The following is an 85,643-nucleotide window of genomic DNA, read 5'->3' on the forward strand; positions in this document are numbered from 1 at the left end:
CGACCCGCCCTTTCACGGTGAACTCCCGTAACGAAAAGCCGTGTTGGGCGTCGCAGGGGTCCGGCGTACGTCATGATCGTCCCGAGATGGTGGACACCTCCCGGGGCGATGCCCCCGCACCCCCCGCCGAAGAGCCGCGTGGCTGCCTCTTCGCGCTTTCCCAGCCCCCTCTGATGATCTTCCTCACGGTGGTCGGCAGCCTGCTGCTGATGGCCGCGTTGCATGATCTCTTCGTGCTGTGAGCCGTCAGCCGGCCGCCTCCCGGCGGCGCGCCCGGTACGCGGCGACGTGCAAGCGGTTACCGCACGTGCGGCTGGAGCAGTAGCGGCGCGAGCGGTTGCGGGACAGATCGACGAACGCGTGCCGGCAGTCCGGTGCCTCGCAGCGGCGCAGCCGCTCCGTCTCGCCCGCGACGATGATGAACGCCAGCGCCATGCCGCAGTCGGCCGCCAGGTGGTCGGCCAGCGACGCGTCCGGCGCGAAGTAGTGCACATGCCAGTCGTAGCCGTCGTGGTTGCTGAGCTGGGGTGTGGTGCCCGCCGCCGCGACCAGGCCGTTCACCAGGCCCGCCGCGGTCTCGGCGTCGGCCGCCGCGAACACCTCGGCGAAGCGCGCCCGCACCGCGTGGACCGCCGCCAGGTCCTTCTCGTCGAGCCGGCCCACCCCGCTCACCCGGTGGCGCTCGGCGAACGCGTACAGCGCCGCGGTGTCGGCGAGCCCGTCGGGCGGTCCGCCCGTGCCCGGCCGTTCGCTCTCCGGCGCCGTGTTCACCAGATCGACCACCGTGTCGAGGGCGATCCGGGTGTCGTGGGGGATCAGCACGCTTCCGCTCCCTGGCCTCCGGCGGGCCAGATCCCCGCCGATGCGGGCTGACTCTACTGGCTCGCCCGTGCGCCACAGGGGCGTGAGGGGCCCGCGAGGCCCCGGGGGCGGCCGGGAAGCCCCGTGGCGGCGTCGAGGGGATGCGGGGGCCGTCGGAGGGCCCTGACGGCCTCCGGCGGTGGACGGGAACGCGGACCGGCGCCGTCACCACGGTGGATTCCGTGATGGCGGCGCCGGTGTCTGCCGTATGAGGTTGTCCGCGCGGCGCCGTCTCCCCGAGTCGGACGGCGCCGTGCGGCTCTCGGCCTGGCTCAGCTGTCGGCCAGGATGTGTGAGAGCTCCGTATCGAGATCGAAGTGACGATGCTCGGTCCCGGGTGGAACCGCGGCGTCGGTCCTCTTCAGGAACGACTCCAGGGCTCGTGCCGGGGCTTCCAGCAGGGCTTCGCCCTCCGGGGAGCTCAGCGCGATGCAGACGACGCCCTGACCGTGACTACGGGATGGCCAGACACGGACGTCTCCGGTGCCGGTGGGCCGGTGCAGCCCCTCGGCGAGGAGGTCGCGGGCGAAAACCCACTCGACCGTCTCCTCCGCTCCGGTGTGGAAGGTGGCGTGCACGGCATACGGATCGGCCGTGTCATACCGCAGGCCCGCGGGTACAGGCAGTGAGGACTCGCTCGACACAACGAGGCGCAGGTGCAGCTCGCAGCTGACCGTGGTGTTCATAAGCGCCAGGGCCTTTCGCTCAGTGTGCGCTCGGGGATTCGCACGTCGGCGAAATCGACATGCCACCTACGGTGGCGTTGTAAACCCCTCTGCCCGTTTTGTGATTCTTCGGGTAGCTCGTACAGCGGTGTGTAACTTTGGGTCATGCGGCCATTCCGGTGACGGGAGGCGTTCGGGTAGGTTGACCTTCATGAACGCGGAGAGTGACGAGCGGGGCGGGGGTGCCCTCGTGGCGCACCGGTGCCCGCGGTGGGGGAGAGGCCTGTGAACGAGACGGGGGATGTCACGGAGGGTGTGACCAAGGAGGACGCGCCCGCCGGCGAGCGGGCGCTCGGCTCCCGGGCGCCCGGCTTCATCCGGGCCTCCAGGGCGCTGCACCTCAGTTGGCAGGTCGGCGTTTTCGTGGTCGGCCTGGCCGTGGTGGTGGCGGGCATCATCATGCTTCCGCTGCCGGGCCCCGGCTGGCTGGTGATCTTCGGCGGCATGGCGATCTGGGCGACCGAGTTCGTCTGGGCGCAGCTGGTGCTGCGCTGGACCCGGCGCAAGGTCACCGAGGCCGCCCAGCGGGCCCTCGATCCCAAGGTCCGGCGGCGCAACATCGCGCTCACGGTGATCGGGCTGGTGATCATCGCGGTGCTGGTGGGGATCTACGTCTGGAAGTTCGGCATCGTCATGCCGTGGAAGATCCGTGAGTGACCCCGCAGTGGTCGGGGGGCGCCCCTGACATGGGGTAATGTTTGCGGTGCGCCCGGGGCGATTAGCTCAGTGGGAGAGCGCTTCGTTCACACCGAAGAGGTCACTGGTTCGAACCCAGTATCGCCCACCCCGGACCGACGGCCCGGAAGCTTCCAGAAGCTTCCGGGCCGTCGGCGTTTCCCGCTGTCCCGTTCAAGCGCTTCGATCGATTTTCGTCCCAGCCATTGACGTCGCCGGTGCCGCTCCTTACTTTGACCCGGCAAGCGCTTTCTAAAACGATTCAATCAAGCGTAGGGGCGAACTATGTCTCGGAACCAGGGCATGGACCGACGGCAGATGCTGAAGCTCGCGGGCTTCTCGGCCGCGGGGCTCGGGCTCACCGCCGCCGGCTGCGGCTCGGGCGGCGGGTCCGGCGGGCCGGTCACCATCCGGCACGCCTGGTGGGGCGCCGACGACCGGGCCAAGAAGGTCCAGGAGTGCGTCAGGCTCTTCGAGAAGAAGCACCCCAAGATCAAGGTGAAGACCGACTTCCAGCAGTACCCGGACTTCTGGAAGAAGTTCAACACCCAGGCGGCCGGCGGCAACCCGCCGGACGTCATCCAGAACGCGGTGACCTTCCTGCGCAAGTACGAGGCGAAGAACGTCCTGCTCGACCTCGGCCCCCAGGCGAAGAAGGGCAACCTCCAGCTGGAGGGGTTCCGCGCCGGACTGGAGAAGTTCGCCGAGATCGACGGCAAGCTCCTCGGCGTCCCCGTCGGCAGCAACTCGATGGCCCTCGTCATCGACGAGAAGGTCTTCGAGAAGGCCGGCGTCGACCACCGCCTCGGCTGGACCTGGGACGACTGGTACGCGGGCCTGCAGAAGATCAAGTCCGGCCAGGGCGTCGCCGGCGACTCCGGCCCGCACGGCGTCATGTACCTCTACGACCTGGTCCTCCGCCAGAACGGGAAGGCCTTCTTCACCGCGGACGGCATGGGCTTCGGCGAGGAGGAACTGCTGCCGTACTGGACCGAGGCGCTGGCCCGGGTGAAGTCCGGCATCTACGCCGACCCCAAGAAGGTCGAACAGATCAAGCCCGCCTCCGCCCTCGCCAAGGGCCTCTCCGCCGGCGAGTTCACCTGGGACAACTTCTCCGTCCGCTACAGCGCCGAGGGCAAGAGCAGCTACAGCCTCGCCCCCATACCCAGCACCGACGGCAAGAAGACCGGGCAGTACCTCGGCTCGCTGATGCTCAGCGGCACCGCCCGCACCAAGCACCCCGCCGAGGTCGCCACCTTCATCAGCTTCATGACCCACGACCCCGCCGTCGCCCGCATCATGGGCTACGACCGCGGCGTCCCCGCCACCACCGCCCAGTTCGAGGCCTTCCAGCCCACCGACGCCCCCAGCAAGGCCATCGGCGCGTACGAGACCGAGATCGCCAAGGCCGGGGTGCTGGAGCCCATCACCCCGCACCCGGCCGGTGCCGACGTCGTCGAGGCGGCCTTCCTGCGCATCGCCGGTGACATGTCCCTGGGCAAGGCCTCGCCGGAGGACTCCGTCAAGCAGTTCTTCTCCGAGGCGAAGACCGCCCTCGCCTCGAACTGAGAGGACACGCGGTGACTCACATCCAGACGACCGCGAGCGGTCCGGTCCACGCCACGGACCCCGCCGCCGCGGCGCGGAGCGGCCCGGGACGCAAGACCCGCCCCGCTCCGCAACCGCGGGGCCACCGCGAGAATCTGACCGGCTATCTCTTCATGTCGCCCTGGATCGCGGGCTTCCTGTTCCTGATCGCCGGACCCATGGTGTTCTCGCTGTACCTCGCGTTCACCGACTACAACCTGTTCGACGCCCCCAAATGGGTCGGCCTGCAGAACTTCACCGACATGTTCGCCGACCCGCGCTGGCGCCAGTCGGTCAAGGTGACCTCCTGGTACGTCGTGATCGGCACCCCGATCAAGCTGGCCGCCGCCCTCGCCGTGGCCATGCTGCTGGCCCAGAAGCGCTGGGGCCAGTCCTTCTACCGGGCGGCCTTCTACGCGCCCTCGCTGATCGGCGCGAGCGTCTCCGCCGCCATCGTCTGGCGCGCCCTGTTCTCCGACGACGCCGTCGTCGACCGCGGACAGCAGCTGTTCGGCATCGACACCGGCGGCTGGATCGGCGACCCGCACATGATCATCTACGCGCTGGTGGCCCTCACCGTCTGGCAGTTCGGCGCCCCCATGGTCATCTTCCTGGCCGGCCTCAAACAGGTCCCCCGGGAGCTCTACGAGGCGGCCGAGGTCGACGGAGCCGGCCCCTGGCGGAGGTTCTGGTCCATCACCCTGCCGATGATCTCGCCGGTGCTGTTCTTCAACGTCCTGCTGGAGACCATCCACTCCTTCCAGATCTTCGGCTCCGCCTACATCGTCAGCAACGGCTCCTGCGGCCCCGCCGACGCGACGCTCGTCTACACCTGTTACCTCTACGACCAGGGCTTCGCGAACAGCCGCATGGGCTTCGCCTCCGCCATGGCATGGCTGCTGCTCGTCGCCGTCGGCCTGGTCACCGCCGTGCTGTTCTGGTCCCAGAAGCGCTGGGTGCACTACGAGGAGGGGGGCCGATGACCCCGATGGACACCACCGCCACCACCGCGTCCGTACGCCGCCGCCTTCCCGGCTCACTGGCCTGGCACATCGGCGCCCTCGCCCTCCTCGTGGTCGTGCTGTACCCGGTGGTGTGGACGATCGGCGCCTCGTTCAAACCGAGCGGCGACATCGTCGGCGCGCTGAACCTCTTCCCGACCGACCCCATCACCGACAACTACCGGCGGCTCGCCGACGGCATCGCGGACATCCCGATCTGGAGGTTCTTCCTCAACTCGGCCTATGTCTCGGTCGGCTCGGTGATCGGCGTCGTCCTGTCCTGCTCGCTGACCGCCTACGCCTTCACGAAGGTCCGCTTCGCCGGGCGCAACATCATGTTCGCCATCATGATCGGGACGCTGCTGCTCCCGTACCACGTACTGATCATTCCGCAGTACGTCATGTTCCAGAAGCTGGAACTGATCAACACCTTCACCCCGCTGCTCATCGGCAAGTACCTCGCTACCGACGCCTTCTTCGTCTTCCTCATGGTCCAGTTCATGCGCGGACTGCCCAAGGAACTCGACGAGGCCGCCCGGCTCGACGGCTGCGGACACCTGAGGATCTACTGGTCGATCGTGATGCCGCTCTGCCGGCCCGCGCTCATCACCAGCGCCATCTTCACCTTCATCCAGGCCTGGAACGACTTCATGGGCCCACTGCTCTACCTCAACGAGCCGGACAAGTACACCGTCTCGATGGGCCTGCGGATGTTCATCGACCAGGACGCCGTCGCCGACTACGGCGGCATGATCGCGATGTCACTGGTGGCCCTGCTGCCCGTGCTCGCCTTCTTCCTGGCCTTCCAGCGCTACCTCATCGACGGCATGGCCACCTCCGGCCTGAAGGGCTGAACACCCCGTGGCGACCACCACCCGCACCGCGCCCAGGACCTCCTTCGTACGGGAACGATTCGGCGTCTTCGCCGAATGCCTGCTCACCGGCGTCTGGATCACCGTCGCCGCCCTGCCGCTGGTCACGCTCCCCGCGGCCTTCGCCGCGGGGAGCCGCCACCTGAGCCGCCATCTGGCCGGCGAGGCGAGCGGGGTGCGGGCGTTCGCCACCGATGTCCGCGAGGCCTTCCGCACCGGCTGGCGGATCTCGCTGCTCTGGTGGGCGGCGCTCGCGCTGCTCGCCTTCGACGCCCAGGTCGCCCGCTCCGGCCTGCTGCCGGGCGGCCGGCTCCTGCTCCTCGTCAGCCTGATCGGCCTGCCCGCCGTCGCCGTCTGGGGGCTGCGCACGGCCGCCGCTTGGCGCCCCGGCACCCCCTGGGCCCACACCGCCCGGACCGCGGGCCGCCGCACCCTCACCGACCCGGCGGGCTCCCTGCTCCTCGTCGGCGGCTTCGTCGCCCTGGCCCTCGCCGCCTGGCAGATCCCGCCGCTGGCCGCCCCCGCGCTCGGCTGCCTCGCCGCGGCCGCCGTCGCCGCCGACCGCCGCTGAGCCGCGGGCCGCCCGGCCCCACAGACCCCACACCCGCACCACCACGCGTCAGCGTGCGCTCCGTCATGCCCATTTCGCCCACGCATTGGAGTCGTGATGTCCCCGATCCCCCGCCGCACCGTGCTCAAGGCCGCCGCCGTCGCCTCGGCGGCCACCACCCTCTCCTGGGCCCTGGACGACACCGCCCAGCAGGCCGCGGCCGCCACCGGCGCCGCCGGACAGGGACCCGTGGAGATCGGCTGGCTGGAGGAGGGCGGGCTGGGCGCCGCGCCCGGCTCGACCTTCGGCGTCCCCTGGGCCAGGGGACGCGTCCCGGCCGGCCAGAAGTTCGCCCTCACCACCACCGACGGCAAGGACGTGCCCGTCCAGACCTGGGCCACCGCCACCTGGCCCGACGGCTCGCTGAAGTGGACCGCCCACGCCGTCGGCCCCGAGGCCGCCGGGGGCAAGAAGTTCACCCTCACCACCGGCGAACCCGCCACCGCCGCCCACCGCATCACCGTCAAGAACACCGGCGGCACCATCACCGTCTCCACCGGGGTCATCACCGCGAGGATCGGCAAGTCCGGCACCTCCCTCATCACCTCCGTCCGGCGCGGCTCCACCGAGATCGCCAAGGACGGCCGCCTCGTCCTGATCCGCCAGGGCGAACTCACCGACGGCGACCAGGGACAGGAGAAGTACGAACGCTTCGAGAGCGCCGTCGCCAAGGCCGAGGTCGAACAGAGCGGCCCCGTCCGCGCCGTCGTCCGCATCGACGGCAAGCACCGCCACGGCAACCGCTCCTGGCTCCCCTTCTCCGTCCGGCTCTACTTCTACGCGGGCGCCGACTCGTTCCGCATGATGCACACCATCACCTTCGACGGCACCCAGGAACCCGGAAAGACCAAGGGCGACTTCATCCGGGGCCTCGGCGTCCGCTTCACCGTCCCGATGCGCGACGAGACCTACGACCGCCACATCCGCATCGGCGGCGAGGACACCGGCATGCTCCGCGAGGCCGTCAAGGGCATCACCGGACTGCGCCGCGACCCCGGCGCCGCCGTCCAGGCCGCCCAGTTCGAGGGGACGAAGCTCCCCGACCCCGCCACCTGGGACCAGCGCGTCACCACCCGCCTCCCGCTTATCCCCACCTGGGGCGACTACACCCTCAGCCAGCTCTCCGCCGACGGCTTCTCGCTGCGCAAGCGCACCAAGAAGGGCCACGGCTGGATCGCCGCGGGCGGCGGCCGGCGCGCCTCCGGATTCGGCTACGTCGGCGGCGCGAGCGGCGGACTCTCCTTCGGACTGCGCGACTTCTGGGAGAAGTTCCCCGCCCAGCTCGACATCCGCGGCGCCGACACGACGGCCGCCGAGATCACCCTCTGGCTCTGGTCGCCCGAGGCCGAACCGATGGACCTGCGCTTCTACCACGACGGCCTCGGCCAGGACACGTATGCCGAACAGCTCGAAGGCCTCAACATCACCTACGAGGACTACGAACCCGGCTTCGGCACCCCGTACGGCATCGCCCGCACCAGCGAACTCGTCTTCTGGGCCAATGAATCCACCCCCAGCGCCGAGGCGCTCGCCCAGCAGTCCCGTACCGTGCGCACCCTCCCGCAGCTCGTCGCACCGCCCGCCCACCTCGTCGGCGCGGGCGTCTTCGGCGGACTCTTCTCCCCGGTCGACCGCTCCACCCCCGCCAAGGCGAGGATCGAGGACCACCTGGACTTCCTCTTCACGTACTACCGGGACCAGGTCGAGATGCGCCGCTGGTACGGCTTCTGGGACTACGGCGACATCATGCACTCCTACGACCCGGCACGGCACCAGTGGCGCTACGACGTCGGCGGCTACGCCTGGGACAACTCCGAACTCTCGCCCGACCTCTGGCTCTGGTACGCCTATCTGCGCTCCGGCCGCGCCGACATCTTCCGCTTCGCCGAGGCCATGACCCGCCACACCGGCGAGGTCGACGTCTACCACCTGGGCGAATGGGCCGGCCTGGGCACCCGCCACGGCGTCCAGCACTACGCCGACAGCGCCAAGCAGCAGCGCATCGCCAACACCACCTACCGGCGCTTCTACTACTTCCTCACCGCCGACGAACGCGTCGGCGACCTGATGCGCGCCAACGTCGACTCCGACGAGACCTTCCTCGGCCTCGACCCCCTCCGCAAGATCCGCACCGAGCCCTACACCCCGGACCGGCACGCCCTCTCCATCGGCTTCGGCACCGACTGGAGCGGCCTCGTCTCCGCCTGGCTCACCGAATGGGAACGCGGCGGCCCCCAGGCCGAGAAGGCCCGCGCCCGGGTGCTCGGCACCATGGAGACCATCGCCGCCCAGCCCAACGGCTTCGTCCAGGGCAGCGGCCTCTACGACCTGGACACCGGGAAGTTCGCCGTCGCCACCGAACCCGTCGTCAGCGTCTCGCACCTCTCCGGCGTCTTCGGACTCAACGAACTGTGCGCCGAACTCATCGACCTCGTCGACATGCCGAAGTTCAAGGAGGCCTACCTGGACTACTGCCGCTACTTCAACGCCTCCAAGACCGAGCAGGCCGCCCGCTACGGCTCCAACTTCGGCACCCTGCTCCTCTTCCAGGGCCACTCCCGCATGGACGCCTACGCCGCCGTCCAGACCGGCGACGAGAAGCTCGCCGCCCGCGCCTGGGAGAAGTTCTACAAGAGCGACGGCTACCAGGAATCCGCCCCCTGGAAGACCGAGAAGGTCAGCGGCCCGGTCACCACCGTCGCCGGCAGCGAGGCCAACTGGGTCTACACCAACGACACCGCGCTCTACGGACTCGCCGCCATCGAGAACCTCGCCCTCCTCGGCGACCGCATGCCCTCCTGAACGGACACGGGGGTGCCCGCGGCCGGACCGGCCGCGGGCACCCCCGCACGGGGACCGTGCCTCAGCGCATCCGCCCCAGCGCCTCCCGGAGCCGCCGCGCGTCCCGCAGCCGCTTCTCGTACGTCGCCCCGACCGCCAGCAGCACCACCCCGGCCAGCGCCGGCACCACCCAGCGCGGCATCGCACCCACCACCTGCACCACATACGGCGCCAGCTCGTGCACCGCGTCCAGCGCCAGCACCGCGCCGCCCAGCACCAGCAGCGCCTGGAGCCGCAGCCGCGCCCCGAGCAGCGTGATCACCAGCGCCGCCACCCCGAGCAGCAGCGGACGTGTCCAGCCCGAGTCACCCAGGGCCACCAGGAGCGAGGGCACCAGCGACACCGCGAGCCCCGCCCCGTACGCCGTCCACGACGACGCCGCCGGGTCACGCCGCCTGCGCAGCCACCCGATCACCAGCACCGGAACCGACACCGGCAGCGTGTACGCCTCCGGCGAACCCACCCCCGAGGCCGACAACCGCACCCACGACGCCAGCACGAACAGCGCCGTCGCCACGTACCCGGCCACCGGACGCCGCTCCGGACGCAGCGCCGTACCCGCCGCCACCGTCCCGCACAGCGCCAGCACCAGCGCGAGGAACGGCAGATCGCCCACGGCCGTCATCACCGCGGCCACCCCCACCGGCACTCCCGCCGCCTCCACCGGCAGCCCCACCGCACGGCCCCTCAGCACCGCACCCAGCACCGCCGTCACCGCGGTCACCACCAGCAGCAGCGGCGCCGTCTCGTGCGGCTCCAGCTCCAGCGACGCCCCGCACGCCACGGCCAGCACCGTCGCCCCGGCCACCGCCGCGCACGCCGCCGCCGACCGCACCCCGGACCACACCGGCGGACGCGGCTCCCGCGCCGGACCGTCCAGCGCCGTCGCCACACCGGCGCCCACCGCCGTCAGCAGCACGAACACGGCGTACGTGGCCGGCTCCGAGCACAGCGACAGCAGCGCCACCCCCGCCGCACCGAACGCCCCGCACACCGAGGCCGCCACGGCCGCCCCCGCCGTCCCGCGGCGCAGCGCCCCCACCACGAGCGCCGCCGACGCCACCACGAGCACCGACTGCGTCGCGACCGCCACCGCGTACGACACGTCCAGCGCGGGCGCCAGCACCGTCAGCCCCGCCCAGCCCAGCACCAGGGCCCACGCCCCGGCCGCACCCCGGCCCGAGGCACCGACGCCACGCACCGGCTCCGCCCACCGCGCCACGGACTCCCACCGGAACCACGCCGCCCCCAGCGCCACCGCCACCATCAGCAGCACCACCGGAGAGGAGGCCATCTCGTCCCACGGCAGCTCCGACGCCCCCAGCGCCTCGCGGATCCCGCCGTCCGGAACCCCCGACCACAGACGCCCCAACTGCGCCACCGGACCCACCAGGACCACCGCGACCGGCGTCGCGGAGAACAGCACCGCGCCCAGCGCCACCACACCCGCGGCCCCGGCCAGCCCCTGCCGCACCGGACGCCCCAGCGGAGCCCGTACGCCCAGCAGCACCAGCCCGCCGCACACCAGATACACGGGCACCGACCAGCCGCCCGACAGCGTCGTGGTCAGCACCCCGCCGACCGCGGCCACCGCCGCCAGACCGGCCACCGCACCCGCCGCCCCCGCGAACCCCGACGACGCCCGCCGGGCCCCCGCCAGCGCGATCGCGGCCCCCGCCAGCAGCAGCGCCCCCGGCACCACCGCCTGGGACGGACGCACCGCCTCCAGCGACTCGCCCAGGGCCACCAGCAGCCCCGCCCCACCGGTCACCCAGAGCCCGATACCGGCCGTGACCCGCACCGCGAGCCCCGTGACCCGCACCGCGACCGCACAGTCCAGCGCGGCCGTCACCAGCAGCGCCCCGGCGAACACCACCGGAGCCGCCCCCTCGGCCGCCGCCCCCAGCACCAACGGCAGCTGCGCGGTCAGCACCGCCAGCGGCAACGGCAGCCGCAGCCCGTCGAGCAGCAGCCCGTACGCCGCCCACACCACCGCCAGCACCGCCGACGCCACCGCCGCGTACCCGAGCGGATCCGTGTCCGCCAGCGCCACCCGGTGCAGCGCATAGGCGTCCAGCACCATCAGCACCGCGGCCAGCGCCCCCAGCGACTCCGCCGTCGAGGTCAGCCCACGGCGCAGCAGGAAAGCCGGAGCCGCCAGCGCGGCGGCCGTGACGGTGGCCAGCACCGCCGACCGACCGCCGATCCCCATATGACCCCAGCTCACCAGGGTGAACGCGATCGCGGCGACCGTCAGCAGCAGCCCCCCGAGCGTGAGGAGCAGATTCTGCGCACCGTTCCCCCCGCCCGCCGGACGGACCGGCGCGGCGGGCGGTGCGAACGGCGGCCCGAACGAGCCCGCGACGGGCGCCGCCACCGGCGGGGCCGGCACCGGACGCGGCGCCTGGAGGACACTCACCAGCCAGGCACGACGGGTCAGCAACTGGGCGCGGCGCAGATCCAGCCGCGCGAGCTCACGGTCGAGGAGCGCCAGTTCCTCGGCGGGCGGCGGCACATGTTCCATGAACGGGAGTGTGGCGCGCGCCACGCCGTACGAACATGCGCACGGATACTCAGATCCCCGCCTGAGTACGCGCACTCCCCGGCACGCGACAAGCGGTTTGAACCACACCCGCCGAGCCCTGTATGGTTCAACCCGTTCCCGGGCGATTAGCTCAGTGGGAGAGCGCTTCGTTCACACCGAAGAGGTCACTGGTTCGAACCCAGTATCGCCCACCCGGGAAGAGGCCGGTCCGTCAGCACCACCGACGGACCGGCCTCTCGCGTATCCGGCCACGCGATCCGCCCCGCTCACGCCGCGGCACGCAGCTCCGGCCGCAGCGGCCACGCCGGATCCACCGTCTCCGGCGTCCCGCTCTTCGCGAACCACGCCTGCAGCCCCCGCGCCTGAGCCGCGTGCCACACCGCCTGGAGCGTGTGCAGCTCCGCCGGGGTCAGCCGCTCCAGCCGGGGCGCGAACCGCCGCCCCACCGCCCGGACCAGCTCCAGCGCAGCCGCCGCGTCCGCCGCCGCGTCATGCGCCCCGTCCAGCGTCACCCCGTACAGCTCGCACAGATCCGTCAGCGTGCGCCGCCCCTTGCGATAGCGGTCCAGATGCTTGTCCAGCACCCGCGGATCCAGCACGCACAGCGGGGCGTTCTCCAGATAGGCGGCGAGCGACGACGCCCGGTGCCGCCGCAGCTCCCGGTCCAGCAGCGTCAGATCGAACGGCGCGTTCATCACCACCAGCGGCCGCCCCGCCGCACACTGCTCCGCCAGCGCCCGGCCCATCTCCTCCATCACCGGCGCCGGCCACCGCCCGTTGCGCTGGAGATGGTCGTCGGTCAGCCCATGGATCTCCGTCGCCCCCGCGGGCACCGGAATCCCCGGATTCACCAGCCAGCGGGTCACGCGCATCCGCCCGCCCGCACCGTCCTGGACGACCAGGGCACCCGAAACGATCCGGTCCCCCTCGACGTCCACACCCGTCGTCTCCGTGTCGAAAGCGGCCAACGGCCCCTCGAACCAATGAGTCATCCCCGAACTCCTCGCACCCGCACGGCAGATGGGGCGATCCCTCCGCCCGGTTCGGTGATACCCGCGCCCTTTGCCTGATACGCCGTTTGCGGACCGCTCCCTGCGGTGACAACACAGGTGACGGGGGCGGACGTTGACGGACCACCGCGCCCCACACCCCTCGGCACGGCCCGGAAGGCATACGGAGCCATGGCACTCGCGCAGCCCGAACCGGGTGGGCTGCTGTCCCGGCGGACCACCCCGCCGCCGCGCGGCACACTCGCCACCACCGCCTGCATGGAGACCCTCCAGGTGGGCTATCTGCACGCGGTGGCGGCCGCGGCGGGGTGCTCCCTGTCGCAGCCCTTCCCCGACAACGGCATCGACTGGCACCTCAGCCACGGCGCCCCCGGCCACACCGTCGACGACGAGGTGACCATCAAGGTCCAGCTGAAGTGCACCTACCAGATACCGCCCCGACCCCCCGGACCCACCTTCGCCTTCACCCTCGACAACGCCCACCTGGTGAAACTCGCCCGGACCCCCGTGTCCGTGCACAAGATCCTCGTCGTGATGATCGTGCCCCGGAGCCAGGACGACTGGCTGAGCGCCGGACCCGACCACCTCGCCCTGCGCCACTGCTGCTACTGGACCAATCTGGCCGGACACCCCGTGACCGGCCGTCACCGCACCACCGTACGGATCCCGACCTCACGCGTCTTCGACGACCGCGCCCTCTGCGAGATCATGACCCGGGTCGGGGCGGGAGGGAGACCCTGATGCACCGGCCGATGGACGAACCCGCCGCCGACGCCTTCTCGTCGGACCCGCGGTCCCACCCGGACGACCCGGCCCCCGGCCCCGGCGGCCTCCCCGACCCCGCCCGCGTCGACCCCGCCGTGCTCGGCGTCCTGCTCGCCCGGCACGGCTGGCGCCGCCGGGGCGGAGCCGCCGGCCGCTACAGCCGCTGGACCCCGCCCGGACCGCCCGCCCCGCCCGGCGGCCCCACCAGCCTCCTCGTCCCCGACACCACCGCCTTCCCCGACAGCGAGGACCTGCTCACCGAAGCCCTCACCGCCCTCGCCCGCAGCGCCGCCCCCTCCGCCCGCCACGTCCTCGTCTCCCTCGCCGTGCCCAGCGACGCGATCCGCTGGTGGCGCGAGGTCCCCGAACCCGCGGCGGGCACCGCCGGAGCGACCGGCTGGACCCACGCCGAACGGCTCCACACCGCCGCCCGGCAGATCCTGCTCGCCGGCGCCCTCGCCGTCCGCGACCGGGCCGGCTACCACGGCGCCCGCCACCGCCGCCGCGCCCTGACCGCCCTGGACCCCTTCCTGATCGGCCCGGCCCCCGGCGGCCGCGACCTCACCGCCTACCTCCCCGTCGAGACGGGCCGGCCACTGGCCGTACGCCTGCACCACGCCCTGCACGCCGCGCGGGAGGCCGTCGACTACCAGCGCGCCACCGGCGCCATGGACGCCTTCGACACCGCCGTCGGCGCCGGCGTCTGCCGCGAACTGACCGAGGCCCTCGTCGCCCTCGTCCGGGGATCCGAGGGCGCCGGCATCGCCCTGGACTGGGCACCGGCCGCCGGCACCCCCGAGGGCTGCCCGGCACGGCCCGAACCCGTCGAGTTCTCCCCGGGCGACCTGCCCGCCCTGCGCCGGGCCGGCGCCCGCTACCTCCGGGACGAGCCCTCCGTCCCGGTCCGGATCACCGGCGCCGTCGTCCGGCTGCGCCGAGCCGGTCCGCGCGGTCCGGGCACCGTCCGGCTGCGGGTGCTCGCCGGTGCCGAGGTGCCGCACGTCCGGCTGGAACTCGACGAGGAGGCGTACCGCATCGCGGGCCAGGCCCATCTCGTCGGGCTGCCGGTGCGGGTGGAGGGACGTCTGGAGAGCCGGGGCGGATTCCGGCGGCTGATGAGGGCCTCGCAGGTCGTTCCGGTCCAGGTCGACGAGGAGGAACGCGACCGGCTGATGAAATCGCTCCAGGAGAACGTCGACTTCTTCGAGGAGGCCTGCGCGGGGGAGTAGGACGGCCGAGCACGCTCGTACCCGGCCCTTTCGCACAGGGGGCCCTCGGCTCGGTACGATTCCTTCTGCACGCGCTGGAGGAATGCGGGTGCGCCCCCCTGAGTCAGGAGAGAACGGTGTCAGACGTCCGTGTGACCATCCAACGCGATTCCGAGCGGGAAGAGCGCGTGGTGACGACGGGCACGACGGCAGCCGAGCTCTTCGCCGGCGAGCGCACCGTCGTCGCCGCGCGGGTCGCCGGCGAGCTGAAGGACCTCGCGTACGCCGTCGCCGACGGAGAGGTCGTCGAGCCCGTCGAGATCTCCTCCGAGGACGGCCTCAACATCCTGCGCCACTCCACCGCGCATGTGATGGCCCAGGCCGTGCAGCAGCTCTTCCCCGAGGCCAAGCTGGGCATCGGCCCGCCGGTCAAGGACGGCTTCTACTACGACTTCGACGTCGAGAAGCCGTTCACGCCCGAGGATCTCAAGGCCATCGAGAAGAAGATGCAGGAGATCCAGAAGCGCGGCCAGCGCTTCGCCCGCCGCGTCGTGACCGACGAGGCCGCCCGCGAGGAGCTGGCCGACGAGCCGTACAAGCTGGAGCTCATCGGCATCAAGGGCTCCGCCTCCTCGGACGACGGCGCGGACGTCGAGGTGGGCGGCGGCGAGCTGACCATCTACGACAACCTCGACCCGAAGAGCGGCGAGCTGTGCTGGAAGGACCTCTGCCGGGGTCCGCACCTGCCCACCACCCGGTTCATCCCGGCCTTCAAGCTGATGCGGAACGCCGCCGCGTACTGGCGGGGCAGCGAGAAGAACCCGATGCTCCAGCGCATCTACGGCACCGCCTGGCCGACCAAGGAAGAGCTGAAGGCGCACCTGGAGTTCCTGGAGGAGGCCGCCAAACGCGACCACCGCAAGCTCGGCAACGAGCTGGACCTCTTCTCCTTCCCGGACGAGATCGGCCCCGGCCTCGCCGTCTTCCACCCCAAGGGCGGCATCATCCGCCGGGCCATGGAGGACTACTCGCGCCGCCGCCACGAGGAGGAGGGCTACGAGTTCGTCTACTCGCCGCACGCCACCAAGGGCAAGCTCTTCGAGAAGTCCGGCCACCTGGACTGGTACGCCGACGGCATGTACCCGCCCATGCAGCTCGACGACGGGGTGGACTACTACCTCAAGCCGATGAACTGCCCGATGCACAACCTGATCTTCGACGCGCGCGGCCGTTCGTACCGCGAACTTCCGCTGCGCCTCTTCGAGTTCGGCACGGTGTACCGGTACGAGAAGTCGGGCGTCGTGCACGGCCTGACCCGCTCGCGCGGCTTCACGCAGGACGACGCGCACATCTACTGCACCAAGGAGCAGATGGCGGACGAGCTGGACCGGACGCTCACCTTCGTCCTGAACCTGCTCCGCGACTACGGCCTCACCGACTTCTACCTGGAGCTGTCCACCAAGGACCCGGAAAAGTTCGTCGGGTCGGACGAGATCTGGGAAGAGGCCACCGAGACGCTGCGCCAGGTCGCCGAGAAGCAGGGGCTGCCGCTGGTCCCGGACCCGGGCGGCGCCGCGTTCTACGGCCCGAAGATCTCCGTGCAGTGCAAGGACGCCATCGGCCGGACCTGGCAGATGTCGACCGTGCAGCTCGACTTCAACCTGCCGGAGCGCTTCGACCTGGAGTACACCGGCCCGGACGGTTCCAAGCAGCGCCCGGTCATGATCCACCGTGCCCTGTTCGGTTCCATCGAGCGCTTCTTCGCGGTGCTCCTGGAGCACTACGCGGGCGCGTTCCCGGTCTGGCTGGCCCCGGTCCAGGCGGTCGGCATCCCGATCGGCGACACCCACATCCCGTACCTCCAGGAGTTCGCGGCCAAGGCCCGCAAGCTCGGGCTGCGGGTCGACGTGGACGCCTCCTCGGACCGGATGCAGAAGAAGATCAGGAACCAGCAGAAGGCCAAGGTTCCGTTCATGATCATCGCTGGTGACGAGGACATGGCCAACGGTGCCGTCTCCTTCCGCTACCGCGACGGATCGCAGGAGAACGGCGTCCCGGTCGAGGACGCCCTCGCCAAGATCGCCAAGGCCGTCGAGGACCGCGTCCAGGTCTGAGCCGTGCCCGGCAGGGGCCCCCGGGGAGCTACCCGCTCCCCGGGGGCCCCTTCTCGTCCTCCCTGCGGAACACCTGGATCAGCCACGACGAGAACGAACCCGTCACCGCCCCCAGCAGCGCCAGACCGCAGGCCATCAGGAACGCCGCCACGGTCCGGCCGACCGGGGTCACCGGGACGGCGTCCCCGTACCCCACCGTCGTGAGGGTCGCGCAGGCCCACCAGACCGCGTCGCCGAAGGTCCGGATCGAGGCGCCCGGGGCCTCGTGCTCGCGGTTGTAGACGGCCAGCGCGGCGGAGAAGCCCAGCAGCAGGGCCGCCAGACCGGCGTACGACATCACCCGGGCGTACAGACCGAGGCGCGGGGCCTCGTGGCGCTTCTGGACCGCCGTGTAGACCTTGACCAGCCGCAGCGGGCGCAGCAGGGGCAGCAGCAGGACGAGGGTGTCGAGCCAGTGGACCCGGACGAAGCGGTGGCCGAGGCCGCTGAGGCGGACGCGGACGGCGTAGTCGGCGACGAAGAGGAGCCAGGTGGCGCCGACGAGGGCGAGGGAGATGTCGTGCCAGGGCTGGGCGTCGTGCGGGGCGAGGACGCGGACCGCGTAGCCGAGGAGGAAGAGCAGGGAGGCGGCGAGGAGCGGTACCTCGGTGCGCTGTTCCCACTGGGTCAGAGCGGGTGGGGGCCGGTCCGGGGTGCGGTCGCTCATCGGCCCAGCATCGCGCCGGCCGTACGGGTTCGGCCCCGGCGACACGCTGCGCCCGGGGGACGCCATATGCTGATCGGCATGACGAGTGAGCCGGAGCAGCAGATCGGAGTGGGAACGCCCGACGCGTTCCAGCGCCTGTGGACGCCCCACCGGATGGCGTACATCCAGGGTGAGAACAAGCCGACCGGCCCGGAGGCCGGGGACGGCTGTCCGTTCTGCGAGATTCCCTCGAAGTCGGACGAGGACGGGCTCGTCGTGGCGCGCGGTGAGAAGGTCTACGCCGTGCTCAATCTGTATCCGTACAACGGCGGGCATCTGATGGTGGTGCCGTACCGCCATGTCGCGGACTACACGGAGCTGGACGGTCCGGAGACGGTGGAGCTGGCCGATTTCACGAAGCGGGCCATGACGGCGCTGCGGGCGGCCTCGGGGGCGCACGGGTTCAACATCGGGATGAACCAGGGTGCGGTGGCCGGTGCGGGCATCGCGGCGCATCTGCATCAGCATCTGGTGCCGCGCTGGGGCGGGGACACCAATTTTATGCCGGTGGTGGGGCACACGAAGGTGCTGCCGCAGTTGCTGGCGGACACCCGGTCGATGCTGGCGGCGGCCTGGCCGGCGGTCTGAGCGGTTCGGTACGAGGTGCGGGGCGTCCGGGTGTGGTCCCGGGCGCCCCGCTCGTGTGTGTGCGGCGCGGTCAGGCGTCGTAGAGGTCGGCCTTGCGGGGGCTGGGGTCCTGGATGAGGCCGCTCAGTATCGTCGAGCGGTTGCCGAAGTTCTCGGTGTCGACGCCGTTCTCGTCGAGGACCTTGATGGCGGCGTTGTGCACGACGCGCAGGACGGGGGTGGCGGTGCGCATGGCGTCGTCGGCCATGAAGCGGTGGCGCCACGGCTGCTCGGCCCAGGCGTGGCGCAGCCCGAAGGGTTCGGGCAGGGCGATCTTGCCGCCGAGGTAGTCGAGGAGCGGCGGGTACCACGTGAAGGGGGCGCGCAGGGCCAGGCGTACGACCTCCGAGGCGTCGACGAGTGCCAGGGTGATGTCGCGGGTCTCCCAGAAGCGGACGGTCTTGTTGACGGTCTTGGTCTTGGCCGAGGGCTTGCTGGTGAAGAGGGAGTGGACGGGGCCGAGGGCGTGTCCGGTGACCTCGATGCGCAGGGTCTCGTAGAGGACGGTGACGGTGATCATCATGGTGATGACGAGCTGGCCGTCCCAGAGGGTGAACTGCACGCCGAGGTAGTGGCGGTCGCCGCCGCCGAACTGCTGGTGGTTGCAGATGCGCTGTATCTCGTGGGGTTTGACCTGGAAGGTGGCGACGTCCTCGCCGTCGGGGCGGGAGACCGAGTCGGCGTTCTCGCCGACGGGGGAGACGATCCAGTGGGTGACGGTCGGGGTGGGGAATCCGCCGGTGTTCAGCGGGCCGCGCTCCAGCATTTTGAGCTGGTCGTGCATGACGCGGATCAGGTCCCAGCTGCGGAACTGGTGGAACTCCTTGCCGGGGTCCTTGGGCTTGAGGTCCTCGGCGAGCTGCCAGCTGCCCCAGCGGGTGCCCATGCCGAGGATGCCCTTGGGGCCGGCGTAGAAGACGGAGTTGGACTGCTGTTCGGCGGAGAGCTTCTCCAGGCCCTGGCGGAGGGCTTCGCGGGCCGTCTCGCTGGGGTTCTTGGGGACGGCTTCGGGGATCTTCGCGACGACTCCGCCGCCGGAGAGGAGCCCTTCCCAGCGGGCGCGCATGTCCTGGGCGGACTTCTCGGCGATGCGCCGGGCGATGGTCCAGCCGACGACGGGGGCGATGACCATGGCCCGCAGGTAGAGCGCGAGGAATCCGCTCAGGGGCATGGTGATCAGGAAGTACAGGGCGGCGATGCCGAGGATCGGGAGGAGCGCGTTGCCCAGGGTGGAGAGCGCCTTGTCCTTGGTCTTGGCGAGGGCGTCGCGGAGCCGGAAGGCGATGATCCACAGGAGCATGCCGGGCAGGAAGAGGAAGCCGAACAGGGCGGTGACGGCGGTGAGTTTGGTGTCGCGGGCCTTGCGGAGCCGGGAGGCGGACAGACAGTGCTCGACGACGGTCTGGGGGTCGCTTCCGAAGGACTGGATGAGGGCCTTGCGGGCGCCGCCCAGCATGCGTTCCTGGACGGCGCGGGCGTAGGCCTCGCCGAGGTTGGGTTTGAAGTAGGCGGACTTGAAGAGCTTGGAGCGCCCTTCCTTCACCGCGGACTTGTGCCACTCGTTGTTGGCCTTGAGGATGTCCTCCACCGGGCTGTCGCGGTACGCCGCGGAGGCGAGGGCGTTGGTCGCCACCGCCGCTCCCGCCGCGCCCTGGAGCGGAATCTGCGCTCCGGGAGAGAAATCGAATCCGTTGCTCACTGTCGCCCCCACTCGCCACCGAGGAACCGCTCCTGCGGCTGTTTCCCAACTGCCGTGCCCGGCACACTTTCTGAGCTGGGACCACAGCGTATCGTCCGGATCGGTACATCGTCCGGCCCTGTGGACAACGAGGAACAAACCGCTCCGCTACGCGTGGTTCCCGTCGGTCTCCGATGTGCTCGTGAGGCGGTCGGCGAGGTGCGGGGGCAGGGGGGCGTGGCGGGCGTAGGCGCGGTCGAACCGGCCGGTTCCGTGGGTGAGGGAGCGCAGGTCGACGGCGTAGCGGCCGATCTCCAGTTCGGGGACCTCGGCGCGGACGAGGGTGCGGCCGGGGGCGGTCTGCTCGGTGCCGGTGACGCGGCCGCGGCGGCCGGAGAGGTCGCTCATGACGGGGCCGACGTAGTCGTCGGGGACGAGGACACCGATTTCGGCCACCGGTTCCAGGAGCTGGATGCGGGCGGTGTGCGCTGCCTCGCGCAGGGCGAGGGCGCCGGCGGTCTGGAAGGCGGCGTCGGAGGAGTCCACGGAGTGGGCCTTGCCGTCCCGCAGGGTGACGCGGACGTCGACGAGGGGGTGGCCGGTGGCGACGCCGCGGGCGGCCTGGGCGCGGACGCCCTTCTCGACGGAGGAGACGTACTGGCGGGGGACGGAGCCTCCGACGATCCGGTCGACGAACTCGATGCCGGAGCCCGCGGGCAGCGGTTCGACGTCGATGGCGCAGACGGCGTACTGGCCGTGGCCGCCGGACTGTTTGACGTGGCGGCCGAGTCCGCCGGCGGGTGCGGCGAAGGTCTCGCGGAGGGCGACGCGGTGCGGGACGGCGTCGACCTGGACGCCGTGGCGGGTGCGGAGCCGGTCCAGGGCCACGTCGCGGTGGGCCTCGCCGATGCACCACAGGACGACCTGGTGGGTGTCCGGGTTCTGTTCCAGGCGCAGGGTGGGGTCCTCGGCGACGAGGCGGGCCAGGGCGTGGGAGAGCTTGTCCTCGTCGGCCTTGCCGTGGGCCTCGATGGCGAGCGGCAGGAGCGGGTCGGGGGTGGCCCAGGGGCGCAGCAGCAGGGGGTGGGCCGGGTCGGAGAGGGTGTCGCCGGTCTCGGCGGTGTCCAGCCGGGCGACGCAGGCGAGGTCTCCGGCGACGCAGGCGGTGAGCGGGCGCTGCTGTTTGCCGAAGGGGGAGGAGAGGGCGCCGACGCGGATCTCGGCCTCGTGGAAGGGGCGGGCCTCGCGGGCGGGGTCGTCGAGGCCGTGGCCGAAGAGGTGCACGGTGTCGTCGGGGCGCAGGGTGCCGGAGAAGACGCGGACAAGGGAGAGCCGGCCGACGTAGGGGTCGGGTGAGGTCTTGACGACCTCGGCGGCGAGGGGGCCGTCGGGGTCGCACTCCAGGGCGGGCAACGGGGCGCCGTGCAGGGTGCTGACGGCGGGCAGCGGGCGTTCGAGCGGGGTGGGGAAGCCGCCGGTGATCAGATCGAGGAGTTCGACGGTGCCGAGGCCCTGACGGGCGCCTTCGGCGGCGGGGGCGGCGGTGAGGACGGGGTGGAAGGTGCCGCGTGCCACGGCGCGTTCGAGATCGTCGACGAGGGTCTTGACGTCGACGGGCTCACCGGCGAGGTAGCGGTCCATCAGGGTCTCGTCCTCGCTCTCGGCGATGATCCCCTCGATGAGCCGGTCGCGGGCCTCGGCCAGCCGGTCCTGCTGGGAGGGCGCGGGCGGGTGTTCCCTGCGTTCGCCCCCGGAGTAGTCGAGGATCCGCTGGGTGAGCAGTCCGGTCAGGCCGGTGAGCGGCGCGTGTCCGTCGGCGGCGCGGGGGCCGTGGACCGGCAGGTAGAGGGGGAGCACGGCGTCGGGGTCGTCGCCTCCGAAGAGTTCGGCGCAGACCCGGGTCATCGCGTCGAACGGGGTGCGGGCCGTGTCGAGGTGGGTGACGACGATGGCGCGCGGCATGCCGACCGCGGCGCACTCCTCCCAGACGGCCCGGGTGGTGCCGTCGACGGCCTCGGCCTCCTGGGCGGCCGAGACGACGAAGAGGGCGGCGTCGGCGGCCCGCAGCCCGGCCCGGAGTTCTCCGACGAAGTCGGCGTAGCCGGGGGTGTCCAGCAGGTTGATCTTGATTCCGCCCCAGGTGACGGGGACGAGGGTGAGCGAGACGGAGCGGTGCCCGCGCTGTTCGACGTCGTCGTGGTCGGAGACCGTGGTGCCGTCCTCGACGCGGCCGGCCCGGTTGACGGCTCCGGTGGTCTGGGCGAGGGCCTCGACGAGGGTGGTCTTGCCCGATCCGCTGTGGCCGACCAGCACCACGTTGCGGATCGCGGCGGGGCGGTCGGCCGTCAGTGCCCTGGCGGCGGCTCCGGTGGGGGTGTGTGTCCTGTCGCCCATGGTGGGTGCCTCCCGGGTGGTGGCGCCGGGCGGTGGTCCCGCCGGCACGGGATGGGGAGCGGTGGCACGGGCACGGGGAGCCGCCCGCGGCGGCTGCGGCGACGCCCGCGGTAGTTCCGAGCTTTCCACTCCGTACCGGGCGCGTCCATACGCCGTACGTCCGCGCACGACATCCCCCGGGGTGCCCGGACGGTGGCGGGCGACGGGCGTGACTACGATGGGCGACGAGGGTGCTGAAGGCCCCGGCCGGGCTCGCTGCGCCCGGCACGCATGTCCGCGTCGCCGCCGGTACGTTCCCGGGGCTCGCCGCGGGGACGCCCCGGCGTTCCGCGGGCGCACGCACCGGACACCGCCGCCCGGTCCGGCCGGGGCCTTCAGCACCCTTCAGCCGGTGGCCGACGGGGTCATCCGGCCCACCGACCCTCGGGAAGGCCATGCTGAACAAGTACGCGCGTGCCTTTTTCACGCGTGTCCTCACGCCGTTCGCCGCCCTGCTGCTTCGTCTCGGAGTCAGCCCGGACACGGTCACCCTGATCGGCACGGCCGGGGTGATGGCAGGTGCGCTGGTCTTCTTCCCGATGGGGGAGTTCTTCTGGGGCACGATCGTCATCACGATCTTCGTCTTCTCCGACCTGGTCGACGGGAACATGGCGCGGCAGGCGGGGATCTCCAGCCGCTGGGGCGCGTTCCTCGACTCGACCCTGGACCGGGTGGCGGACGGGGCGATCTTCGCCGGCTTCGCGCTCTGGTACGCGGGCAGCGGCGACGACAACGTGCTGTGCGCGGTCTCGATCTTCTGCCTGGCGAGCGGCCAGGTCGTCTCGTACACCAAGGCGCGCGGTGAGTCGATCGGACTGCCGGTCGCCGTCAACGGGCTGGTGGAGCGTGCCGAGCGGCTGGTGATCTCGCTGGTCGCGGCCGGATTCGCGGGTCTGCACAAGTTCGGCGTGCCCGGTATCCAGGTGCTGCTGCCGATCGCGCTGTGGATCGTCGCCGCGGGCAGCCTGGTGACGCTGATCCAGCGGGTCGTGACGGTGCGCCGCGAGTCCGCGGAGGCCGACGCGGCCGCCGCGGCCGTGGACCGGGGGAGCGAGGCCGCGCAGTGAGCGGTGCTCCCCGGCTCGCGGAGCGCGTGAGCGACGGGCTGTACGGGCTGGGCTGGGCCGCGGTCCGCAAACTGCCCGAGCCGGTGGCCCGCGGGCTGTTCCGGACGCTGGCCGATCAGGTGTGGCGGCGGCGCGGGAAGAGCGTGCTGCGGCTGGAGTCCAATCTGGCGCGGGTGGTGCCGGACGCGGATCCGGCGAGGCTCGCGGAGCTGTCCCGGGCCGGGATGCGCTCCTACATGCGGTACTGGATGGAGTCGTTCCGGCTGCCCGCCTGGAGTCCGGCGCGGATCAAGGCGTCCATCGACGTGACGGACGCGCACCGGCTGACGGACGGTCTGGACAGCGGACGCGGGGTGATCCTCGCGCTGCCGCACCTGGGCAACTGGGATCTGGCCGGGGCGTGGGTGACCACGGACCTGAAGGTGCCGTTCACCACGGTCGCCGAGCGGCTGAAGCCGGAGTCGCTGTACGACCGGTTCGTGGCGTACCGCGAGGGACTGGGCATGGAGGTCCTGCCGCACAACGGCGGGGCCGCGTTCGGGACGCTGGCGCGGCGGCTGCGGGCGGGCGGGCTGGTGTGCCTGGTCGCGGACCGCGATCTGTCGGCGTCGGGCGTGGAGGTGTCGTTCTTCGGCGCCACTGCGCGGATGCCCGCGGGCCCGGCCCTGCTGGCGCAGCAGACCGGTGCGCTGCTTCTGCCGGTGACGCTCTCGTACGACGACACGCCGGTCATGAAGGCGCGGATCCACCCGCCGGTGGAGGTGCCGGGGGAGGGTGACCGTACGCGGAAGACGTCGGTGATGACCCAGGCCCTGGCCGACGCCTTCGCCCGGGGCATCGCCGAGCATCCGGAGGACTGGCACATGCTGCAGCGCCTGTGGACCGACGACCTCGAACCCCGGGCCTGACGGCTCCCGGCCGCGCTCCTCGACCCGGCCTGCTCCGAACGAAAGGCCCCGCCGTGAAGATCGGCATCGTCTGCCCCTACTCCTGGGACGTACCGGGCGGTGTGCAGTTCCACATCCGTGATCTGGCCGAGCATCTGACCGGTCTCGGCCACCAGGTCTCGGTGCTGGCCCCGGCCGACGACGAGACGCCGCTGCCGCCCTACGTGGTCTCGGCGGGCCGGGCCGTACCCGTCCCGTACAACGGCTCGGTCGCCCGGCTGAACTTCGGCTTCCTGTCGGCGGCCCGGGTGCGGCGGTGGCTGCACGACGGGACCTTCGACGTCGTGCACATCCACGAGCCGACCTCCCCGTCGCTGGGCCTGCTGACCTGCTGGGCGGCGCAGGGGCCGATCGTCGCCACGTTCCACACCTCCAATCCGCGCTCGCGGGCCATGATCGCCGCGTACCCGATCCTCCAGCCGGCGCTGGAGAAGATCAGCGCGCGCATCGCGGTCAGCGAGTACGCGCGCCGGACCCTGGTCGAGCATCTGGGCGGCGACGCGGTCGTCATCCCCAACGGCGTCGACGTGGACTTCTTCGCGTCGGCCGAGCCGCGGCCCGAGTGGCAGGGCTCCACCATCGGTTTCATCGGGCGGATCGACGAGCCCCGCAAGGGCCTGCCCGTCCTGATGCGCGCGCTGCCCGCGATCCTGGCGGCGCGGCCGGAGGCCCGGCTGCTGGTGGCCGGCCGGGGCGACGAGGAGGAGGCCGTCGCCTCGCTGCCCCGCGAGATGCGCGCCCGCGTGGAGTTCCTCGGCATGGTGAGCGACGAGGACAAGGCACGGCTGCTGCGCAGCGTCGATCTCTACGTCGCGCCCAACACCGGCGGAGAGAGCTTCGGCATCATCCTCGTGGAGGCGATGTCGGCCGGCGCGCCCGTCCTCGCCAGCGATCTGGACGCCTTCGCACAGGTCCTGGACCAGGGCGCGGCCGGTGAACTGTTCGCCAACGAGGACGCGGACGCGCTGGCCGATGCGGCCGTCCGGCTGCTGGGCGACCCCGCCCGCCGCGCCGCGCTGCGCGAACGCGGCAGCGCGCACGTGCGCCGCTTCGACTGGTCGACGGTCGGCGCCGACATCCTCGCGGTGTACGAGACGGTCACCGACGGCGCCGCTTCGGTCGCCACCGACGAACGCACCGGGCTGCGGGCGCGGTTCGGGCTGAGCCGGGACCGGGAGCCGGGCGGTCAGCTTCGGGGCTGAGGCGGGGCTGCCGTCGGGGTTCCGGCGGCTGAGGGCGGAACGGTCCTGTTGCGACGCCACGATTTCGTGTCGTCGGGACGGTTTCGTTCCGACGCTGCGGTCTCGTTCCGGCGTGACCGCAGCGTCCCGATGACACGGTCGCGTTCCGACGGAACGGTTCCGTTCTGAGGGACGCTCCCGTCCCGTCGCCACGATTCCGTCCTGACGGGACCGTTCCGTTTCGACGCAACGGTCCCGTCGCGACGACACGGTCGCGTTCCGACGTCGCGGTCTCGTCGCGACGTAACCGTCTCGTTCCAGCGGAACGGCCCCGTCGCGACGCCCCCGCCCCGTCGCCACGCCACGCCACGGCCCCGCCCCGACGGCACGCGCGCCGCCGGGACGCGGGACGGGTGCCCGCTCACCGGTAGCCTTGCCGCCCGTGACCGCAACCCTCATCTGGGCCGTCGTCGTTCTCGTCGCGATCGGCCTGTACCTCAGCTGGACCGCCGGCCGGCTCGACCGCCTGCACACCCGGATCGATGCGGCCCGTGCCGCTCTCGACGCCCAACTGCTGCGCCGTGCGTCGGTCACCCAGGAACTCGCCACCTCCGGGCTCCTCGACCCGGCGTCCTCCATCGTGCTGTACGAGGCCGCGCACGCCGCCCGGCAGTCGGAGGAGGAGCAGCGCGAGGTGGCCGAGAGCGAGCTGAGTACCGCCCTGCGCGCCGTGTTCGGCGAGAGCGCGCAGGTGGAGGCGGTCAAGGAGGTCCCCGGCGGCGAGGAGGCGGCCTCGGAGCTGGCGGCCGCGGTGCGCAGGGTTCCGATGGCGCGCCGCTTCCACAACGACGCGGTGCGGGCCGCGCGCGCCCTGCGCCGCCACCGCACGGTGCGCTGGTTCCGGCTGGCGGGGCACGCCCCGTTCCCGATGGCCTTCGAGATGGACGACGAACCGCCGGTGGCCCTCGCGGACCGGCCCGCCGGCTGAGCCGGGGCGGGACGAAGGGGACCCGCCCGCACCCGGACCCGTCCGCGCCCGGCTCCAAAACGATCCACCGGCCCCTCATTGGCCCTTGCTGTGGACCGGTGCCCGGGAGTTTGCTCTGCAGTGCGCCACACCGCAGGCCAGACCACTCCTGGCACCCCCTTCTTCCGTAGTGAGGTCGATCCGTGTCCACGCTTCCCACCCCGCAGTCCGCCGACGCCCCGGCCACCGGTACCGCCCGCGTCAAGCGCGGCATGGCCGAGCAGCTCAAGGGCGGCGTGATCATGGACGTCGTCAACGCCGAGCAGGCGAAGATCGCCGAGGACGCGGGTGCCGTGGCCGTCATGGCCCTGGAGCGGGTGCCCGCCGACATCCGCAAGGACGGCGGCGTGGCCCGGATGTCGGACCCGAACATGATCGAGGAGATCATCGAGGCCGTCTCCATCCCCGTCATGGCCAAGTCCCGCATCGGCCACTTCGTCGAGGCCCAGGTCCTCCAGTCGCTCGGCGTCGACTACATCGACGAGTCCGAGGTCCTGACCCCGGCGGACGAGGTCAACCACAGCGACAAGTTCGCCTTCACCACCCCGTTCGTCTGCGGTGCGACCAACCTGGGCGAGGCGCTGCGCCGTATCGCCGAGGGCGCGGCCATGATCCGCTCCAAGGGCGAGGCCGGCACCGGCAACGTCGTCGAGGCCGTCCGCCACCTGCGACAGATCAAGAACGAGATCGCCCGGCTGCGCGGCTACGACAACAACGAGCTGTACGCCGCGGCCAAGGAACTGCGCGCCCCGTACGAGCTGGTCAAGGAGGTCGCCGAGCTGGGCAAGCTGCCCGTCGTGCTGTTCTCCGCCGGCGGTGTCGCCACCCCGGCCGACGCCGCGCTGATGCGTCAGCTCGGTGCCGAGGGCGTCTTCGTCGGCTCCGGCATCTTCAAGTCCGGCGACCCGGCCAAGCGCGCCGCCGCGATCGTCAAGGCCACCACCTTCTACGACGACCCGAAGATCATCGCGGACGCCTCCCGCAACCTGGGCGAGGCCATGGTCGGCATCAACTGCGACACCTTGCCCGAGGCCGAGCGCTACGCCAACCGCGGCTGGTAGTCACCATGAGCGACTCTCCTGTGATCGGCGTCCTGGCCCTTCAGGGCGACGTACGGGAACACCTGATCGCCCTGGCCTCGGCGGACGCCCTGGCCAGGCCGGTCCGGCGTCCCGAGGAACTCGCCGAGGTCGACGGCCTGGTCGTTCCCGGCGGCGAGTCCACCACCATGTCGAAGCTGGCCGCGCTGTTCGGCATGCTCGAACCCCTCCGCGAGCGGGTGGCGGCCGGGATGCCGGTCTACGGGACCTGCGCCGGGATGATCCTGCTCGCCGACAAGATCCTCGACCCGCGCTCGGGCCAGGAGACGATCGGCGGCATCGACATGATCGTGCGCCGTAACGCTTTCGGGCGGCAGAACGAGTCCTTCGAGGCGGCCGTCGACGTCGCCGGCATCGAGGGCGGGCCGGTCGAGGGCGTCTTCATCCGGGCCCCCTGGGTGGAGTCGGTGGGCGCCCGCGCCAGGGTCGTGGCCGAGTACGGTGGGCATATCGTGGCGGTTCGGCAGGGAAACGCCCTCGCCACGTCGTTCCACCCGGAACTGACCGGTGACCACCGGGTTCACGCCTACTTCGTGGACATGGTGCGCACAGCCACCTGATTCGATCCCGGTAGGATCTCTCGGGTTCGTACGGAATTTGGTGACGCGAAGGAGAAGGCAGATGTCCGGCCACTCTAAATGGGCTACGACGAAGCACAAGAAGGCCGTGATTGATGCCAAGCGCGGCAAGCTCTTCGCGAAGATGATCAAGAACATCGAGGTCGCCGCGCGCACCGGCGGCGCCGATGTGTCGGGCAACCCGACCCTCTTCGACGCCATCCAGAAGGCGAAGAAGAGCTCGGTCCCGAACAAGAACATCGACTCGGCGGTCAAGCGCGGCGCCGGCCTCGAAGCCGGTGGTGCCGACTACGAGACGATCATGTACGAGGGCTACGGCCCCAACGGTGTCGCGGTGCTCATCGAGTGCCTCACCGACAACCGCAACCGCGCCGCCTCCGACGTCCGCGTCGCCATGACCCGCAACGGCGGCTCGATGGCCGACCCGGGCTCGGTCTCGTACCTGTTCAACCGCAAGGGCGTCGTGATCGTCCCCAAGGGCGAGCTGTCCGAGGACGACGTGCTGGGCGCCGTGCTCGACGCGGGTGCCGAGGAGGTCAACGACCTCGGCGACACCTTCGAGGTGCTCAGCGAGGCCACCGACATGATCGCGGTCCGCACCGCGCTCCAGGAGGCCGGCATCGACTACGACTCGGCCGAGGCCAACTTCGTCCCGACCATGCAGGTCGAGCTGGACGAGGAGGGCGCGCGCAAGATCTTCAAGCTGATCGACGCGCTGGAGGACAGCGACGACGTGCAGAACGTCTTCGCCAACTTCGACGTCTCCGACGAGGTCATGGAGAAGGTCGACGCCTGATCCGGCGCCGGACGCCGGCACGGTTCCTGCGACGGGCCGACGGGGACACACCCCGTCGGCCCGTCGCATTGTCAGTGCGAGCCGATAGCCTGCCAGAACAGTTGACCGATCGGCGGGGAGGGGCGGGACGTGCGCGTTCTCGGGGTGGACCCCGGGCTGACCCGGTGCGGGGTCGGCGTCGTCGAGGGAGTGGCCGGACGGCCCCTGACGATGCTCGGGGTGGGTGTCGTGCGCACCCCGGCCGACGCGGAGCTGGGCCACCGGCTGGTGGCCATCGAGCGCGGCATCGAGGCCTGGCTCGACGAGCACCGCCCCGAGTTCGTGGCGGTCGAGCGGGTCTTCGCCCAGCACAACGTCCGTACGGTGATGGGCACCGCCCAGGCCAGTGCCGTGGCCATGCTCTGCGCCTCCCGGCGCGGCATCCCCGTCGCCCTGCACACCCCCAGCGAGGTCAAGGCCGCCGTCAGCGGCAACGGACGCGCCGACAAGGCACAGGTCGGTGCCATGGTCACCCGGCTCCTGCGGCTGGACGCACCTCCGAAGCCCGCCGACGCGGCGGACGCCCTCGCCCTGGCCATCTGCCACATCTGGCGCGCCCCCGTGATCAACCGTCTCCAGCAGGCGCACGCGGCGGCCGCCGCCGGCCGCACCCCGCGCGTCCCGCGCACCGCAGCAGCACCCGTCCGGAAGGTCCCCCGATGATCGCCTTCGTCAGCGGCCCCGTCGCCGCGCTCGCCCCGACCACGGCCGTCATCGAGGTCGGCGGCATCGGCATGGCGGTCCAGTGCGCGCCGAACACCCTGGCCGCGCTGCGCGTCGGCCAGGAGGCCAGACTCGCCACCTCCCTCGTCGTCCGCGAGGACTCCCTGACGCTCTACGGCTTCGCCGACGACGACGAGCGCCAGGTCTTCGAACTGCTCCAGACCGCCAGCGGCGTCGGACCCCGGCTCGCCCAGGCGATGCTGGCCACCCACACCCCCGACGCCCTGCGGATCGCCGTGGCCACCGGCGACGAGAAGGCGCTCACCGCCGTCTCCGGCATCGGCAAGAAGGGGGCCCAGAAGCTCCTGCTCGAACTCAAGGACCGCCTCGGCGAACCGGTCGGCACCGGCCACGCCCCCCAGGGCATCGGCACGGCCGTCACCGCCTCCTGGCGCGACCAGCTCCAGGCCGCCCTGATCGGCCTCGGCTACGCCACCCGCGAGGCGGACGAGGCCGTCGCCGCCGTGGCACCCCGGGCCGAGGCCGCCCTGGCCGAGGGCGCCGCACCGCCCGTGCCGCAACTGCTGCGCGCCGCCCTCCAGACCCTCAACCGGGCCCGCTGAGCGGCTCCGGGCACCACCCCCGACACCGACACCGACACCGGCCCCGGCCCCCGGGACCCGGCACCGAAAGATCCGAGGCGGGACAGACGAGATGAACTGGGACGAGACCGGCCCCGACACCGGCGAGCTGCTCGACGAGCGCCTCGTCGACGCCGGCGCGGACGGCGAGGACACCGCGGTCGAGGCGGCGCTGCGCCCCCGGGACCTCGACGAGTTCGTCGGTCAGGAGAAGGTCCGCGAGCAGCTCGACCTGGTCCTCAAGGCCGCCCGCGCCCGCGGCGCCACCGCCGACCACGTGCTGCTCTCCGGCGCCCCCGGCCTCGGCAAGACCACCCTCTCCATGATCATCGCCGCGGAGATGGGCGCCCCGATCCGGATCACCTCCGGCCCCGCCATCCAGCACGCCGGGGACCTCGCGGCCATCCTCTCCTCCCTCCAGGAGGGCGAGGTCCTCTTCCTCGACGAGATCCACCGCATGTCGCGGCCGGCCGAGGAGATGCTCTACATGGCCATGGAGGACTTCCGCGTCGACGTGATCGTCGGCAAGGGACCCGGCGCCACCGCCATCCCCCTGGAGCTTCCCCCCTTCACCCTGGTCGGCGCGACCACCCGGGCCGGACTCCTGCCGCCCCCGCTCCGTGACCGCTTCGGGTTCACCGGACACATGGAGTTCTACGCCCCGGCCGAACTGGAACGGGTGATTCACCGCTCCGCCGGCCTCCTCGACGTGATCATCGACGCCGAGGGCGCCGCGGAGATCGCCGGACGCTCCCGGGGCACCCCCCGTATCGCCAACCGGCTGCTGCGCCGCGTCCGGGACTATGCCCAGGTCAAGGCCGACGGACGGATCGACCGGGAGACCGCGGCGGCCGCCCTGTCGGTCTACGAGGTGGACGCCCGGGGTCTCGACCGGCTGGACCGGGCGGTGCTGGAGGCGCTGCTGAAGCTGTTCGGCGGCGGCCCGGTCGGCCTGTCCACCCTCGCGGTCGCCGTGGGGGAGGAGCGCGAGACGGTCGAGGAGGTCGCGGAGCCCTTCCTCGTACGGGAAGGACTGCTGGCCAGGACGCCGCGCGGGCGGGTCGCCACCCCCGCGGCCTGGGCCCATCTGGGGCTGGTGCCGCCGCAGCACGGCGGAAAGGGACAACAGGGCCTGTTCGGGGCGTGATGCGTCACAGGTTGACCCGCACAGGAACCACGGAGCCATGCTGGGCGTTGTTCCATCGATGCGGACTCGCTTAGACTCCGCCGATGCCGCCCTTAAAGGTCGGTGTACCCACCCCCGTAGACCAGGCCGCTTTCGAGTGCGGTCGTGCGAAGGAAAATCGTCCCGTGAATCCCGTGACTCTCCTCCCCTTCATCGTGCTCATCGGGGCCATGTTCCTGATGACGCGGTCCGCCAAGAAGAAGCAGGCGGCGGCCGTGGCCATGCGCAACGACATGCAGCCCGGCACCGGCGTCCGCACGATCGGGGGCATGTACGCCACCGTCAAGGAGCTTCACGACGACACGGTTCTCCTTGAGGTCGCCCCGGGCGTCCACGCCGTCTACGCGAAGAACGCCATCGGCGCCGTGCTCGACGACGCGGAGTACAACCGCATCGTCCACGGCGACGAGGACGAGCTGGACGTCGACGGCGCGGTCGTGCCGGACGACGCCTCCTCGCTGACCGAGGCCGACGACGCCCCCGCCGACGCCAAGACGGACCTGGTCAAGAAGACCGGTTCCGACGAGGCCGACGCCGAGGAGAGCGACGGCAAGGCCGACGAGAAGCCCGAGGGCAAGGCCGACGGCGAGCCCGACGCGAAGTAGCACACGATCCGGGGATGGTTCCGAGCCCACAGGCGTCGGGCCGTCCCCGGGACGTGCGGTCTTCTGCGGGGGCGGGTCCCCACTAAACTTCGTGGCCGCTCGGGCGCGTACCCGGCGCGGGGCGGTTGGACAGGGAGAAACGAGAAGGTGGCAGCACCGAAGAAGGGCCGGCGCCCGGCCGGTGGTCAGGGGAGGCCGGGGCGTTCCCTGGCCCTGATCCTGATCGCCATGGTCGCGCTCACCGGCGGGATGTTCCTGGCGGACCAGCCGACGCCGCGTCTCGGCATCGACCTGGCGGGTGGCACGTCCATCACGCTGGAGGCGAAGGCCGAACCGGGCCAGGAATCGGCGATCAACAAGACCAACATGGACACCGCGGTCCAGATCATGGAACGCCGCGTCAACGGTCTTGGCGTCTCCGAGGCCGAGGTCCAGACCCAGGGCGATCGCAACATCATCGTCAACATCCCCAAGGGTACGAACTCGGCCCAGGCCCGCGAGCAGGTCGGCACCACGGCCAAGCTCTACTTCCGGCCCGTGCTGACCGTCGCCGCTGGCACGCCGACCCCCGAGCCGAGCGCCTCGTCCACCGGCAAGGCCAGCCCGTCGCCCAAGCCGAGCGCCTCCGCCTCGGAGCAGGCGAACGGCTCCTCGGCCAAGCCGAGCGCGAGCGCCACCACCCAGGGCCGCGCGGTCACCGGCGCCCTGAAGGCCGACTCCACGCCGTCGCCCTCGGCCAGTGCCTCGTCGAAGGCGAGCGCCACCCCCGAGGCGAGCGCCACCCCGACGGCCTCCGCCGAGGAGCAGGCGGCCGCCGCCGACCTGCAGAAGAAGTTCGAGGCGCTGGACTGCTCCACCAAGGCCGCACGCTCCAAGGCGGCCGCGGGCTCCAAGGCCACCGACACGGTCGTCGCCTGTGAGCAGGACGGCAGCGCCAAGTACATCCTCGGTCCCGCCGAGGTCGACGGCACCGACGTGGACAGCGCCAAGGCCGCGATCAACCAGCAGACCGGCCAGTGGATCGTCCAGATGGAGTTCACCGGCGGCGGCGCCAAGAAGTTCAACAAGACCACGGGCAAGCTGGCCCAGCAGCAGTCGCCGCAGAACCAGTTCGCCATCGCCCTCGACAACGAGGTCGTCTCGGCCCCGTCCGTGCGCGAGGCGCTGAGCGCCAACGCCGAGATCTCCGGCAGCTTCACCCAGCAGTCCGCCGAGGACCTGGCCAACGTGCTCTCCTACGGTGCGCTCCCGCTCTCCTTCCAGGAGCAGAGCGTCACCACCGTCACCGCCGCACTCGGCGGCGAGCAGCTGCGGGCCGGCCTCATCGCCGGTGCCATCGGTCTGGCCCTCGTGGTCGTCTACCTGGTGGCCTACTACCGCGGACTGGCGTTCATCGCCCTGCTCAGCCTCCTGGCCTCCGGCATCCTGACCTACACGATCATGTCGCTCCTCGGCCCGGCCATCGGCTTCGCGCTGAACCTGCCGGCGGTCTGCGGCGCCATCGTGGCCATCGGTATCACCGCGGACTCGTTCATCGTGTACTTCGAACGCATCCGGGACGAGATCCGCGAGGGCCGTACGCTGCGCCCCGCCGTCGAGCGGGCCTGGCCGCGCGCCCGGCGCACGATCCTCGTCTCCGACTTCGTGTCGTTCCTCGCCGCCGCGGTCCTCTTCGTGGTCACCGTCGGCAAGGTCCAGGGCTTCGCGTTCACGCTGGGTCTCACCACCCTGCTCGACGTGGTCGTGGTGTTCCTCTTCACCAAGCCGGTCATGACGATCATGGCCCGGAAGAAGTTCTTCGCCAGCGGCCACCCCTGGTCCGGACTGGACCCGAAGCGGCTCGGTGCCAAGCCCCCGCTGCGCCGCTCGCGCCGTGTCAACGCCCCCACCGACCCGAAGGAGGCGTGAGATGTCGCGACTCGGCAATCTCGGCGCCCGTCTCTACCGCGGTGAGGTCGGCTACGACTTCATCGGCAAGCGGAAGATCTGGTACGGCGTCTCGATCCTGATCACCATCACGGCCATCCTCGGCCTGGTGGTCAGCGGCCTGAACATGGGCATCGAGTTCAAGGGCGGCGCCGTCTTCACCACCCCGAAGACGTCCGCCACGGTCTCCCAGGCCGAGGACCTGGCCACGGAGGCCTCCGGCCACCAGGCCATCGTCCAGAAGCTGGGCAACGGCACCCTGCGCATCCAGATCACCGAGGTCGACACCGCCAAGTCCGACGAGATCAAGGACGAGCTCTCCAAGGGCCTGAACGTCCCGAGCGAGAAGATCGCCGCCGACCTGGTCGGCCCCAGCTGGGGTGAGCAGATCGCCAACAAGGCCTGGACCGGCCTCGGCGTCTTCATGGTCCTCGTGGTGATCTACCTGGCGATCGCCTTCGAATGGCGCATGGCCGTCGCGGCCCTCGCCGCGCTGATCCACGACATCACCATCACCGTCGGCGTCTACGCCCTGGTCGGCTTCGAGGTCACCCCGGGCACGGTCATCGGTCTGCTGACGATCCTCGGTTACTCCCTCTACGACACGGTCGTCGTCTTCGACAGCCTCAAGGAGGGCACGCACGGGATCACCAAGCAGACCCGGTGGACCTACAGCGACATCGCCAACCGCTCCATCAACGGGACGCTGGTCCGCTCGATCAACACCACCGTCGTGGCCCTGCTGCCGGTCGCCGGTCTGCTGTTCATCGGTGGCGGTGTCCTCGGCGCCGGCATGCTGAACGACATCTCGCTGGCCCTCTTCGTCGGCCTCGCCGCCGGTGCGTACTCCTCGATCTTCATCGCCACTCCGCTCGTCGCCGACCTCAAGGAACGCGAACCGCAGATGAAGGCCCTGAAGAAGCGGGTCCTCGCCAAGCGCGCCGCCGCCGCGGCCAAGGGCGAGTCCGTCGACACCGGAGACGACGACGGGTCCCCCGAGGACGCCGCGCCCGCCGGCGCGGTCGTCGGCCAGCGCCAGGAGCCCCCGACGGGCCACGGCCGGACCGGAGGGAAGCGCCGATGACCAGCACCGCGGAGGACACCCGGGAGCTGCTCCTCAGCCGCATCCGGGACGTGGCGGACTACCCGAAGCCGGGCGTGATGTTCAAGGACATCACCCCGCTGCTCGCGGACCCGGTCGCCTTCACGGCCCTCACGGACGCCCTCGCGGAGCTGTGCGTACGGCACGGCGCCACGAAGATCGTCGGCCTGGAGGCCCGCGGCTTCATCCTGGCCGCCCCGGTCGCCGTCCGCGCCGGCCTCGGCTTCGTCCCCGTCCGCAAGGCCGGGAAGCTGCCGGGCGCCACGCTCAGCCAGGCGTACGAGCTGGAGTACGGCACCGCGGAGATCGAGATCCACGCGGAGGACCTGTCGGCCGACGACCACGTCATGGTCATCGACGACGTCCTGGCCACCGGTGGCACCGCCGCCGCCTCGCTGGGCCTCATCCGGCGGGCCGGGGCCCGGGTCGCCGGCGTCAGCGTCCTCATGGAGCTGGGCTTCCTGGCCGGCCGCGAGCGCCTCACCCCCGACCTGCAGGGCGCCCCTCTGGAAGCCCTGATCACGGTCTGACCGCACGACGCGCCACCGCCGACGGGCACCCGGGAACAATCCGGGTGCCCGTCGGCGTTGTGACTCCTCTCCCGGTCCCCGGGGGAGGACCGGCCGTCGGGTCGATACGATGGCCCTTCCGGGTGTCCGGATCCGCACGAGGAGCGCTCTTGCCAGACGAGGCCCAGCCAGTCGCCGCCCCGCAGCCCGACGAGCCCGCGGCGGCCTCCGCCACGCCCGCGAAGCAGTCGCCCGCGGAGAAGCCGAAGCCCCCGGCACCGCAGCCCGGCACGGGCCCCGCCCCGGCCGCGGCGAACGGGCCCGCGCCCGCCTCGCCCAGCCAGCCGGCCGCCCCCGCCTCCCCGGCCCCCAGCGCGCCCAAACCGCCCGCGAAGCCCGCGCCGACCGCCCCCGCGAGCTCGGCGTCCCGCACCGGCGGCTCCTCCAACCGGGTCCGCGCCCGCCTCGCCCGCCTCGGCGTCCAGCGCTCCAGCCCGTACAACCCCGTACTGGAACCGCTGCTCCGCATCGTCCGCGGCAACGACGCCAAGACCGAGGCGTCCACGCTCCGCCAGATCGAGCGCGCCTACCAGGTCGCCGAGCGCTGGCACCGCGGCCAGAAGCGCAAGAGCGGCGACCCGTACATCACCCATCCGCTCGCCGTGACGACGATCCTCGCCGAGCTGGGTATGGATCCGGCCACTCTGATGGCGGGACTGCTGCACGACACCGTCGAGGACACCGAGTACGGGCTGGACACCCTCCGCAAGGACTTCGGCGACCAGGTGGCCCTGCTCGTCGACGGCGTCACCAAACTCGACAAGGTCAAGTTCGGCGAGGCCGCCCAGGCCGAGACCGTGCGCAAGATGGTCGTCGCCATGGCCAAGGACCCCCGGGTCCTGGTCATCAAGCTGGCCGACCGGCTCCACAACATGCGCACCATGCGCTACCTCAAGCGGGAGAAGCAGGAGAAGAAGGCCCGCGAGACGCTGGAGATCTACGCCCCCCTCGCCCACCGCCTGGGCATGAACACCATCAAGTGGGAGCTGGAGGACCTCGCCTTCGCGATCCTCTACCCCAAGATGTACGACGAGATCGTCCGGCTCGTCGCCGAGCGGGCGCCCAAGCGCGACGAGTACCTCGCCATAGTGACCGACGAGGTCCAGGCCGACCTGCGCGCCGCCCGTATCAAGGCGACCGTCACCGGACGGCCCAAGCACTACTACAGCGTCTACCAGAAGATGATCGTGCGGGGCCGGGACTTCGCCGAGATCTACGACCTGGTGGGCATCCGGGTGCTCGTCGACACCGTCCGCGACTGCTACGCGGCGCTCGGCACCGTCCACGCGCGATGGAATCCGGTCCCCGGCCGGTTCAAGGACTACATCGCGATGCCCAAGTTCAACATGTACCAGTCGCTGCACACCACGGTGATCGGCCCCAGCGGGAAGCCCGTCGAACTCCAGATCCGGACCTTCGACATGCACCGCCGCGCCGAGTACGGCATCGCCGCGCACTGGAAGTACAAGCAGGAGGCCGTCGCCGGCGCCTCCAAGGTGCGCACCGACGTCCCCAAGAACACCGGGCGGGGCCAGGACACCGTCAACGACATGGCGTGGCTGCGCCAGCTCCTGGACTGGCAGAAGGAGACCGAGGACCCCAGCGAGTTCCTGGAGTCGCTGCGCTTCGACCTCTCGCGCAACGAGGTCTTCGTCTTCACGCCGAAGGGCGACGTGATAGCGCTTCCGGCCGGGGCCACCCCGGTCGACTTCGCGTACGCCGTCCACACGGAGGTCGGCCACCGCACGATAGGAGCACGGGTCAACGGGCGGCTCGTCCCGCTGGAGTCCACGCTCGACAACGGCGACCTCGTGGAGGTCTTCACCTCCAAGGCCGCCGGAGCGGGCCCCTCGCGCGACTGGCTCGGCTTCGTCAAGTCGCCGCGGGCCCGCAACAAGATCCGGGCCTGGTTCTCCAAGGAACGCCGCGACGAGGCGATCGAGCAGGGCAAGGACGCCATCGCGCGCGCCATGCGCAAGCAGAACCTGCCGATCCAGCGCATCCTGACCGGTGACTCCCTGGTCACCCTCGCCCACGAGATGCGCTACCCCGACATCTCCTCGCTCTACGCGGCGATCGGCGAGGGCCATGTGGCCGCCGCCGGCGTCGTGCAGAAGCTGGTCCAGGCGCTCGGCGGCGAGGACGCGGCCAGCGAGGACCTGGAGGAGAGCACCCCGCCCTCCCGCAGCCGCGCCAAGCGCCGCTCCAACGCCGATCCGGGCGTCGTGGTCAAGGGCGTCGAGGACGTCTGGGTGAAGCTCGCCCGCTGCTGCACCCCCGTCCCCGGCGACCCCATCATCGGCTTCGTCACCCGCGGCAGCGGCGTCTCCGTGCACCGGGCCGACTGCGTCAACGTCGACTCGCTCTCGCAGCAGCCCGAGCGGATCCTCGACGTCGAATGGGCCCCGACCCAGTCCTCCGTCTTCCTGGTCGCCATCCAGGTCGAGGCGCTGGACCGCTCCCGGCTCCTCTCGGACGTCACCCGGGTCCTGTCCGACCAGCACGTCAACATCCTGTCGGCGGCCGTGCAGACCTCCCGCGACCGGGTGGCCACCTCGCGCTTCACCTTCGAGATGGGCGACCCCAAGCACCTCGGCCACGTCCTGAAGGCCGTACGGGGCGTGGAGGGCGTCTACGACGTGTACCGGGTGACCTCGGCCCGCAGGCCGTAACCCGGTCCCGTACGCACACAGCAGAGGGGCCCTTCCGCACGAAGCGGAAGGGCCCCTCTCGCACACGGCCGGAGCCGGCGGTCAGCCGCCGAACTCCTCCAGGCCCTTGAGCGCCTGGTCCAGCAGCGCCTGCCGTCCCTCCAGCTCACGGGCCAGCTTGTCGGCACGGGCGTTGTTGCCCGAGGCGCGCGCGGTGTCGATCTGCGTCCGCAGCTTGTCGACGGCCGCCTGGAGCTGCCCGGTCAGACCCGCGGCACGGGCCCGCGCCTCCGGGTTGGTCCGGCGCCACTCCGCCTCCTCGGCCTCCTGGAGCGCCCGCTCCACGGCCTGCATCCGCCCCTCGACCTTCGGACGGGCGTCGCGCGGCACATGGCCGATGGCCTCCCAGCGCTCGTTCAGGCCCCGGAACGCGGCACGGGCCGCCTTCAGGTCCGTCACCGGCACCAGCTTCTCGGCCTCGGCGGCGAGCTCCTCCTTGAGCTTGAGGTTCTCGCCCTGCTCCGCGTCACGCTCCGCGAAGACCTCGCCGCGCGCGGCGAAGAAGACGTCCTGGGCACCGCGGAAACGGTTCCACAGATCGTCCTCGGCCTCGCGCTGGGCGCGGCCCGCGGCCTTCCACTCGGTCATCAGATCGCGGTAGCGGGCCGCCGTGGCACCCCAGTCCCGCGACCCGGAGAGCGACTCGGCCTCGGCGACCAGCCGCTCCTTGACCTTGCGGGCCTCCTCGCGCTGGGCGTCCAGCGAGGCGAAGTGGGCCTTGCGCCGCTTGGAGAAGGCGGAACGGGCGTGCGAGAAGCGGTGCCACAGCTCGTCGTCGGACTTGCGGTCGAGCCGGGGCAGGCCCTTCCACGTGTCCACGAGCGCCCGCAGCCGCTCGCCCGCCGCACGCCACTGCTCGCTGCGCGCCAGCTCCTCGGCCTCGGCGACCAGCGCCTCCTTGGCCAGCTTGGCCTCGTCGGTCTGCTTCGCCTTCTGGGCCTTGCGCTCCTCACGCCGCGAGTCGACCGTCGCCACCAGGGCGTCCAGCCGCTTGCGCAGCGCGTCCAGGTCCCCGACGGCGTGGTGCTCGTCGACCTGGGCGCGCAGATGCTCGATGGCGGTGGTCGCGTCCTTCGCGGACAGATCGGTGGTCTTCACCCGCCGTTCGAGGAGGCCGATCTCGACCACAATGCCCTCGTACTTGCGCTCGAAGTAGGCCAGGGCCTCCTCCGGAGAACCGGCCTGCCACGATCCGACGACCTGCTCGCCGTCGGCTGTACGCACGTACACGGTGCCTGTCTCGTCGACACGGCCCCACGGGTCGCTGCTCACAGCGCCTCCTCCACCTGATGCCCGCGAAGGGGTTCGCCCCCCTGGCATCGTCCACAGTTTCCTGGGGCGGGCAGCGCCCGCCCTGCACGACGCCAATCTAGGCGACGCGCCGCCCGGCTGTCCGCACTCAGCGCGGCCGAAATTATCCGGCCGCACCGAGCGCGTTCCCGCGGGTTCACCCCTTGTCGACGGTGACCTTCGAGATGTTCACGGCCTTCTTCGGCGCACCGTCGGCCGCGCCGCCGTCCACGCCCGCCTTGCCGACCGCCTCGACGACCTTCAGGGAGTCCTTGTCCATCGTGCCGAACGGCGTGTACGTGGGCGGCAGCTTGCTGTCCTTGTACACGAGGAAGAACTGGCTGCCGCCGGTGTGCTGCTGGCCGGTGTTGGCCATCGCCACCGTGCCCGCCGGGTACGTCACCGTGCCGTCGGCGCCCGCCTTGCCCAGGGCCGTCAGGTTCTCGTCCGGGATCGTGTACCCGGGACCGCCGGTGCCGTCGCCCTTCGGGTCGCCGCACTGCAGGACGAAGATGCCGTCCGTCGTCAGCCGGTGGCACTTCGTGCCGTCGAAGAACTTCTTGTCCGCGAGCGATTTGAAGGAGTTGGTGGTGTGCGGCGTCTTGGCCGCGTCCATCGTGAACGCGATGTCGCCCTGGCTCGTCCTGAGCGACATCGTGTACGACGCCTTCTTGTCGATCTTCATCGCCGGTTCGGGCTCGGCCTTCTCGCTCGCCGAGGGCGAGGGCTCCGCGGACGGACTGGTGCTCGCCGACGCGGCCGCCTTGTCGCTCTTGTCGTCGTCGCCGCTGGTGGCGAGGTACGTGGCACCCGCGATGACCGCCACCACGGCCACCGAGGAGGTGATGACGACCGTCAGCCGCCTCGTCCTGCGACGGGCCTCCTCACGGCGCTGCTGCTGCCGCTCGAACTTCTCCCTGGCGAGCTGCCGCCGCCGCTGATCGCTGCTGACCACCGGGTGATCTCCTTGTACGTCGTGTGACCGGGCCTGCGTTGCCCCGTACCGTATACGCGTTGGCTGTGGAATGAGGAGCGCCGGTAGGCTCTGAACTGCTGCGACCTCGCAGCCGACCTCTCGTCGGACGACCATTAAGGACGATCGTGCTGATTGCCGGGTTCCCGGCCGGGGCCTGGGGGACCAACTGTTACCTGGTCGCCCCCGCCGCGGGCGAGGAGTGCGTGATCATCGACCCGGGCCACCAGGCGGCTCCCGGCGTCGAGGACGCGCTGAAGAAGCATCGGCTCAAGCCGGTCGCGGTGATCCTCACGCACGGCCACATCGACCACGTCGCCTCGGTCGTCCCCGTCTGCGGGGCGCACGACGTCCCGGCGTGGATCCACCCCGAGGACCGGTACATGATGAGCGACCCGGAGAAGGCCCTCGGCCGCTCCATCGGGATGCCGCTCATGGGTGAGCTGACCATCGGCGAGCCGGACGACGTCAAGGAGCTGAGCGACGGCGCCCGGCTCCGGCTGGCGGGCATGGAGTTCGGCGTCTCGCACGCGCCCGGCCATACCAAGGGGTCGGTGACGTTCGGGATGCCCGAGGCCGCGGATGTTCCGCCGGTCCTCTTCTCGGGCGACCTGCTCTTCGCCGGCTCCGTCGGACGTACCGACCTGCCCGGCGGCGACCCCGTCGAACTCGTCGAGTCGCTGGCCCGTGTGTGCCTGCCGCTCGACGACTCGACGGTGGTGCTGTCCGGCCACGGCCCCCAGACCACCATCGGACGCGAACGCGCCACCAACCCGTACCTCAGTGGTGCGGCCGCGCCCCGACGAGGAATGTGACGAGAGACATCGTGAGCACCTTCAAGGCCCCCAAGGGCACCTACGACCTGACCCCGCCCGACTCCGCGAAGTTCCTCGCGGTGCGCGAGGCGATCGCCGCCCCGCTGAAGAACTCCGGCTACGGATACGTCGAGACGCCGGGCTTCGAGGACGTCGCCCTCTTCTCCCGCGGCGTCGGCGAGTCCACCGACATCGTCACCAAGGAGATGTACACCCTCACCACGAAGGGCGGCTCCCAGCTGGCGCTGCGCCCCGAGGGCACCGCCTCCGTGCTGCGCGCCGCGCTGGAGGCCAACCTCCACAAGGCCGGCAATCTGCCCGTCAAGCTCTGGTACTCCGGCTCGTACTACCGCTACGAGCGCCCCCAGAAGGGCCGCTACCGCCACTTCTCGCAGGTGGGTGCCGAGGCGATCGGCGCCGAGGACCCGGTCCTCGACGCCGAGCTGATCATCCTCGCCGACCAGGCGTACCGGGACCTCGGCCTGCGCGAGTTCCGCATCCTGCTCAACTCGCTGGGGGACCGCGAGTGCCGCCCGGTCTACCGCGAGGCGCTCCAGACCTTCCTGCGCGACCTGGACCTCGACGAGGAGACCCGGCGCCGCATCGAGATCAACCCGCTGCGGGTCCTCGACGACAAGCGCCCCGAGGTCCAGAAGCAGCTGGCCGGGGCACCGGTGCTGCGCGACTACCTCTGCGACGCCTGCAAGGCGTACCACGAGCAGGTCCGCGACCTGCTCAGCGAGGCGGGCGTCGTCTTCGAGGACGACGAGAAGCTCGTCCGCGGTCTGGACTACTACACCCGCACCACCTTCGAGTTCGTCCACGACGGACTGGGCTCCCAGTCCGCGGTGGGCGGCGGCGGACGGTACGACGGGCTCTCCGAGATGATCGGCGGCCCCGCGCTGCCCTCGGTCGGCTGGGCCCTCGGCGTGGACCGCACGGTGCTCGCCCTGGAGGCGGAGGGCGTCGTGCTCGAACTGCCCCCCACCACCAGCGTCTTCGCCGTCCCGCTCGGGGAGGACGCGCGCCGGGTGCTGTTCGGCGTCGTCACCCGGCTGCGCCGCGAGGGCGTGGCCGCGGACTTCGCGTTCGGCGGCCGGGGGCTGAAGGGCGCCATGAAGAGCGCCAACCGCTCGGGCGCACGGTTCACGATCGTGGCCGGCGAACGCGATCTGGCCGAAGGCGTCGTGCAGCTCAAGGACATGGAGTCCGGCGAGCAGACCGCCGTTCCCCTGTCCGACGTCGTCGAGACGGTCCGCGCCCGCCTCGTCTGACCCACGGCAACACCCCGACCGCCGCGCCCCGTTGACCTCGACGTCAACGGGGCGCCGGTCGTTTTCACCCCGGCGGGCGATTTACCCGGAGCGCGGACTGACCCTGCCGACGGGCGGTCGCGGCAACGAGGCCCCGGCACCACCGCGTTCGGCACCCGGCGGAGCCCTTGCCGTGTGCGCGTCTTTATCCGCATCGAACGGAGAAGCGGAGGAACCGTACGGCACAATGACCCTGCCCCAGCAGGCCACTCACTGACGGAACGGCGATATGACGACTGCAGCGGTTGACCATCCCTCCTCCGACCAGGACGAGGACCGCGGGACGCGGACCATCGGCGGCGGCCGCGCGCTGGCGCTGCTGCTGGTGATCACGGGCGCCGCCGGACTCCTCGCCGCCTGGGTCATCACCATCGACAAGCTGAAGCTCGCGGAGGACCCCACCTTCGTGCCTGGGTGCAGCCTCAACCCGGTGGTGGCCTGCGGCAACATCATGAAGAGCGAGCAGGCGGCGGCGTTCGGCTTCCCCAACCCGATGCTCGGCATGGCCACCTACCCGGTGATCATCGGCATCGGTCTCGCGCTGCTCGCCGGGGCCCGCTTCCGCGCCTGGTACTGGCTGGGCATGAACGCCGGCATGCTCTTCGGCGTCGGCTTCTGCACCTGGCTGCAGTACCAGTCGCTGTACAACATCAACTCGCTCTGCCTGTGGTGCTGCCTGGCCTGGGTCGCCACGATCTTCATGTTCTGCTACGTCACCGTGCACAACATCAAGCACCGGATCATCCCCGCGCCCGCCTGGCTGCGGAACGGCCTCACCGAGTTCCACTGGGTGCCCCCGGTCCTGTGGGTGGGCATCATCGGCATGCTGATCCTGACCCGCTGGTGGGACTTCTGGACCAGCTGACCGGACCCCTCCCACCGCCGGGCCCGCACCGGCCCGGCGGCGTTGTCAGTGGGGTGGCATAGGCTTCGAGACGTGGAGCCCGACCTCTTTACCGCAGCCGCCGAAGACCGCCAGGAGAAGGATCCGTCCAGCAGCCCCCTCGCTGTGCGGATGCGTCCGCGTACGTTGGACGAGGTCGTCGGCCAGCAGCATCTGCTCAAGCCGGGTTCCCCCCTGCGCCGTCTGGTCGGCGAGGGCGGCGGAGGACCGGCGGGCCCCTCGTCGGTGATCCTCTGGGGTCCTCCGGGGATCGGGAAGACCACCCTGGCGTACGTGGTCAGCAAGGCGACGAACAAGCGATTCGTCGAGCTCTCCGCCATCACCGCGGGCGTCAAGGAAGTACGGGCCGTGATCGAGGGCGCCCGCCGCGCCACCGGGGGCTACGGCAAGGAGACCGTCCTCTTCCTGGACGAGATCCACCGCTTCTCCAAGGCGCAGCAGGACTCCCTGCTCCCGGCCGTGGAGAACCGCTGGGTCACGCTGATCGCAGCGACCACCGAGAATCCCTACTTCTCGATCATCTCCCCGCTGCTCTCGCGCTCGCTGCTGCTGACGCTGGAATCCCTCACCGACGACGATCTGCGCGGACTGCTGGACCGCGCCCTGACCGACGAGCGGGGACTGGGCGGCGCGGTGGCGCTGGACGAGGACGCCCGGGAGCATCTGCTGCGGGTGGCCGGCGGTGACGCGCGGCGGGCGCTGACGGCCCTGGAGGCCGCGGCGGGCGCCGCGCTGGCCAAGCACGAGAAGGCGATCACGCTCTCCACGGTGGAGGAGACCGTCGACCGGGCCGCCGTGAAGTACGACCGGGACGGCGACCAGCACTACGACGTGGCGAGCGCGCTGATCAAGTCGATCCGCGGTTCCGACGTCGACGCGGCACTGCACTATCTGGCCCGGATGATCGAGGCGGGGGAGGACCCCCGCTTCATCGCCCGGCGGCTGATGATCTCGGCCAGCGAGGACATCGGTCTCGCCGATCCGACGGCACTGCCGACGGCGGTCGCCGCGGCCCAGGCCGTGGCGATGATCGGCTTCCCCGAGGCGGCCCTCACCCTCAGCCACGCCACCATCGCGCTGGCCCTCGCCCCGAAGTCCAACGCGGCCACCCTGGCGATCTCCGCCGCCCAGGAGGACGTGCGCAAGGGGCTGGCCGGACCGGTGCCCGCGCATCTGCGCGACGGCCACTACAAGGGCGCCGCCCAGCTCGGCCACGCCCAGGGCTATGTCTATCCGCACGACGTCCCGGGCGGCATCGCCGCCCAGCAGTACGCCCCCGACGCGGTCCGCGCCAAGCGCTACTACCGGCCCACGCGCTACGGCGCCGAGGCCCGGTACGCGGATGTGGCCGACCGGGTCCGCGAGCGGCTGGGCCGCGCGGACGGGCCGGGCGACGCGGACGCCTCGTAACCGGGTCCGGGGCGCCGGGGCGGTCTCAGGCCGCGGCCGCCTCGAAGAGGATGTGCAGGGCGTGGCTCAGCTCCGCCGCGTCGCGCACCGGCTCGGGGAACTCGAAGCGCGCGTCGAAGCAGGCGCCGCCGGGTGCGACGACGCGGACCCGCAGCCCCAGCCGGTCCAGCGCGAGCGGTACGACGGCCGGCCCGTCCGCGGTGCCGGATCCGGTGCCGCGCTCGCCGAGCAGCGCGCACAGGGTGCCCAGGGTGTCGCCGTGGGCCGCGTGCAGATGCTGGAGCAGCTCCGTCTCGTGGGCGGCGAGCGGGTCGGCGGACGCGTCCCGCAGTTCCTCGCGGGTGACGGGGCCCGCGCCCCAGAGGTCCTCGACATGGACCTCGGCCGTCTCCAGGCAGAGCACCGTCCGGCCGGGGCCCGCGAGGCCCGGGACCGCGGTGAGCCGGCCGCAGATCCGGGCCCGGCCCCGCACGCGGTGCGGTACGGCGACCGGGGCGACGTCGGTGATCTCCAGCACGCCGGCCGGCTCCCCGCCCCGGGGGTGCGTCACGGCCCGTACGACCGGGGAGGACGAGGGGAACTCCAGGAAGAGATCGCCGTCCGGACCGACGCTCCTGGACAGCGGCTCCGGACCGTCCGGGGCGGCCGTCGCGGCCCCGGGAACGAGCAGCACCGCGGAGCAGGTACTCTGTACGAGAGTTCGTGTGCGCTCGGCTGCTGACGGCATCCGTGTGTTTTCAAGCCCGCTGGGACGCGGCTGACCACGATCTGATCGGTCCTCCGTCATCTCGACGCCATCGAGCGCGTCGACGCTGTCTGTGCTGTCCGTGACGTGTGTGGTGTTCCCAGGGCGAGACATGCGATCTCCTTGAGTAAGGTGAGCCTAACCTAACCTATTTCGGAGGTCTGGAGAACGTGCCTAATCAGTCGCGTCCCAAGGTCAAGAAGAGCCGCGCGCTCGGCATCGCGCTGACGCCGAAGGCCGTCAAGTACTTCGAGGCCCGCCCCTACCCGCCGGGCGAGCACGGCCGTGGCCGCAAGCAGAACTCGGACTACAAGGTCCGTCTGCTGGAGAAGCAGCGTCTGCGCGCGCAGTACGACATCAGCGAGCGCCAGATGGTGCGCGCCTACGACCGTGCCAAGAAGGCCGAGGGCAAGACGGGCGAGGCGCTGGTCGTCGAGCTCGAGCGCCGTCTCGACGCGCTGGTCCTGCGTTCCGGTATCGCCAAGACGATCTACCAGGCCCGCCAGATGGTCGTCCACGGCCACATCGAGGTCAACGGTGGCAAGGTCGACAAGCCGTCGTTCCGCGTCCGCCCGGACGACATCGTCATGGTCCGCGAGCGCAGCCGCGACAAGCACCCCTTCCAGGTGGCCCGTGAGGGTGGCAACGACACGGACGGCGAGACGCCGCGCTACCTGCAGGTGAACCTGAAGGCCCTGGCCTTCCGCCTTGACCGGGACCCGAACCGCAAGGAAATCCCGGTGATCTGCGACGAGCAGCTCGTCGTCGAGTACTACGCCCGCTGATTCAGGCGTAGCCGCTCGACACCGGCGTTTCAGGCCCGCCCCTCCCCGACCGGGGAGGTGGCGGGCTTTCGCGTTCGCCCGGCCGGGGGCCGCGCCCCGGGCGGCTCCCCGGCGTCCGGCGACCGGCCCCCGCCCGCCAGGGCCCTCGCCACCATCGCGTCCGCCCCGAGCCGGCCGCCCGCCCGCAGCCGCCCCGCGTACGCCTCCTCGCCCAGCGCGTCCCGGCACAGCTCCTCGCACCGCGCGCGGGGCCCGCCGTAGTGCGCCGAGCCGAACAGCGGCAGTCCGACCGACGGCCAGACCCGGTCCGCCGCCCCCTGGAGCAGCGCCGCCTCGGCGGCGTCCCCCTCCACCGCCGTGATCAGGGCCAGCAGCTCCACCGCGAGCACGGTGCCGAGCCGGTCGTGGAAGGAGTGACTGCCGGACAGGGACTGCCCCAGCAGCTCCCGGGCGTGCGCGGTGCGGCCCTGCTGGAGGGCGGCGAACCCGAGGACGTACAGCGCGTAGCCGTGCGCCCAGCGCTCGCCGTGGTCCTCGCAGATCTCCCGGACCTCCTCGCAGATCTCGGCCGCGCCCTGCGGATCGCCCTGGAAGCCGACGGTCATGGCCAGCTCGATCCGGGCCATCAGCACATTGCTGTTCAGCTCGCCGATGTCCCGGTAGCGGCCGATCGCCTCCTTCAGGAGGGTGCGGGCGCGCTCCATGTCGTCCGTGACCAGGGCCAGACAGCCGGTGCGGTGCACCGCGTAGGCGGCGGCCACGGCGTCGCCCGTCCGCTCCGCCTCCTCCCGGCACTCCGTCAGCGCCGAGATCGCGGCGACCGGATCGCCCTGGAGGACCGCGACATAGCCCAGCACCCACAGGGCCTTGAGCCGGGAGGAGTCGTACGGGGACTCCTCGGCCAGCACATGGTCCAGCCAGTGCCGGCCCTCCGCGAGGCGCCCGCAGCCGACCCAGAGGAACCAGAGCGTGCCCGCCAGGTACTGCGCGAGATGCGTCTCCTCGGGGCACTCCAGGGAGCACTCCATGGCCCGGCGCAGATTGGGCAGCTCGCTCTCGGCCCGCACGGCCACCTCGGCCTGGCGCGGGCTGAACCAGTCGAGCTCGCACCAGGTCGCGAGACCCAGGAACCAGTCCCGGTGGCGGCGGCGCAGCCGGTCCGTGTCGCCCGTCGCCGCCAGCCACTCGGCGCCGTACTCCCGCATCGTGTCGAGCATCCGGTAGCGGGTCCCGGCGGGGGAGTCCTCGCACAGCACGATGGACTGCGCCAGCAGTCCGGAGAGCACGTCGAGCACGGAGTCGGCCGGCAGCTCCGGGCCGCTGCAGATGTACTCGACCGCCTCCAGGTCGAAGGAGCCGGCGAAGACCGAGAGCCGGGCCCACAGCAGCCGCTGGCCCGGCGCGCACAGTTCGTGGCTCCAGCCGATGGCCGTGCGCAGCGTCTGGTGGCGGGCGAGCGCTCCCCGGCTCCCGCCGGTGAGCAGCCGGAAACGGTCGTCGAGACGCTGGAGCACCTGCTCGGCCGAGAGCGCGCGCAGCCGCCCCGCCGCCAGCTCCAGCGCGAGCGGGATCCCGTCGAGCCGCCGGCACAGCTCCCGGGCGGCCTCCCGGGTGCCCTCCGTCAGCCGGAATCCCGGCCGCACCGCCGCCGCGCGCTCGGCGAAGAGCCGCAGGGCGTCCTCGTCGCCCATCGTGGCCAGCGGGTACACCGCCTCCCCGGCCAGCTCCAGCGGCAGCCGGCCGGCGGCCAGCACCCGCAGCCCCGGCGAGCGCCGCAGCAGCTCACGCACCAGCTCCGCGCAGGCGTCGACCAGATGCTCGTAACCGTCGATCACCAGCAGGAGCCGGCGGTCCGCGCAGTGGCCGAGGACGGTGGCGCGCGGGGACCGGGTGGTGTGGTCCGTCAGGCCCAGGGCGGCGGCCAGCGCGTGCTCCAGCAGCGCCGGATCGTGGACGGCGGACAGCTCCACCAGCCAGGCACCGTCGCAGTACCGTTTCTCCAGCAGCGCCGCGGCCCGGGTGACCAGACGGGTCTTGCCCACCCCGCCCACCCCCACGACGGTGACCAGCCGGGACTCGTCCAGCATCCGTGCCACATCGGCCAGTTCGTCCCGGCGCCCCACGAACCCGCTCAGTTCGGCCGGGAGGTTGCCCGGGTGGCAGGGTGCACAGGTCTCGTGCGCGGAGGCGGGGGTGTCCGCCGCGTCGGGGGAGCCGGGGGAGGGGACGGGGCGCTGAGGGCGTCGCATGAAACACGCAGAGTACTGGCCCGAAAGCGCTCCGTACAATCACGGTGCCGGAACTCCCTCCGCGCCGGGCGACAATGCGGTACAGGGCGTGAGCCCCGGCGCGATAGGCTCAAGGCACGGTGAACCGGCCGCCGAGACGGCCGCAGCCGAAGAGCAGGGATCAAGACAGAGACAGACGACACGACCAGAGAGCGGTGCACTGTGTCCGGTGGTGAGGTGGCCGGGATCCTGGTGGCCGTCTTCTGGGCGATCCTGGTTTCGTTCCTCGCCGTCGTGCTGGCGAGGCTCGCCCAGACGCTCAGGGCGACCACCCGACTCGTGGCGGACGTGACCGAACAGGCCGTCCCGCTGCTCGCCGACGCCTCCGCGACCGTGCGCTCCGCGCAGACCCAGCTCGACAAGGTCGACGCGATCGCGACGGACGTCCAGGAGGTCACCTCCAACGCCTCCGCGCTCTCCACCACCGTCGCCTCCACGTTCGGCGGCCCGCTCGTCAAGGTCGCGGCCTTCGGTTACGGGGTCCGGCGGGCGCTCGGCCGCCGTGACGGCACCGTGCCGGGGGAGCCCTCCCGGCGCACGGTCGTCACCGGCCGGACCGTGCCGTCCGCCCGCGCCGGGAAGCGCGCCGGCCGCAAAGCCCGCGGATCGAAGGACTGACGCAGCGATGTTCCGCCGTACGTTCTGGTTCACCGCCGGCGCAGCCGCCGGGGTCTGGGCCACCACCAAGGTCAACCGGAAGATCAGGCAGCTCGCCCCCGAGAGCCTGGCCGCCCAGGCCGCCGACCGCGCGGTCGTGGCCGGCCACCGGCTCAAGGACTTCGCCCTGGACGTCCGCGAGGGCATGGCCAGACGCGAAGCCGAACTCGGCGAGGCGCTGGGGATCGACGCACCCGTCGACCCCGATCCGCCGCTGCGCCGCCACACCGTCGTGGAGGCGGCCGATCCCCGGCCCCGCCGCACGCTCCCCCCTGTCCCACGCACCTCCAACACGTACAACCGGAATGAGGACCACTGATGGAGTCGGCTGAAATCCGCCGCCGCTGGCTGAGCTTCTACGAGGAGCGCGGTCACACCGTTGTCCCTTCGGCGTCGCTCATCGCGGACGACCCGACTCTGCTTCTGGTCCCGGCGGGCATGGTGCCCTTCAAGCCGTACTTCCTCGGCGAGGTCAAGCCGCCCGCCCCGCGCGTCACCAGCGTGCAGAAGTGCGTCCGTACGCCGGACATCGAGGAGGTCGGCAAGACCACCCGGCACGGCACCTTCTTCCAGATGTGCGGGAACTTCTCCTTCGGCGACTACTTCAAGGAAGGCGCCATCGCGTACGCCTGGGAGCTGCTGACCAGCTCCGTGGCGGACGGCGGCTACGGGCTGGACCCCGAGCGGCTCTGGATCACGGTCTACCTCGACGACGACGAGGCCGAGGCCATCTGGCGCGACAAGATCGGCGTCCCCGCCGAGCGCATCCAGCGCCTGGGCAAGAAGGACAACTTCTGGTCCATGGGCGTCCCCGGCCCCTGCGGCCCCTGCTCCGAGATCAACTACGACCGCGGCCCCGAGTTCGGCGTCGAGGGCGGCCCGGCCGTCAACGACGAGCGGTACGTGGAGATCTGGAACCTCGTCTTCATGCAGTACGAGCGCGGCGCGGGGGACGGCAAGGAGGACTTCCCGATCCTCGGCGACCTGCCCTCCAAGAACATCGACACCGGTCTCGGCCTCGAACGCCTCGCGATGATCCTGCAGGGCGTGCAGAACATGTACGAGACCGACACCCTGCGCGTCGTCATGGACCGGGCCACCGAGCTGACCGGGGTGCGCTACGGCGCCGCCGAGTCGACCGACGTCTCGCTGCGCGTGGTCGCCGACCACATCCGCACCTCCGTGATGCTGATCGGTGACGGCGTCACCCCCGGCAACGAGGGCCGCGGCTATGTGCTGCGCCGCATCATGCGCCGGGCCATCCGCAACATGCGCCTCATGGGCGCCACCGGCTCGGTCGTCAACGAGCTGATCGACGTCGTGATCACCACGATGGGGCAGCAGTACCCCGAGCTGATCACCGACCGCAAGCGGATCGAGACCGTCGCCCTCGCGGAGGAGGCCGCCTTCCTCAAGGCCCTCAAGGGCGGCACCAACATCCTGGAGACCGCCGTCACCGAGACCAAGGCCGCCGGCGGCCGGGTCATCCCCGGTGACAAGGCCTTCCTGCTCCACGACACCTGGGGCTTCCCGATCGACCTCACCCTGGAGATGGCCGCCGAGCAGGGGCTGTCCGTGGACGAGGACGGCTTCCGCCGCCTGATGCAGGAGCAGCGCGACAAGGCCAAGGCCGACGCCCGCGCCAAGAAGACCGGCCACGCCGACCTGTCCGCCTACCGCGAGGTCGCGGACAACTCCGGCGCCACCGAGTTCACCGGCTACACCACCACCGAGGGCGAGTCGACGATCGTCGGCCTCCTCGTGGACGGCGTGCCCTCGCCGGCCGCCACCGAGGGCGACGAGGTCGAGGTCGTCCTGGACCGCACCCCGTTCTACGCCGAGGGCGGCGGCCAGCTCGCCGACACCGGCCGCATCCGCCTGGACACCGGCGCCGTGATCGAGGTCCGCGACGTCCAGAAGCCGGTCCCCGGGGTGCACGTCCACAAGGGCGTCGTCCAGGTCGGCGAGGTGACCGTCGGTGCCGCCGCGCTCGCCTCCATCGACACCACCCGCCGCCGGGCCATCGCCCGCGCCCACAGCGCCACCCACCTCACGCACCAGGCGCTGCGCGACGCGCTCGGCCCGACGGCCGCCCAGGCCGGTTCGGAGAACTCCCCGGGACGCTTCCGCTTCGACTTCGGCTCGCCCGCCGCCGTCCCCGGCACGGTCCTCACCGACGTCGAGCAGAAGATCAACGCGGTGCTCTCGCGTGAGCTGGACGTCCAGGCCGAGGTCATGTCCATCGACGAGGCCAAGAAGCAGGGCGCCATCGCCGAGTTCGGCGAGAAGTACGGCGAGCGGGTCCGCGTCGTCACCATCGGCGACTTCTCCAAGGAGCTGTGCGGCGGTACCCACGTCCACAACACCGCCCAGCTGGGTCTGGTGAAGCTGCTCGGCGAATCGTCCATCGGCTCGGGCGTGCGCCGCATCGAGGCCCTCGTCGGCGTCGACGCGTACAACTTCCTGGCCCGGGAGCACACGGTCGTCGCCCAGCTCCAGGAGCTGGTGAAGGGCCGTGCCGAGGAGCTTCCGGAGAAGATCGCCGGCATGCTCGGCAAGCTCAAGGACGCCGAGAAGGAGATCGAGAAGTTCCGCGCGGAGAAGGTCCTGGCGGCCGCCGCCGGACTCGTCGAGTCCGCGCAGGACGTCCGGGGCGTCGCCCTGGTCACCGGTCAGGTCTCGGACGGCACCTCCGCCGACGATCTGCGCAAGCTCGTCCTCGACGTCCGCGGCCGCATCCAGGGCGGCCGGCCGGCCGTCGTGGCCCTGTTCACCACGGCCAACGGACGCCCGCTGACCGTCATCGCCACCAACGAGGCCGCCCGCGAGCGCGGCCTCAAGGCGGGCGACCTGGTCCGCACCGCCGCCAAGACCCTCGGCGGCGGGGGCGGCGGCAAGCCGGACGTCGCCCAGGGCGGCGGCCAGAACCCGGACGCGATCGGTGACGCCGTCGCCGCCGTCGAACGCCTCGTCACCGAGACGGCGTGACCACGGACATGCCGCAGATGCGCCGCGGTCGCCGGCTGGCGATCGACGTCGGGGACGCCCGGATCGGGGTCGCCTCGTGCGACCCCGACGGGATCCTGGCGACGCCGGTGGAGACCGTGCCGGGACGCGATGTCCCGGCCGCCCACCGGCGGCTCGGCGCGATCGTCGCGGAGTACGAGCCGATCGAGGTCGTCGTCGGCCTGCCGCGCTCCCTGGGGGGCGGCGAGGGACCGGCCGCCGCCAAGGTGCGTGCCTTCGCGCAGGTGCTCGCCCGTGCGGTCGCACCCATTCCGGTGCGATTGGTGGACGAGAGGATGACCACAGTAACGGCCAGTCAGGGACTGCGGGCCTCGGGCGTGAAGTCCAAAAAGGGCCGATCCGTCATCGACCAGGCTGCCGCTGTGGTGATCCTTCAGAACGCTCTGGAGTCCGAGCGGGCTTCGGGCAATCCTCCCGGAGAAGGCGTCGAAGTGGTTGTCTGATCGCGATACGGTAACGTTCCGCGCGATGCGGCGGTGGTCGAACAAACACCGCACAGCAAAAGAGACGGAACGTCGTCTCGCGGCTCAAGGGGATCGATGACTGAGTATGGCCGGGGCCCCGGCTCCGAACCGTGGCATCCCGAGGATCCCCTGTACGGGGACCAGGGATGGGGAGGCGGACAGCAGCCTGCCCACGGCCAGAACCAGTACGGCGGCGGCCCGTCCTACGCCCCTCAGGACCCCTACGCCCAGCAGCAGCACCCGCAGGACCCGTACGCCCAGCAGCACCAGCAGCACCCGCAGGACCCCTACGCCCAGCAGCACCAGCAGCCTCCGTACGGCGGTCAGCAGCACCCGCAACAGCCGCAGCAGTCCTACCCGCAGCAGCCGTCCTACGGCGGCGGTCAGCAGGACCCCTACGGCGGCAATCCCGCGTACAACGGGGGCTGGGACACCGGCCAGACGCCCGCCGCGATGCCGTACGACACCGGGCAGCAGCCCGCGCAGTACGGCTACGGCGAGACGAACGACTACTACGGCACCCCCGAGGCCTATCCGCCGCCGCAGCCCCCCGGCCGGCGTGAGGCCGCTCCCGAGCAGGCCCCCGACCGCAGCCAGGACTGGGACCCGGACGTCCAGCCCGAGGAGACCCATCCGTTCTTCACCGGGGCGGACGACAGCGGCCCCGAGGACGACGAGGACGACGACCCCCGCGACTCCCGTCGGGGCGGCGGGGACGGCGAACGCCGGGGCAAGGGCAAGAAGAAGAAGGGCCGCAGCGGCTGCGCCTGCCTGGTGGTCTCCCTCGTCCTGGCCGGCGGCCTCGGGGGAGTGGGCTACTTCGGCTACTCCTTCTACAAGGACCGCTTCGGCGCGGCCCCCGACTACTCGGGCAGCGGTACGGGCTCCGTCGAGATCGAGATCCCCAAGGGCGCGTACGGCTACGACATCGGCAACATCCTGAAGAAGGCCGGCGTCGTCAAGAGCGTCGACGCCTTCGTCTCGGCCCAGAACGAGAACCCCAAGGGGAAGTCGATCCAGGCCGGGGTGTACCTCCTCCACGAGGAGATGTCGGCGGCCGAGGCCGTGAAGATGATGGTCGACCCGAAGAGTCAGAACCTGCTGGTGATTCCGGAGGGCACGCGGAACGTCGCCGTCTACGCGATGGTCGACAAGAAGCTGGGCCTGAAGGCCGGCACGACCAAGGGTGTCGCCAAGTCCAAGAAGTCCGACCTCGGGCTGCCCGGCTGGGTGGGCAAGAACGAGGACATCAAGGACCCGCTGGAGGGCTTCCTCTACCCGGCCGCGTATCCGGTGACGAAGGAGACCAAGCCGGAGGCGATCCTCAAGAGCATGGTCAAGCGCTCCAACGAGGAGTACGACAAGCTCGATCTCGCCGGGACCGCCAAGAAGTACAACCTCGACGGTCCGTGGCAGGTGCTCACCGTCGCGAGCCTGGTGCAGGCGGAGGGCCTGACCCACGACGACTTCCGCAAGATGGCCGAAGTCGTCTACAACCGGCTCAAGTCCGACAACACCGTGACGAACCGGAAGCTCGAATTCGACTCCGCGTACAACTACCTGAACAACCAGAGCGAAATCAAGATCAGGTCGAAGGACATCCGGACCAATCCGGATCCCTACAACACCTACTACCACGCGGGGCTTCCGCCCGGTCCGATCGGCAACCCCGGTGACGAGGCCCTGCGCGCGACGCTCAGTCCCACCGGGGACGGCTGGATGTTCTTCATCTCGCTCGACGGCAAGAAGACCCAGTTCACCAAGACGGCGGCGGAGCACGAGAAGCTCAACGAGAAGTTCAAGGAACAGCATGGCCTCGACTGACGGGCGCCACCGCGCAGCCGTCCTCGGATCGCCCATCGCCCACTCGCTCTCCCCGGTCCTGCACCGGGCGGCCTACGCCGCCCTCGGCCTGGACAGCTGGACGTACGACCGGTTCGAGATCGACGAGGCGGCGCTGCCCGGGTTCGTCGCGGAGCTGGACGGTTCCTGGGCCGGGCTCTCGCTGACCATGCCGCTCAAGCGGGCGGTCATTCCGCTGCTGGACGAGATCAGCGCGACCGCGTCCTCCGTCGAGGCCGTGAACACGGTGGTCCTCACCGAGGACGGGCGGCGGGTCGGCGACAACACCGATATCCCCGGCATGATCGCCGCCCTGCGCGAGCGGGGCGTCGAGAAGGCCGAGTCCGCCGCGATCCTCGGCGCCGGGGCCACGGCCTCGTCCGCGCTCGCCGCGCTCTCGCGGATCTGCACGGGACCGGTCACCGCCTACGTCCGCAGCCGCGAGCGCGGCGACGAGATGCGCGGCTGGGGCGAACGGCTCGGCGCCGACGTCCGGATCGCCGACTGGGCCGAGGCCGCGCAGGCCCTGCGCGCACCCCTGGTCGTGGCGACGACCCCGGCCGGGGCGACGGACGCCCTGGCGGCCGCCGTGCCGGAGCAGCCGGGCACCCTCTTCGACGTGCTGTACGAGCCGTGGCCGACCGGACTCGCCGCCGCCTGGGCCGCCCGGAAGGGCGCAGTCGTCGGAGGTCTGGATCTCCTGGTGCACCAGGCCGTCCTCCAGGTGGAGCAGATGACGGGCCGTGCGCCCGCGCCGCTGGCCGCCATGCGGCAGGCGGGCGAGCTGGCCCTGGCCGCCCGCTGACCGTCCGGCCCTCGCCCGATCCGTCCGTCTGCTGGACCGGCGGCGGGTCCGGGGTGCCGGGCGTGGGAGGATCGAGGGCGGCGGGCCAGGGCCGCGCACCCGGTCGCGCCGCTGGATTTCAGGCGCGAGCATGAGGAGCACACCGTTGAGCAGGTTGCGCTGGCTGACCGCGGGAGAGTCGCACGGACCCGCACTGGTGGCGACGCTGGAGGGTCTTCCCGCCGGTGTCCCGGTCACCACGGAGATGGTGGCGGACGCGCTCGCCCGGCGACGGCTCGGTTACGGCCGCGGTGCGCGCATGAAGTTCGAGAAGGACGAGGTCACCTTCCTGGGCGGCGTCCGGCACGGACTGACCATGGGCTCGCCCGTGGCCGTGATGGTCGGCAACACGGAATGGCCCAAGTGGGAACAGGTCATGGCGGCCGACCCGGTCGACCCCGAGGTGCTGGCCGAACAGGCCCGTAACGCGCCCCTGACCCGCCCCCGGCCCGGTCACGCCGACCTCGCCGGCATGCAGAAGTACGGATTCGACGAGGCCCGGCCGGTCCTGGAGCGCGCCAGCGCCCGGGAGACCGCCGCCCGCGTCGCCCTCGGCGCCGTCGCCCGCTCCTACCTCAAGGAGACCGCCGGCATCGAGATCGTCAGCCACGTCGTGGAGCTGGCCGCCGCCAAGGCGCCGTACGGGGTCTACCCGGTGCCCTCCGACGTCGAGCGCCTCGACGCCGACCCGGTGCGCTGCCTGGACGCCGACGCGAGCAAGGCGATGGTCGCGGAGATCGACCAGGCCCACAAGGACGGCGACACGCTCGGCGGCGTCGTCGAGGTGCTGGCGTACGGCGTGCCCGTCGGACTCGGCTCGCACGTGCACTGGGACCGCCGCCTCGACGCCCGCCTCGCCGCCGCGCTCATGGGCATCCAGGCCATCAAGGGCGTCGAGGTCGGCGACGGCTTCGACCTCGCCCGGGTGCCCGGCTCCAAGGCGCACGACGAGATCCTGGTGACCGAGGACGGCATCAAGCGCGCCTCCGGCCGTTCCGGCGGCACCGAGGGCGGACTGACCACCGGCGAGCTGCTGCGCGTCCGGGCCGCGATGAAGCCCATCGCGACGGTCCCGCGCGCCCTGGCCACCGTCGACGTGGTGACCGGCGAGCCCGCCAAGGCCCACCACCAGCGCTCCGATGTCTGTGCCGTTCCCGCGGCGGGCATCGTCGCGGAGGCCATGGTCGCGCTCGTCCTCGCGGACGCGGTCGCGGAGAAGTTCGGCGGCGACAGCGTCGCGGAGACCCACCGCAACGTCCAGTCGTACCTCGACCACCTCCAGATCCGATGAGCGGTCCGCTGGTCGTCCTCGTCGGGCCGATGGGCGTCGGCAAGTCCACGGTCGGCGAACTCCTCGCCGCCCGCCTCGGCACCGGCTACCGGGACACCGACGCGGATGTCGTCGCGACGGCGGGCAAGCCGATCTCCGACATCTTCATCGACGAGGGCGAGGAGCACTTCCGCGCACTGGAGCGGGAGGCCGTGTCCGCCGCGGTCGCCGAGCACGAGGGCGTCCTCGCGCTCGGCGGCGGTGCCGTCCTCGACGCGTCGACCCGCGCCCTGCTCGCCGGCCGCCCCGTCGTCTACCTCTCCATGGACGTGGACGAGGCCGTCAAGCGCGTCGGGCTGAACACCGCGCGGCCGCTGCTCGCCGTCAACCCGCGCCGGCAGTGGCGCGAACTCATGGAGGCCCGCCGCCACCTCTACACGGAGGTCGCCCGTGCCACCGTCGCGACCGACGGGCACACACCGGACGAGGTCGCCCAGGCGGTCCTCGACGCACTGGAACTGCCGGACGCCCCGTCCGGCCGGGAGAACGCAACGATGACCGAGGCACCCACCCGTATCCACATCGCCGGCAGCGCCGGGACCGACCCGTACGAGGTCCTGGTCGGCCGGCAGCTCCTCGGTGAGCTGCCCGGACTCATCGGCGACCGTGCCAAGCGCGTCGCGGTCCTGCACCCCGAGGCGCTCGCCGAGACCGGCGAGGCCGTCCGGCAGGACCTCGCGGACCAGGGCTACGAGGCCATCGCCGTCCAGCTGCCCAACGCCGAGGAGGCCAAGACCGTCGAGGTCGCCGCCTACTGCTGGAAGGCGCTGGGCCAGACCGGCTTCACCCGCACCGACGTCATCGTCGGTGTCGGCGGCGGCGCCACCACCGACGTCGCCGGCTTCGTCGCCGCCTCCTGGCTGCGCGGGGTGCGCTGGATCGCCGTACCGACCACCGTGCTCGGCATGGTCGACGCGGCCGTCGGCGGCAAGACCGGCATCAACACCGCCGAGGGCAAGAACCTCGTCGGCGCCTTCCACCCGCCCGCTGGGGTCCTCTGCGACCTGGCCGCGCTGGACTCGCTGCCGGTCCACGACTACGTCTCCGGGATGGCCGAGGTCATCAAGGCCGGTTTCATCTCCGACCCGGTCATCCTCGACCTCGTCGAGGCCGACCCCGAGGGTGCCCGCACCCCGACCGGACCGCACACCTCCGAACTCATCGAGCGGGCCATCCGGGTCAAGGCCGAGGTCGTCTCCAGCGACCTCAAGGAGTCGGGTCTGCGCGAGATCCTCAACTACGGGCACACCCTGGCCCACGCCATCGAGAAGAACGAGCGCTACAAGTGGCGCCACGGCGCCGCCGTCTCGGTCGGCATGGTCTTCGCCGCCGAACTGGGCCGCCTGGCCGGACGCCTGGACGACGCCACCGCCGACCGGCACCGCGCCGTGCTGGAGTCCGTCGGGCTGCCCCTCACCTACCGCGGCGACCAGTGGCCCAAGCTGCTGGAGACCATGAAGGTCGACAAGAAGTCCCGCGGCGACCTGCTGCGCTTCATCGTCCTGGACGGCCTCGCCAAGCCCACCGTCCTGGAGGGACCCGACCCGGCCGTGCTGCTCGCCGCCTACGGGGAGGTGTCGGCGTGACCCGCCGGGTCCTCGTCCTCAACGGTCCGAACCTCGGCCGGCTCGGCTCCCGCGAGCCCGACGTCTACGGCAGCACCTCCTACACCGGCCTCGTCGACACCTGCCGCACCCTCGGCAAGGAGCTGGGCTTCGACGTCGACGTCCGGGAGACCAATGACGAGGGGGAGCTGATCCGCTGGCTCCACGAGGCCGCGGACGGTTCAATTCCGGTCGTTCTCAACCCGGGTGCCTTCACGCACTACTCGTACGGAATGCGGGACGCGGCCTCCCAGCGCACGGCCCCGCTCATCGAGGTGCACATCTCGAACCCGTACGCACGGGAGGAATTCCGCCACACCTCCGTGGTCGCACCGGTCGCCACGGGCACCGTGGCCGGTTTCGGCATCGGTTCCTACCGGCTCGCGCTGCGCGCGCTCGCCGACGAACTGACGGACTGACGCACCACCCGCTCCGCGGACCCTGTGGCCGACGGGGCACTCCGGAGCGTCCCCGGCCGTTGCCCCAGTGGCGGCCGGGGACGGTACGGTTGCCGTTCCACCAGCGCCAGTTGCCTGTACGAGACGGAGTGCCACCGGATGCAGCACGCAGTGGGGGCTCCGCTGCCGCCGCCCCAGGGACCCGGAAACGGCCCCGGCGGCTGGCCGCCCCGGGCCCAGCACCCCGGCCACCCCGGGCACCCCGGTCCGCCGGTCCCGCCGGCCGGACCGCCCGCCCCGCCCCCGGCCGCTCCCCCCGGCCCCCCGCTCCCGCCGCCCCCCTCCCACCAGGGCCAGGGCTGGACGGGACCCGCTCCGCACCACGCCCCGGTCCCGGTCTCCCGGGAGACCACCGGCCACATCCAGCTGCCGCCCGGCGGCCCCGTGGCGCTGCCCGCGCCGCCAGCCGAGCCCGGCACCGGCACCGCGACCCTCGCCGTGCTGCTGATCGGCCCGGCCGGCGCCGGGAAGACCACCGTGGCCCGGCTCTGGGCCAGCCGCCGCCGGGTGCCCACCGCCCACGTCAGCCTCGACGACGTCCGCGAATGGGTCTGCTCCGGCTTCGCCGACCCGCAGGCCGGGTGGAACGACCAGTCCGAGGCCCAGTACCGGCTGGCCCGCCGCACCTGCGGCTTCGCCGCGCGCAACTTCCTGGCCAACGGGATCTCCTGCATCCTCGACGACGCGGTCTTCCCCGACCGCCCCGTCGTCGGCCTCGGCGGCTGGAAACGCCATGTGGGCCCGGGGCTGCTCCCGGTCGTCCTGCTGCCGGGCCTGGAGATCGTCCTGGAGCGCAACGCCGCCCGCTCCGGCAACCGCCGCCTCTCCGACGAGGAGGTCGCGCGCATCCACGGCCGCATGGCCGGCTGGTACGGCTCCGGCCTGCCGATCATCGACAACTCCACGTACGACGTGGAGACCACCGCCCGCGTCCTGGACGACATACTGGCCCGCTCCATCGCCAGCCCCCCGGCCTGGTGACGCGGGGGCGGCCCCCGGCACGGGCCGCCCGCTCCGGCGCCCGCCCCGCCCCCCGGTCGGATGCGCCGACCGCGCGGGGCGGCCGATCCGCTCGTACGCTCGACGCATGTCAGAGGTGCACGCCGTCCGACGCGGGCTGCTCCGCGACCGGTGCGCCGCCGCCGGATCCGCGGCCGCCCTGGTCTCCCGCCCCGCCAATGTCCGCTATCTGGCGGGCGGAGCGCCCCCGGGTGCCGTGCTGCTGCTCGGCACCGACGAGGACGTCCTGCTCTGCCCGCGCCCCCCGACCGGCGATCCGGCCGACGGACGCACCGACGACCGGCTGCGGGTGGACGTGCTGCCGGTGGCCGGCGGCGATCCGGTGGTCGCCGCGGCCGATCTCGCCGCCTCCGGCGGGGCGGAGTCCCTGGCCGTCGAGGAGCACGATCTGACGGTCGCCCGGCACCGGGCCATGGCCTCGGTCGCCCCGAAGCTCCGGCTGGCCGATCTGGGCGCCACCGTGGAGCAGCAGCGCATCGTCAAGGACGAGGAGGAGATCGGCTGTCTGCGGATCGCCGCCGAGATCGCCGACCAGGCCCTGGGCGAACTCCTCGAATCCATTCTCGTCGGCCGCACCGAACGGCATCTGGCCCTGGAGCTGGAGCGCCGGCTGGTGGACCACGGCGCCGACGGCCCCGCCTTCGCGACCTCCGTCGCCACCGGACCGAACTCCGGCCGGGGCCGTCACCGCCCCTCGGACCGACGGGTGGAGGAAGGAGATTTCCTCTCCGTCTGCCTGGGCGCGAGCTACCGCGGATACCGCTGCGAGGTCGGCCGCACCTTCGTCATCGGCACGGCCCCCGCGGACTGGCAGATCGAGCTCTACGACCTGGTTTTCGCCGCTCAGCGGGCCGGACGCGAGGCGCTGCTGCCCGGTGCCGCCTACCGCGACGTGGACCGGGCGGCCCGTCATCTGCTGGAGGCGGCGGGCCACGGTGAGGGGCTCGCACCCTCGTCCGGGCACGGGGTGGGGCTCGAAATCGACGAGGACCCGCAGTTGGCACCCGCCGCCATGGGTAAACTGGACGCTTGTGTGCCGGTCACCGTCGAACCGGGGGTCCACCTCCCGGGCCGGGGCGGGGTCCGGATCGATGACACGCTCGTCGTCCGCCCCGAGGCGGACGGCGGACCCGAGCTACTCACCATTACGACCAAGGAGCTGCTCGCGCTCTAGCGCGCATCCTCGGTCGTTCCACCAGCTTCAGTCCAGGAGATTCCGCAACCGTGGCTTCCACGAACGACCTCAAGAACGGCCTGGTGCTCAAGCTCGACGGAGGCCAGCTCTGGTCCGTCGTCGAGTTCCAGCACGTCAAGCCCGGCAAGGGCCCGGCCTTCGTGCGCACCAAGCTCAAGAACGTGCTGTCCGGCAAGGTCGTCGACAAGACGTTCAACGCCGGCGTGAAGGTCGAGACGGCCACCATCGACCGGCGCGACATGCAGTTCTCGTACATGGACGGCGAGTACTTCGTCTTCATGGACATGGACACCTACGACCAGCTGTTGGTCGACCGCAAGGCCGTCGGCGACGCCGCCAACTTCCTGATCGAGGGCTTCACCGCCTCCGTCGCCCAGCACGAGGGCGAGGTGCTCTACGTCGAGCTGCCGGCCGCCGTCGAGCTGACCATCCAGCACACGGACCCGGGCGTCCAGGGCGACCGCTCCACCGGTGGCACCAAGCCCGCCACGCTGGAGACCGGCTACGAGATCGGCGTCCCGCTCTTCATCACCACCGGTGAGAAGATCAAGGTCGACACCCGCTCCGGCGAATACCTCGGCCGGGTGAACAGCTAACCGTGGCTGCCCGGAACACGGCCCGCAAGCGAGCCTTCCAGATCCTCTTCGAGGCCGACCAGCGCGGCACGTCCGTGCAGACGGTCCTCGCGGACTGGGTGCGGCACTCGCGGTCCGACACCCGCCAGCCGCCGGTCACCGAGTACACGATGGAGCTCGTCGAGGGGTACGCGCAGTACGCGGACCGGATCGACGACCTGATCGTCACCTACGCCGTGGACTGGGAGATCGACCGCATGCCGGTCGTCGACCGGAACATCCTGCGGCTCGGGGCGTACGAGCTGATCTGGGTGGACGCGACCCCGGACGCGGTGGTGATCGACGAGGCGGTCCAGATCGCCAAGGAGTTCTCCACCGACGACTCCCCGTCCTTCGTGAACGGCCTGCTGGCCCGGTTCAAGGAGCTCAAGCCGAATCTGCGCCGGGAGCAGTAGTCCGGGGCGTTCTGCCGACGAAGGGCCCACGGTCGTGCGACCGTGGGCCCTTCGGCATATCCCCGGGGCCGGTGGCCCTGTGCGGGCCCGGACAGCGGAACGCCGGGTCGGCGGGGCGCCCGAGAGGCCCCGCCGACCCGGCGGCACGTTTCTGCTGGGGGCGGTCAGCCCTCGTCGTGGGCGACCGCGCGGCGCGCGTCCGCGTCCAGGACGCCCCAGCTGATCAGCTGCTCCGTGAGCACGGACGGCGACTGGTCGTAGATCACGGCCAGGGTGCGCAGATCGTCCTGGCGGATCGAGAGGACCTTGCCGTTGTAGTCACCGCGCTGGCTCTGGATCGTCGCCGCGTAGCGCTGGAGGGGACCGGCTTTCTCCGGCGGGACGTGGGCCAGGCGCTCCAGCTGGAGCACGAGCTTCGGCGGCGGCTCGGCGGCCCCGCCGGGCGTGGTGCCGGGCAGGAGCTCCTGCACCGGAACGCCGTAGAAGTCCGCCAGCTCGGCAAGGCGCTGCACGGTCACGGCACGGTCACCGCGCTCGTACGAGCCGACCACGACGGCCTTCCAGCGGCCCTGCGACTTCTCCTCCACGCCGTGGAGGGAGAGGCCCTGCTGGGTGCGGATGGCACGGAGTTTGGCCCCGAGCTGTTTTGCGTATTCGCTGGACATAAGGCTCCCCGGACGCTGGAACATTACGCGGCTGCGCCGCGTGGCTGGTAACTCACTGTGAGGTTACGCAGCGTTACTTGGGTGCGTCAAGCTGAATGGTCCGGACCGACACCTCCCGGGGGGTGGGTCAAGGCCCCCGCCGGGGCCCTGGTAACGTGGATGACGCAATTTCGACGTCCTTTAAGGTCCGTCCCGTGAGGCGGAGAAGGAGGTCCGTTTCTTATGGACGCACAGCACGACGCCACCGGCAATGCGGCACGCCCCGTTCTCGAGGCCCCCGACATCGCCCGCGTACTGACCCGAATCGCCCACGAGATCGTCGAACGCGCCAAGGGCGCCGACGATGTGGTGCTCCTCGGCATCCCGACCCGGGGCGTGTTCCTCGCCCGCCGGCTCGCCGACAAGCTCGAAGAGATCACCGGCCGAAAGATGCCGGTCGGCTCCCTCGACATCACCATGTACCGCGACGACCTCCGGCTGCGCCCCGCGCGCGCCCTGGCCCGCACCGAGATCCCCGGCGAGGGCATCGAGGGCCGCCTGGTCGTCCTCGTCGACGACGTGCTCTTCTCCGGCCGCACGATCCGCGCCGCCCTCGACGCGCTCGGCGACATCGGCCGGCCCCGTGCCGTGCAGCTCGCGGTCCTCGTCGACCGCGGACACCGCGAACTCCCGATCCGCGCCGACTACGTCGGCAAGAACCTCCCCACGTCGCTGCGGGAGACGGTCAAGGTCCAGCTCGCCGAGGAGGACGGCCGCGACGCCGTGCTGCTCGGGGTCGAGCAGTCCGCCCCGGCGGTCGAGCAGTAGCTGCCCCTCCGTACGGCCGATCGCCGTACGGCGGCTTCCGCACGCCCGCATGCCTGAATCCTCCACAACCCGGAGAACACCCAGATGAAGCGCCACCTCATCTCGGCCGCCGACCTCACCCGCGACGACGCCGTCCTGATCCTCGACACCGCCGAGGAGATGGCCAGGGTCGCCGACCGGCCGATCAAGAAGCTCCCGACCCTGCGCGGCCGTACCGTGGTCAACCTCTTCTTCGAGGACTCGACCCGTACCCGCATCTCCTTCGAGGCGGCCGCCAAGCGGCTGTCCGCCGACGTCATCAACTTCTCCGCCAAGGGCTCCTCGGTCTCCAAGGGCGAATCGCTCAAGGACACCGCCCTGACCCTGGAGGCGATGGGCGCCGACGCCGTCGTCATCCGGCACGGCGCCTCCGGCGCCCCGTACCGCCTGGCCACCTCCGGCTGGATCGACGGCGCGGTCGTCAACGCCGGCGACGGCACCCACGAGCACCCCACCCAGGCCCTGCTGGACGCCTTCACCATGCGCCGCAGGCTCGTCGGGGCGGACACCGGACTCGGCAAGGACCTCGAAGGACGCCGGATCACGATCGTCGGCGACATCCTGCACAGCCGCGTCGCCCGCTCCAACGTCCACCTGCTCCACACCCTCGGCGCCCACGTCACCCTGGTGGCCCCGCCCACGCTGGTCCCCGTCGGCGTCGAGCAGTGGCCCTGCGACGTCAGCTACGGCCTCGACGAGGTGCTGCCGAAGTCCGACGCTGTGATGATGCTGCGTGTGCAGCGCGAACGGATGAACGCCGCCTACTTCCCGACCGAGCGCGAGTACTCCCGCCGCTACGGCCTGGACGGCGAGCGGATGGCGAAGATGCCCGAGCACGCCGTCGTCATGCACCCGGGCCCGATGGTCCGCGGCATGGAGATCACCGCCGAGGTCGCCGACTCCGACCGCTGCACCGCCGTCGAGCAGGTCGCCAACGGCGTCTCCATCCGCATGGCCGTGCTCTACCTGCTGCTCGGCGGTGCCGAGCCCGCCCACCCCTCGCCCGCCACCGCCCCCGCCGCCCGTACCGAGGAGACCAAGTAACCATGAGCAAGACCCTGATCCGCGGCGCGAAGATCCTCGGCGGCGACCCGCAGGACGTCCTCGTCGACGGCGAGACCGTCGCCGCGGTCGGCACCGGCCTGGACGCCGGCGACGCCACCGTGATCGAGGCCGAGGGCCTGATCCTGCTGCCCGGCCTCGTCGACCTCCACACCCACCTGCGCGAGCCCGGCCGCGAGGACTCCGAGACCGTCCTCACCGGCACCAGGGCCGCGGCCGTCGGCGGCTACACCGCCGTCCACGCCATGGCCAACACCTTCCCGGTCGCCGACACCGCCGGCGTCGTCGAGCAGGTCTGGCGCCTCGGCCGGGAGTCCGGCTACTGCGACGTGCAGCCCGTCGGCGCCGTCACCGTCGGCCTGGAGGGCAAGCAGCTCGCCGAACTCGGCGCCATGCACGATTCGGCCGCCGGAGTGAAGGTCTTCTCCGACGACGGCAAGTGCGTCGACGACGCGGTGATCATGCGCCGTGCCCTGGAGTACGTGAAGGCCTTCGACGGCGTCGTCGCCCAGCACGCCCAGGAGCCCCGCCTCACCGAGGGCGCCCAGATGAACGAGGGCACCGTCTCGGCCGAGCTGGGCCTCGGCGGCTGGCCCGCCGTCGCCGAGGAGTCGATCATCGCCCGCGACGTGCTGCTCGCCGCCCACGTCGGCTCCCGCGTCCACATCTGCCACCTGTCGACGGCCGGCTCCGTCGAGATCGTCCGCTGGGCCAAGTCCAAGGGCTGGAACGTCACCGCCGAGGTCACCCCGCACCACCTCCTCCTCACCGACGAGCTGGTCCGGACCTACAACCCGGTCTACAAGGTGAACCCGCCGCTGCGCACCGAGGCCGACGTCATGGCCCTGCGCGAGGCGCTGGCCGACGGCACCATCGACTGCGTCGCCACCGACCACGCCCCGCACCCGCACGAGGACAAGGACTGCGAGTGGGCCGCGGCCGCCATGGGCATGGTGGGCCTGGAGACCGCGCTCTCCGTCGTCCAGCAGACCATGGTCGACACCGGACTCATCGACTGGGCGGGCGTCGCCGACCGGATGTCCTTCCGCCCCGCCGCCATCGGCCGGCTCGAAGGACACGGCCGGCCCGTCTCGCAGGGCGAGCCCGCCAACCTCACGCTGGTCGATCCGGCATACCGTGGAGCCGTGGACCCCGCGGGCTTCGCCTCCCGCAGCCGCAACACCCCCTACGAGGGACGCGAGCTGCCGGGCCGAGTGACCCACACCTTCCTGCGGGGCCGTGCCACGGTCGTCGACGGGAAGCTCGCGTGACAACACTCCGCCCCTTGCACCACCTGCACCACCTGGCCGCCGAGCAGAAGTCGGCGGACGTGACCGACTGGTCCGCCCGCATCAGCTGGGTGATCGGCCTGATCGTCTTCATCGCCTTCGTCTACTGGCTGATGCGCCAGGGATGGAAGTGGCGGGCGAGCCTCCAGTCCGATCTGGACGCGCTCGCGACCACTCCCGAGGACTACGCCGAGGGCGAGAAGCTGCTCACCCTGACCGGCCGCTACCACGGCTCGACCACGGCCGGGCAGTGGCTCGACCGGATCGTCGCCCACGGCCTCGGCACCCGCAGCCGCGTCGAGCTCACCCTGACGGAGCAGGGCCTGGACGTCGTACGGCCCGGCGCGACGGACTTCTTCGTCCCCGCCGCCGACCTGCGCGAGGCCAGGACCGAACGGGCCATCGCGGGCAAGGTCCTGCCCGAGGGCGGACTGCTGGTCATCACCTGGGCGCTCGGCGACCGGCTGATCGACTCCGGCTTCCGCTCCGACCACTCGGCCGGCCACCACGCGTGGATCGACGCCGTCAACCACCTCACCAGCACTACGGAAGGCACCGCACGATGACGACCTCCACCCGGGGAGCCGCCCAAGCTCCCGCCGTACTCGTCCTGGAGGACGGCCGCACCTTCCGCGGCCGCGCCTACGGGGCCGTGGGGGAGACCTTCGGCGAGGCGGTGTTCTCCACCGGCATGACCGGCTACCAGGAGACGCTGACCGACCCCTCCTACCACCGCCAGGTCGTCGTCATGACCGCCCCGCACGTCGGGAACACCGGCGTGAACGACGAGGACCCCGAGTCCAAGCGGATCTGGGTCTCCGGCTACGTCGTCCGCGACCCCGCCCGCATCCCCTCCAACTGGCGCTCCCGGCGCTCGCTGCACGAGGAGCTCGCGAGCCAGGGCGTCGTCGGCATCAGCGGCATCGACACCCGCGCCCTCACCCGCCACCTGCGCGAGCGCGGCGCCATGCGCGTCGGCATCTTCTCCGGCAACGCCGTCGCCGACGAGGGCACCCTGCTCGCCAAGGTGCGCCAGGCCCCCGAGATGAGCGGCGCCGACCTCTCCGCCGAGGTCGCCACGCAGGAGGCCTACGTCGTCCCCGCGATCGGCACCAAGAAGTTCACCGTCGCCGCGATCGACCTGGGCATCAAGGGCATGACCCCGCACCGGATGGCCGAACGCGGCATCGAGGTGCACGTCCTGCCCGCCACCGCCACGGTCGAGGACGTCTACGCCGTCGCCCCCGACGGGGTCTTCTTCTCCAACGGCCCCGGCGACCCGGCCACCGCCGACCACCCGGTCTCCGTGATGAGCGCCGTCCTGGAGCGGGGCACCCCGCTCTTCGGCATCTGCTTCGGCAACCAGATCCTGGGCCGCGCGCTCGGCTTCGGCACCTACAAGCTGAAGTACGGCCACCGCGGCATCAACCAGCCCGTGCAGGACCGCACGACCGGCAAGGTCGAGGTCACCGCGCACAACCACGGCTTCGCCGTCGACGCGCCGCTCGACCGGGTCTCCGAGACCCCCTACGGGCGGGCCGAGGTCTCCCACGTCTGCCTGAACGACCAGGTCGTCGAGGGGCTGCGTCTCCTCGACCGGCCGGCCTTCAGCGTCCAGTACCACCCCGAGGCGGCCGCGGGCCCGCACGACGCCGCGTACCTCTTCGACCGCTTCGTTTCCCTGATGGAGGACCAGCGTGCCTAAGCGCTCCGACATCCAGTCCGTTCTGGTCATCGGCTCCGGTCCGATCGTCATCGGGCAGGCCGCCGAGTTCGACTACTCCGGCACCCAGGCCTGCCGCGTCCTCAAGGCCGAGGGCCTGCGCGTCATCCTGGTGAACTCCAACCCGGCGACGATCATGACCGACCCGGAGATCGCCGACGCCACCTACGTCGAACCGATCACCCCCGAGTTCGTCGAGAAGATCATCGCCAAGGAGCGCCCCGACGCCCTCCTGCCCACCCTCGGCGGACAGACCGCGCTCAACACCGCGATCTCCATGCACGAGAACGGTGTCCTGGAGAAGTACGGCGTCGAGCTGATCGGCGCCAACGTCGAGGCCATCAACAAGGGCGAGGACCGCGACCTCTTCAAGGGCGTCGTCGAGGCCGTCAAGGAGAAGATCGGATACGGCGAGTCCGCCCGCTCCGTCATCTGCCACTCCATGGACGACGTCCTCAAGGGTGTCGACACCCTCGGCGGCTACCCCGTCGTCGTCCGCCCCTCCTTCACCATGGGCGGCGCCGGCTCCGGCTTCGCCCACGACGAGGACGAACTGCGCCGCATCGCCGGACAGGGCCTCACGCTCTCCCCGACCACCGAGGTGCTCCTGGAGGAGTCCATCCTCGGCTGGAAGGAGTACGAGCTGGAGCTGATGCGCGACAAGAACGACAACGTCGTGGTCGTCTGCTCCATCGAGAACTTCGACCCGATGGGCGTCCACACCGGTGACTCCATCACCGTCGCCCCGGCGATGACCCTCACCGACCGCGAGTACCAGCGGCTGCGCGACATCGGCATCGCGATCATCCGCGAGGTCGGCGTCGACACCGGCGGCTGCAACATCCAGTTCGCGATCGACCCCACCGACGGCCGGGTCATCGTCATCGAGATGAACCCGCGCGTCTCCCGCTCCTCGGCGCTCGCCTCCAAGGCCACCGGCTTCCCGATCGCCAAGATCGCCGCCAAGCTGGCCGTCGGCTACACGCTCGACGAGATCCCCAACGACATCACCGAGAAGACCCCGGCCTCCTTCGAGCCGACCCTCGACTACGTCGTCGTCAAGGCCCCCCGCTTCGCCTTCGAGAAGTTCCCCTCCGCCGACGCCGGCCTCACCACCACCATGAAGTCGGTGGGCGAGGCCATGGCGATCGGCCGGAACTTCACCGAGGCGCTGCAGAAGGCGCTGCGCTCCCTGGAGAAGAAGGGCTCGCAGTTCGACTTCACCGGCGAGCCCGGCGACAAGGCCGCGCTGCTGGCCGAAGCGGTCCGCCCCACCGACGGCCGGATCAACACCGTCATGCAGGCGATCCGGGCCGGTGCCACCCAGGAGGAGGTCTTCGACGCCACGAAGATCGACCCCTGGTTCGTCGACCAGCTCTTCCTCATCAAGGAGACCGCCGACGAGCTGGCCGCCGCCGACAAGCTCCTCCCCGAGCTGCTGGCCGAGGCCAAGCGCCACGGCTTCTCCGACGCCCAGATCGCCGGCATCCGCGGACTGCGCGAGGACGTCGTCCGCGAGGTCCGGCACGCGCTGGGCATCCGCCCGGTCTACAAGACGGTCGACACCTGCGCCGCCGAGTTCGCCGCGAAGACGCCGTACTTCTACTCCTCGTACGACGAGGAGAGCGAGGTCGCGCCCCGCACCAAGCCCGCGGTGATCATCCTCGGCTCCGGTCCCAACCGCATCGGCCAGGGCATCGAGTTCGACTACTCCTGCGTCCACGCCTCCTTCGCCCTGAGCGACGCCGGCTACGAGACCGTGATGGTCAACTGCAACCCGGAGACGGTCTCCACCGACTACGACACCTCCGACCGCCTGTACTTCGAGCCGCTGACGCTGGAGGACGTGCTGGAGATCGTGCACGCCGAGTCCCTGGCGGGCCCGCTCGCCGGTGTCGTCGTGCAGCTCGGCGGCCAGACCCCGCTGGGCCTGTCCCAGGCGCTCAAGGACAACGGCGTGCCCGTCGTCGGCACCTCCCCGGAGGCCATCCACGCCGCCGAGGACCGCGGCGCCTTCGGCCGGGTCCTGGCCGAGGCCGGACTGCCCGCCCCGAAGCACGGCACCGCCACCACCTTCGCCGAGGCCAAGGCCATCGCCGACGAGATCGGCTACCCCGTCCTCGTCCGCCCGTCCTACGTGCTCGGCGGCCGCGGCATGGAGATCGTGTACGACGAGACCCGCCTCGCCTCGTACATCTCCGAGTCCACCGAGATCAGCCCCACCCGGCCGGTCCTGGTCGACCGCTTCCTCGACGACGCCATCGAGATCGACGTCGACGCGCTCTACGACGGCACCGAGCTGTACCTCGGCGGCGTCATGGAGCACATCGAGGAGGCCGGCATCCACTCCGGCGACTCCGCCTGCGCGCTGCCCCCGATCACCCTCGGCGGCTTCGACATCAAGCGGCTGCGCGCCTCCACCGAGGCCATCGCCAAGGGCGTCGGCGTCCGCGGGCTGATCAACATCCAGTTCGCGCTCTCCGGCGACATCCTCTACGTGCTGGAGGCCAACCCGCGCGCCTCGCGGACCGTCCCCTTCACCTCGAAGGCGACCGCCGTCCCGCTCGCCAAGGCCGCCGCCCGCATCTCGCTCGGCGCCACCGTGGCCGAGCTGCGCGCCGAGGGCCTCCTGCCGCTCCACGGCGACGGCGGCACCCTGCCGCTGGACGCGCCGATCTCCGTCAAGGAGGCCGTCATGCCGTGGTCGCGCTTCCGCGACATCCACGGCCGCGGCGTCGACACGGTCCTCGGCCCGGAGATGCGCTCCACCGGTGAGGTCATGGGCATCGACTCGGTCTTCGGCACGGCGTACGCCAAGTCGCAGGCCGGCGCGTACGGCCCGCTGCCCACCAAGGGCCGCGCCTTCATCTCCGTCGCCAACCGCGACAAGCGCTCGATGATCTTCCCGGCCCGCGAGCTGGTCGCCCACGGCTTCGAGCTGATGGCCACCTCCGGCACCGCCGAGGTCCTCAAGCGCAACGGCATCAACGCCCGCGTGGTGCGCAAGCAGTCCGAGGGCGAGGGCCCGGACGGCGAGAAGACGATCGTCCAGCTGATCCACGACGGCGAGGTCGACCTGATCGTCAACACGCCGTACGGGACCGGCGGCCGGCTCGACGGCTACGAGATCCGCACCGCGGCCGTCGCCCGGTCGGTCCCGTGCCTCACCACGGTCCAGGCACTCGCCGCGGCCGTCCAGGGCATCGACGCGCTCAACCACGGAGACGTCGGGGTCCGTTCCCTCCAGGAACACGCGGAACATCTGACCGCGGCACGCGACTAGAGAAGCCAGCAGGGGGACACCGGAAACGGTGTCCCCCTCCTCATGAGGACACCGTGATGTACAAACTCTTCTTCCAGCTGGTCTTCAAGCGGATGGACCCGGAAGGCGCCCACCACCTGGCCTTCCGCTGGATCCGCCTCGCCGCCCGCGTCCCCGTCCTGCGCACCTTCGTGGCCGCCGCCCTCGCCCCCCGCTACAAGGAGCTGCGCACCGAGGCCCTGGGCCTGCGGATGCACGGCCCCTTCGGCCTCGCCGCCGGCTTCGACAAGAACGCCGTCGCGATCGACGGCATGGCGATGCTCGGCTTCGACCACGTCGAGATCGGCACCGTCACCGGCGAGCCCCAGCCCGGCAACCCGAAGAAGCGCCTGTTCCGCCTGGTCGCGGACCGCGCGCTCATCAACCGCATGGGCTTCAACAACGAGGGCTCGGCCGCCGTGGCCGCCCGTCTGGCCGCCCGCACCCCGGTCTTCCGCACCACCGTCGGCGTCAACATCGGCAAGACCAAGGTCGTCGCCGAGGCCGACGCCGCCGCCGACTACGTGAAGTCCACCGAGCGCCTCGCCGCGCACGCCGACTACCTCGTCGTCAACGTCTCCTCGCCCAACACGCCCGGACTGCGCAACCTCCAGGCCACCGAGTCGCTGCGCCCGCTGCTCACCGCCGTGCGCGAGGCCGCCGACCGCACGGTCACCGGCCGCCGTGTCCCGCTGCTCGTCAAGATCGCCCCCGACCTCGCGGACGAGGACGTGGACGCCGTCGCCGACCTCGCCGTGGAACTGGGCCTGGACGGCATCATCGCCACCAACACCACCATCGCCCGCGAGGGCCTGGGCCTGACGTCCTCGCCCGACCTGGTGCGGGAGACCGGCGGACTGTCCGGCGCGCCCCTCAAGGAGCGCTCCCTGGAGGTCCTGAGCCGCCTCTACGGCCGGGTCGGCGACCGGATCACCCTGGTCGGCGTCGGCGGCGTCGAGAACGCCGAGGACGCCTGGCAGCGCATCCTGGCCGGTGCCACCCTCGTCCAGGGCTACAGCGCCTTCATCTACGAGGGCCCGTTCTACGCCCGCGCGATCCACAAGGGCCTCGCCGCACGACTGGCCGCCTCCCCGTACGCCACCCTCGCCGACGCGGTCGGCGCCGCAACCAGGAAGGCCGTGAAATGACCCAGGAACCCTTCGGCGCACGCCTGCGCCGCGCGATGGACACCCGCGGACCGCTCTGCGTGGGCATCGACCCGCACGCCTCCCTGCTCGGCGCCTGGGGGCTCCCCGACGACGTGACGGGCCTGGAGCGCTTCACTCGTACGGTCGTCGAGGCGCTGGCCGACCGGGTCGCCGTCCTCAAGCCGCAGTCCGCCTTCTTCGAGCGCTTCGGCTCGCGCGGCGTCGCCGTCCTGGAGAAGGCCGTCGAGGAGGCCAGGGCGGCGGGCGCGCTGGTGCTCATGGACGCCAAGCGCGGCGACATCGGCTCCACCATGGGCGCCTACGCCGCGACCTACCTCGACAAGGACTCGCCGCTCTTCTCCGACGCGGTGACCGTCTCGCCGTACCTCGGCTTCGGGTCGCTGCGCCCGGCGCTGGACGCGGCCGCGGTCTCCGGCTCGGGGGTCTTCGTCCTGGCGCTCACCTCCAACCCGGAGGGCGCCGAGGTGCAGCGCGCCACCGCCGCCGACGGCCGCTCGCTGGCCCAGGTGATGCTCGACCACATGGCCGCGGAGAACGCGGGGGCCGATCCGCTGGGCTCGGTCGGCGCGGTGGTCGGGGCGACCCTCGGGGACGCCGGGGCCGACCTCGCGATCAACGGCCCGCTGCTCGCGCCGGGCATCGGCGCCCAGGGCGCGACGCCGGCGGACCTGCCGGGCGTCTTCGGCGCATCGGTCCGCAATGTCGTGCCGAGCGTGAGCCGGGGTGTGCTGCGTCACGGGCCCGATGTCGCGGGCCTGCGAGGGGCCGCCGAACGGTTCGCGGACGAGGTCCGCGCGGCCGTCACAGATACGTGACACGGCCACGTAACAACGAGTTGACGGAATCCTGACCAAAAAACTCAGGTGTTATGCCAGGAATGTCCTGGTCGGCAGAGGCTGACCAGGACTTTTCATCTGTTCTCGCTGACTCCGGCGGCCTTGGCCGCTAGTCTCCGTCGAGGGCCAACGAGCACAGGTTGTTCGCGGCTCACCTGGTGAGGGGCTGTCCCGCCGCCTCACCGGTCCGTATCCGACAGAACGACATCCGAGGTGACGTAGGCGTGGCTCTTCCGCCCCTTACCCCTGAACAGCGCGCAGCCGCGCTCGAAAAGGCCGCCGCGGCTCGCCGGGAGCGGGCCGAGGTCAAGAATCGACTCAAGCACTCCGGCGCCTCCCTCCACGAGGTCATCAAGTCCGGCCAGGAGAACGACGTCATCGGCAAGATGAAGGTCTCCGCCCTGCTCGAGTCCCTGCCCGGCGTGGGCAAGGTCCGCGCCAAGCAGATCATGGAGCGGCTCGGCATCTCCGAGAGCCGCCGGGTCCGCGGTCTCGGCTCCAACCAGATCGCATCCCTGGAGCGCGAGTTCGGCGGCAGCGCCGCCTGACGTTCCCGGGCACTCCCGAGAACCTGGATAATCGCTCCATGGCTGCAACATCCCGGGGGACGTCCCCCGTACCCCCGGACGTACGTCCGCGGCTGACCGTGCTCTCCGGCCCCTCGGGGGTCGGCAAGAGCACGGTCGTCGCGCATATGCGCAAGGTCCACCCCGAGGTGTGGCTCTCGGTGTCGGCGACGACCCGCAAGCCCCGCCCCGGCGAACGCAACGGCGTCCACTACTTCTTCGTGGACGACGAGGAGTTCGACAAGCTCATCGCCAACGGCGAGCTGCTGGAGTGGGCCGAGTTCGCCGGCAACCGCTACGGCACGCCGCGCCGCGCCGTGCAGGAGCGGCTGGAGGCGGGCGAGCCGGTCCTGCTGGAGATCGACCTCCAGGGCGCCCGGCTGGTCCGCCAGTCCATGGCCGACGCCCAGCTGGTCTTCCTCGCCCCGCCGAGCTGGGAGGAGCTGGTCCGCCGGCTCACCGGCCGGGGGACCGAGGCGCCCGAGGTGATCGAGCGCAGGCTGGGCGCGGCCAAGGTGGAACTGGCCGCCGAGGCCGAGTTCGACACCACGCTCGTCAACACCTCCGTCGAGGACGTGGCACGTGAGCTGCTAGCCTTGATGCTGGAGGCTTCCGGCCACCGTGCCGGCGGCGCCTGAACGCACGACACGGGGCCCGGTCACGAGCCCCTGACTGTCAAAGATTTCTTTGATCTTCACCCCCTTCGGAAGGCAGAGAGTGTCCTCTTCCATCACCACGCCCGAGGGCATCATCAACCCGCCGATTGATGAGCTCCTCGAAGCAACCGACTCGAAGTACAGCCTCGTGATCTACGCCGCCAAGCGCGCGCGCCAGATCAACGCGTACTACTCGCAGCTCGGTGAGGGCCTCCTCGAGTACGTCGGTCCGCTCGTCGACACCCACGTGCACGAGAAGCCGCTCTCGATCGCGCTCCGCGAGATCAACGCGGGCCTGCTCACCTCCGAGGCCATCGAGGGCCCCGCGCAGTAAGCAGGAGACACACCTTCACCACAGGCCCGGCGGTCCGACCGCCGGGCCTGTGGTGTGCCCGGGGTCACCGGACCGCCCGCGCACCGGTGAGGCAGCATGGGGGAGTACGAACGCGTACGGAGCCGAGTGCGGGGAGACGCAGTGGACAAGCCGAAGGTCGTTCTGGGGGTCAGCGGGGGCATCGCCGCGTACAAGGCGTGCGAGCTGCTGCGCCGGCTGACCGAGTCCGGACATGACGTACGGGTCGTCCCGACCGAGGCGTCCCTGCACTTCGTGGGGGCGGCCACCTGGTCGGCGCTCTCCGGGCACCCGGTCTCCACCGAGGTCTGGAACGACGTCCACGAGGTCCCGCACGTGCGGATCGGGCAGCACGCCGACCTCGTCGTCGTCACCCCGGCCACCGCCGACGTGCTCGCCAGGGCCGCCCACGGCCTCGCCGACGACCTGCTCACCAACACCCTGCTCACCGCCCGCTGTCCGGTCGTCTTCGCGCCCGCCATGCACACGGAGATGTGGGAGCACCCGGCGACCCGGGAGAACGTCGCCACGCTGCGCCGCCGGGGCGCCGTCGTCATCGAGCCCGCCGTCGGACGCCTCACCGGCGTCGACACCGGCAAGGGCCGGCTGCCCGACCCGGCCGAGATCTTCGAGGTCTGCCGCAGGGTCCTGGCGCGTGGCCCCGTCGCCCCGGATCTGGCCGGCCGGCACGTGGTGATCAGCGCGGGCGGCACCCGCGAGCCGCTGGACCCGGTCCGCTTCCTGGGCAACCGCTCCTCCGGCAAGCAGGGGTACGCCCTCGCCCGCACCGCGGTGGCCCGCGGGGCCCGGGTCACGCTCGTCGAGGCCAACACCCAGCTGCCCGACCCCTCCGGCGCCGACCTCGTCCACGTCGGCACCGCCGTGGAGCTGCGCGACGCCGTGCTGAAGGCGGCGGCCGACGCCGACGTCGTGGTGATGGCCGCCGCCGTGGCCGACTTCCGGCCGGCCCGCTACGAGACCGGGAAGATCAAGAAGAAGGACGGCCAGGAGCCGGCCCCCGTCGCTCTCGTCCGCAACCCCGACATCCTCGCCGAGGTCTCCGCCGAGCGCGCCGCGCCGGGGCAGATCGTCGTCGGCTTCGCCGCCGAGACCGACGACGTGCTCGCCAACGGGCGGGAGAAGCTGCGCCGCAAGGGCTGTGATCTGCTGGTCGTCAACGAGGTGGGGGAGCGCAGGACCTTCGGCTCCGAGGAGAACGAGGCCGTCGTGCTCGCGGCCGACGGCGGCGAGACCGCCGTGCCGCACGGACCCAAGGAAGCGCTTGCCGACACGGTCTGGGACCTCGTGTCGGCACGGCTCGGGTGAATTTCTCGTGTCGCCGCCCCGAGGGGCCCGATCCCTTGCGGGACGGGCCCGGGGGCGCGTCCGGAGCGGTGTCCGGACCCCTTCGGACACCGCTCGGAGGGGGTGCCGGACTCCCAAAGGGCGAGACACGGTGTCCGCTGGGCGGAGCCGACCGATAAACTGGTCCCGGACCGTGCCCGGGCGCAGCTCCCGGACGGTCCGGCCCATGATCAGCCAGCAGCCGCTGCAACCCCAGGGAGCGATGTGTCCCGCCGTCTCTTCACCTCGGAGTCCGTCACCGAGGGCCACCCCGACAAGATCGCCGACCAGATCAGCGACACCATTCTCGACGCGCTTCTGCGCGAGGACCCGACGTCGCGCGTCGCCGTCGAAACCTTGATCACCACCGGTCAGGTGCATGTCGCGGGTGAGGTCACGACCAAGGCCTACGCCGACATTCCGACCCTGGTCCGCAACAAGGTCCTGGAGATCGGCTACGACTCCTCCAAGAAGGGCTTCGACGGCGCCTCCTGCGGCGTCTCGGTCTCCATCGGCGCGCAGTCCCCGGACATCGCGCAGGGCGTCGACACCGCGTACGAGAAGCGGGTGGAGGGCGATGAGGACGAGCTCGACAAGCAGGGCGCGGGCGACCAGGGCCTGATGTTCGGCTACGCCTGCGACGAGACGCCCGAGCTGATGCCGCTGCCGATCTACCTCGCGCACCGGCTCTCCCGCCGCCTCTCCGAGGTCCGCAAGAACGGGACCATCCCGTACCTGCGCCCCGACGGCAAGACCCAGGTCACCATCGAGTACGACGGCGACAAGGCCGTCCGTCTCGACACCGTCGTCGTATCCTCGCAGCACGCGAGCGACATCGACCTGGACTCGCTGCTCGCACCCGACATCCGCGAGTTCGTCGTCGAGCACGTGCTGACGCAGCTGGTCGAGGACGGCATCAAGCTGGACACCGACGGCTACCGCCTGCTGGTCAACCCGACCGGGCGCTTCGAGATCGGCGGCCCGATGGGCGACGCCGGCCTCACCGGCCGCAAGATCATCATCGACACCTACGGCGGCTACGCCCGCCACGGCGGCGGTGCCTTCTCGGGCAAGGACCCGTCGAAGGTGGACCGCAGCGCCGCGTACGCGATGCGCTGGGTCGCCAAGAACGTCGTCGCCGCCGGGCTCGCCGCCCGCTGCGAGGTCCAGGTCGCGTACGCGATCGGCAAGGCCGAGCCGGTCGGTCTCTTCGTCGAGACCTTCGGCACCGCCGCGGTCGACACCGAGAAGATCGAGCACGCCATCGGCGAGGTCTTCGACCTCCGCCCGGCCGCGATCATCCGCGACCTCGACCTGCTCCGCCCGATCTACTCCCAGACCGCTGCCTACGGCCACTTCGGCCGTGAGCTGCCGGACTTCACCTGGGAGCGCACCGACCGGGTGGACGCCCTGCGCGCGGCCGCGGGCCTCTAGGGACCCGCGGGGATCCGTCCGTACGCGGGAGCCCGGACACCGAGCACGTTCGGTGTCCGGGCTCCCGCGCGTCCGCCCCGGGACCGGCGACGGCCGGGACCGGGGCGGCTGTCAGTGCCGTCTGGTAGGGATAGGGCTGTGAGCAGCGACGACAAGCGGTCCGACGCACCCGAGCCCGGGGCGCCGGAACAGCTCGCGCTGATCCGCGAGACCGTGCGCACCGCCCAGGTGCCCCGCGCCAAACCGCGCACCTGGCGCGGGGCCGCGCTGGCCAAGGAGCTGCCCGTCGCCCGCGTCCTGGTCAACAAGGGGGCGCTCCACCTCGACCAGTACTTCGACTACGCGGTGCCCGAGGAGCTGGACGCCGACGCCAGGCCCGGGGTGCGGGTCCGGGTGCGGTTCGGCGCCGGAGCGCGCCAGGTCCGGGGCGGACGCCGCGAGGGCGGCGGCCTCATCGACGGCTTCCTGATCGAGCGGCTCGCCGAGTCCGACTACAACGGCGCGCTCGCCGCGCTGGCCTCGGTCGTCTCGCCCGAGCCGGTCCTCGGTCCGGAGCTGCTCGCCCTCGCCCGCGCCGTCGCCGACCGCTACGCGGGCAGCCTCGCCGATGTGCTCCAGCTCGCGGTGCCGCCGAGGAACGCACGGGCCGAGGCGAAACCCTCCCCGGCCCCCCTGCCGCCTCCGCACGCCCCGGCCCCGGGGACCTGGACGCGGTACGGGCAGGGCCCCGCCTTCCTGTCCGCGCTGGCCGGCGGGGGAGCGCCGCGCGCCGTCTGGACCGCGCTGCCGGGGCCGCACTGGCCGCAGGAGATCGCCGCGGCCGTCACCGCGACGCTCGCCTCGGGGCGCGGCGCGCTGGTCGTGGTGCCCGACGGGCGGGCCGCCGGACGGGTCGACGCGGCCCTGACCGCCGCGCTGGGGGAGGGCCGGCACGCCGTGCTCACGGCCGGCTCCGGCCCCGAGAAGCGCTACCGGGAGTGGCTCGCCGTGCGGCGCGGCTCCGTCCGGGCGGTCGTCGGCACCCGGGCCGCGATGTTCGCCCCCGTCGCCGATCTCGGCCTGGTCGTCGTCTGGGACGACGGCGACTCCAGCCACAGCGACGACAACGCCCCCTTCCCGCACGTCCGCGAGGTGCTGGAGCTGCGCGCCACGCACGGCCGGTGCGCGTTCCTGCTCGGCTCGGTGAGCTGCACGGTGGAGGCCGCGCAGCTCGTCGAGAGCGGCTGGGCGCTGCCGTTGCGCGCGGACCGCGAGCAGCTGCGGACCGCGGCGCCGCTGGTGCGCACGGTCGGCGACGGCGAACTGGCCAGGGACGGCGCGGCCCGCGCCGCCCGACTGCCCAGCCTGGCCTGGCAGACCGTCCGGGACGGGCTGGGCACGGGACCGGTGCTCGTCCAGGTCCCGCGCCGGGGGTACGCGCCCCGGCTGGCCTGCGAGCGCTGCCGGGAGCCCGCACGGTGCCGGCACTGCGCCGGACCGCTGGAGGCGCCCGACCAGCAGGACCTGAACTGCGCCTGGTGCGGCCGGGCCGAGACGTCCTGGCACTGCGCGGCCTGCGGAGGCCGTCGGCTGCGGGCGCAGATCGTCGGTGCCCGCCGCACGGCGGAGGAGCTGGGCCGGGCCTTCCCCGCCGTGCCGGTCCGCACCTCGGGCCGCGACCACGTCCTGGAGTCGGTCCCGGACCGGCCCGCGCTCGTCGTCAGCACGCCCGGCGCCGAACCCGTCGCCGAGGGCGGTTACGCGGCGGCCCTGCTGCTGGACGGCTGGGCGATGGTCGGCCGCCCCGATCTGCGGGCGGGCGAGGAGGCCCTGCGCCGCTGGATCGCGGCCGCGGCGCTGGTGCGCGGCAGGCCCGACGGCGGCACGGTCGTGGTCGTCGCCGAGCCGACCCTGCGCCCGGTGCAGGCGCTGGTGCGCTGGGACCCCGTCGGCCATGCGCGGCGCGAACTGGCGGACCGGGCCGAGCTGGGCTTCCCGCCGGTGTCCCGGATGGCGTCGGTGGCGGGGGCGCCGGAGGCGCTGGCCGCCTTCCTGGCCGCCGCCGAGCTGCCGCCCGACGCCCAGGTGCTCGGCCCCGTCCCCGTGCCCGCCGCCGAGGCGGGACGCCCCCGCCGCCCCTTCGAGGCACCGGCCGGCCAGAGCTGGGAGCGGGTCCTGATCCGCGTGCCCCCCGGCAGCGGGGCGGCGCTGGCTGCCGCGCTCAAGAAGGCCCGGGTCTCGCGCCCGGGGAGCGGCGCGGGCGCGGTGCGGATCCGGGTGGACCCGCCGGACATCGGGTGAGCGGTGCGGGACGTTCTCGCATGCCGGAAGCCCTCGGGGACGCCGGGCTCCTCCCTGCGGGGTGGCCACGGTGCCCGTCGCCGGGCGGTCACCGGACCTCGGCCGAGCGGTGCGAAGCGCGTGCGTCCCAGTGCGCGGGGGCGCCCATGGGCGCCGGATCTCCTCCCGGCGCGCGGGGGATTCCCCGGGTGCCGGGCACCCGCGCGCGTTCGTGGGGGCGGCCCCGGTGCCCGTCGCCGGACAGGCACCGGAGGAACGTTCCGCCGCAAGGGCGGGAGTGAGCGGCCGGGCGCCCCGGGACGCCGGCCGGACGTGCCGCCGGGGCCGCCCCGCGCAGGAGTACGCGGGGCGGCCCCGGCGGACGGATCAGCCGTTGCGCGGGCCCGGGAACACGCCCGGCCGCACGTCCTCGCGGAGCGGCGGACGGTCCGCCGAGGGCTGCGGCGGCATCGAACGGGCCGCCGGGACGGACGGCAGCGCGGGGGACCCGGGCACCGGGCGCTGAGCCACGACCTCGGCCGCGCCTTCCGCCGCCACCGGCTGCGGGGCCGCGCGCCGGGTGCCGTAACGGCGGTGGACGGCCTGCTTGGTGACCCCGAGCGCGGAGCCCACCGCGTCCCAGGAGAAGCCCAGCGAGCGGTCGAAGTCCACCGCCGCCGTCACCAGGGTCTCGACGCTGTCCCGCAATTCCTGGGCCAGCCTCACGGTGGGGGCCGGGGCCCGTCCGTAGACGACGAAGCCCGTGGAAGGGCCGGAGCGGCGCGGACGGTAGACGTTGCCCAACTGGGCCGTGAGCGTGCGCAGCGCGTCCACCTGCCGCCGGACCCGCTCGATGTCCCGCACCAGAAGATGCAGACTGGCCCGCGCTTGGGCGTCGTGGGTTGCGTGGTCGGCCATGAAGAAGCCTCTCGAACCGGCGTTGAAAGGGATCGGGCCGCACGAGGGCGGCTCGCTTCGGTCAATCTCTCTTGACCAACGCGGCACCCGGGCCTCTGGTCACGCTCCCGGGGCGTATCCGCACATCCGAGGGGCGTGCGGGCGCGCGTACGCCCCCCGGGCTCCGGCCCCCGTACGACCGGGCGCACGCCCTCGGGCGCCCCGTCGGCACCGCCCCATAGACTGGTGCGTCGCTCGTCCCGCACCGTCAAGGCCCGAGAGGCAGCCACCACCCATGAAGCTCGTCTTCGCAGGCACCCCCGAGGTCGCCGTTCCCGCCCTGGACGCCCTGATCGCCTCCGGCCGTCACGAGGTCGCCGCCGTCGTGACCCGGCCCGACGCCCCCGCCGGGCGCGGACGGCGGCTGGTCGCCAGCCCGGTGGCCGAGCGGGCCGAGGAGGCGGGGATCGAGGTGCTCAAGCCGGCCCGGCCGCGCGACGAGGACTTCCTGGCCCGGCTCCGCGAGATCGCGCCCGACTGCTGCCCCGTCGTCGCCTACGGGGCGCTGCTGCCCAAGAGCGCCCTCGTCGTCCCCGCCCGGGGCTGGGTCAACCTGCACTTCTCGCTGCTGCCCGCCTGGCGCGGCGCCGCCCCCGTCCAGCACGCGGTCATGGCCGGCGACGAGGTGACCGGGGCCTCCACCTTCCTCATCGAGGAGGGGCTGGACTCCGGGCCCGTCTACGGCGTCCTCACCGAGGAGGTCCGGCCCACCGACACCAGCGGCGACCTGCTGACCCGGCTCGCCTTCGCCGGCGCCGGACTGCTCGCCGCGACGATGGACGGCATCGAGGACGGCACCCTGCACGCCGTGCCCCAGCCCGCCGAGGGGGTCACCCTCGCGCCGAAGATCACCGTCGAGGACGCCCAGGTCCAGTGGTCCGCGCCCGCCCTGCGCGTCGACCGGGTGGTCCGCGGCTGCACCCCCGCCCCCGGCGCCTGGACGCTCTTCCGGGGCGAGCGCCTCAAGCTGGTCCAGGCCCACCCCGTCGTCGACCGGCACGACCTGGCCCCCGGCGAGCTGTCCGCGACGAAGAACAGCGTCCACGTCGGCACCGGATCGCACGCCGTGGAGCTGCTCTGGGTCCAGCCCCAGGGCAAGAAGCCGATGCGCGCCGCCGACTGGGCGCGCGGGGTGCGCATCGTCCCCGGCGAGCTCCTCGGCGCCTGACGCGGCGGGCCGGGCCGGGCCGGGGACGTAGGCTGGGAGGGTTCGCCCCCTCACCTCCAGCGGAGCACCTTTCACGTGAACGACCAGCCGCGTCGCCGTCCCGCCAAGCCGCACCGCCGTCCCCAGAAGGACCCGGTCCGCTTCCTCGCCTTCGAGGCACTGCGGGCCGTCGACGAGCGTGACGCGTACGCGAACCTCGTCCTGCCCCCGCTGCTGAAGAAGGCCCGCGCCAAGGGCGGCTTCGACCAGCGGGACGCGGCCCTGGCCACCGAGCTGGTCTACGGGACGCTGCGCCGCCAGGGGACGTACGACGCGATCGTCGCCGCCTGCATCGACCGGCCGCTGCGCGAGGTCGACCCGCCGGTGCTGGACGTGCTGAACATGGGTGTGCACCAGCTGCTCGGCACCCGCATCCCGACGCACGCCGCCGTCTCCGCCAGCGTCGAGCTGGCCCGGGTGGTGCTGGGCGAGGGCCGTGCCAAGTTCGTCAACGCGGTCCTCCGCAAGGTGTCCGCCGACGACCTCGACGGCTGGCTGGCCAAGGTCGCACCCTCCTACGAGGAGGACGCCGAGGACCACCTCGCCGTCGTGCACTCCCACCCCCGCTGGGTCGTCTCCGCGCTCTGGGACGCGCTCGGCGGCGGACGCGCGGGCATCGAGGACCTGCTCGAAGCCGACAACGAGCGCCCCGAGGTCACCCTCGTCGCCCGCCCCGGCCGCTCCACCACCGGGGAACTCCTCGACGTCCTCGGCGAGGAGAACGGCCTGCCGGGCCGCTGGTCGCCGTACGCCGTGCGGATGGCCGAGGGCGGCGAGCCCGGCGCGCTGGACGCCGTGCGCGAGGGCCGGGCCGGGGTCCAGGACGAGGGCAGCCAGCTCGTGGCCGCCGCCCTGGCCAGCGCCCCGCTGGAGGGCGGGGACAGCCGCTGGCTCGACGGCTGCGCCGGCCCCGGCGGCAAGGCCGCCCTGCTCGCCGCCCTCGCGGCGGACCGCGGCGCGACCCTGCTCGCCGCCGAGAAGCAGCCCCACCGCGCCCGCCTGGTGGAGCGCGCGCTGGCCGGCAACCCCGGCCCGTACCAGGTGATCACCGCCGACGGCACCCGCCCGCCGTGGCTGCCCGGCAGCTTCGACCGGATCCTGATGGACGTCCCGTGCTCGGGTCTGGGCGCGCTGCGGCGCCGCCCGGAGGCCCGCTGGCGGCGCCGCAAGGAGGACCTGGAGGCCTTCGCGCCCCTCCAGCGCGCGCTGCTGCGCGAGGCGCTGAAGGCCGTCCGGGTCGGCGGCGTCGTCGGCTACGCGACCTGCTCGCCGCATCTGGCCGAGACCCGGGTGGTCGTCGAGGACGTCCTCAAGGGACGCGGCGGCGCGCCCGCCGAGGCCGAGTGGGTCGACGCCCGCCCGCTGATGCCCGGGGTGCCCGCGCTCGGCGACGGACCCGACGTCCAGCTCTGGCCGCATCTGCACGGCACCGACGCCATGTACCTGGCGCTGCTGCGGCGCACCGCCTGACCGTGCCGTCCCGCCCCCGGCCCGTGCCGGGGGCGAAAAGGCCGGGAATGCGCGAACCGTAATGATCCCGTGAGGCTTTGGGGCGCACCGAAGCGGGGAAGTGCCGCAGAACATGGCAGGCTTGGCCCATGGCCCAGATCAACCCCAGCATTCTCTCCGCCGACTTCGCACGTCTCGCCGAGGAGGCGCAGGCCGTCGAAGGCGCCGACTGGCTCCATGTCGATGTCATGGACAACCACTTCGTGCCCAATCTGACCCTCGGCGTGCCGATCGTGGAATCGCTCAGTCGGGCCACGTCCACCCCGCTGGACTGCCATCTGATGATCGAGGACGCGGACCGCTGGGCCCCCCAGTACGTCGAGGCGGGCGCGGGTTCCGTCACCTTCCACGCGGAGGCCGCCGCCGCCCCGGTGCGGCTCGCGCGGGAGATCCGGGCCAAGGGCGCCCGCGCCTCCATGGCGCTGAAGCCGGCGACGCCCGTCGAGCCGTACGAGGACCTGCTCCCCGAGCTCGACATGCTGCTGATCATGACCGTGGAGCCGGGCTTCGGCGGCCAGGCCTTCCTCGACATCATGCTGCCGAAGATCCGCCGCACCCGTGAGCTGATCTCCAAGCACGGACTGGAACTCTGGCTCCAGGTCGACGGCGGGGTCTCCGAGTCCACCATCGAGCGGTGCGCGGAGGCGGGCGCGGACGTCTTCGTCGCCGGTTCCGCCGTCTACGGAGCCGAGGACCCGGCCGCGGCGGTCCGGTCGCTGCGCGCCAGGGCCGACGGGGTGATCGCCTCGGCCGGCTGGGCCTGCGGCCACTGACCTCCGGCCGCCCGCGCCCCCGGCCGGACGACGGCCGGGCCAAGGGCGGATGAACGCGGTCCGACGGGACCGGTCAAGGATCGCCGTATCTGACAGGATGAACGGCGTATCGAGAGCGTGAACAGCAGTGAGGAGAACGCGGTGTCTGCAATGTCGGCGGGCAGGTCCGCCCTGCGGATGGGGCCCGCGGAGCTGGTCCAGGCGGCGGCCATGGCCCGCCGCTTCTACCTTGAGGGCAAGTCCAAGATCCAGATCGCCGAGGAGTTCGGCGTCAGCCGCTTCAAGGTCGCCCGGGTCCTGGAGACGGCGCTGGAGCGTGACCTCGTACGGATCGAGATCCGCGTCCCCGCCGAACTGGACGCCGAGCGCTCCGACGCGCTCCGCGCCCGCTACGGACTGCGTCACGCGGTCGTCGTCGAGTCCCCGGCCGAGGAGCAGGACGACGCCGCCGACCCGGAGAACCTGGGCGAGGTCGCCGCGGATCTGCTCGGCGAACTGGTGACCGAGGGGGATGTCCTCGGGCTCGCCTGGGGGCGGTCCACGATCCACATGGCGGCGGCCCTCGACCGTCTGCCGCCGTGCACGGTCGTGCAGCTCACCGGCGTGTACGACGCGGGGACGGCCGAGCGCGGCTCGGTCGAGGCGGTCCGGCGGGCCGCCCAGGTATCGGGCGGCGAGGCCCACCCGATCTACGCGCCGATGCTGCTGCCCGATCCGGCGACGGCCGCCGCGCTGCGCCACCAGACGGGCATCGCGCGCGCCTTCGAGTACTTCGACAAGGTGACGGTCGCGGCCGTCTCCATCGGTTCGTGGGAGCCGGGCATCTCCACGGTCCACGACATGCTCTCCGACGCGGAGCGGCGCCACTACGCCTCGCTGGGCGTCGCCGCCGAGATGTCGGCGCACCTCTTCGACGCGGACGGCCGGCGGGTCGGCCGCGACCTCGGGGAGCGCTGCATCACGGTCGAGGCGGACCGGCTGCGCCGGATTCCCGAGGTGGTGGCGATCGCCGGCGGCCAGCGCAAGGCCGCGGCGATCGGAGCGGTGCTGCGCTCGGGCCTGGTCACCAGCCTGGTGACGGACACGGCGGCGGCCGACTATCTGCTGACCGAGTCGGCGGCGCCGCGCCGTCCGGCGCTGGAGCGGGCCGACCCGGACGGCGACTGAGTCCCGGAAGACGCGTCGGGGGGGGGGGGGCCCGGGCCCCCCCCCCCCCCCCCCGGGGGGGCGGGGGGGGGGCGGCCCCCCCCCCCCGCCCCCCCCAAA

General features: G+C 72.0%; 74 protein-coding genes, 2 tRNA genes and 1 pseudogene. 64 read left to right on the plus strand and 13 right to left on the minus strand.

The window, feature by feature from the left end:
* Positions 1–86 precede the first annotated feature (86 nt).
* Positions 87–242, plus strand: coding sequence for a hypothetical protein (locus ACZ4FH_RS28860; RefSeq protein WP_311313458.1), 156 nt, complete (start codon positions 87–89; stop codon positions 240–242).
* 4 nt (positions 243–246) lie between these two features.
* Here the strand turns inward: ACZ4FH_RS28860 and ACZ4FH_RS28865 are convergent, their stop codons facing one another.
* Entirely contained in the window at positions 247–822 is a 576-nt protein-coding gene (locus ACZ4FH_RS28865) for a CGNR zinc finger domain-containing protein (RefSeq protein ID WP_383645903.1), read from the minus strand.
* 311 nt (positions 823–1,133) lie between these two features.
* The gene (locus tag ACZ4FH_RS28870; protein ID WP_015032345.1) at positions 1,134–1,547 is read right to left on the minus strand and encodes an SsgA family sporulation/cell division regulator; all 414 of its coding nucleotides are present in this window, start codon (positions 1,545–1,547) and stop codon (positions 1,134–1,136) included.
* A gap of 264 nt (positions 1,548–1,811) precedes the next feature.
* On the opposite strand from ACZ4FH_RS28870, the gene ACZ4FH_RS28875 reads away from it, so the two are divergent.
* From ACZ4FH_RS28875 to ACZ4FH_RS28905, 7 genes are all read left to right on the plus strand, one after another.
* On the plus strand, positions 1,812–2,243 hold the full coding sequence (locus ACZ4FH_RS28875; RefSeq protein ID WP_467308535.1) for a TIGR02611 family protein: 432 nt from the start codon (positions 1,812–1,814) through the stop codon (positions 2,241–2,243).
* A gap of 55 nt (positions 2,244–2,298) precedes the next feature.
* Positions 2,299–2,370 (plus strand) — tRNA-Val (locus tag ACZ4FH_RS28880).
* Between the two features lie 176 nt (positions 2,371–2,546).
* Entirely contained in the window at positions 2,547–3,830 is a 1,284-nt protein-coding gene (locus ACZ4FH_RS28885; RefSeq protein WP_467308537.1) for an ABC transporter substrate-binding protein, read from the plus strand.
* 11 nt (positions 3,831–3,841) lie between these two features.
* A complete protein-coding gene (locus ACZ4FH_RS28890; protein ID WP_385104128.1) occupies positions 3,842–4,831 on the plus strand; it encodes a carbohydrate ABC transporter permease in 990 nt (329 codons plus the stop codon).
* A complete protein-coding gene (locus ACZ4FH_RS28895) occupies positions 4,828–5,703 on the plus strand; it encodes a carbohydrate ABC transporter permease (RefSeq protein ID WP_467308539.1) in 876 nt (291 codons plus the stop codon). The genes ACZ4FH_RS28890 and ACZ4FH_RS28895 overlap by 4 nt, the downstream gene beginning before the upstream one ends.
* Positions 5,704–5,710: 7 nt before the next feature.
* Entirely contained in the window at positions 5,711–6,292 is a 582-nt protein-coding gene (locus ACZ4FH_RS28900) for a DUF624 domain-containing protein (protein ID WP_467308541.1), read from the plus strand.
* A gap of 96 nt (positions 6,293–6,388) precedes the next feature.
* On the plus strand, positions 6,389–9,133 hold the full coding sequence (locus ACZ4FH_RS28905) for an exo-rhamnogalacturonan lyase family protein (protein WP_467308542.1): 2,745 nt from the start codon (positions 6,389–6,391) through the stop codon (positions 9,131–9,133).
* Positions 9,134–9,194: 61 nt separating this feature from the next.
* Here the strand turns inward: ACZ4FH_RS28905 and ACZ4FH_RS28910 are convergent, their stop codons facing one another.
* Positions 9,195–11,696 (minus strand): SCO7613 C-terminal domain-containing membrane protein, encoded by a 2,502-nt coding sequence (locus ACZ4FH_RS28910; RefSeq protein WP_467308543.1) that lies wholly within the window; start codon positions 11,694–11,696, stop codon positions 9,195–9,197.
* A gap of 140 nt (positions 11,697–11,836) precedes the next feature.
* On the opposite strand from ACZ4FH_RS28910, the gene ACZ4FH_RS28915 reads away from it, so the two are divergent.
* Positions 11,837–11,908: transfer RNA gene (locus ACZ4FH_RS28915), tRNA-Val, on the plus strand.
* Positions 11,909–11,983: 75 nt separating this feature from the next.
* Here the strand turns inward: ACZ4FH_RS28915 and ACZ4FH_RS28920 are convergent.
* Positions 11,984–12,709, minus strand: a complete 726-nt coding sequence (locus tag ACZ4FH_RS28920) for a 3'-5' exonuclease (protein WP_383645929.1) — start codon at positions 12,707–12,709, stop codon at positions 11,984–11,986.
* 189 nt (positions 12,710–12,898) lie between these two features.
* On the opposite strand from ACZ4FH_RS28920, the gene ACZ4FH_RS28925 reads away from it, so the two are divergent.
* The 3 genes from ACZ4FH_RS28925 (at position 12,899) to thrS (ending at position 16,814) form a co-directional block, all read left to right on the plus strand.
* Positions 12,899–13,468, plus strand: coding sequence for a DUF4365 domain-containing protein (locus tag ACZ4FH_RS28925; protein ID WP_383645933.1), 570 nt, complete (start codon positions 12,899–12,901; stop codon positions 13,466–13,468).
* On the plus strand, positions 13,468–14,721 hold the full coding sequence (locus ACZ4FH_RS28930) for a hypothetical protein (protein WP_467308545.1): 1,254 nt from the start codon (positions 13,468–13,470) through the stop codon (positions 14,719–14,721). The genes ACZ4FH_RS28925 and ACZ4FH_RS28930 overlap by 1 nt, the downstream gene beginning before the upstream one ends.
* 116 nt (positions 14,722–14,837) lie before the next feature.
* A complete protein-coding gene (thrS, locus tag ACZ4FH_RS28935; protein ID WP_467308547.1) occupies positions 14,838–16,814 on the plus strand; it encodes a threonine--tRNA ligase in 1,977 nt (658 codons plus the stop codon).
* A gap of 28 nt (positions 16,815–16,842) precedes the next feature.
* Here the strand turns inward: thrS and ACZ4FH_RS28940 are convergent, their stop codons facing one another.
* Complete coding sequence (locus ACZ4FH_RS28940; protein WP_383645945.1) at positions 16,843–17,520, minus strand: potassium channel family protein; 678 nt, start codon at positions 17,518–17,520, stop codon at positions 16,843–16,845.
* A gap of 66 nt (positions 17,521–17,586) precedes the next feature.
* Here ACZ4FH_RS28940 and ACZ4FH_RS28945 point away from each other — a divergent pair, with 66 nt between their 5' ends.
* Positions 17,587–18,147, plus strand: a complete 561-nt coding sequence (locus ACZ4FH_RS28945; RefSeq protein WP_383645950.1) for an HIT family protein — start codon at positions 17,587–17,589, stop codon at positions 18,145–18,147.
* A 70-nt stretch (positions 18,148–18,217) separates the two neighbouring features.
* Here ACZ4FH_RS28945 and ACZ4FH_RS28950 read toward each other — a convergent pair whose 3' ends face one another.
* Positions 18,218–19,885, minus strand: a complete 1,668-nt coding sequence (locus tag ACZ4FH_RS28950; RefSeq protein WP_467308549.1) for a hypothetical protein — start codon at positions 19,883–19,885, stop codon at positions 18,218–18,220.
* Positions 19,886–20,032: 147 nt separating this feature from the next.
* The gene (locus ACZ4FH_RS28955; protein WP_467308551.1) at positions 20,033–22,258 is read right to left on the minus strand and encodes an elongation factor G-like protein EF-G2; all 2,226 of its coding nucleotides are present in this window, start codon (positions 22,256–22,258) and stop codon (positions 20,033–20,035) included.
* A 434-nt stretch (positions 22,259–22,692) separates the two neighbouring features.
* On the opposite strand from ACZ4FH_RS28955, the gene pgsA reads away from it, so the two are divergent.
* The 15 genes from pgsA (at position 22,693) to ACZ4FH_RS29030 (ending at position 38,396) form a co-directional block, all read left to right on the plus strand.
* Positions 22,693–23,364, plus strand: coding sequence for a phosphatidylinositol phosphate synthase (gene pgsA / locus ACZ4FH_RS28960; RefSeq protein WP_467308553.1), 672 nt, complete (start codon positions 22,693–22,695; stop codon positions 23,362–23,364).
* Positions 23,361–24,272 carry a phosphatidylinositol mannoside acyltransferase gene (locus tag ACZ4FH_RS28965; RefSeq protein ID WP_467308555.1) on the plus strand — a complete coding sequence of 304 codons (912 nt, stop codon included), beginning with the start codon at positions 23,361–23,363 and terminating at the stop codon, positions 24,270–24,272. The genes pgsA and ACZ4FH_RS28965 overlap by 4 nt, the downstream gene beginning before the upstream one ends.
* A 53-nt stretch (positions 24,273–24,325) precedes the next feature.
* Entirely contained in the window at positions 24,326–25,513 is a 1,188-nt protein-coding gene (locus tag ACZ4FH_RS28970; protein WP_467308556.1) for a glycosyltransferase family 4 protein, read from the plus strand.
* Between the two features lie 421 nt (positions 25,514–25,934).
* A complete protein-coding gene (locus ACZ4FH_RS28975) occupies positions 25,935–26,480 on the plus strand; it encodes a LemA family protein (protein WP_383645977.1) in 546 nt (181 codons plus the stop codon).
* 182 nt (positions 26,481–26,662) lie between these two features.
* Positions 26,663–27,580, plus strand: coding sequence for a pyridoxal 5'-phosphate synthase lyase subunit PdxS (gene pdxS / locus ACZ4FH_RS28980; RefSeq protein WP_467308559.1), 918 nt, complete (start codon positions 26,663–26,665; stop codon positions 27,578–27,580).
* A gap of 5 nt (positions 27,581–27,585) precedes the next feature.
* Positions 27,586–28,179: a pyridoxal 5'-phosphate synthase glutaminase subunit PdxT gene (gene pdxT, locus ACZ4FH_RS28985; protein ID WP_467308561.1), complete on the plus strand. Its 594-nt coding sequence runs from the start codon at positions 27,586–27,588 to the stop codon at positions 28,177–28,179.
* 61 nt (positions 28,180–28,240) lie between these two features.
* A complete protein-coding gene (locus tag ACZ4FH_RS28990; RefSeq protein WP_383645989.1) occupies positions 28,241–28,993 on the plus strand; it encodes a YebC/PmpR family DNA-binding transcriptional regulator in 753 nt (250 codons plus the stop codon).
* Between the two features lie 129 nt (positions 28,994–29,122).
* Entirely contained in the window at positions 29,123–29,695 is a 573-nt protein-coding gene (gene ruvC, locus ACZ4FH_RS28995) for a crossover junction endodeoxyribonuclease RuvC (RefSeq protein ID WP_383645992.1), read from the plus strand.
* Complete coding sequence (gene ruvA / locus ACZ4FH_RS29000) at positions 29,692–30,318, plus strand: Holliday junction branch migration protein RuvA (RefSeq protein WP_467308564.1); 627 nt, start codon at positions 29,692–29,694, stop codon at positions 30,316–30,318. The genes ruvC and ruvA overlap by 4 nt, the downstream gene beginning before the upstream one ends.
* Before the next feature lie 91 nt (positions 30,319–30,409).
* Positions 30,410–31,483 (plus strand): Holliday junction branch migration DNA helicase RuvB, encoded by a 1,074-nt coding sequence (gene ruvB, locus ACZ4FH_RS29005; protein WP_467308566.1) that lies wholly within the window; start codon positions 30,410–30,412, stop codon positions 31,481–31,483.
* A 164-nt stretch (positions 31,484–31,647) separates the two neighbouring features.
* Positions 31,648–32,127, plus strand: coding sequence for a preprotein translocase subunit YajC (gene yajC, locus ACZ4FH_RS29010; protein WP_467308567.1), 480 nt, complete (start codon positions 31,648–31,650; stop codon positions 32,125–32,127).
* A 147-nt stretch (positions 32,128–32,274) separates the two neighbouring features.
* Positions 32,275–34,035: a protein translocase subunit SecD gene (gene secD, locus ACZ4FH_RS29015; RefSeq protein WP_383646004.1), complete on the plus strand. Its 1,761-nt coding sequence runs from the start codon at positions 32,275–32,277 to the stop codon at positions 34,033–34,035.
* 1 nt (position 34,036) lies between these two features.
* Entirely contained in the window at positions 34,037–35,137 is a 1,101-nt protein-coding gene (secF, locus tag ACZ4FH_RS29020) for a protein translocase subunit SecF (protein ID WP_467308569.1), read from the plus strand.
* Positions 35,134–35,685 (plus strand): adenine phosphoribosyltransferase, encoded by a 552-nt coding sequence (locus tag ACZ4FH_RS29025; RefSeq protein WP_467308570.1) that lies wholly within the window; start codon positions 35,134–35,136, stop codon positions 35,683–35,685. The genes secF and ACZ4FH_RS29025 overlap by 4 nt, the downstream gene beginning before the upstream one ends.
* Positions 35,686–35,834: 149 nt before the next feature.
* Positions 35,835–38,396: a RelA/SpoT family protein gene (locus ACZ4FH_RS29030; protein WP_467308572.1), complete on the plus strand. Its 2,562-nt coding sequence runs from the start codon at positions 35,835–35,837 to the stop codon at positions 38,394–38,396.
* An 81-nt stretch (positions 38,397–38,477) separates the two neighbouring features.
* On the opposite strand, the gene ACZ4FH_RS29035 is transcribed toward ACZ4FH_RS29030, so the two are convergent.
* Positions 38,478–39,707 carry a DUF349 domain-containing protein gene (locus ACZ4FH_RS29035; protein ID WP_467308573.1) on the minus strand — a complete coding sequence of 410 codons (1,230 nt, stop codon included), beginning with the start codon at positions 39,705–39,707 and terminating at the stop codon, positions 38,478–38,480.
* Positions 39,708–39,882: 175 nt separating this feature from the next.
* Positions 39,883–40,680, minus strand: coding sequence for a peptidylprolyl isomerase (locus ACZ4FH_RS29040; RefSeq protein WP_467308575.1), 798 nt, complete (start codon positions 40,678–40,680; stop codon positions 39,883–39,885).
* A 146-nt stretch (positions 40,681–40,826) separates the two neighbouring features.
* Here ACZ4FH_RS29040 and ACZ4FH_RS29045 point away from each other — a divergent pair, with 146 nt between their 5' ends.
* From ACZ4FH_RS29045 to ACZ4FH_RS29060, 4 genes are all read left to right on the plus strand, one after another.
* Positions 40,827–41,513, plus strand: a complete 687-nt coding sequence (locus ACZ4FH_RS29045; protein ID WP_467308576.1) for an MBL fold metallo-hydrolase — start codon at positions 40,827–40,829, stop codon at positions 41,511–41,513.
* Positions 41,514–41,524: 11 nt separating this feature from the next.
* Complete coding sequence (hisS, locus tag ACZ4FH_RS29050) at positions 41,525–42,787, plus strand: histidine--tRNA ligase (RefSeq protein ID WP_467308578.1); 1,263 nt, start codon at positions 41,525–41,527, stop codon at positions 42,785–42,787.
* Between the two features lie 268 nt (positions 42,788–43,055).
* Positions 43,056–43,691, plus strand: a complete 636-nt coding sequence (locus tag ACZ4FH_RS29055) for a vitamin K epoxide reductase family protein (RefSeq protein WP_383646027.1) — start codon at positions 43,056–43,058, stop codon at positions 43,689–43,691.
* 72 nt (positions 43,692–43,763) lie between these two features.
* Positions 43,764–45,140, plus strand: a complete 1,377-nt coding sequence (locus ACZ4FH_RS29060) for a replication-associated recombination protein A (protein ID WP_467308581.1) — start codon at positions 43,764–43,766, stop codon at positions 45,138–45,140.
* Between the two features lie 25 nt (positions 45,141–45,165).
* Here the strand turns inward: ACZ4FH_RS29060 and ACZ4FH_RS29065 are convergent, their stop codons facing one another.
* On the minus strand, positions 45,166–45,867 hold the full coding sequence (locus tag ACZ4FH_RS29065) for a DUF2470 domain-containing protein (protein WP_467308583.1): 702 nt from the start codon (positions 45,865–45,867) through the stop codon (positions 45,166–45,168).
* Positions 45,868–46,055: 188 nt separating this feature from the next.
* Here ACZ4FH_RS29065 and rpsD point away from each other — a divergent pair, with 188 nt between their 5' ends.
* On the plus strand, positions 46,056–46,670 hold the full coding sequence (gene rpsD / locus ACZ4FH_RS29070; RefSeq protein WP_383646038.1) for a 30S ribosomal protein S4: 615 nt from the start codon (positions 46,056–46,058) through the stop codon (positions 46,668–46,670).
* A 1-nt stretch (position 46,671) separates the two neighbouring features.
* Here the strand turns inward: rpsD and ACZ4FH_RS29075 are convergent.
* Positions 46,672–48,919, minus strand: a pseudogene (locus tag ACZ4FH_RS29075) (ATP-binding protein).
* Between the two features lie 201 nt (positions 48,920–49,120).
* Here ACZ4FH_RS29075 and ACZ4FH_RS29080 point away from each other — a divergent pair.
* The 13 genes from ACZ4FH_RS29080 to nusB all read left to right on the plus strand — a co-directional run bounded on the left by ACZ4FH_RS29080 (position 49,121) and on the right by nusB (position 62,429).
* Positions 49,121–49,576, plus strand: a complete 456-nt coding sequence (locus tag ACZ4FH_RS29080) for a DUF948 domain-containing protein (protein ID WP_467308585.1) — start codon at positions 49,121–49,123, stop codon at positions 49,574–49,576.
* A gap of 7 nt (positions 49,577–49,583) precedes the next feature.
* Positions 49,584–49,934, plus strand: coding sequence for a DUF6167 family protein (locus tag ACZ4FH_RS29085; RefSeq protein WP_467308586.1), 351 nt, complete (start codon positions 49,584–49,586; stop codon positions 49,932–49,934).
* Positions 49,934–52,603 carry an alanine--tRNA ligase gene (gene alaS, locus ACZ4FH_RS29090; RefSeq protein ID WP_467308588.1) on the plus strand — a complete coding sequence of 890 codons (2,670 nt, stop codon included), beginning with the start codon at positions 49,934–49,936 and terminating at the stop codon, positions 52,601–52,603. The genes ACZ4FH_RS29085 and alaS overlap by 1 nt, the downstream gene beginning before the upstream one ends.
* An 8-nt stretch (positions 52,604–52,611) precedes the next feature.
* The gene (gene ruvX / locus ACZ4FH_RS29095) at positions 52,612–53,085 is read left to right on the plus strand and encodes a Holliday junction resolvase RuvX (protein ID WP_383646163.1); all 474 of its coding nucleotides are present in this window, start codon (positions 52,612–52,614) and stop codon (positions 53,083–53,085) included.
* A 96-nt stretch (positions 53,086–53,181) separates the two neighbouring features.
* On the plus strand, positions 53,182–54,930 hold the full coding sequence (gene mltG / locus ACZ4FH_RS29100) for an endolytic transglycosylase MltG (protein ID WP_467308590.1): 1,749 nt from the start codon (positions 53,182–53,184) through the stop codon (positions 54,928–54,930).
* The gene (locus tag ACZ4FH_RS29105; RefSeq protein WP_467308592.1) at positions 54,917–55,753 is read left to right on the plus strand and encodes a shikimate dehydrogenase; all 837 of its coding nucleotides are present in this window, start codon (positions 54,917–54,919) and stop codon (positions 55,751–55,753) included. Before mltG ends, ACZ4FH_RS29105 begins: the two co-directional genes overlap by 14 nt.
* Before the next feature lie 145 nt (positions 55,754–55,898).
* Positions 55,899–57,083: a chorismate synthase gene (gene aroC, locus ACZ4FH_RS29110; protein WP_383646058.1), complete on the plus strand. Its 1,185-nt coding sequence runs from the start codon at positions 55,899–55,901 to the stop codon at positions 57,081–57,083.
* Complete coding sequence (aroB, locus tag ACZ4FH_RS29115; protein WP_467308594.1) at positions 57,080–58,708, plus strand: 3-dehydroquinate synthase; 1,629 nt, start codon at positions 57,080–57,082, stop codon at positions 58,706–58,708. Before aroC ends, aroB begins: the two co-directional genes overlap by 4 nt.
* Entirely contained in the window at positions 58,705–59,145 is a 441-nt protein-coding gene (aroQ, locus tag ACZ4FH_RS29120) for a type II 3-dehydroquinate dehydratase (RefSeq protein ID WP_383646065.1), read from the plus strand. Before aroB ends, aroQ begins: the two co-directional genes overlap by 4 nt.
* A 138-nt stretch (positions 59,146–59,283) precedes the next feature.
* A complete protein-coding gene (locus tag ACZ4FH_RS29125; protein ID WP_467308596.1) occupies positions 59,284–60,165 on the plus strand; it encodes a Pro-rich N-terminal domain-containing protein in 882 nt (293 codons plus the stop codon).
* Positions 60,166–60,271: 106 nt separating this feature from the next.
* Positions 60,272–61,378, plus strand: a complete 1,107-nt coding sequence (locus ACZ4FH_RS29130) for a M24 family metallopeptidase (protein ID WP_467308597.1) — start codon at positions 60,272–60,274, stop codon at positions 61,376–61,378.
* A gap of 50 nt (positions 61,379–61,428) precedes the next feature.
* Complete coding sequence (efp, locus tag ACZ4FH_RS29135) at positions 61,429–61,995, plus strand: elongation factor P (protein WP_467308599.1); 567 nt, start codon at positions 61,429–61,431, stop codon at positions 61,993–61,995.
* 2 nt (positions 61,996–61,997) lie between these two features.
* Positions 61,998–62,429, plus strand: a complete 432-nt coding sequence (gene nusB / locus ACZ4FH_RS29140; protein WP_383646076.1) for a transcription antitermination factor NusB — start codon at positions 61,998–62,000, stop codon at positions 62,427–62,429.
* Positions 62,430–62,593: 164 nt separating this feature from the next.
* On the opposite strand, the gene bldD is transcribed toward nusB, so the two are convergent.
* Entirely contained in the window at positions 62,594–63,094 is a 501-nt protein-coding gene (gene bldD, locus ACZ4FH_RS29145; protein WP_018103903.1) for a transcriptional regulator BldD, read from the minus strand.
* 222 nt (positions 63,095–63,316) lie between these two features.
* Here bldD and pyrR point away from each other — a divergent pair, with 222 nt between their 5' ends.
* The 14 genes from pyrR to ACZ4FH_RS29215 all read left to right on the plus strand — a co-directional run bounded on the left by pyrR (position 63,317) and on the right by ACZ4FH_RS29215 (position 79,952).
* Complete coding sequence (gene pyrR / locus ACZ4FH_RS29150; RefSeq protein WP_383646079.1) at positions 63,317–63,901, plus strand: bifunctional pyr operon transcriptional regulator/uracil phosphoribosyltransferase PyrR; 585 nt, start codon at positions 63,317–63,319, stop codon at positions 63,899–63,901.
* A gap of 84 nt (positions 63,902–63,985) precedes the next feature.
* Positions 63,986–64,984: an aspartate carbamoyltransferase catalytic subunit gene (locus ACZ4FH_RS29155; protein WP_383646082.1), complete on the plus strand. Its 999-nt coding sequence runs from the start codon at positions 63,986–63,988 to the stop codon at positions 64,982–64,984.
* Between the two features lie 2 nt (positions 64,985–64,986).
* Positions 64,987–66,273, plus strand: a complete 1,287-nt coding sequence (locus tag ACZ4FH_RS29160; protein ID WP_467308601.1) for a dihydroorotase — start codon at positions 64,987–64,989, stop codon at positions 66,271–66,273.
* Positions 66,270–66,857 (plus strand): PH-like domain-containing protein, encoded by a 588-nt coding sequence (locus ACZ4FH_RS29165; protein ID WP_467308602.1) that lies wholly within the window; start codon positions 66,270–66,272, stop codon positions 66,855–66,857. The genes ACZ4FH_RS29160 and ACZ4FH_RS29165 overlap by 4 nt, the downstream gene beginning before the upstream one ends.
* Positions 66,854–67,996 (plus strand): glutamine-hydrolyzing carbamoyl-phosphate synthase small subunit, encoded by a 1,143-nt coding sequence (carA, locus tag ACZ4FH_RS29170; RefSeq protein ID WP_467308603.1) that lies wholly within the window; start codon positions 66,854–66,856, stop codon positions 67,994–67,996. Before ACZ4FH_RS29165 ends, carA begins: the two co-directional genes overlap by 4 nt.
* On the plus strand, positions 67,989–71,297 hold the full coding sequence (gene carB, locus ACZ4FH_RS29175; RefSeq protein ID WP_467308604.1) for a carbamoyl-phosphate synthase large subunit: 3,309 nt from the start codon (positions 67,989–67,991) through the stop codon (positions 71,295–71,297). Before carA ends, carB begins: the two co-directional genes overlap by 8 nt.
* 56 nt (positions 71,298–71,353) lie before the next feature.
* Positions 71,354–72,463 carry a quinone-dependent dihydroorotate dehydrogenase gene (locus ACZ4FH_RS29180; RefSeq protein WP_467308606.1) on the plus strand — a complete coding sequence of 370 codons (1,110 nt, stop codon included), beginning with the start codon at positions 71,354–71,356 and terminating at the stop codon, positions 72,461–72,463.
* Positions 72,460–73,299, plus strand: coding sequence for an orotidine-5'-phosphate decarboxylase (gene pyrF, locus ACZ4FH_RS29185; protein ID WP_467308608.1), 840 nt, complete (start codon positions 72,460–72,462; stop codon positions 73,297–73,299). The genes ACZ4FH_RS29180 and pyrF overlap by 4 nt, the downstream gene beginning before the upstream one ends.
* Before the next feature lie 245 nt (positions 73,300–73,544).
* Positions 73,545–73,868, plus strand: a complete 324-nt coding sequence (locus ACZ4FH_RS29190) for an integration host factor (protein ID WP_018524251.1) — start codon at positions 73,545–73,547, stop codon at positions 73,866–73,868.
* A 38-nt stretch (positions 73,869–73,906) separates the two neighbouring features.
* Positions 73,907–74,524, plus strand: a complete 618-nt coding sequence (gene gmk, locus ACZ4FH_RS29195; protein WP_383646103.1) for a guanylate kinase — start codon at positions 73,907–73,909, stop codon at positions 74,522–74,524.
* 79 nt (positions 74,525–74,603) lie between these two features.
* Positions 74,604–74,876: a DNA-directed RNA polymerase subunit omega gene (rpoZ, locus tag ACZ4FH_RS29200; protein ID WP_003970369.1), complete on the plus strand. Its 273-nt coding sequence runs from the start codon at positions 74,604–74,606 to the stop codon at positions 74,874–74,876.
* Between the two features lie 141 nt (positions 74,877–75,017).
* Positions 75,018–76,220, plus strand: a complete 1,203-nt coding sequence (gene coaBC, locus ACZ4FH_RS29205) for a bifunctional phosphopantothenoylcysteine decarboxylase/phosphopantothenate--cysteine ligase CoaBC (RefSeq protein ID WP_467308611.1) — start codon at positions 75,018–75,020, stop codon at positions 76,218–76,220.
* Between the two features lie 243 nt (positions 76,221–76,463).
* Entirely contained in the window at positions 76,464–77,672 is a 1,209-nt protein-coding gene (gene metK, locus ACZ4FH_RS29210) for a methionine adenosyltransferase (protein ID WP_383646109.1), read from the plus strand.
* Positions 77,673–77,810: 138 nt separating this feature from the next.
* The gene (locus tag ACZ4FH_RS29215) at positions 77,811–79,952 is read left to right on the plus strand and encodes a primosomal protein N' (protein ID WP_467308613.1); all 2,142 of its coding nucleotides are present in this window, start codon (positions 77,811–77,813) and stop codon (positions 79,950–79,952) included.
* Between the two features lie 366 nt (positions 79,953–80,318).
* Here the strand turns inward: ACZ4FH_RS29215 and ACZ4FH_RS29220 are convergent, their stop codons facing one another.
* On the minus strand, positions 80,319–80,849 hold the full coding sequence (locus tag ACZ4FH_RS29220; protein WP_467308614.1) for a hypothetical protein: 531 nt from the start codon (positions 80,847–80,849) through the stop codon (positions 80,319–80,321).
* A 274-nt stretch (positions 80,850–81,123) separates the two neighbouring features.
* Here ACZ4FH_RS29220 and fmt point away from each other — a divergent pair, with 274 nt between their 5' ends.
* The 4 genes from fmt (at position 81,124) to ACZ4FH_RS29240 (ending at position 85,544) form a co-directional block, all read left to right on the plus strand.
* Positions 81,124–82,056, plus strand: a complete 933-nt coding sequence (fmt, locus tag ACZ4FH_RS29225; RefSeq protein ID WP_467308616.1) for a methionyl-tRNA formyltransferase — start codon at positions 81,124–81,126, stop codon at positions 82,054–82,056.
* 75 nt (positions 82,057–82,131) lie between these two features.
* A complete protein-coding gene (locus ACZ4FH_RS29230) occupies positions 82,132–83,565 on the plus strand; it encodes an RsmB/NOP family class I SAM-dependent RNA methyltransferase (protein ID WP_467308618.1) in 1,434 nt (477 codons plus the stop codon).
* Positions 83,566–83,693: 128 nt separating this feature from the next.
* Positions 83,694–84,377: a ribulose-phosphate 3-epimerase gene (gene rpe / locus ACZ4FH_RS29235; protein WP_467308620.1), complete on the plus strand. Its 684-nt coding sequence runs from the start codon at positions 83,694–83,696 to the stop codon at positions 84,375–84,377.
* A gap of 150 nt (positions 84,378–84,527) precedes the next feature.
* Positions 84,528–85,544 (plus strand): sugar-binding transcriptional regulator, encoded by a 1,017-nt coding sequence (locus tag ACZ4FH_RS29240; RefSeq protein WP_467308647.1) that lies wholly within the window; start codon positions 84,528–84,530, stop codon positions 85,542–85,544.
* Positions 85,545–85,643: the final 99 nt, after the last annotated feature.

The organism is Streptomyces sp. NPDC024555 (assembly GCF_055559335.1).

What these genes read in the sequence shown, in the direction of transcription:
- ACZ4FH_RS29055 (WP_383646027.1), top strand. Translation starts at nt 43,056, where the DNA reads ATGACGACTGCAGCGGTTGACCATCCCTCCTCCGACCAGGACGAGGAC.
- ACZ4FH_RS28885 (WP_467308537.1), top strand. Translation starts at nt 2,547, where the DNA reads ATGTCTCGGAACCAGGGCATGGACCGACGGCAGATGCTGAAGCTCGCG.
- bldD (WP_018103903.1), bottom strand. Translation starts at nt 63,094, where the DNA reads ATGTCCAGCGAATACGCAAAACAGCTCGGGGCCAAACTCCGTGCCATC.
- ACZ4FH_RS28940 (WP_383645945.1), bottom strand. Translation starts at nt 17,520, where the DNA reads ATGAGCGACCGCACCCCGGACCGGCCCCCACCCGCTCTGACCCAGTGG.
- mltG (WP_467308590.1), top strand. Translation starts at nt 53,182, where the DNA reads ATGACTGAGTATGGCCGGGGCCCCGGCTCCGAACCGTGGCATCCCGAG.
- pdxT (WP_467308561.1), top strand. Translation starts at nt 27,586, where the DNA reads ATGAGCGACTCTCCTGTGATCGGCGTCCTGGCCCTTCAGGGCGACGTA.
- ACZ4FH_RS29065 (WP_467308583.1), bottom strand. Translation starts at nt 45,867, where the DNA reads ATGCCGTCAGCAGCCGAGCGCACACGAACTCTCGTACAGAGTACCTGC.
- carA (WP_467308603.1), top strand. Translation starts at nt 66,854, where the DNA reads ATGACGACCTCCACCCGGGGAGCCGCCCAAGCTCCCGCCGTACTCGTC.
- ACZ4FH_RS29025 (WP_467308570.1), top strand. Translation starts at nt 35,134, where the DNA reads ATGACCAGCACCGCGGAGGACACCCGGGAGCTGCTCCTCAGCCGCATC.
- alaS (WP_467308588.1), top strand. Translation starts at nt 49,934, where the DNA reads ATGGAGTCGGCTGAAATCCGCCGCCGCTGGCTGAGCTTCTACGAGGAG.
- ACZ4FH_RS29240 (WP_467308647.1), top strand. Translation starts at nt 84,528, where the DNA reads ATGTCGGCGGGCAGGTCCGCCCTGCGGATGGGGCCCGCGGAGCTGGTC.
- ACZ4FH_RS28920 (WP_383645929.1), bottom strand. Translation starts at nt 12,709, where the DNA reads ATGACTCATTGGTTCGAGGGGCCGTTGGCCGCTTTCGACACGGAGACG.
- rpe (WP_467308620.1), top strand. Translation starts at nt 83,694, where the DNA reads ATGGCCCAGATCAACCCCAGCATTCTCTCCGCCGACTTCGCACGTCTC.
- fmt (WP_467308616.1), top strand. Translation starts at nt 81,124, where the DNA reads ATGAAGCTCGTCTTCGCAGGCACCCCCGAGGTCGCCGTTCCCGCCCTG.
- ACZ4FH_RS28905 (WP_467308542.1), top strand. Translation starts at nt 6,389, where the DNA reads ATGTCCCCGATCCCCCGCCGCACCGTGCTCAAGGCCGCCGCCGTCGCC.
- pyrR (WP_383646079.1), top strand. Translation starts at nt 63,317, where the DNA reads ATGGACGCACAGCACGACGCCACCGGCAATGCGGCACGCCCCGTTCTC.
- ACZ4FH_RS28870 (WP_015032345.1), bottom strand. Translation starts at nt 1,547, where the DNA reads ATGAACACCACGGTCAGCTGCGAGCTGCACCTGCGCCTCGTTGTGTCG.
- secF (WP_467308569.1), top strand. Translation starts at nt 34,037, where the DNA reads ATGTCGCGACTCGGCAATCTCGGCGCCCGTCTCTACCGCGGTGAGGTC.
- ACZ4FH_RS29130 (WP_467308597.1), top strand. Translation starts at nt 60,272, where the DNA reads ATGTCAGAGGTGCACGCCGTCCGACGCGGGCTGCTCCGCGACCGGTGC.
- ACZ4FH_RS28990 (WP_383645989.1), top strand. Translation starts at nt 28,241, where the DNA reads ATGTCCGGCCACTCTAAATGGGCTACGACGAAGCACAAGAAGGCCGTG.
- ACZ4FH_RS28860 (WP_311313458.1), top strand. Translation starts at nt 87, where the DNA reads ATGGTGGACACCTCCCGGGGCGATGCCCCCGCACCCCCCGCCGAAGAG.
- gmk (WP_383646103.1), top strand. Translation starts at nt 73,907, where the DNA reads ATGGCTGCAACATCCCGGGGGACGTCCCCCGTACCCCCGGACGTACGT.
- ACZ4FH_RS28955 (WP_467308551.1), bottom strand. Translation starts at nt 22,258, where the DNA reads ATGGGCGACAGGACACACACCCCCACCGGAGCCGCCGCCAGGGCACTG.
- ACZ4FH_RS28895 (WP_467308539.1), top strand. Translation starts at nt 4,828, where the DNA reads ATGACCCCGATGGACACCACCGCCACCACCGCGTCCGTACGCCGCCGC.
- ACZ4FH_RS29155 (WP_383646082.1), top strand. Translation starts at nt 63,986, where the DNA reads ATGAAGCGCCACCTCATCTCGGCCGCCGACCTCACCCGCGACGACGCC.
- aroB (WP_467308594.1), top strand. Translation starts at nt 57,080, where the DNA reads ATGAGCGGTCCGCTGGTCGTCCTCGTCGGGCCGATGGGCGTCGGCAAG.
- pyrF (WP_467308608.1), top strand. Translation starts at nt 72,460, where the DNA reads ATGACCCAGGAACCCTTCGGCGCACGCCTGCGCCGCGCGATGGACACC.
- ACZ4FH_RS29220 (WP_467308614.1), bottom strand. Translation starts at nt 80,849, where the DNA reads ATGGCCGACCACGCAACCCACGACGCCCAAGCGCGGGCCAGTCTGCAT.
- ACZ4FH_RS28910 (WP_467308543.1), bottom strand. Translation starts at nt 11,696, where the DNA reads ATGGAACATGTGCCGCCGCCCGCCGAGGAACTGGCGCTCCTCGACCGT.
- ACZ4FH_RS29085 (WP_467308586.1), top strand. Translation starts at nt 49,584, where the DNA reads ATGTTCCGCCGTACGTTCTGGTTCACCGCCGGCGCAGCCGCCGGGGTC.
- ruvA (WP_467308564.1), top strand. Translation starts at nt 29,692, where the DNA reads ATGATCGCCTTCGTCAGCGGCCCCGTCGCCGCGCTCGCCCCGACCACG.
- ACZ4FH_RS29160 (WP_467308601.1), top strand. Translation starts at nt 64,987, where the DNA reads ATGAGCAAGACCCTGATCCGCGGCGCGAAGATCCTCGGCGGCGACCCG.
- ruvB (WP_467308566.1), top strand. Translation starts at nt 30,410, where the DNA reads ATGAACTGGGACGAGACCGGCCCCGACACCGGCGAGCTGCTCGACGAG.
- ACZ4FH_RS28925 (WP_383645933.1), top strand. Translation starts at nt 12,899, where the DNA reads ATGGCACTCGCGCAGCCCGAACCGGGTGGGCTGCTGTCCCGGCGGACC.
- ACZ4FH_RS29180 (WP_467308606.1), top strand. Translation starts at nt 71,354, where the DNA reads ATGTACAAACTCTTCTTCCAGCTGGTCTTCAAGCGGATGGACCCGGAA.
- ACZ4FH_RS28930 (WP_467308545.1), top strand. Translation starts at nt 13,468, where the DNA reads ATGCACCGGCCGATGGACGAACCCGCCGCCGACGCCTTCTCGTCGGAC.
- ACZ4FH_RS28945 (WP_383645950.1), top strand. Translation starts at nt 17,587, where the DNA reads ATGCTGATCGGCATGACGAGTGAGCCGGAGCAGCAGATCGGAGTGGGA.
- ACZ4FH_RS29105 (WP_467308592.1), top strand. Translation starts at nt 54,917, where the DNA reads ATGGCCTCGACTGACGGGCGCCACCGCGCAGCCGTCCTCGGATCGCCC.
- ACZ4FH_RS29125 (WP_467308596.1), top strand. Translation starts at nt 59,284, where the DNA reads ATGCAGCACGCAGTGGGGGCTCCGCTGCCGCCGCCCCAGGGACCCGGA.
- pgsA (WP_467308553.1), top strand. Translation starts at nt 22,693, where the DNA reads ATGCTGAACAAGTACGCGCGTGCCTTTTTCACGCGTGTCCTCACGCCG.
- ruvX (WP_383646163.1), top strand. Translation starts at nt 52,612, where the DNA reads ATGCCGCAGATGCGCCGCGGTCGCCGGCTGGCGATCGACGTCGGGGAC.